Raw genomic sequence first — 110413 nt, forward strand, 5'->3', positions numbered from 1 at the left:
AAAAGCGGCCTTTTTTGTTAATTCTTTTTACTGTATCACAATATCATATGGCATTCGCATTTGCGGGGTGCGCATCATTTTGGTAACACTTTTAATTTGCTCGTAAATACGGTAGTTTTCGCCAAGTTCGGCTTTAACAAAGTGCGCTTTTACTTCAGCGCTGAGGCCTTCGCCAAATTTATCAAGTGCGCTTTTTTGTTCAGGATAGCTTACCAGTTTATAGTCTTTTAAGTTGGCTTTTTTAGCGGCGCATTTTACGGCGTCGTTAATATTTCCAAGGCGGTCAACCAGGCCTATGCTTAATGCTTGTGTTCCTGTCCACACGCGGCCCTGCCCAATACTATTAATATAAGCCTGTGTTTTTTTACGCCCGTTGGCTACTGCTTTTGTAAAAGTATCATACCCGTGGTTTACATCATTCTGCAATAATGCGCGCTCTTCCGGAGTAAGGGGGCGGCTAACATCGCCTAAATCAGCGAATTTGCCCGTTTTTACGCCATCAAAGGTAACACCCAGCTTATCGTTAAACAGCTTTTGCATGTTAGGCAAAATAGAAAATATGCCTATTGAGCCTGTAATAGTATTCGGTTCAGCAAAAATAGAGTCGGCAGCGCAGGAGATGTAGTATCCGCCTGACGCAGCAACATCGCCCATTGATACAATAATTGGTTTTACCTTTTTGGTAAGCATAACCTCGCGCCATATCACGTCTGATGCCAGGGCGCTGCCACCGGGGGAGTTTACTCTTAATACTACAGCTTTTACCTTATCATCGGTACGTACCTTACGCAGCGCTTTCGAGATCGTTTCAGATCCGATGCTGTTATCATCACCCTCGCCGCCAGAGATCTCGCCTGAGGCATACACAATGGCTATGCGTTTGTTCGCGGTTACTTCTTTAGGATTTGTGGTGGCGTCTATCTCACTTTTTGTATAATCATCCAGCTCAACACTGGCAACATCATTTTTTACAGCTTTACCGGTTCTGTGTTTCAGGTCGTCAAGTATCTCATCCTTATATTTAAGGCCGTCTACCAGTTTATATTTAAGCGCATCTTCGGGTAATTGTATGCGGCCGCTGTTGGCATAATTAAATAAGGTATCCTTGTTAATATTTCTGGCAGTACTAATGCCGCTCAGGAAATGGCCGTACATGGCGTTAAGGTATGAGGTAACCTGCGTACGGTTGGCATCGCTCATTTTGGTAAGTACAAAAGGCTCAACAGCGCTTTTATAGGTACCTACTTTTATTACCTGGGCCTCAATACCTAATTTATCAAGCGCGCCTTTTAAAAAAGTGATCTGCGAGCTAAAGCCTTTAAATTCAAATATACCTTTTGGGTTAAGATATACCTTGTCGGCAACGGATGCCAGGTAATAAAAACCCTGTGTGTATACTTCAGAATAGGCCATAATAAACTTACCTGATTTTTTAAAGTCGAGCAAGGCGTTGCGTATTTCTTCGGTAGTGGCCTGCCCGTTCATCATATAACTTTCATCCAGGAATATGCCTTTTATGCGATCGTCAGTCTTCGCTTTTTTTATGCTGGTGAGGATGTCGTTTAACCCGAGGTTACGTTTCCTGTCGCCAAAGAAAGGCAGGTTATTGAAGGGGTTGTTGGGCGTGCGTTCGTTTATCTGGTAATCAAATTTGATGTGTAGAATAGAGTTTGATTCAACCTGTACCGCTTTCTCGCTACCGGCCGCTGCGGCAATAATACCCAGCAAAATTGCAAAGCCAATAACAAAAACAAGGGTAATGCCCACTACGGTTGCCAGTACAAATTTGAAGAATTGTTTCATTAAGTGTGTAAAATCAAGTATATATGTTATGCAAACTTAGTAAATGCATATTTATTAAGAGCTTTGTGCTTAATATTTGTTACAACATGGTTGATGTTTTTTTGCTTTTGGGAAGTAACCTTGGGGACCGGAAACTGTTTTTGGATGAGGCAATTAAATATGTATCGGAGAGAGTGGGGTATATAAAAAAGGTGTCGTCGGTTTACGAAACGCAGGCCTGGGGCGTAACTACCTTGCCTGATTATCTTAACCAGGTGTTACTCGTACAAACCAAACTTACTGCTCATGAGGTTTTGCAAACCGTGCTTGATATTGAATTGATTTTAGGCCGTGTAAGGGAAGAAAAGTGGGGCTCAAGGGTAATTGATATTGATATTTTATTTTACGGCCATGAGGTAATTGATGAACCCGACCTGCAGGTGCCTCATCCGCAGTTACATAACAGGCGCTTTACCTTAGAGCCTTTGGTTGAACTGGCACCAGATTTGGTGCATCCGGCATTAAAAAAAACAGTGCAACACTTAAAAACTGAGCTCACTGATAGCTTAATTGTAAAAAAAATATATTTTTGAATACACAACAACCAATTTTAAATGTCTGATTTTTCACCCGATAAAGACCTTGATCTTTCATTTTTGTATGAAATTGCCGATGGAAGCGACGAGTTTATTGTTGATTCTATCGGGTTATTCCTTGAGCAAACACCTTTATTACTCAATACGATATCAGATGCTATTAACTCTGGTGATTGGACAACGGCTGCGTCAGCTGCACACAAATTAAAACCCAACCTGGGTTTTTTTGGTATGCCGCTTAGCCAAGCCAATATACAGGAGGTAGAGTTGGCCTGTAAAACCGGCACGCCTGACGTAGCCGCGGTACTTAATAAATTTAATGAGGTAAAAGCAACCGTGAACCATAACCTTTTGGAGTTACAGAAGATAAAGGCAGAAAAAGAAGCAAATCTTTAGGAATAGTAATATTCAAGGTTGGTAAGTCCGGAAATTGAAATATCATATAAAAGAAAGAGCAAGCCAAGCCAGTGCTTGCTTTTCTTTTATATGTCGTCTTTGAAGCTGCTTTCGGACTTACCGACTGAACTTCAGACTAAATACTACTTCTCTGTTAAAGTAAAATTATAGCTCTCCATAATGAGGTTAGCTAAAAGATTTTTGCAGGCTTCATCAACTTTTGCGCTTGCAGTAGCTTCGTTATCTGCCTCTATTTCTAATGAAATATGTTTGCCAATACGAACATTTTGTATTTCTGATAAACCCAGGTTTTTCATGCTGCCGGTAACAGCTTTACCTTGTGGGTCAAGAATTTCTTTTTTAGGCATTACGTCAATTTCGGCCAGAAATGTTTTCATTGTGTGTAGTTAAGATGATACCGCTTAGCAATTATTTTTTTGAACCGCTGATCACCGTATGATCTGTAAATTTTAATTGAATTAATGAAAGGGTGATATACATTACGATAACCACCGGAACTGCTGCAAATTTAAAAAATAGAATGAGTATTGCCGAAAACAGCAGTAATAAATAGCGGTAAAAATTTTTATTAAAATCCTTGTTCTTGAATTTTAACGACATCAGTGGTAACTCAGCCACCAAAAGCGTACACATCACCACTATGAATACTGATAAGACATACGGGTTAAGCACATAAGGTGTTAAATTATTATACTGCGCCAATATTAGAGGGATAGAAGCAATAAGAATCGCGTTTGCTGGTGTAGGCAGGCCAATAAAGCTTTCGGCCTGGCGGGTATCATTATTAAACTTGGCCAACCTTAGGGCTGAAAATACAGGTATCAGGAAGGCGATAAAATTTAACCATTCGCTAACATGTTGAATTTGTCTGGTTTGCAACATGAGCATATACATAATGGCTGATGGGAGTACGCCAAAGCTTACCATATCTGCAAGTGAATCCAGATCCTTACCTATACCCGAGAACGATTGCAGTACGCGGGAAGCAAAGCCATCAAAAAAGTCAAAAATGGCGGCAAGGAAAATAGCGTAAGCGGCAAATATTAAATTATCCTGAAATGTAAAAACAATGCCAATGCAGCCACTGAACAAGTTTGCGCACGTAATTGCATTCGGAAGATGTTTTTTTACCCGTCGCCTCATGATGTTATGAAGGTATCACAAAATTTACAAATACGCAAAGGAGTTACAATTAACCTTATGTTATTTATAACTCCTTTTTGTGCGAAAATATTATGAATTCATTGATATTAAGAACTCTTCGTTTGTTTTGGTGCCACGTATCTGTGCCTGTAAAAACTCCATTGATTCCTGTGAGTTCATGTCGGCCAGGTGGTTGCGCAATATCCAGATGCGTTGCAGCGTATCACGATCAAGCAGCAGATCGTCGCGGCGGGTGCTGGACGCGGTAATATCAATAGCAGGGAATATACGTTTGTTAGAAAGTTTACGATCCAACTGTAATTCCATGTTACCGGTACCTTTAAACTCTTCAAAGATCACCTCGTCCATTTTAGAGCCTGTTTCGGTAAGCGCCGTAGCAATTATGGTTAGTGAACCGCCATCCTCAATATTACGGGCCGCACCAAAGAAGCGTTTAGGTTTGTGTAACGCGTTTGCATCAACGCCACCCGATAATATTTTACCGGATGCCGGAGCAACGGTGTTATAAGCACGTGCCAAACGTGTAATAGAGTCAAGCAGGATCACCACATCATGGCCACATTCTACCATACGTTTAGCTTTCTCCAATACGATGTTGGCAATTTTTACGTGGCGTTCAGCAGGTTCATCAAATGTAGATGATACTACCTCTGCGCGTACGCTGCGGGCCATGTCGGTTACCTCCTCAGGGCGCTCATCAATCAGTAAGATGATCAGATAAACCTCAGGATGGTTTTTGGCTATCGCGTTAGCTACATCCTTCAATAACATGGTTTTACCTGTTTTAGGCTGCGCCACAATTAAACCACGCTGACCTTTACCTATCGGCGAGAACAGGTCCATGATACGGGTCGAATAATTATTAGGATCGGTAAACAGGCTTAATTTTTCTGATGGGAAAAGCGGTGTTAAGTGGTCAAAAGGTACACGGTCGCGTACTTCTGCGGGTATACGGCCATTAATTGCCTCTACACGTACCAGCGGGAAATATTTTTCACCTTCTTTTGGCGGGCGTATACTACCACGAACCGTGTCGCCGGTTTTTAAACCGAAGAGCTTGATCTGCGATTGTGATACGTAAATATCATCCGGAGAGGTAAGGTAATTATAATCAGATGAACGCAGGAAACCGTAACCATCGGGCATAATTTCCAACACACCCTCGTTAACAATTACATTATCAAAATCAAGGTTGATAGCGGGCTCTTGTGCCTTTTGCTGCTGATTATTGTGGTTATTGTTATTCCGTTTGTCAAACTTCTGAGGGCGGCTTTCCGGAACAGTTGTTTCCGGCTGGCCTGATTGTGGCTCGGCAGCGGTAACTTCCGTATTTATGCTGTTGTCAGTAGCTGTAGTATCTTCGTTATCGGTAGCCGTTTGTTCCTCAGGCTGGTCAAATAGGTTAGTATCATCCAGCGGCACTTCGGTTCTGGCAGTTTTACCTTTTACTGTACGCGTACGTTTGCGTGGTTTTTCTGCAATATCTGTGTCGGTATCAGGGGCAGGGGGCGTATTTTTTTCAGCGTAATTGCTGTTTACTGTATTTTGTTGTTCCCGGGCTACTTCAATTAGCTTTTGCTGCTCAACAATGGTAGATATCAGTTGGGCTTTACGTAAATCGTCAGCCTCTGCAATACCTAAGCTTTTAGCAATTTCGCGCAACTCAGAAACGAGTTTGTCGTTCAATTCGGTTGTCTCAGACATGTTATGAATTATAGTTCAAAAAGGATTTTTTATGAAAGTTGTTTGAAAGTCCTGATATATGCAACGTTAACCCAGGCAAATATTAGAATAGATAATAAATAACGTGGAAGCTAAAATTGTTTCTTTAGTGCAAGAAATAATTCAGGAAAACAGTGCAATGATAAATAATTTATATTGAAATGCAAATTTATTAAAAAAATAAGCATTCCCTATAATTTTTTAGTTTTGTACCTGTAAATATATATCCCTATGATAACCCGCGCAGAATTAATTGCCCAGATCAAACAAAAAAAATCGTTTTTATGTGTAGGGCTTGATACGGATCTTGACAAGATACCGAATTTTTTGAAGGATTATCCAGACCCGGTTTTCGAGTTTAATAAGCGTATTATTGATGCCACACATGACATATGCATTGCTTACAAGCCTAATGCTGCGTTTTATGAGGCCCGGGGTTTAAAAGGTTTACAAAGCCTTATATCAACAGCGCAGTATATTCCAAAGAATTGCCTCAGCATTATAGATGCCAAAAGGGGCGACATTGGTAATACGTCTGATAATTATGCTAAAGCTTTTTTTGATCAGGAAAACTCCGGGATGGATTTTGATGCCATTACCGTAACACCCTACATGGGTAATGATAGCGTTACACCCTATCTTAAGTATGAGGGTAAATGGGTAATTATACTGGCTTTAACCTCTTCTGTTGGCAGTAAGGATTTTCAATATTTAAATACCGGAGACGGCTACCTTTACGAAACTGTAATTAAAAAAGCGAATACCTGGGCAAGTGCCGACAGAATCATGTATGTGGTAGGCGCTACTAAAAGCACCGAATTTACTGATATCCGAAGGCATGCCCCTGATAACTTCTTGTTGGTACCGGGCGTTGGTGCCCAGGGAGGCAGTCTGCAGGATGTTTGCAAGTATGGGATGACAAAAGATTGTGGATTGATTGTTAACTCTTCCCGGGGTATTATATATGCCAGCAATGGCGAAGATTTTGCCCAGGCCGCCCGTAACGAGGCGCTTAAGCTGCAACAGCAAATGTGGGAAGAGCTGGAAAAAGCAGGGGTTATTTAGAATCAAGAATCAAGAGCCAAGAATCAAGACAAAAATTATGTGTCTTGACTCTTGATATCCTGATTCCTGCCTCTCTTCAAGATTTAAGCTTCCAATTTCCCTTCAATAGAGTCATCAAGCGTTTTGCCAAGGGCGGCACCTACCAGTTGTTTTACAAAGGCTATGGCGTTGCCGTGTTTGTTATCCCAATAGTAACCCTGGGTAGGCGTAACTTTAATTACAGTGATACGCGGGTCATCTTCGCCTTCGGTAAACCATGTTTTTAAGATAGGTTGCCATAGTTCCTTTATTTTTTCTTTGTCTTTACTGATCTCCGCGGTGCCATATACATTCAGGAAATCGGAATGTGCTGAGCCCTGAAATAACAACTGTACAAATGGGTCTTTGCCTATTTCTTCGTTTTTATGGCTGTCGTCGGCACTCAGGAACCACAAGTCGCCGTTGTCATCAATCTTTTGGGGCGACATCGGCCTGGTAGAGAAAGGTAAGCCGGTTTTGATGTTACTGCAAAAGAAACAGCTCGACGCGGCTTCTGCCAGTTCCTTCATTTTTTTCCAGGCTTCGTTGCCTTCCAGGTTTTCAAAATTATTTTCGGGTTGTTGCTGGTTAATGCTATCCATAGGTAGTAGAATTGATTATTAAATGATAATATATTAACCAGAATGAAAATGCTTTGTTTGCCACTCGTTGGTAGTTGGTGATAGCCCGTTGGTGATGCATAGCTAAGTGTATTGGTGCCTCGTGCTTATTCAGGTGTTCCATATTAAATGTTTACACAAGTGGTACAATTTTAATATATTGATAATGAGTATGTTTACTACTGACACACCTATGCCACCATGCTTTAATAAAAAACTTAAGCATGCTGATTAATAACCACCAATTTACTTTAAGTGAGCGTTCCGCACGGAACGCTTTTTGAACGGGGGCTTAGTGTAAGGGGATAGGTCGGGGTCCTACGCAAACATCACCTTACGCTGCGGAAAGCGGTCGGCATAGCCGGTTACCATATTGCCGAACTTTAACTGAGCGTTCCGCGCGGAACGCTTTTGGAACAGGGGCTTAGTGTAATAAATAGGGTAGGCCGACTCAGGCAAACATCACCTTACGCTGCGGAAAGCGGTCGGCATAGCCGGTTACCATATTGCGGATATAATCGTTACCCGGATAGGGGGTGAGGTAATTTTTAAGGGCCTGCAGGTTATCCGCATTGTAATAATGCGAAATATAACCCATGCCATAAAAGCGGCCTTCTTCTATCAGGATGCAACTGTGTTCATCATCTGTGCGGCCCTCATCCCTGATAGCAAAAGTGGGCAGGGCCTGTTTTAATTGCTCCAACGCGGCCAGTACTTTTGAGTTGTAAACATCCGGCTGTTCATTTCCCTCGCATGCGCATTGGCCAACATTACTGCCAATACATGGCTGATCGTTCTTTTGGATAAAGCAAAGCTTAGGGCACAGGCCAAAAGTTTCTATGAGGTTATGGAGCAGGTTATGCCCCTCCAGCAGCGAGTTGCAGGCATAAATAGCCGGCATATGCTTACGGTGCTTATCCACCGCCAGGCGCAGGTAACCACGCTGGTCCTCATACATGTAAATGCCAAAGGTATTTTCAAAGCGCTTTAACGATCGGTTGTATTTTGGCCACAGCCTTTTGATCTCTACCGCTTCCAATACGAAGGCGATGAGTTCTGTGCCGCACACCTGGTAACTTACGCGATAAATATTCTTTAAAAATTCCTGCCGCTGTAAATTAGGGTTATTACCGGTAAAATGACTGCATACCCGTTTACGCAGGTTTTTAGCCTTGCCTACATAAATAACCTTGCCCTGCTGGTTATGAAAATAGTATACGCCGGGGTTTGCCGGCAGTGCTTCAATATCGGCTTTGGGTAAATTAGCGGGCAGTACCTGCTCTTTACTGTTTTGTTTAAGCGCTTTGCTAATGTGGTTATCATTGTCTTTGCTCAACAAGATGGAGAACAATTGAGCCGTAGCTTCCGCGTCGCCCATGGCACGGTGGCGGGCATTGTTTTGTATACCCAAACGCGAACACAGTTTACCTAAACTGTATGACATCAAACCCGGCATAATTTTACGCCCTAAACGCACAGTGCAAAGCTTATTCAGGTTAATATCGTAACCCGCCGCGCTTAAATGGTAACGGAGAAAGGAGTAGTCGAAATTAACATTATGCGCTACAAATATCTGCCCTTTAAGCAGATGGAATATCTCGTGGGCAACATCCTCAAAAAGCGGTGCTTGCTGCACCATTTCATTGGTGATACCGGTAAGCGCGCTGATGTAAACGGGTATATCACGCTGCGGGTTAACCAGCGTTTCAAACCTGCGGATAACCTTTTTGCCATCATGTATGCAAATAGCCACCTCTGTGATGCCATTAGCGCTGGCATGCCCTCCCGTCGTTTCTATATCTACAATTGCATACATGGTAATAACAAATGTAAATATAATTGCTAATAAAATTAGTCTTTATTTTAAAAAGCCCAGAAGTTGGAAAAGACCGAAAGGCTCTTATCAGGGTGTTCTCTTATAAAAAGGCAATCCCATGCGATCTGCTTGTCGCATGGGATTGCCGCGCTATCGCTCGCGATGAAACGGATTTTAATTACCTTCTCACTTGCCTAACCTTACTGCGCAACTAACTTAAGTTTAGGGGAATTATACCTCTTCTGTAACCATGCCTGTAGTTTTTGAATATCAGCGTTGGGTTTTGGTTTACTAAAACGAATCAGCGCCACACGTTGCGTATCTACCAGGTTGGTGTCGGCGCGTTGAACAGCTATCTTGCTTACTCCAAAATTGGTTACCAATGGGTAAAACACCCTTAGTTCTGCGAGTACGGTACTGTCATGGTTAATTGGTTTTGGTGTCAGCCTTATCGTATCAGGTTTGGTTTGTTTATTAAATACATCTTCAAGAATGCTGGCTTTTATCTGCGAAAAGTCTATCTCCTGCCTCGCGTTAAGTCCCTGCCTTATGTTTAGCTGCACATTACGCAAGCGGTAGCCGTTCATCCGGTGCTTTAGGGAGTCAATTACCGGTTTATCCAATACCGAGCCTATCAGTAAAATATCTATCATTTTTTTATCGTTGGTATAAGTGAAAGTTTTGGAAACTACCTGCGTATTATTAAAATGAAATTCCTGTTCAACAAACTTGCGGGCATTATTCTCAAAAATGCTTTTGTTTACAATGCGGTAAGCCATGTAAATGCTGGGCAATATGGTTACCACCACAATAATGATTAGATACCGGCTCACCTTTTTTTGTACGGCAGGGTCATCAAAATGGGTACGCTGCAAATTCAGGTAGCGCGACATCAGGTAAGTAGCAATGGCGATGAATACGCTATTGATAAAATAAAGATAGATGGCACCCAAAACGTATAACCAGTTTCCGGTTGCAATGCCAAACCCCGCGGTACATAGCGGTGGCATTAAGGCTGTGGCGATGGCGACACCCGGCACCACATTATTTTTCTCTTTACGTGATGCGGCAACCATACCGGCTAAGCCGCCAAAGAAAGCGATAAACACATCCCAGATTGATGGCGATGTGCGTGCAAGCAATTCAGACTGCGCTTCGTGCAGCGGCGTGATGGAAAAGTAAATACTCGAAGTGATAACGCTTACAAGAGTGGCAACCAACAGGTTTTTACCCCCTTTCTTCACCATGGCCAGGTCGTTTATACCGATACCTAAACCTATACCCATTACCGGCCCCATAATGGGCGATATCAGCATGGCGCCTATAATTACCGCAGTGGAGTTTACATTGAGGCCGATAGAGGCGATAAATATGGCGAAAATAAGCGCCCAGAGGTTGGCTCCCCTAAAATCAATATTCTTACGTATGCTCGTAATAATTTCAGTTTCGTCGGCCTTATCATCCTGTAAATTAAAACGGTGTGTAAAAAAATACTGTAATTTTTTAGAAAGTTGATTCATAAGCCGCTAATTGTGAGTTTGTAGCTTTTTTGCCAGTTTGCCAATAGTTAAGCCCTGTACCAGAATGGAGAACACCACAATGATATAGGTGATGAGCACAAACTCATCGCGGTACATGTTACTGCTGAGTGATAACGCCAGCGCAACGGATATGCCCCCGCGCAAACCACCCCAGGTAAGTATGGCAACCGCGTTATTCTCAAACTTAATTTTAAACTTTAAGAGGCTAACCGGTATAATAACAGAGATCCAGCGCGCTAAAAGTACAGTTACAATGCTGATAGCGCCGATAACCATAACCGTTGGGTGAATTTTGATGATGAGCATTTCCAGGCCGATGAACAGAAACAGCACGGCGTTCAGTATTTCATCTACCAGGTGCCAGAATTTACCCAGATAATCCCTTGTCTGGTCAGACATGCCCATTTCTTTTGATTTGTTCCCGGTGATAATTCCCGCGATAACCATAGCCAGCGGCCCGGAAATATGTAAATGAGATGCCAGGGTATATCCACCCATTACAATGGCGAGCGTGATCAGTACTTCTACCTTATAGTCGTCAATGGAACGCAGTGCCAAAAAGCCAATGTAGCCGAGCAAAGCACCAAAAACCAGGCCACCTACGGCTTCCTGCAAAAACAAGCGCCCTATGTCTATCGCGTTAAAATCCCCGCTTGTAGAGCGCGCTATTTGTGCGATGCTGATAAAAATAACAACGGCCACGCCATCGTTAAACAGCGATTCGCCGGCTATCTTTACTTCCAGCGATGAAGGTATTTTTGCCTGCTTTAAAATTCCCATAACGGCAATGGGGTCGGTTGGGGAGATAAGCGAGCCAAAAAGCAGGCAATAAATAAATGGTACTGGGGTATTAAACAAATTAAACAGGCCCCACGTCATACCGCCTACAACAAATGTGGAAATAAGTATACCGATGGTTGCCAGCAGCAGCACCGGCCAGCGTTCTCTTTTTAACTTACCGGCATCAATATGGATGGCTCCTGCAAAAAGCAGGAAGCTGAGCATAAAGTTCATGAGTACGTCCTGAAAATCAACCGAGTTGGCCAGTTGCACTGCCTTTGCAGACAGCAACCAACGGGAATTACCAAGAAACACCAACGCGATTGAGCTGATTAGCGAAAGGGCCATAATGCCAATAGTTGGCGGCCACTTGATTACACGATGGTTGATATAGGCGAAGGCCGCGGCTAAAACGATGGTAATGGTAATAATTTCGCGTGTATCCATTAAACTAAAAATTTGAGGCCAGTAATGTAAAGTCAGTAACAACCTATGGCTCACCCAGTATAATGGATTAATTGCCTGGTGCCGTTATTTACTAATGCCGGTAAAGAGCTGTACCCACGGTTATATATCTTAAATATATGAGGCCGGTGGCGGTGTGCCTACTTTGTTTATTGTTAGTAGGAATAAGGCAAAAACCGCTTGTTTGTTTGATTGATGTATGTTTAATTGAGGTGTAGTGTTGGGCCGGCGCATTAATATGTATACCTCAACATGTCAACCGTGTGGAAGGTTTTGCATAGTGGTTAATGGTTCGACAGGCTCACCATGACGTATAGGCGCCCTCCAGGACGGCGCTTAACGAGTGCGAGCGCGGGAAGCTCTCAGTGGTGTCAACCTGAGCTTGTCGAAGGTCTCTTGCATAGTGGTTAATGGTTCGACAGGTTCACCATGACAACGTATTCAAATAAAAAGCCCGACAAATTATAAAATGTCGGGCTTGTATATCGAAGGCTAACTAATTTCTAATTAACCAATCACTCATCAACTTATTTACCTTTCTTCGCCTGGATCTGTTGTTGCTGACGCATCATTTCTTCCATTTTAGCAGCGAAGCCAGATTTTTTCTTTTTAGGGTCTTCTGGTTTCTTTTTATTTTCCTGTATCTGGGCATGTATCTTCTTATCATCAACCATAAATTTGATAAGATATTGTTGTAAGAAGGTGAACATGTTAGCCAGGAAGTAGTAGTAGTTCAAACCGGCAGGGTAGCTGTTCAGTGTTGCAAAGAAGATGAACGGTGTAATGTAACCGATGTACTTCATTTGCCCTGTAGCGCCCGATATCTGGTTGTTGAAATAAGTATAGATCAACGTAGATATCGTCATCAGCAAACACATTGCACTGATGTGGTTACCTATGATAGGGATGTTAGTTGAAAACTTGATCACATCATCATACGTGGATAGGTCATGCATCCATAAAAAGCTTTGTCCGCGAAGCTCAAACAAGCTTGGGAAAAAACGGAAGAAGGCGATCACAATCGGCATTTGCAGCAGTAAAGGCAAGCAGCCGCCCAGCGGGTTTACACCAGCTTTTTTGTAAAGCTTAAGATATTCCTGCTGTAACAGGGTAGGGTTATCTTCACCAACTTTAGCTTTTATCTCGTCCATTTCCGGCTTAATTACACGCATCTTAGCCATTGACAGGTAAGATTTATAGGTAAGTGGCGATAACACCAGTTTCAGTAACACAGTAAGCGCGAGGATAATTAAGCCGTAGTTCCAGTTAAACTGTTTCAGTAAGTTAAATACCGGTAATACCGCAAACTGGTTAATGTATTTTAACGGTCCCCAGCCTAAGTTGATGATCTTTTGCAGATCGTATCCCTGGCTTTTTAATACGTTGAACTGGTTAGGGCCAAAGTAAAACTCCAATGGCACGGCACCGCTGGCATCGCGGGTTAACTGCAGGCCGGCCTTCATATCTTTAACAGACGCGGTATCGGCAACGTTGGTAACCACACCAAGGTCTGATTTGCTGATGCCATCCTTAGCGATCAGTACGCTGGAGAAGAAGTGTTGTTTAAAGGCTACCCATTGCATCTTTTTATCGGCAATGTTTTTCTGTTCGTCTTTAGCTTCAGACAGGTAGTCAACATCGCCGTCGGTATTGCGATAGTAAACGGTAGAGTACTGGCGCTCCTGTTTAAGGTCTTTCTCCAGTTTGTTTAAGCTGGCGCTCCAGTTAAGGCTGTATACATTGCTGTTAGCCAAAACTTGGTCCATACCGGTTGAGCGGATGGTTAAGCCAACTTTAAAGCCGGTGCCTTTTAAGCTGTATACATAATCAATATACTGCGTTGGGCTGTAGCTTAAACGCATAGTTACCGATGACGAATCTTTGCCTGCAACCGTTAATGAAGGCGCGCTTGGCGTAAAGTAAAGGTCATTGGTGTTAAAGTTTTTACCGGCAGCGTTAAGGTTAAGGCCAAAGGTGTTGTTATCACCATTGAACAATACCAGGGGCTTTTTATAGTATGTAAGGTAGTTTTTAAGCTCGGCGCTGTAAACACGGCCACCTTTGGTGCTTAATTTTACGCGTACGTCAGCATTTTCTAAAGTAACAAATTGCTGGTTGCCGCTAATGGCGCTGCCAAACGGGCCTTTCAATGTAGCGGAATCAACCTTTGCTATTTTAGCTTTTGTGGTATCGGCTTTAACAGGCGTTTTTATCAGGCCTTTTTTTATAGAGTCCTGGTGAACGGTTAATTGTTCTTTTTTGATCTCGGCCTCGTTTGGCTTCATTAAGAAAACGCCAACACCAAGGATGATCATGATCAGGAATAATCCTGTGAATGTATTCTTATCCATTTATCTGTTTCTCGTACTGTAACTTAGTTCTTGCGGGCATAGGCCAGCGAAGCGGCGACAAAGTTAATAAAAAGTGGGTGCGGATTAGCAACTGTTGATTTTAATTCGGGATGAAACTGCGCGCCCACAAAATAAGGGTGATTTTTAAGCTCCACTATCTCTACCAAGCCGTTCTCCGGGTTAATACCCGATGGTACCAGGCCCGCAGCTTCATATTCCTTTAAATACTTGTTATTAAATTCGTAACGGTGGCGGTGGCGCTCGCTGATGTGTGTTTTGCCATATGCTGCGGCCGCTTTGGTGCCCTTTTTGATATCGCATGGGTAAGCGCCTAAACGCATGGTGCCGCCTTTGTTCACCACGGTTTTTTGCTCTTCCATCATATCAATAACCGGGTTCGGTGTTTCAGGGTTCATTTCGGTGCTGCTGGCATCTTTATAACCCAGTACGTGGCGGCCAAATTCTACTACGGCACATTGCATGCCCAGGCATATGCCAAAGAACGGGATGTTATTTTCACGTACATAGCGTATGGCCTCTATTTTACCTTCAAAGCCGCGTTCGCCAAAGCCGGGTGCAACCAGTACCCCGTGCAGGTCGCGCAGTTTTTCAACCGCGTTCTCAGGCGTAAGGCTGGCTGAGGGGATGTATTGTACCCTTACCTTACATTCGTTTTTAGCACCCGCGTGTACAAAAGCTTCAATGATAGATTTGTAAGCATCGGGCAGTTCTACATATTTACCTACCAGGCCAATTTTTACATCGGCAGTAGGGTTTTTTAGCCGACCCAGGAAATCTTTCCAGCTTTCCAGGTCGGGTTCGTTTTTATGCGAAAGCTTTAGTTTCGTTAAAACGGTTTGGTCCAGTTTTTCTTTCAGCATCAGCAATGGCACGTCATAAATTGTTGGCGCATCCATTGATTCGATTACCGCATTGATGTTTACGTTGCAAAAAAGTGCAATTTTTTTTCTGATGTCGGCGTTAATATGGTGTTCGGTACGGCAAACCAGTATGTCCGGCTGTATACCATACTCTAAAAGCATTTTTACAGAGTGCTGGGTAGGCTTGGTTTTTAACTCTCCCGCGGCAGCCAGGAAAGGTATAAGCGTTAAGTGGATCACCAACGCGTTATTAGGGCCGGCCTCCCACCTGAACTGCCTTACGGCCTCAACAAACGGTAAGGATTCAATATCGCCAACGGTACCACCAATTTCTGTGATCACAATATCATAATCGCCGCTTTCGCCCAATATGCGGAAGTTGCGTTTGATCTCATCGGTAATATGCGGTACCACCTGTATGGTTTTACCCAGGAAAGCGCCCTCGCGCTCGCGGCTAATTACATTTTGGTAGATACGGCCGGTGGTAATGTTATTGGCCTGCGAAGTAGGAACGTTCAGGAAACGCTCGTAGTGGCCAAGGTCAAGGTCGGTTTCGGCACCATCTTCGGTCACATAGCACTCTCCATGCTCGTAAGGATTCAGTGTTCCCGGATCGATGTTGATATACGGATCGAACTTTTGGATGGTAACGCGGTAACCGCGCGCCTGAAGTAGTTTAGCTAATGAGGCCGAAATAATGCCTTTTCCTAATGATGAGGTAACACCACCCGTAACAAAAATGTATTTAGTCATGATTTTTTTGGAAATCAAAGGCAGTTTTTAAGGGGCTGCCAATTGTTTGTGTACGGGATACAAAAGTAGCAATTTTTGCGGCATTTGCCGCCGCAATTTTTAATTCGGGTAAAAGCTGAAATCAAAGGGCAAGGAGCCGCTTGATTAGCAACATGATACCAATAAATAAAACAACAAACACGGATATTTTTAAATTTACCGGCAGTTTAGCAACCAATGCCGATAAGCGCTAATTTAGCAAGGCCATTTAATCTTTAAAATGCCGCTAATTAAAAAAATATTCTCAATCAACTTCAGTAAAAAACGGCCCTTGCTGTTAAATGCCGTGTTGTTTTTGTTGCTGCTGATATCTGTTTCGGCCTGTTCGGTAAAGAAAAAAGCAGGGGAGATGCTGGTGGTTCAGGAGAATTACTGTGAACCGCCCAAGTATTTTATCAGATCGGCTTATCCTGATAGTGCAAATGCACAGGAGATATTAGCCAGGAACGCATCATTAAAAAAGTACTATACCGACCAGGATATTTTGATCATCAACTCATTAGGGCTTGCCCAGGATATGAAAGAGCTGATGCGTTTGAAAAGCGATACCACCATTAAAGGCAGGCTGAGGAAATTAGAAATCGCTAATAAAACCTCTAAAGTACTGTTGCTTGCTGTTTCTGATATTAATTCTGCCGCTGCTGAGCTGGATTGCGAAGGCGAACGGGTAGACCAGGTAGGCAGCTATGTTGACAATATCAATACGACAAGAAATAACCGGTATACGGCTGCCTCGGTGGTATTAGGCGCTTTAACATCAGTAACGGGTGTTTTTATTAAAGCGGAAGGCTTAAATAATGCCATTACGGTAGGCGGGGGTGTACTTACCGGCGGACTTGGCTTGTTAACGCTAAACCCGGGCGGTAAAAAGGTGCAGTTTAGCCATCACCGCAACTTGCTTAAAGATATTTGGCTGCAACAAAACACCGATAGCCATTTCTCGGGCTGGATATGGTATATGTTAAGCGAAAAAAGCTTTAGCAACAAAGGAGAGTCGTCCCTGATGTATAATCTCAGGAAAAGATGGATCACCTATCAGTTTGATAATGATGAAAAGCAAGCAGCCAGATCTGTGATCTTTACAGATGGTGGGACCTACAAGGCTGACGACCTGCATTCCAGGGCATCAATGATCAATCAGTTACAGGCCGTTATCCGCTCCATTAATCAAAACCTTAATAACCTGATGCTGCAGATGGAACGGGCTGAAAATATCCCTTAAAACAACCCGTTTATCTCGCGTTCTATCTGGTTGATGATGGTTCCCATATCTTCCGGATTGTTTGCAAAATCGAGGTTGTCCTTATCCAGTATAAGCAGTTTGCCCAGCTTGTAGTTTTTGATCCACTTATCGTATTTCTCGTTAAGTTTTGACAGGTAATCAATACGGATACCTATCTCATACTCGCGGCCCCGGCGCTGGATGTTATTCACCAGCGTAGGTACCGATGCTTTAAGGTATACCAGCAGATCGGGTGGTTTAATGAACTCGGTGATGTTATCAAATATGCTTTGGTAGTTCTCGTAGTCGCGGGTAGTCATGAGGCCCATATCGTGCAGGTTCTCCGCGAAAATGTGGGCATCCTCATAAATGGTGCGGTCCTGTATAATATTGCGCCCGCTCTTTTGTATATCAATGATCTGGCGGTAACGGCTATTCAGGAAATAGATCTGCAGGTTAAAGCTCCAGCGTTTCATGTCGCTGTAGAAGTCCTCCAGGTAAGGGTTGTTGTCAACCGCTTCAAAAAGAGGGTCCCAGCCATAATTTTTGGCGAGCATTTCAGTAAGGGTAGTTTTGCCCGCGCCGATATTTCCTACGATAGCTATGTGCATGTGATCAATGTTGTTGGTGGTTCATGGTTAATAGTTCATAGTAATAACCCATGCTATCAAACAGTCACTGCTGCTAATATACACTATGAACAATGAACCATCAACTATAAGCTGATTTAAAACTTCCTGAAACCGATGAGCTCCCTCACCTCCCTGATGGTTTTAGAGGCGCTTTCGCGGGCTTTGGCGGCACCGTAGCGGGCAACCTGCCTTAACAGCGGCGCGTCATTGGCAATATCGTTTATCTTTTCGCGAATGGGCGCTGTAGCAATGATCATATCTTCGGCCAGTTGCTTTTTAAGGTCGCCGTAACGGATGGCGCAGGTATTGTACAGGTTGTCGAAATGCGCCAGGGTATCCGGTGTGGATACCACTTTCATCAGGTCGAATAGGTTTTGTATCTCCTGGGGTTTTGTTTGGTTCTCTTCGGTAGGGCCGCTATCCGTTTTAGCGCGCATCACTTTTTTGCGGATCGCTTCGGGAGTGTCGCTTAAGAATATGGCATTACCTTCGCCTTCGCTTTTGCCCATTTTGCCGGCACCATCAAGCCCGGGGATCTTTACCAGGCTCTCACCGAATGTGAACGCGTAAGGTTCAGGGAAATAATCGTGGTTATACAAACGGTTAAAGCGATTGCCAAAAGTACGGGCCATTTCCAGGTGCTGTTCCTGGTCTTTACCAACAGGCACCTTGGTAGCTTTGTGGATGATGATATCCGCCGCCATCAATACCGGGTAGGTAAGCAGGCCCGCGTTAACGTTATCAGGGTTAGCACGTACTTTATCTTTAAAGGAGGTAGCACGTTCCAATTCGCCCATGTAGGCGTTCATGTTCAGGTACAGGTAAAGCTCGGTTACCTCCGGCACGTCGCTTTGTACATATATGGTGGCTTTTTCGGGATCAATACCTGCTGCCAGGTATTCTACCAAAACCTGCTTAACATTTGAGTGCAGGTTGGCCGGTGTAGGGTGCGTGGTAAGCGAGTGCAGGTCGGCTATAAAAAAGTAGCAATTGTACTCGTTTTGCATTTTTACGAAGTTTTGTACCGCTCCGTAATAATTTCCTAAGTGTAAATTCCCGGTAGAACGTATACCGCTAACAACAGTTTCCATATGGGGGCGAAAGTAAGGATTTTTTAGCAAAAGCCTCACCCCAAACCCCTGTCTGTGGAAGAGGGGCTTCTTAAGAAAATAACCTTCTTATTTCATGATACATTGTAGTAGGCTTACAAGTGGCTATTTTTTATATTTTTGGAGCGGATGAAAATGATATTGAAGAAAGCCCACCTATACCTATACCAGGGCAGCGTGGCGTTTTTTTACTTCGTGCTGTGGCCGTTTCTCTACTATCATTCGCGCAAACCGGAACGTTATGCCGGCATGAACGTCTTCAGGCGCATATGGGGGCGGCTAAGCTCCGGCGCAGTGGGTATACGTTACCAGTATCATTATGAAAAGCCTATCGACTGGAGCCGGCCTTATATCATAGCCCCTAACCACACCTCTAACCTGGATATTACGGCGATGAGCCTCCTGGTGAAAAATAATTTTTGCTTTATGGGTAAACAGGAACTGGTTGACGGGCTGGTGACCTCCCTGTTCTTCCGTACGGTGGATATCCCTGTGAACCGAGAAAGCAAAATAGCTTCTTTTAAAGCGTTTAAGCAGGCTATGGAGCGCCTGCAGCAGGGAATGAGCGTAGTGATTTTTCCCGAAGCTACTATACCCGAAAGTTATCCGCCGCAACTGCACCCTTTTAAAAATGGCCCTTTCCGTATGGCCATTGAGCTGAAGATACCCATCATCCCGGTAACTTCGGTTAACACCTGGCAGGTTTTATGGGACGATGGCAAAAAATACGGCAGTAAGCCCGGCGTATGTGATATATTTGTACATGAGCCTGTTGAAACCGCTCATTTAACGATAGATGATGCTGATGACCTGCGCGACCGCATATTTGGGATCATCAGTAATAAACTGAACAGCATATGAATATTGACGAACAAACGGTTGATAAGATAGCGCACCTGGCGCGCCTTGAACTGGCTGCCGATGAAAAGCAGGAAATGATCAAGGATATGAATAAGATACTGGGTTTTATGGATAAGTTGAACGAGGTAGATACCGCCGGTGTTGAACCACTTGTTTACATGACCGCCGAAGTAAATAACCTGCGCGATGATGTGATCAAACAGGATATTACCACCGAAGAAGCGCTTAAAAATGCCCCCATGCATGATGACAGCCATTTCCTGGTAGCGAAAGTGATAAGTAAATAGAGCCAAGAATCAAGATACAAGAATCAAGATACAAGAATCAAGAGCTAAAATTACGAAGAGGAAATTATGAGCGTTTGTCTTGATTATTGGCTCTTGTATCTTGATTCTAAAAAAACTGTAACATTTACTACCGCCTTATAGTCAAAGCAAGAAAAACGGATGAAGCAGACACTTAACCAGGGCAAACCGCTTATTACCATAAAAGATATTGGCCGTAAATATGTGATCGGTTCGGAGGTTATCCATGCCATTAAATCTGTTTCGCTTACGATTGAGAAGGGTGAGTTCGTAGCGTTGATGGGGCCTTCCGGTTCTGGAAAATCAACGCTGATGAATATCCTGGGCTGCCTGGATACACCAACCAAAGGCCAGTACATCCTCAACGGTATTGATGTAAGCCACATGAGTGATAACGACCTGGCCGAAGTGCGTAACTCGGAGATAGGCTTCGTGTTCCAGACGTTTAACTTATTACCCCGTAACAGCGCGTTAGATAACGTGGCTTTGCCGCTGGTATATGCCGGTATCAGCAAAGAAAAACGTAACGAGCGGGCCAAACAAGCTTTAGAGAATGTGGGGTTGGGGCATCGCATAGATCACCGCCCTAATGAACTATCTGGTGGGCAGCGCCAGCGTGTAGCGGTAGCCCGCGCGCTAATTAATAACCCATCCATTATCCTTGCGGATGAGCCTACCGGTAACCTGGATACCAAAACCTCTATCGAGATCATGGGGCTGCTTGAGGATATCCACTCTAAAGGGAACACCATTATATTGGTAACCCACGAGGAGGACATTGCCCTGCATGCCCACCGAATAGTACGTATGCGTGATGGTTTGGTAGAGAATGATTATATGAACGACAACATTCAAACGGTAAGTAAACGCGAGCCGGAAGCGGAGAGCGATATAAACTTAACCAAATAAGTGAGAACGCTTAAAACAGGTGAATTTTACGGGCAAACCAACCAAACCCTGCACCTGGATTTTGCTACCATTACCGATACCGAATATACCCACGAACGGGTAGACTGGCATTACCACGAAAACGCGTACTTTACGTTTATTTTGCAGGGCAATGTAATTGAGGGGAATAAAAAGGAGGTGTACACCTGTACGCCCGGCACCCTGCTGTTCCATAACTGGCAGGATCCGCATTATAACATTAAGCCTAAAGGCTATACCAGGGGTTTTCATATAGAAATGAATAACAATTGGATTACCCGAACTGATATTAATATACAAAACCTCCGGGGTAGCTTTGCTATCAAAAATCCGCAGTTTAAACTGCATTTTTACCAAATATTTAAAGAGTGTAAGATAAGTGACGACTCCTCGGCACTCGCTACTGAATCTTTGTTGTTGCAGTTGTTGTGGGGCATTGGCACCAATACTGAAGCCGCCGAACGGCAGCAACCCAAGTGGGTAGGGCAGGTGAAAGAAGCTATTGCTGATGACCTGTCGCAGAAATTCACCTTACAACATTTAGCAGCTGTCGCTAATATTCACCCTGGTCACCTGTCGCGAGATTTTTCAAAGTATTTTAACACTAACGTTGGCAACTATATTCGTGCTGTCAGGGTAGAAAAAGCACTATCGTTAATGCACAGCGGCAAACTCAGCCTTACCGAAATTGCCATGCAGTGCGGCTTTGCCGATCAGAGCCATTTTCTGCGCTGTTTTAAGCAGTTTAATTCCGGCAATCCAAAACTCTACAAGGCAATGCTGGCAGGTGGTTGATACGCAACCCAAAAGCTTGCAAACGTTAATTCTGTTCTATTTTAGTAAAACCCAGCCCGGCATATTTGTGGAAATAAAAATTGATAGATGAAACTACTCAAACCACTGCTTATATTAATAACTATCATTGCTTGTAACCGTTCATTCGCGCAGGATATAGTTAAAGCCGACCCGATTACCTCCCCGCTGCATAAAGCCAATATAGGCCGCATCGTGTTTATGAAAGATACGATACCTATGGCGAATACCACGACAGCAGATTTTTTAACAGCGGTAACTTTAACGCCCGATGCTAACCTGACTATGCGTGCGTTTTTGCCTAATTCGCTTACTAATCTGCAACACAAGCTTGCTCCACAGCAAACGGTTGAACAATTAAATCAGGGAAACTACCAGTTCACCTACTATGTTGATGGTAAACAGCTATACCAGGAAAATTTGCATAAGGGAGCGGGCTATTCATATCTTAAGAACAGCCGTACCGTACTTACCATTAAGTTGCTGAGTAACCTCCACGAGGATATGTGGTCAAGGCATATGTTTAGCCGGTTTATGATGCAAGGGGGCGAGGATGCCTTAACTACAGGCAGCCATACGCTAAAAATTGAGCTTCGGCCGTATGTGGCATTGCCGGAGGTTAAAGTTGGCGACCTGATAGCGCAAGGCGAAATAAAAGTGATAGTACCGGTTGTAGATGTACATGATAAAGCTATCCAGCCCATTAAACCCAATAGCGGCTGGCCGGTATCTGCCGAAAGCTATAATAGATCATTGATCACCGAACTTAACGGGAAAATATTACAGAACAAGTTCAAGAACATTAATGGTATAGTGGTGGTCAAAGGCGGTAAGCTGCTGATTGAGGAATATTTTAATGGCGAGGGCCGTGATACGCTGCATGACCCGCGATCGGTAGGGAAAACCTTCGCATCGGCAGTGATGGGCATCGCTATCAACGTGGGCTATATTAAATCTGAAAACCAAACGCTAAAGGACTTTTATGACCTCAAGGCTTATCAAAACTATTCACCGCAAAAGGATAGTGTCACTTTAAAAAGCTTGCTTACCATGAGTTCTGTTTTTGACGCGAATGATAATGACGATAATTCGCCGGGTAATGAGAACAATATGTATCCTTTAGACAACTGGGTGAAATTCGCCCTCGATCTAAGGGCTGACGCTGCCAAGAAGCCTTATACGCAATGGAATTATTTTACGGCAGGGGCAGTGGTATTAGGCGATGTGCTTAATAAAAACGTCCCCGGAGGCCTGGACCGTTATGCTGATGAAAAACTATTTAAACCACTCGGTATTGTTAATTATAAATGGCAATATACGCCCCAGCATGTTCCCAGTACCGCAGGTGGTATCAGGTTGCGGGCCATTGATTTCGCTAAATTCGGGCAGCTTTATAAAAATAATGGAAAATGGCAGGGCAAACAGATACTCCCTGAAGCTTGGGTACAAAAAACATTTACGAGGTACATGGCCTTACCGGCCGATATGGTAGGGCCGGGTTATTATGGTTACTTGTTCTGGAACAAAACCTACGAAGTTAACGGAAAGTATTACGAAACCTGGTATTGTACCGGCAATGGTGGCAATAAGATATTTGTGTTTAAGAACCTGCCGCTGGTAGTTGTTATTACCGCAAGTGCTTACAATGAAAGTTATGCCCATGCGCAGGTTGATAAAATGATGCAGCAGTATATTTTACCGGCGGTAGCACAGTGAGGTTAGCACTTTAGTTCTGCCAGCCGGGCCACAAAATCGGCAAGGTAAAGGGTGTTTTCGGGTGTAACTGGCTTGTGGTTACCTATGATAAGCGTGTGTTCGTAGATCTCGATAACAAAATCAGACTTTTTGATGGACATTATCGCTGCGCGAAACTCAGGCGTCATGGCGGCTTCGGTTTTATGGCGATCGTCAGTTAGTACATAAAAGCGATTGCTAAAGGCCTTATCTTCTTTTAAATCAAGCTCTATCGGGAACACCATCTCTCTAATCTTATCCATAATGGTTTCGGTACGGATCACCACGCGACCAAAATCTTTTTTGAGATAGGCCAGCGCCCAGGGCTGAAAAGTATCACGGTGTTGTATTTTGTTTTTCTGGTTAATGGCCGAAGTTTCGGTATCAGTATCAAGCAGCAAAACATAGCTGTCGCCGCAAGGATTTTTAATAGCGAAGGTGTTGCGGATGTTTACCGCATGGTGATGGTTAAGCGTTTCGAATTGCTCCAGTTTAAAATCAATATCACCCGGTACCTCTATCCTGAAACGGTTTCTGAGCCTTTGGCAGGTAGTATCGTAGGGGTGTTTGCCAATATAGGGAAGGCCGGTGGCATCAACTGATAAGGAGTTCATGCTACTAAGATACACAACTGTTTATTTAATACAACCCAATGTTTAACTATTGGGTAAGGCCGAATTGTTTAAAATGATGGGTGAAATGCTTGTTGTGCCACAGCACCCATTCATGGTAATCCATCATGCCGAAGCCGCCGTGTAATACCATTATGCCCGGGTTAGCCCGGTAGTAGGCATGAAAAGTTTCTAATTCGGCAAGTAACTGTTGCCTCGCGGTTTCCAGACCGGTATAAGTTAATTTATCAGGTAATTGTCCAAGTACCAAATTCCGCGGAATCAGTTCATCGGTATAAACCCAGCGTTGCTTGCGTTCGGCATAATCTGCAGGCAGGCCGGTGTCAACAGGCACTTTAACACCGTTGGTATATTGCACCTGTTCTATAAGGTGCTCAATCATTTGCTGCGCTGCCATGTTGCCCCACAATGGTAGTGTATCGGCATTAAGGTAGATAAGCTTTTCCTTTATGTGGTCACTGTCAGTAATATCAACCGCCTCCATGTTAGTATTTGTACGGCTCCATTTTACCGCAGCTGCAGGCACAGTTAGGATCTGTTACGCCCAGTTTTTTCAGGAAGAACTGGTAAAAACCAATGCGGTCCTTCATGCTGTAATTGTTTTCGCCCTTGTTGCATTCCAGTTCGCCGTTCACGATCAGAATGGTCATGCCGAAGCCCGGGGTGCGGCCTTTTGCTTTATCCGTAGCGCTGGGCTGCCATTTGCCGGTCATCACATCATGCGCGGATGGCTTGCGGGTTTCGGGCGTCATCCAAAAGTATATGGCGGTTTTAAAGGCCACTACGGGGTCGGTTTCAACCAGGCCGGGGTTGTTCAGCAAAATCTTTTTATCCCCGAATATGCAGTCTGACGCATAACCATAATTGCCGTTATAGCTCAACTGTATAGGGCCGCGGCCATAATATTTTTGCCCTGCAACCGGCGGATATTCGTCGTTATCGCTAATGTAGTTAAGGGATGTATTGGCTTCATGTATGAGCATCAATCCATCCGTATACGTTTCATTTTGTCCGTGTCGGGTTTCATGCGCTATCTGGGCGAAAAACGCGGCTAACTCCCGTTTGTTGGTGGTTGCATCTCCGGCGGTACAAAAAGCGCCATAGTCAACCATGTAAGTGCTATCGGGTTTTTGTTTGGCCCAGGCCTCGTTCCAGTCGGCATCCTGCCGTACAGTGGTAGCCTTACCGGTGCTTTTATCCGTACGGATAAACTGGTAAACCGATACCGCGCGGCGGGTAACCTGTACCTTTATCTTTGCCAGTTCATCGGCGGCTTTAATAAAAGCCGCGTAGGTATAAAATTTGTCGCGCTGCGGAAACAGTTCATTAAACTCTTTTTCTGACAATAACTTGCTGAATGATGGGGCAGGGGTAGCTTCGGTTTTAGTGGCAGCGGTGCTATCCGTTGTTTTTTTAGCGTTACTGTTACCGCAGCTAAAACCAAGCAGGGAGGTGGCCAGTAATGTTATAGTGGTAAACTTAACCGTTGATGCAAATACCTTCATGATAGCGGGGCGTATTTTAATTTGTACAAAACACAAAGTAGGTGTTTAAGTTTAAACTTTGTAAATATGCAAATTAAAACGCCACAGCAATTATTTAATTGTTTATGAAGATATATACCAAAACCGGCGATAAGGGCTACACCTCGTTAATAGGAGGTACGCGTGTGCCTAAATACCATTTACGCATAGAAGCTTACGGAACTGTGGATGAACTGAACTCTTACGTTGGACTTATCCGCGACCAGGATATCAGTTTGCATGATAAAGATGTATTAAAAGAGATACAGGATCGCCTGTTTACGGTTGGCTCTTCACTCGCTGCCGACCCTGAGCGTTCCAAAATGGTGATCCCCGACCTGCATACGGCCGATGTTGAACTGCTGGAAAAAGAAATAGACCGCATGAACGAAAGCCTGCCCTCTTTAAAGCATTTTATATTGCCCGGCGGCGGCACCACCGCATCTTTTTGCCATGTGGCACGCTGTGTTTGCCGCCGTGCGGAGCGTTTATGCGTGCATTTGTCTGAAGAAAGTAAAGTTGAGGAAAAAGTGGTCATCTACCTCAACAGATTAAGCGATTACCTGTTTACCTTAGCACGCATAGTTGTATTTGAAAGAAACATGCCTGAAAATCAGTGGATTCCGCGAGTTTAAAATTTTTGAAAAAAATATTGATTATCATTTTAAAAATATTATACTTTTGCGAAAAAGGAAGAAATAGAATATTTACCATTTAAGATAAAAACATGTATTGGACACTTGAATTAGCATCGCACCTGGAAGATGCTCCCTGGCCTGCCACAAAAGACGAACTAATTGATTACGCCATACGCTCAGGCGCACCTGTAGAGGTGATTGAGAACCTGCAGGCACTTGAAGATGATGGCGAGCCGTATGAGAACATTGAAGAAATATGGCCTGATTACCCTACAAAAGACGACTTCTTCTTTAACGAGGACGAGTACTAAACTGATACTTGAACATTAAGCCGCTTGATACAAGCGGCTTTTTTTATGCCTCCGTATTTTTGGAATGATTTTAGAGATGGTGGTTTTAATTAACATCTACTTAAACAAAAACATCAAAACAATGAGAGGCTTATTATACATCATTGCGGTAATCCTGATAATAGGATGGGCATTTGGTTTTTTCTACGCTGACGCTGGCGGTATCATCCACATTTTATTAGTGATAGCTATTATAGCATTATTGCTGGGCATTATCAGAAGGGCCTGATAGGTTTTCAACTGTTAAAGCTAATGGTTGTAAAACCTTTTTTAAAGCAGTTGGTTAAATAGTAAACAACACTTAAGCATTATTTAATAACATCACTATGAGAAGTTTATTGTACATTATCGCTGTCATCCTGGTAATCGGATGGATCTTCGGGTTTTTTGTTAACCACGCAGGTGGTTTAATTCACATCCTGTTGGTAATCGCTATCATCGCGTTATTGCTGGGGGTGATCAGAAGAGCCTGAGCATAACGCAGGTAAAATATCGGCCACCGGTTTAACCGGTGGCTTTTTTATGTAATAAGGTTTCGGCTATCAATATATCATCAGGAAAAGTGATCTTGATGTTACTGTAGCTGCCTTCTATAAGCGTAACAGCAGTGCCGTTTTTTTCTAAAACAGAAGCATCGTCTGTAAACAGCTCATTGTAGGGTTGCCTGTAGGCCGCTTTTAACACATCGCCACGGAAAGTTTGCGGGGTTTGTACCAGGTATATCCTTTCGCGGTCTAAACAAGCGGAGGTGTTGCCATTGAGCTGCCTCACCGAATCGCGGCTTTTAACCGCTGTAACCGCTGTTCCGTTTTGCGCGGCACAACGGAAGCTCTCTTTAATGATCTCCGCGGAAGTAAGCGGCCGCACAGCATCATGCACGGCTATAACAGCATCGCCCTCATTAATAACATCAAGCGCGTTCTTTACCGAGTGGAAGCGGGTTTCCCCGCCTGCTATAACCGTATGGGGTATAGTGAAGCTATGCTGCTGGCAAAGCTCAGCCCAAAGCTCATGGTAATGGCTGTTTAGCGCCAAAATGATCTTAGGCGCGGCCCCGCTCTCAAAAAACGCCCTGATGGTATGCATTAAAATCGGCTCGCCACAAAGCTCAATAAACTGCTTAGGCAAGGCCGACTGCATGCGGCTACCCGTACCACCGGCAACGATGATGGCGTAGTGGTGAGTAGTGAATGGCGAGTGGTGAGTGGTTGACATATTTAAATATTGCCGTCATCCCGAATTTATTTCGGGATACCATCAGAAAGGTTTATAAACCTTGTATGTGGGTTGCCGAAATAAATTCGGCATGACGTTGTTGGGGTAAAGGTATAAAACAAAAAAGAGATATGAGTAAACCCATATCTCCTTATATATTTTCAGAACAGTGATAAACCCTCACTATTCTCTACTCACCACTCACTTAGATAATCAACATCGCGTCGCCGTAGCTGTAGAAACGGTATTTTTCTTTTACCGCTACCTCATAAGCATTCATCACATGCTCGTAACCGCCAAACGCGCAAATCATCATCAACAGGGTTGACTCCGGCGTGTGGAAGTTGGTGATCATAGAGTTTGCAATGCTAAAATCATACGGCGGGAAAATGAACTTGCTCGTCCAGTCGTTAGCTGCCTTTAGCGTTTTATTGGCCGATACGGCAGATTCAATGGTACGCATAGAGGTAGTACCTACCGCGCAAACACGCTTTTTACGCTCAATGGCACGGTTAACAATATCGGCTTGTTTTTGCTCGATAATGAATTGCTCCGAATCCATTTTATGCTTGGTCAAATCTTCTACTTCCACCTGGCGAAAGGTACCTAAACCTACGTGCAGGGTAACCTCGGCAAATTCAACACCTTTCAGTTCAAGGCGTTTCATGAGCTCGCGGCTAAAGTGCAGGCCCGCGGTAGGGGCGGCAACAGCGCCTTCGTTTTTAGCGAAGATGGTTTGGTAGCGCTCTTTATCTTCGGCGGTAGCCTTGCGTTTAATATATTTAGGAAGCGGTGTTTCGCCCAGTATCTCCACATTACGGCGGAACTCCTCATCGGTGCCGTCAAACAGGAAGCGAATGGTACGGCCGCGTGAAGTAGTGTTGTCTACTACCTCTGCTATCAGCAGGTCGTCATCGCCAAAATAAAGCTTATTACCAACGCGTATCTTACGTGCAGGGTCAACCAGTACATCCCAAAGGCGCAGTTCTTTGTTTAGTTCGCGCAGCAGAAATACCTCAATAGTGGCACCGGTTTTTTCTTTATTACCATACATACGCGCCGGGAATACTTTGGTATTGTTCAGGATCATTACATCCTGGTCATCAAAATAATCCAAAACATCTTTAAAGATCTTATGCTCAATCTTGCCCGAATCGCGGTGTAAAACCATTAAACGCGATTCATCGCGCTTGTCTGAGGGGTTATGGGCAATCAGTGATTCAGGTAAATTGAATTTGAACTGAGATAATTTCATGCTGATATATATGAATTTTTAGGGCGCAAATGTAAGAAAAAAATTATAAATTATGCCCCCATTTTTTATGATTAAGGGTTACAGGCGGTTAATTAAAAAATGCTGTAACTTAAGAGCATAAACATCGTCTAAACCATACTGTTTTATAAAAGGTAAAATCCGTTAACCGATAGTTGCACTATGATCATACTTAAACTCATCCGCGAAAGTTTCCTGTTTGCCTATGATGCTTTGAGGCAAAACAAGCTGCGTACCATGCTTTCGCTGCTGGGGGTTACTATTGGTATTTTTACCATTATAGCAGTATCATCAGCAGTAGATACGCTGCGCAACAACCTGCAAAAAAGCGTAAACAAGCTGGGCAGTAACAGTATATACATACAAAAATGGCCCTGGGTAGGTGAGGAGAATTTCCCCTGGTGGAAGTATATGCAGCGCCCGGTACCCAAACTGCGTGATTTTGACCAGATAACCCGCCGCAGCCAAACCGCCAAAGCTATTTCTTACGAGATAAGTATTGACAATCGCACGGTAAAATACGGCAGTAACACGGTTGACGGCGCGCAGATTGACGCGGTATCGCATGACCATGATAAGACCTGGAACTTTGACCTGCAGGATGGCCGCTATTTCACCGAGATCGAATCGCGCACGGGTGCGCCGGTAACAGTTATCGGTGCCGATATTGCCTCAAACCTGTTTCCTGACGGAAACGCTTTGGGTAAACAAATTAAAATAATGGGCCGTAAGATCACCATTATAGGGGTGTTTACCAAGGAAGGTAAGGATATGCTGGGTATTACCAGTGACAATGAAATATTATTGCCTTTAAATTTCGCTAAAAACGTTATCGATATTGAAAGCGATAAATATGGCCCGCAGATAGTGGTGCGCGGTAAAGATAACCTCACCGATGTGGAAGTGGAAAGCGAAGTAAGGGGTATCATGCGCTCTGTGCACAGCATACGCCCGGGTGCCGAGGATGATTTTTCGCTCAACAAATCAACCATTTTAACTAACCAACTGGATAAGGTATTTGGTGTGCTGAATAAGGTAGGCTTCGTTATAGGTATATTTTCGGTACTGGTGGGCGGCTTCGGTATTGCCAACATCATGTTCGTTTCTGTTAAGGAACGTACCAACATCATTGGTATACAAAAATCATTAGGCGCCAAAAATTATTTCATTATGCTGCAGTTCCTGATAGAGGCGGTGGCATTATGTATTCTTGGCGGGTTAATAGGTTTATTTTTTGTTTATCTCATCACCTTTGCGGTAAAAGCCATATTTGATGTGCAGGTGGTGCTTGATGTCGCCAATATTATCTATGGCATAGGCATATCGGTAGTTATAGGTATGTTCTCAGGTATTTTACCTGCCTGGTTTGCCGCCAAACTTGACCCGGTAGAGGCTATACGGACTAACTAACCCGCGTATTGCTGTTGCCCGCTTTGCTCATCCTGTATACCGCTTGTTTGTGGTGATGGTTGATTATTGCAGTATTTGGAAACCTTTTCAAATAAGGCTTCCGGAGCAAATGGCTTGGTAAGGTAATCGCACATGCCGGCATCAAAGGCTTTTTTATGTGTTTCGGGCATGGCGTCAGCCGTAAAAGCTATTACAGGAATGTGCGGGTAACTGGCCTTAATTATGGCGGTAGCTTCAAAGCCATCCATCACGGGCATCTGCAAGTCCATAATAATCAGGTCAAATTGTTCACCCGTTGTAAGTAAATCAATAGCCAACTGCCCGTTAATGGCCTGTGATACTTTCGCGTCCCATTTCTTCAGGAATTTTGCGGCTATCATCAGGTTCATTTTGTTGTCGTCCACAACCAATATATGCCTGCCTTGCAGACTTACCGGCAGGGCGGGGCTGTCTTTCTTATCTTCAAATGTTGCTATTGCTGGTTCCACCTGTGTTTTTCCGAAGCGTATGGCGAAGGTAAACGCAGTACCTTTGCCCAATTCACTGTTTACCTCAATATTGCTCTGGTGCAACTCAATAAGGCGTTTGGTGATGGCCAGGCCAAGGCCGGTGCCACCATATTCATGCGTAATGGTTTGCGGCCCCTGTATAAAGGGGTCAAAAACAACGGCCAGGTTTTCGGCAGACATGCCTATGCCCGTATCGGCTATGGTAAACTTAATTAAAACATCGTCCGCCGTTTCTTCCTGTTGCTGCACGGCTATGGTAACCTTGCCCTTATGTGTAAACTTAACGGCGTTGCTTACCAGGTTAATCAATATCTGGCTAAGGCGCGTTTGGTCTCCATTAAGCATTAGCGGGATTTGCTGGTCATCAATTAATGCTATATCCAGGTTTTTTTGAACGGCCTTTGCATAAAACGACTGGCGGATATTTTGTATCAACTGGTGGATATTGAACGGCAGATGGCTTAACACCAGTTTGCCCGCCTCAATTTTGTTATAATCGAGTATGTCATTGATTATAGCGAGCAGGTTTTCGCTGCTGAATTTGAGGATATTCAGGTACTCCATCTGCTCGGGCTTAGGGTCTTCTTCCAGTAGCAGATTGGTGGTACCTATCACCGCGTTCATAGGGGTGCGTATCTCATGACTCATGATAGAGAGGAACTCGGACTTAAAGTGCGATGATCTTTCGGCCTGTTCTTTGGCCATAATCAGTTCCTGCCTTACTTTTTGCTGTACGGTTATGTCCTCGCCAATGCTGGTGGTTTCCTTAATATGGCCGTTTTCGTCATAACTCACCGTATTTTGCCAGCTAATGATGCGCTGTTCGCCATCACGACAAATTATGGGGTTTACATAATGCGCTTTTATACTGTCGTTACTAAACCAACCGGTAATAATATCACTATGCTCACGTGGTACAAAGTGCTCCATCCAGTCCATGCCCATTATTTCGGTTTGGGTATAACCTAATAGATTGGCCAGGTATTTATTGCAAAAAATAACCTTTCCCTGTGCGTTTAGCGACACGGCGGCGAGTTTAATGGTTTCCAATACCAGGCGGTATTTGTTTTCGGTACGGCGATGCGCTATTTCGGCCTGTTTACGCTGGGTGATATCCTGCAGGGTACCTATAATTTTGCGTACGCTGCCATCCTCGCGGTACATGAGTTTGCCGGTAATTACACTTATGTATTTTATATGGCCTTTAGGGGTTATAATGCGGTATTCGTAGGAGTTGCCACTACTATCGCCACCTTTAAATAGGTTGCGGGCTATGTATACATCGTTTGGGTGGGTGTACTGTAAAAGTATCTTACCAAATCTGGATGATGATACACCCATTTCGCTGATCTCAAAAATAGAATTGATCTCATCGCTCCAGCTGAGTATCTTGTTGCGGCTGTCCCATTTCCAGTTACCTATTTTGGCTATGGTTTGTGCCTCTAATAGTTCGGCCTGGCTTATTTTAAGCGCTTTCTCATTCAGTTTTGATTCCGTTATGTCCTGTATAATGCCAACTACACGTTTCAGCTGGCCGTTACTGAGCACCTGTAGTTCGCCCCTTAATATTTTCAGGTATTTAAGGTTGCCTTTAGGCGTATTAAACTTATGGTCGATGCTGCTGGCGGCAGAAGTGTTAATATTATTAAGATAATCGCGTACAGCCTCGAAGTCGTCCGGGTGTACCATTTGCATGTAATAATCAAACTTACTTAGGCCGGCAGGTATATCATCTATCTCCAGGATATTATAAAGGCTCTCCGACCAGAAGTTTTCACTGGTTTCGGCATCGTACCACCAGTTACCTATTTTGGCAATGCGCTGGGCCTGCATTAAAAGGTCCTTATTTTCTATTAGTGCGTCATCAAACTTTTTTTGTTCGGTAATTTCTGTTACCGAAACGGATATGCGTTTGGTGTAATTGCCGTCAATATCAATCACCGGCGAAGCTTTTGCCAGAAACCATCCCGGTTCACCATATATCGAGGCAAATTCAACACTGTAAGGCTTTTTGTGTTGTATCACATAATCATACACCTTTGTGAACGGGCGTGCGCGTTCTTCTCCAATAGCTTCTAAGAGGGTCTTGTTCAGGAAATGTTCTTTTTTGAGGTAGGGTGGTGTTTGCGGGCCAAACCATACATTTATACATATACGGTTTTCATCAAACTCAAAAATAGTGTCATTGATAGAGCTGATGAGCGAGTGTAGCTGTTGCTGGGTTTCCTCTAACTGCTGAGCACTGTTTTGGAGCGATTGGTTAAGTACAACCGTACTGTTAACCGCGTTGTTAAACCGTGCCTGATACGCCCTCGTCACCAGATATGCTACGTAAGTTATGGCGATAAATGTACTTGTTGTAAAAAGCAGCGTGTTTAACTGTACGAGATGGTTAAAAAAGTACGCGCAAAAAAGAGCTATGGTATTCACAACAGCAAGCCAGAGAAATTCAACCCGTTTTTTACAGAATAAAGTAAGCGCCGTGAATATGACTAAAGAGTTTAAGAGATAGGTATGCGCAAAATTATTATTACCAAGCAACAGGTAATTATTAATAACCAGGTTGCTGATAATAGTAAAGTAAATGGCCACCCTGAATGGATTTTTTTTACCATATGATAGCAGTAAAGCAGGCAGGCAAACGGCCATATTAATTACTCGCAACCAAACCGGGTCATAATTGTTATAGTAGCACAGGTGGTGTAATAATGGGCAGGCCAGTAATATGCCCAGCAGCACAAACCGGTTGATGGTAATGTCACCATCAAACAAAAACGGTGTTTTATTTTTAAACGGCATGCAGCTGGATAAAATTTAAATTATAGCCAAATAAATTAGGGACGACAATATAATTACTTAATAACAATTTTACAGATCGTAAATACATCTGGCAGCTTTTAATACGCAGATTTAATTACATTTGTTGCAAATACTAAATATCCTATGTCTGAGAATGCACAACTAAAAATTGGCGATAAAACTTACGAACTCCCTGTAATTGAAGGCACTGAAGGCGAAAAAGCCATAGATATCTCTAAACTGCGCGACCAGAGCGGATATGTTACGCTTGATATAGGTTACAAAAATACCGGCGCTACAAAAAGCGCTATCACTTTTTTAGATGGCGAAGCAGGAATATTAAAATACCGTGGATATGCTATAGAAGAGCTTGCCGAAAAAAGCACGTTTATTGAAGTAGCCTACCTGTTAATTTACGGCAACCTGCCTACCGAAGAACAGCTAAAAGCGTTTGAGTACGAGATAAGCCACCATACCCTTGTGCATGAGGATATGAAAAAGTTTTTTGATGGCTTCCCTTCAGGTTCGCACCCAATGGGGCAGTTGTCATCATTAATTGGCGCTTTGGCGGCTTTTAACCCGGCATCGCTTAAGCAGGGCCTTACCGCCGAAGAGGTGAACCTGGAGATCATTAAGCTGATCGCTAAAATGAGTACCCTGGTATCATGGATATATAAAAAATCATTAGGCCACCCGGTGATTTACCCTCGTAATAAATACGATTACGTCACCAATTTTATGCACATGACCTTTGGGCAGCGCACCGAGGAAATAGAAATTGACCCTGTAGTGGTGAATGCCATGAACAAACTGCTGATATTGCATGCCGATCACGAGCAGAACTGCTCTACCTCAACCGTGCGTATTGTAGGTTCATCAGATGCTAACTTGTACGCGTCTATTTCGGCAGGTATTTCAGCGCTTTGGGGGCCGCTGCATGGTGGCGCCAACCAGGCTGTGGTAGAAATGCTGCAAAAAATTAAAGCAGATGGCGGCGATGTAGATAAATGGGTAGCCAAGGCTAAAGACAAGAACGATCCGTTCCGTTTAATGGGCTTTGGGCACCGGGTGTATAAGAATTTTGACCCCCGCGCCAAGATCATTAAAAAGGCGTGCGATGATATCCTGGAAAAATTAGGCGTGCAGGACGAAACTCTGGACATTGCCAAAAAACTGGAAGAAGTAGCCCTGAGCGACCCTTACTTTGTTGAACGTAAACTGTACCCTAACGTTGACTTTTACTCGGGTATTATTTATACTGCATTAGGCTTCCCTACAGAAATGTTTACCGTATTATTTGCCCTTGGCCGTTTACCGGGATGGATTGCGCAGTGGAAAGAAATGAAAACCAACAAGGAGCCTATTGGCAGGCCGCGCCAGGTATATGTTGGCGAAACCAACAGAGATTACACAGACATAAAGAGCAGATAAATAGCCTGCAAGAATATATTTTTTAGAAGCCCGCTTGCCGGGCTTTTTTCGTAAAAGCAATGACACCACGCGAAATACTGAAGCAATATTGGGGGCACCATCAGTTCCGGCCTATGCAGGAGGAGATTGTTACATCCGTATTGCAGGGCCGCGATACCTTGGCGCTGTTGCCAACAGGTGGGGGTAAATCGGTTTGTTTCCAGGTGCCTGCTTTAGCCAAAGAGGGGATATGCATTGTGGTATCGCCGCTCATCGCCCTGATGAAAGACCAGGTAGAAAACCTTAAAGCACGCGGCATAGCTGCAATGGCCATTGTATCGGGCATGGGCAGGCGCGAGGTAGATATCGCGCTTGATAATTGTATTTACGGCCCGGTAAAGTTTTTATATCTGTCGCCCGAGCGTTTATTGTCTGACCTGGTGCGCGAGCGCATCAAATACATGAATGTAAACCTGTTCGCTGTTGATGAGGCGCATTGTATTTCACAGTGGGGTTATGATTTCCGGCCGCCATACCTGCATATTGCCCGCCTGCGCGAACTGCACCCCGGCGTGCCGGTATTGGCCTTAACGGCGAGTGCTACAGCCGATGTGCAGGCCGATATACAGGAAAAATTAGCGTTCAGGAAGGGGGTGGTCTTCCGTAAAAGCTTTGAGCGTAAAAACCTGAGCTATGTGGTACAGGAAACGGAGGATAAACTGCGTAAACTGCTTGATGTAGCCAACGGCATTACCGGTAGCGGCATAGTTTACGTACGTACCCGCAAGGAAACCTTCGAGATAGCCCAGCACTATCGCAGGCACCACATCAGCGCCGATTATTACCATGCGGGCCTGCCGGCTGATGAACGCGCCGAAAAGCAGGATGCCTGGAAAAGCAACACTACCCGCATAATTGTGGCAACCAATGCCTTCGGTATGGGGATTGACAAGCCCGATGTGCGCTTTGTGATCCACAAGGATATGCCGGATAGTTTGGAAGCTTATTACCAGGAGGCAGGCAGGGCAGGGCGCGATGAGGATAAAGCCTATGCGGTGCTGCTCTATCATCCATCAGATCGCGCGCTGTATCAAAAGAAAATGCAGCAAAGTTTTCCGTCGGTTGAGGAGATCAAGAAGATCTATCATAGCCTGGGTAATTACTGCCAGCTGGCTTATCAGGCAGGCGAGGGGATAAGCTTTGACCTGGACATCGCCGGGTTTTGCAGCCGCTTTGAGCTCGACGCCATTAAAACCCTTAACGCGTTAAAGTTTCTGGAGCAGGACGAGTATGTGTCATTCACGGAGAGTGTTTTCCTTCCCTCGCGTTTCAGGTTTGAGGTATTGAACGAGGAATTATATAACTTCCAGATACAAAACCCCGGCTGGGATCCTTTTATAAAAACCCTTTTGCGCTCGTACGGGGGCTCATTTGAGAACTATGTGCGCATAAAAGAGTTTGACATTGCCAGGCGTGCAGGCATGAGTGTGCAGCAGGTTGTTACCGGCCTGCAGCAGTTGCAAGCCTTTGGTATTTTGAGCTACCTGCCACAAACCGACCAGCCACAGGTTACCTGGTTAAAGCCAAGGCAGCCCAATAATCATTTATATATTAACAAGGTGGCCATTGAGCAGCGTAAGGCAACCTACCGTAAAAAGCTGGATGCCGTTTTTGCGTATACGGGTACGCCTGTTTGCCGCAGCAGGCAGCTATTAACTTATTTTGATGAGCCTGAAGCCCCAAAATGCGGTATATGCGATGTTTGCCTGGAAGAACGCCGGCAGCAAAATAGCGGCGAAATAACCGATCATATTACCAGCGAGATCGTACAGGCGCTCAGCAATGGCCCGCATACCATCGCCGAACTTATACCAGCGCTTAAATATGGTACCGAAAGAGAAAAGATACGTACCCTGCGCCTTTTGCTGGATGCCGCCAAAATAAAAACCAACGGCGAAATTTACTATCTGTAGTCCTCATCTTCCTCTGTCGGTATTGAAACCGGCTTCCGTTTTCACCGACCCTAACGCCCTCTTTACCGACTAAAACCGGCACTGTGTCTAATACACACTTATTGGCTGTAACGTATACTGCCTGGAGGCGTCATATATGTGTAATTGGTTCAATAAAAAACATAACATATATTATTCACAATCAAAATATTAAGCGTCATGAAAGCAAGAATTTTAACCATAGCAGCCATTATGTTTATGGCCATGGTAACTACCAAAAATACCTTTGCAAAAGCAACAACTGGCCACAACAACGAAGCCACCATTTTAACCAACGTAAGCAAGATCAATAAAATTGAGGTGCGCGGTAATGTTGAAGTATACGTATCAGACGGCGATACTGATAACGTAAAGGTTTACAATAAATATTATGCCGAAAGCGCCCTGGTGCAAAGCCGTAACGGTGTGCTGCGCATATCCTCATACGCCGGTGAAAAACTGGTGGTTTGGGTTACCGTAAATGATCTTCGTTCTATAGAGGCTTATGACAATGCCAGTGTAAGATCATTCGGTAAACTTTCAAAAGTAGAGCTGGATGTTAACTTGCATAACGGCGCTACTGCCGACTTGAAACTGGAAGCCTACAAAGCCAACATTACCGTGAACGATGCAGCGAAAGCCCTGCTTGCCGGTAACGTGAACGATTGTAACCTGCGTTACGCTCAAACTGCCAGCGTTAACCATGAACAACTCGTAGCTGTTAATGTAATAAAAGCCCCCATTATAGCACTCAGCAAAAGCAACGCGCTATCAAGCTTATAATAATATCAACAAACCTTATCAGTCATTAAAAGCCATCGTTATATATATAAAATGATGGCTTTTTTAATTTAAAATGTAACTTCATGCTGTATTAGATCGTCAAAACGTACTTAAACTAAATCCTTGTAATCATGAAAAGATCATACTTTAAAATATCCCTGCTGGTTTTACTCGCTTCGGCAACTGTTATCACTTCATCCTGCCGTAGGTTCGGGTGTAAAAAAGGTTCGGGTAATATGAAAACCGAAACACGCCAAACAGGCGACTTTTCCAGACTGGAGATAAAAGGCGCTTACAACGTGCTCCTGAAACAGGATAGCTCCAAAACCCTAACCATTACCGCTGATGACAACCTGCTGCAGTACATTGAAACCAGTACCAGTGGCAATACCCTTAAAATTAATAGCCGCCGCAGCCTGTGCACCGGCAAAGCCATTACCGTAACGGTAGGTGTGCGCAATATTGATGATATAAAAGCATCGGGCGCGGTAGAGGTGAAGTCTGACGGGCGGTTAAATGTAAAGGACATCGGTTTCGAACTTAAGGGTGCTACAAAAGTTGAATTGGATATGAGCGCGACCAACGTTCGCGCCGATGGTAAAGGCAGTACCGAACTGGTATTACGCGGACAAGCCGCCACGGCCGATGTGCACCTTACCGGCTCGGGTAAGCTTAACGCGCTCGATTTTGTAGTTGGCCGTTACAACCTAAGTACCACGGGCGCCAGCGAATGCAATGTTAACGTGTTAAACGAACTGAATATTAAAAGTACAGGCGCCTCTGACGTTAAATACCGGGGCAACCCCACTATTAGCACGGATAAAAAAGGATCGGTTTCTGTTAACAAGGTACAGTAAGCATATTTCACTTTTTAGATAAGCAACAGCCGGAGCCCAGATAAAAAAGGCTCCGGCTGTTGTATTTTCCTGCATTCTGCATAGCAGGGCCGCCTGTATAAATATTCAATTTAGTGTGCTGTAAAACACCACTATTTCTCAAAATAAATTCATACTTTTGCGCCTCTATTTTTTACGTAGCTTACAAAATAACGGCTATGTAGCATAACATTAACAAAACGGTAAAAGATGAATATATCACAGGAGAAAAAAGACAGCCTGAATGCAGTTGTAAAGATCAGTCTTAGCCCGGCCGATTACCAGCCGAAGGTTGATAAAGCCATTAAAGAACAAGCTAAAAAAGCGCAGCTTCCGGGCTTCCGCAAAGGCATGGTTCCTGCGGCTCACATTAAAAAAATGTACGGTAAAAATATCTTGGTTGACGAAATCAACACTTTACTGTCAGACAGCCTGAACAAATTTATCGAGGAAGAAAAACTTGAAGTATTAGGCCAGCCGCTTCCAAAAATGGATGAGGATACCAAAGAGTATAACTGGGATTTTAACGACGAATTTGAATTTGCATACGAGTTAGGCCTTGCTCCAGAATTTTCTGTTGATTTTTCATCTCAGGATAAATTAACACAATATGTGATTAAAGTTGATGCAGAAACACTGGCATCACGCGAGAAAAATATCCGTCGTGCCTATGGCAAAATGACAAATCCTGACGTATCGGCAGACGATGACGTGCTTTATTCAGAATTAGTACAACTTTCTCCGGATGGTGCTGTTTTTGAAGGAGGCATTAGCAACACTACATCGGTACGTTTAGACCAGATCAAAAATGAAGAAGTTAAAAAATCATTGATCGGTTTAAAGAAAGGCGATGAAGTGACGATAGATCTTCAGAAAGCTTTTGATAACGATGCGGCTAAGGTTGCAGGTCTATTAAAAATAGAAGAAGATGAAGCCGCTGAGCTAAAGTCGAGCTTTAAATTAACGGTAAAAAATGTAAACCGTTTAGATGAGGCCGACCTGAACCAGGAGTTCTTTGATAAATTATTTGGTGAAGGTGTGGTAACCACAGAAGAAGGCTTCCGTGAGAAGATCACTGAAGAACTGGAAACCATGATGCAGCAGGATAGCGAGCGCAAACTGCAAAACGATATCTACAACTTTACTTTAGATAAAGTACAGTTTGAACTGCCTGACGAGTTCCTGAAACGCTGGTTAAAAGCCACCAACGAAAAACTGTCTGACGAGGAATTGGAAGGTGGTTATAACGATTTCGCGAAAAACCTTAAATGGACGCTTATCGCTAACAAGGTCATCGTTGATAACAAAATTGAGATCAAATACGATGAGGTTTTCGCTTACGCTAAACAAAGCCTAAACAACCAGTTCAGGATGTACAGCCAGCAATCACTTTCTGAAGAGCAGTTAGCGCAATACACCGTTCAGTACCTGCAGGACAAGGAAAACGCTAACAAGATATTTGAAGAAGTGAAAGCCGTTAAGGTTTTTGATTATATCAAAAGCGTAATTACACTTGATAAAAAAGAAATACTGTTTACCGAGTTTAACAAACTGGAAGACTAATATTTCCGCTTATATAACTTTCACCAAAAGCATTTGCCCACCAGCAAATGCTTTTGTGTTTTAGGCCTCACCCAAATCAACATTTGTCATGCTGAACGAAGTGAAGCATCTATTGCCGGAGAGTATGGCGCTGATCAGATTCTTCGCTACCGCTCAGAATGACAGATATGATAGCGTTAACTTCAAGTCCTCTCCTTTGGAGAGGATTAGGTAAGGCTTTAAATTTTACTTTATAAAAACTTAATTGTAATAAATCTATTCAACTAAAAACTATATTTATCCCGCTTACCTTAATTATAAAAACGACTTAACAAACAAATACCATGAGTAGTAATATCGATAAAAATGAATTCCGTAAATATGCTGTTAAGCACCACCGCATTAGCAGCACTTATGTAGATAAATTTATTGGTGGCGTTGACCGCGCGAAACTGCCTACCGGAATGACGCCTTACATTATCGAAGAGCGCCCCATGAATATAGCCCAGATGGACGTGTTCTCGCGTTTGATGATGGACCGTATTATTTTCCTGGGCGATCCGATCTATGACCAAAACGCCAATATTATCCAGGCGCAGCTGCTGTTCCTGCAATCAGCAGACAGTAAGCGCGACATCCAGATATACATTAACTCTCCGGGTGGTTCGGTATATGCCGGTTTAGGTATTTATGATACCATGCAGTTCATCTCTAATGATGTAGCTACCATTTGTACCGGTATGGCCGCTTCAATGGGCGCTGTATTATTGGTAGCAGGCGCCAAAGGCAAGCGTGCCGCGCTGCCGCACTCAAGGGTAATGATCCACCAGCCATCAGGCGGCGCGCAAGGCCAGCAGTCTGATATTGAGATCACTTATCACGAGATCACCAAACTGAAAAAAGAACTTTACCAGATTATTGCTGACCATAGCGGCAGCGATTACCAAAAAGTTTGGGACGCTTCAGACCGCGATTACTGGATGATTGCCGAAGAAGCAAAAGAATTTGGTATGGTTGACGAAGTGTTAAAAGCCAACACAAATAAATAATTTATAAACAATTAGCGGTTGTAACCCTTTAACAGTAGCCGGGTTTGTAAACATCCGCTAATTGTTTATTTTTGATAAAAGAGGAATTTTAAAATGAATAAGAACAGCAAGGAGATCAGATGCTCGTTTTGTGGTGCAGGTAAACAGGATTCCCTGATGCTGATAGCCGGCCTTGACGCACACATTTGTGATAAATGTGTTGATCAGGCAAACGAGATATTGGCCGAGGAGCTAAAGGTGCGCAAAGTAAAAGCGTCGCCGGCGGTCCCTTCGGTACTGAAGCCTTCTGAAATAAAATCTCACCTGGACCAGTATATCATCGGTCAGGACGATGCCAAAAAAGTATTGTCGGTTGCGGTATATAACCACTACAAGCGCCTTAATCAGCGGGTAGATAAGGATGAGGTGGAGATAGAAAAATCGAACATTATTATGGTGGGCGAAACCGGTACGGGTAAAACCCTGCTGGCTAAAACGCTTGCCAAAGTATTGAATGTGCCTTTTTGCATATGCGATGCCACTGTACTTACTGAGGCGGGTTACGTAGGCGAGGACGTAGAGAGTATTCTTACCCGCCTTTTGCAGGCTGCGGATTATGATGTAAACTCTGCCGAACGCGGCATTGTATATATTGATGAGGTAGACAAGATCGCCCGTAAGAGTGATAACGCTTCCATCACCCGTGATGTAAGCGGCGAAGGGGTACAACAGGCCCTGTTAAAAATTCTGGAAGGTACCATGGTGAACGTACCACCACAAGGTGGCCGTAAACATCCCGACCAGAAAATGATCACCGTGAACACCAGTAATATCCTGTTTATTTGCGGCGGCGCTTTTGACAGTATCGAAAAAAAGATAGCCAGCAGGCTGCGCACTCAAACTGTAGGCTACAAGTTTAAACGCGACGATAGCGAGGTAGATCTGAAGAACCTGTACAAATACATTACCCCTCAGGACCTGAAATCATTTGGTTTAATACCTGAGCTGATAGGCCGCCTTCCGGTACTTACTTATTTGAACCCGCTGGACAGGGACGCGCTGCATAACATCCTTACAGAGCCTAAAAACTCGCTGCTTAAACAATACAAAAAGCTGTTTGAGTACGAAGGGGTTAAACTGGAGTTTGACTCGGAAGTGCTGGATTTTATTGTTGATAAGGCCATGGAGTTTAAATTGGGCGCCCGTGGCTTACGCTCTATATGCGAAGCGATCATGATTGATGCCATGTTTGAGATACCATCAAAGAAAGATGCCAAGCGCTTAAACATAACGCTCGACTATGCCCGTGAGAAGTTTGATAAGAGCGATCTTAAAAAGTTAAAGGTGGCTTAACAAATATATCACAGCAAATTGCTATATTTGCATACTCAAAAATACCAAGCACCCTGGCAATAGCCGGGGTTTGCTGTATAAAAACGTTTCGTTTTTTATAACCTGCGGCCGCCCGGCCGCCTAAAAATATATATCGTATGAACGAAGAATTAGATATCAAAAAAGAAGACAGCACCCCAGCTGTTAAAGCACCTAAAGAGGTGTCAACTCCCGTAAAGAGCGGGCTTAAAACAAAAGATGCTATTGTGGCTAACTGGCTGCCCCGCTATACCGGCAGGCCGCTTGACCAGTTTGGCGAATACATCATCCTAACCAATTTCTCCAAGTATTTACAATTATTCTCTGACTGGCATGATAACGCGCCTATTATGGGCCTGGATAAGCCCATGCAGAGCGTAACTGCTGATGGTATTACCATTATTAACTTTGGTATGGGCAGCTCGGTAGCAGCAACCGTAATGGACCTGTTAACGGCCATAAAACCTAAAGCGGTTATATTTTTGGGTAAATGCGGAGGCTTGAAAAAGAAGAACAACGTGGGCGACCTGATATTACCCATAGCGGCCATACGTGGTGAGGGTACATCAAACGATTACCTGCCTGCAGAAGTACCCGCTTTGCCGTCATTCGCGCTGCAAAAGGCTATTTCAACCACCATCCGCGATTACTCACGAGATTACTGGACCGGTACCTGCTACACCACCAACCGCCGCGTTTGGGAGCATGACAAGGAATTTAAAAAATACCTTAAACAGCTGCGCGCCATGGCTATTGATATGGAAACGGCTACCATTTTTACCACAGGTTTTGCCAATAAGATACCTACTGGTGCCTTGTTGTTGGTATCAGACCAGCCAATGATCCCGGAAGGAGTAAAGACCGCCGAAAGCGATTCAAGTGTAACCGAGAAATATGTGGAAACACACCTGCATGTTGGTATTGAGTCGTTAAAGCAATTAATAAACGGCGGCCTAACCGTTAAGCACCTTAAGTTTTAATTGCTAACTTAGATGCATTAGGTTAGCAGACCTTGCATTTAATAGCATGAATAATAATCTCCCCAATATAGTCGTTGTGATTGGCGCAGGCTCAATAGGCCAGGCCATCGCACGCCGGGTGGGGGCCGGTAAATACCTGTTACTGGCCGATCTTCGCCCTGAAAACGCCGAAGTCGCGGCAAAAACATTAAGTGAGGCCGGTTTTGAGGTAAGTACAACCGTAGTTGATGTTTCTTCCCGCCAATCAATAAAAGCGCTGATAGCTTTTGCTACCGGCATCGGCAATATAGTTGGTTTGATACATGCTGCTGGTGTTTCGCCCAGTCAGGCACCTGCGGAGGTAATATTGAAGGTCGACCTTTATGGTACAGCACTTATACTGGAAGAATTTGGTAATGTTATACAATCCGGCGGTTCAGGCGTTGTCATAGCCTCGCAATCAGGGCATAGGTTAAAGCCGTTATCTGTAGAAGAAAATAAACTATTGGCAATAACTCCAGCCGACGACCTTCTCGGTTTGGACATGCTGCAGCCGGATAAAATAACCGATCCCTTGATGGCCTATCAATACTCTAAACGTGGTAATTCCTTACGAGTTGCGGCCGAGGCTGTGAGGTGGGGTAAACGGGGCGCAAGAATTAATACCATAAGTCCTGGAATAATTATTACACCTTTAGCCAAAGATGAATTAAGCGGCCCACGTGGCGATGGTTACCGCAGGATGATAGCACTGAGCGCAGCCGGGCGACCGGGTACTGCGGACGAAGTAGCCGCCGTAGCGTCTCTGCTAATGGGGCCCGAAGGCACCTTTATTACAGGCAGCGACTTTCTGATGGATGGTGGCGTAACAGCAGCATACTGGTACGGTGAGCTTGCCTCTTAATAATCAATGCACATTTATTGACATTTCGTAAATGCTTAAATTGGGCTTCTGCCCAATAATTTTCCTAATTTTGTATACTATCCAATTAAATATACAGGATAAGTAGACAATTAGCGTAATATGTGGTATAACAACATACTGGAAACTATTGGCCACACGCCAATGGTAAAGCTCAATAAAATAGTAAAAGATATCCCGGCAACAGTTTTGGCCAAAATAGAAACCACCAACCCGGGTAACTCCATAAAAGACCGTATGGCCCTAAAAATGATTGAGGATGCCGAAAAAAGCGGTAAGCTTAAACCGGGCGGTACTATTATTGAAGGTACATCGGGCAATACCGGTATGGGGCTGGCCATTGCGGCGGTAATTAAAGGTTACAAATGTATCTTCACCAGTACCGATAAGCAATCAAAAGAAAAGTTTGATGCCCTGCGCGCTTTTGGCGCTGAGGTAATTGTTTGCCCCACCAACGTAGAACCGGAAGACCCAAGATCATATTATTCCGTATCATCACGCCTGGAGCGTGAGGTGCCCAACTCATGGAAACCTAACCAGTACGATAACCTGTCCAACTCACAGGCGCACTACGAGCAAACCGGCCCGGAGATTTGGGAGCAAACCGAAGGCAAAATTACCCACCTGGTGGTGGGTGTAGGTACAGGCGGTACCATATCAGGTACGGCACGTTACCTTAAAGAGCAAAACCCGAACATACAGGTATTGGGTATTGATACCTACGGTTCCGTATTTAAAAAATACAAGGAAACCGGCATATTTGATAAGGATGAGATATATCCTTACATCACCGAGGGTATAGGTGAAGACTTTTTACCGCAGAACGTAGACTTTAGCCTGATAGATTACTTTGAAAAAGTAAGCGATGAGGATGCCGCCCTCATGACGCGCGAAATTGCCCGTAAAGAAGGTATTTTCGCAGGTAACTCTACCGGTGCCGCTGTAGCGGGTACGCTGCAAATGAAAGACCGTTTTAAAGAAGGTGACGTAGTAGTGATCATTTTCCCAGACCACGGTACACGTTACCTGGGCAAAATGTATAACGATGACTGGCTGCGCGATCGTGGCTTCCTGAAAGATGGTAAGCTGACCGCAAAAGATATCATCGCCAAAAAAGAAAGCACGGAGATTATCACCATAGATTGCGAAAAAACTGTTCTGGAAGCTATTAACGTAATTAAATCGCTTAACATCAGTCAGATACCGGTTACCCAGCAGGGGATGGTCATTGGCAAGATCACGGAAAGTGACATCCTGGATTCGCTGATGGAAAACCCCGGCATTAAATCTCAGGCGGTTAAAAGCATATCTACCGCGCCATTCCCTTTTATTGATCTTAATACGTCTATTGATAAGATCTCCGGGATGATCAACAAGGACAACATCGCGGTTTTGGTTGAAGACGAGCAGGGGAAGATAGAGATCATTACGCAGTACGATATCATTAACGCGATATCTGCTTAAGCCTCTAATCCCACTAAAAATAAGAAAGCCATCCGTCAATCACGGATGGCTTTTCTGTTGATATATGTTGAACTTTAAAAGTGTTGCTTAGAGTACGGCTAATTCAGCATCATTAGCCTTTACAAATTTGTTGGTGATGGTTTTGTTAGCGTTACCGGCAACCAGGTTGGTTTGGTTTACGGTGGCAGACTGGTCGTGTTTCAGGTCATACTCATTCACCACACCGCTGATGTTGGCTTTAGCGCGGTCGTTCACGTTGATGCTGGCTTTAAAAGCATCCAGTTTAAGGTCGGCAGTAGCGTTGTTGTTCAGCGTAACGTTCAGGTCGATTTTTGAAAGGTCGCCGAATGATTTAACAGAAGCGTTATCATAAGCGGTTATGCTGCGCAGGTCATTAGCGGTAACCCAAACTACCAGTTTCTGGTCGGCATATGAAGAGATACGCAGTACGCCATTCTGGCTTTGTACCAAAGCGTTTTCCGCATAATATTTATTATAAACCTTTACCTGGTCGGCGCTGCCATCAGATACATACAGTTCTACATTTCCGTGCAGCTCAATTTTGTTGATCTTGCTTACATTAGTTAGGGTAGTGCTGTTTTCGTTGTTGTTGTTGTTATCGGTTGCAAAGGCGGTTGTTACGGTACCTACGGCTAAAGTTACGATAGTGGCTATGGTTAAAAATTGAGTTTTCATGACTTTTAATATTTTGATTGTGAGTATTTTAATTATTTCTTGTTGTTAATTACACTCATAAGACGATACCGCTTTAAAAACGTTACAGCGCTTTTAGCTCAAATAGATGTATGGGGCAATTGTGTCGGTAAACGGGTGTTTTGCATCGGTGAAAGCAGAGGAAATTTTTATGCGAAAGGAATGAAATCGCGAATGTTACGGTGTTTGAAGGTCTTTATACATCCATTTTTGCGGAAACCATTTATACTACACTGTAAACAGGTAAAGTAATTAATAACGGTAATGCTTGGTAGGTTATCGTAATCGCCGAATACACTATATTTGCTGCAAACCTTTTGTTTATGCAAACGATAAAGCAATATATAGATGATAACAAACAGCGCATGCTCGATGAACTTTTTGAGCTGCTGCGCTTCCCCTCTGTAAGTGCCGACCCTAAGTATGCACCTGAAGTATTAAAAACGGCCGATTATGTGGCACAAAAGCTACGCGATGCAGGTGCGGATAACGTGGAAGTTTGCCAAACCGCGGGTTACCCCATTGTGTATGGCGAAAAGCTGATCGATCCGTCAAAGCCTACGGTATTGGTATATGGGCATTATGATGTGCAGCCACCAGACCCATTAGAGCTGTGGCATACCCCACCGTTTGAACCTACCGTGCGTGATGGTAAAATTTACGCGCGTGGCGCCTGCGATGATAAGGGCCAGTTTTACATGCACGTAAAAGCTTTTGAGCTGATGATGCAAACCGACGGCCTGCCCTGCAACGTAAAGTTTATGATTGAAGGGGAGGAGGAAGTAGGCTCAAATAACCTCGGTTTATTTGTTAAAGCCAATAGAGAACGTTTAAAAGCTGATGTGGTATTGATATCTGATACTTCGATGATCAGCATGGAGCATCCGTCACTGGAAACCGGTTTGCGTGGCTTATCCTACCTGGAGGTAGAGGTAACCGGCCCTAACCGCGACCTGCACTCGGGTGTTTACGGCGGCGCGGTGGCTAACCCGGCAACTATCCTGGCCAAAATGATCGCCTCGTTGCATGACGAGAATAACCATATCACTATCCCCGGTTTTTATGATGATGTAATTGAACTAACACAGGCTGAACGCGACGCTCTGAATTCGGCCCCTTATAACGAAGACGAATATAAAAAGGACCTGGACGTACAGGAGCTTTGGGGAGAGAAGGGATACAGCACCTTTGAGCGCACCGGCACACGCCCAACGCTTGAAGTTAACGGCATATGGGGTGGTTATATTGGCGAAGGCGCCAAAACCGTTCTGCCGTCAAAAGCTAATGCTAAAATTTCCATGCGTTTGGTGCCTAACCAAACCAGCGAAAAAATTACGCAGTTATTTACAGATCATTTCCTGAAGATAGCGCCGCCATTCGTAAAGGTTAAAGTTACCCCGCACCACGGCGGCGAACCGGTGGTAACCCCAACCGACAGCGTGGCCTACCGCGCGGCGCAAAAGGCCATTGCAGAGGCTTTTGGCAAACAGCCTATCCCAACCCGTGGTGGCGGCAGCATACCAATTGTTGCTTTATTTGAAGCAGAATTAGGTATAAAAACGGTACTTATGGGTTTTGGCCTTGATAGCGATGCCCTGCATTCACCAAACGAGAAATACGATATATTCAACTACTACAAAGGGATTGAAACCATCCCGTTGTTTCATAAGTACTTTGCGGAGTTGAGTAAATAATATACTCCTAACAAAAGCGATGCGATATTTCGCATCGCTTTTTTTTACTTAAAAACATGTCATTGCGAGCACAGTGTGCAATCTCATAGATAGTTCTTCGTTAGGAATGGCAGTGTAGCAGTTGCTCGTTTGTGGATGTTACTTTCTTTTTTTCCGCAAAAAAGAAAGTAACCAAAGAAAAAACTCGCGACTTGGTAACGCGCTACAATGGTTGTGCTTTAGCAATGCCTGTACTATCCGCACGTTACACTATGTCGCAATTTCGGATGTGTTAGGTTCGTTGTTACACTGTATTCATCTTGTCATGCTGAGGAACGAAGCATCTGATCTACGACATGCACATCACGTACTTAGATTCTGAGCGAAAGCGAAGAATGACAAGGTGTTCTCTCCCGTCAGCAAAAAGCTTAGGGCAAAAGCGGCAGAAAATGATGGGTCTGTGCGGTTGAAAGGGCATTGTGAAATCTATTACAGAGCAATGGCCTTAGTGTATGGAGTAAGAGATTTTCAGCCCGTGGTTCTGTCCGCTTTGCCGGGCAAAGGCCTTGTGCGGCAGAGAAGCCTCTTTGCTGACTTGATTTTTTGGTTACTTTTTGATCAAGCAAAAAGTAACAGCCCTCCGCGGCTATTGAGCGGACTATCGTTAATTCTCAGCACAGCCTTATCATGTGGGATGCCGAAATAGATTCGGCGTTAGGTGCTCATTACAGCTTTATATGCTAAACAATAAACCTTTCACACCCTTCCAAAAACTCTTCATTCGCATCAGCCCCAATCCCCGGCGCATCGCTGATGTTGAGCTTGTAACCATCATAGGTTACGCCGCCAACGCAAGGGTCTTGCAGGTGACCTAACATACAGGTATCCATATCATAAAATTTGATGTTGGGGCTGTCATATACAAAGTGCAGTTTACAGCTTAGCGCAATACGACTTTCCAGCATGCCCCCCATCATACAAGGGATGTTATGTGCTGCTGCTACGTCATGTATCTTTTTCGCCTCATGTATACCGCCGGACTTGGCCATTTTTATATTGATGTAATGGCAACTTCCGCTGTCTATTTGCTTACGTGCGTCGTGGTGGTTGTATACGCTTTCGTCGGCCATTATTTTAACCGGCGACAGGCGCATCAGCGCGGGTAGCTTATCATCATACCAGGTGCGCATGGGCTGTTCGCAAAATTCTATGTCGTGCTCGGCTATGGCTTGCAGGGCAAAAACAGCCTCGTCGAAAGTCCAGCCCTGGTTGGCATCCACACGGATCTTCATATAAGCACCAACAGCTTCTCTGATGGCTTTTATTCGCTCGGTATCCGTTTGGGCATTTTTACCGAGTTTAACTTTCAATATTTTGGCGCCGTTTGCTTTAAATGCTGATGCCTGCCTGGCCATATCCTCCGGCGTGGATATACCAATGGTAATATCACTCTCTACCTCGCGCTTTTCGCCTCCCAGAAACTTGTATAAAGGCAAACCGGCATGTTTGGCCGCTATGTCATATAAAGCCATATCAAACGCGCTTTTAATAGTGGTATTGCCGGCGGTAAAGCTATGCAACTCCTGTAGCCTGGCCTCTATATCCAAAGCGTTTTTACCTTTCCATAACTGCGCGAAATCTTTTGCCATCACCAGGCAAGTATCCTGCGTTTCGCCAACGATCATGGGGAAGGCCGAGCATTCGCCCACACCATAAAAACCGGCATTGGTATGCACACGGATAAAAACATTTTGCGCGTGGGCCATAGTGCCGGTAGCTATAGTAAAGGGTACCATAGGTATGCAAAAGCGATAAATATCTACAGCGGTAATGGTGGGGTGGGTCATGCTTATACAGTGTGTATTGCCCCTAATTTCACAATTTATTCTTTTAAAACAGTAATAATTAAGTTTTCACTGTTTTTAAATTGTAATGACTTGTGTAAGTTAGCGTAGGTGAAACCTGCCCTGCTTAACAGCCTTAAACCGTACAACATCATTATCATGAATAAACTATTTTTATTGGTACTCTTGTTTTTGTGTGCCTGCCGGCATCCGGCCGAAAAAGTATCTTACCCAACCCGCGATTACCTGGTAGTGGGCAAAATGATGGATACTATTAAACCGCCTTACATTGTTGATGCCTCGGCGGGTAAAAAGCATGTGGTGTTAATAGGTTGCGATCATAACCGCGATCCGAAGCATCCGCAGTTCGCTTTAATTGAACAATATTTTAAAAAGCTTAAACCCCAGATCGCCTTTAATGAGGGCGGCCAGCTGGCCGATACTTCTATCAGCAGTTTCCGGGATGGTATAATTAAGCATGGGGAGAGCGGGGCATTAAAATACCTGAGCGATCGGTCGCATATAAAAATGATGGATGGCGACATGGCCGACAGCGCGGAGTTTGGCGCCATGCTGAAGAAGTATCCAAAAGATAAGCTGTTCTTGTACTATGTGATGGAAAGGATGGTTATCCCTTATGTTAATGGTGCTTATGGCAAAATTCCTTTTGAAGCCTTTTATACAAAATCGGTAAAGCCCTGGTTTGTAGAGCCAGGTTTTCCACTTAATTTCCAGGAACAACGTTACGGTTACTTTACCAACCTTTATCGTAAATATGTAGGCACTGATTTTAAGCCTGTTATCACTAATGATATTGAGCGGTTTGATTACCTGAATAGCAACTGCGAGTTTTGTGCTATAGGCAGGGCATCTAAAATGGTGCGCGATAGTACGCTGCTCAGTAAAATAGATAAGGCTTTAAATACAAACGACCGGATCATGATAACTTTTGGCCAGGGCCATGCACTTGCCATTGAACCCGCATTAAGCCAAATAGTAGCCAAACACCATTAAAAAGAATTATAGCTTGTAGGCGAATTTGCATCTCAACACATTTACTGTATATTTGCGTTACTACAAAGTATTCCATTTTAGTTCTCCGGTTTCCGCTTTCAGTCTGTGAAACCGTCCATGAGCTAAAAAACATTTCACGAACTTATTTAATAGAAAAATATACATGGCATTAACCAATTTGCCTGGTCCGTTTGATTATAACTCAACCAGGAGCAAACTTTTACTTACAGAATACGGCCGCAATGTGCAAAACATGGTGAAATACATTGTTGCGCTGCCAACCAAAGAAGAACGTAACCGCTACGCGCAGGTCGTTATCGACCTGATGGGTTTCCTTAACCCTCACCTGCGTGATGTGGCCGATTTTAAACACAAACTTTGGGACCACCTGCACATTATCTCCGGCTTCCAGTTAGATGTTGATTCGCCGTACCCAAAACCAACGGAAGAGGCTATACATATTAAACCGGAGCCTTTAAAATATCCCAACCAGCGCATCAGGTCCCGCCATTATGGTAAAACCATTGAGCTGATGATACAAAAGGCTAAAACCATTGAGGAACCCGAGCGTAAGCGCCACATGGTACAAGCCATAGCCAACTTCATGAAAATGGCTTACGTGCAGTGGAATAAGGATTCTGTTGCAGATGAGATCATCCTGAATGATCTATACTCGTTATCAAACGGCGAACTAAAATTGGAAGAGAACGTTAACCTTAATAAGGTAGAGTTCCGTACCAATAACAACAATAATAACAATAACAACAATCGCGGCCGTCAGAACAATCAAAATAACCGCGGCGGTGGCGCTGGTGGCGGTCGCCAGAACAATAACAACCAAAACCGTAACAACAACCAAAATAACCGCAACCGCAATAACGGAGGAGCGAAAAAATATTAATTGAACATGTGTTCATAGTTAATGGTTCATAGATCGTAGAAATGAGCCAGACTGCCTGCGGCATTGCAATTATTTTATAATCTTTGCGAGGTACTGATGTTTCGGCTTTCTGATCCGAACAATGAACTATGAACCATCAACCATTAACTAAAGATGAAGAACGCATTTGAAATACAGGGCGGTAAGAAGCTTAAGGGCGAAATTATTCCCCAGGGAGCTAAAAACGAAGCCTTACAAATCATATCTGCCGTATTATTAACCGGCGAAAAAATGACCATCAGCAACATCCCTGACATACAGGATGTGAATAAACTGATAGAGCTTTTAGGCGACATGGGTGTTGAGGTGAACCGCATTTCGCGCGATACTGCCACCTTTGAAGCAAAGGAAATTGACCAGGACTTTTTTAACTCTGAAGCCTTTAAAACCAAAGGTGGCGGCCTCCGAGGATCCATCATGATCCTTGGCCCGCTGTTGGCGCGTTTCGGCAGTGCATCTATCCCAAAACCGGGGGGCGATAAAATTGGCCGCCGCAGGTTAGATACCCACTTCCTGGGTTTTGAGAAACTGGGCGCCCGCTTTGATTTTAATCCCGAGAACGGTTTTTACAACGTAGATGCTTCAAACCTGCAGGGTACTTACATCTTGTTAGATGAGGCATCTGTTACCGGTACGGCTAACATTGTAATGGCTGCTGTACTGGCCAAGGGTACTACTACCATCTATAATGCCGCCTGCGAACCGTACCTGCAGCAGTTATGTAAAATGCTTAACCGCATGGGCGCAAAAATTAGCGGTATCGGCTCAAACCTGTTAACCATAGAGGGGGTAACCGAATTACATGGTACCGAACACCGTATGCTACCGGATATGATCGAGATTGGTTCTTTCATCGGTTTGGCCGCTATGACGGGTTCAGAGATCACCATTAAAGATGTACACTATGACGAATTAGGTATGATACCTGACGTTTTCAAACGCCTGGGTATTCAACTGGAGCGCCGTGGCGACGATATCTACATCCCATCGCAAGACCATTACGAGATAGATACCTTTATTGATGGCTCGCTGCTTACCGTGGCCGATGCGCCATGGCCTGGCTTTACGCCGGATTTGTTAAGTATCGTATTAGTAGTCGCTACGCAAGCAAAAGGTTCCGTATTGATTCATCAGAAAATGTTTGAAAGCCGCTTATTTTTTGTGGACAAGCTGCTGGATATGGGAGCGAACATTATCCTTTGCGATCCGCACCGTGCTACCGTTATTGGTTTGGATAAGCAAATTCAATTGCGTGGTATTTCCATGACCTCGCCGGATATCCGTGCAGGTGTATCGTTATTGATCGCCGCGCTATCGGCACAAGGGCAGTCGACCATCTACAATATCGAACAAATTGAACGCGGCTACCAGAATATCGACGAGCGCCTGCGTGCGCTCGGCGCGGATATTAAACGCGTTTAAATTGAGCTTAAAGCTAAAAGGCGAAAGGTTAAAGGTTTCTTTAATTTTTCGCCTTTTGATTTTCATAATTCCCGCAGAATTGATCCAGAATCTTTTACCTTTTACCTTTCGCCTTTCACCGTTAACAGCTTTTTACTACATTTATAGCTTCCAGTACAACTAACTGAGATGTCTTACAAAAACCGGAAATCCTCGTACTTCCCGTTTATCCTCATATTTGTAGCCCTTAAGGTTACCCTTAACCTCTTTGCCATAAAAAATTTCGGCTTTCACCGTGATGAATTGCTGCATCTCGTGCTGGGCGATCACCTGGACTGGGGTTATAAAGAAGTACCGCCATTTATTGCCTTATTGGCTAAAATTACGCTAAGTGTGTTCGGCGACTCTGTATTTGCGGCCCGCATCTTCTCAACGCTTGCCAGCGGATTGATCATCTGGCTAACCGGGTTAATTACGGTTGAGCTTGGCGGTAAGCGTTTTGCCATTACCGTGGCATGTTTGGCGCTTATTTTTTCTCCCGCGTTTGCTGCCAGCGGTTATTTATTCCAGCCTGTTGTTTTCGATCAGCTTTGGTGGGTGCTTACCGTTTGGCTTTTCTGCAAATACCTCAACACTGCCGATGTGCGCTACCTCTACTGGCTCGGCGCTGCCGTAGGCTTGGGTATGCTTACTAAATATACCATGGCTTTCTTTACCGGTTCGCTTATTATAGGTGTGCTCATTAGCCGGGAGCGGAAGCTGCTTTTTAACCGCCATGTATTGTACGCGGCATTGGTCGCCATAGTGATATTTTTACCGAACATAATATGGCAGTTCGTGCATCATTTGCCGGTAATTACGCACATGAAAGAGCTACGCGAAACCCAATTGGACTATGTACATCCGCTTGATTTTATTGAGCAACAGTTACTGGTAAATGGCACCGCATTATTTGTGTGGCTAAGTGGTTTTATCGCATTGTTTGTATCGTTCAGGTTGCGCAGGTTCAGGTTTATGGCGATAGCCTATATCCTTATTTTCTTGTTTTTGCTGGAAATGAACGGTAAAAGCTATTACATATTTGGTGCCTACCCGATGCTTTTTGCCACAGGAGGTTTCGCGTTAGAGCGTGTTTTAAAGCGAAAAGCCTACCTGTTAAGGAGCCTGGCGCTGGTTATTGTAGTTATCCCTAACATACTGTTGCTGCCTTTGGTATTACCCATACTATCATTACAGGATACGGTTAGTTTTATCAAACGTAAAACAGAGCGTCTTCCTTTCCTTAAATTTATTGTTACCTGGGAAGATCAGAAACAACACCCCCTAACACAGGATTATGCCGATATGCTGGGTTGGGATGAGATGGCCAGGAAAGCCGCTGATGCTTATCACAACCTAACTCCCGAGCAGCAAAAGAACACACAATTATTTGCTGATAATTATGGCGAAGCTGGAGCCCTGCATCATTACCGGAAAATTTATGGCCTGCCGGATGTAGCTTCCCTCAACAGCAGTTTTCAATTATGGGCACCGGATAACCTTAATGCTAAATACATTATTTACGTTGACGATGATGATAATGTGGAGCGCCGCTTAAGTCCGTTGGTTGGCAGCTATAAATTGGTTGGGCAGGTGCAAACACCACTTGCCCGCGAACATGGTGTAAGGATCTATCTTATTACTGCCCCCTCGACAAAATTGAACGAGATCTATCGTGCCGAACTGGCCAAAAAACGCCTGCAATAAAAAAGGGATGTGCTGTAAGCCATCCCTTTTTTATTATTTGGTTAGCGGTTTTATTCGCTTTTTTCAACCACTACAGCTGTGCCATAGGCCAATACCTCGGTAATGCCCTGCATTACCTCGTTGGCATCATAACGCATGTTGATGATGGCGTTAGCGCCAAGTGCCTGCGCATGCTGTATCAACAGGTGGTAAGCCTCTTCGCGGGCGTTCTCGCATAGCTCCACGTAAACAGAAAGCCTGCCGCCAAATAAGGATTGTATACCGCCGGCAAAGTTACCTACAACACTGCGGCTGCGTACGGTAATGCCACGTACAACGCCAAGGTGTTTAACAACTTTGTAGCCTTCCAAACCGGTGCTGGTAGTAATAAGTGAGGTGTCCATTTTATTGTTTTTAGTGTTTAGATGTTATTTTTTCAGAAATGTTACCAGCGCGGGGTTTACCACATCAGGCTGCTCCAGGTGTGGTAGATGGGCCGCGTCATCAACCGGCAAAAATTCTGTTTTTAAAACTTGTTGTATATCCTTACTATAGGTAAAAGATACGGTTTTGTCGTCTTTCCCCCATATTAATAACACCTGTTTATGGGCATTGTTGAGTGCCGTGTAAATTTTGTTATTGTCGCTGCCATAATCATAGCGTGTAGAAACAAGCGCGTGCCTGAAACCTTTGTATTCCATTTGCGGGCGGTATTGCTCTACCCAGTTAGGGTGTTTATCCGGATACTTAAAATCTTCCATCTGGCTCAGTGCCCTTTTTTCAGGGTCCAGTGCCTCTAAAAAATTTTCTGCCAGTTCCGGTGTCGAGGGATGGTCAAAATTGTAAGCCGGGTCAATTAATACCACTTTATTTACCTTTTCCGGATAGGCAGCAGTGTAATCAGCCGCCATCAGTCCGCCAAAAGAAACACCGGCAATATTAAAAGGTTGCTTTAGGTGCAGCTGGTCTATCAGTTCATTTAACTGTTCAAAATAAAGCTGTTTATTATAAGTAACGTTTGGCCTGTCAGAAAAGCCCCTGCCATACATATCATAGCGCAATACCCTAAAGCCATGAGAAGTAAGGTACTCATAGGTGCCGTTCCAGATATAATAAGGTACGCTAAAGCCATTGAGTAGTACTACCACCTTGCCGCTGTCGGGGCCATCCAGTTCGTAATGGGTAAAGCCTTTTTCCAGTTCGGCATAACTTCCGTTGGTGTTTTTGCGAAGCTCGTAGGTAAGCTCCTTTTTTTCGATGTTTTTAAAGTAATAAATGATCCATATGGCCGCGCCACCAAATACAATAACAATGAGTATGAATACCAGCAGTTTTCTAAGAAATTTCATTCTGTACAGGTTTATAAAATTGTTAATAAAAGTAATCCATTTATTTAATTTTGACGCGTTTATCATTACAACGTATGCGGGTAACCATCGTAGGGTCGGGCAACGTAGCCACACATATTTCAGCAGCTTTAAAAAATGCCGGTCATCGTATTGTGCAGGTTTACAGCCGTAACTTGCAACATGCGGCGTTACTGGCGTACCATGTAGGTGCCGGGGCAACCGACGATGTTAATACCCTAACCATCAATACCGACCTGTTTATTATATCTGTAAAGGACGATGCCGTTTTACCGATGGTAGCGCAATTGGCCAAATACGGCAAACTAATCGCCCATACTTCGGGTGCTGTAGAACTTTTACCGATGCTGGAGTTTACGCAGCAAGCAGGTGTTTTTTATCCCCTGCAAACCTTCAGTAAAACCAGGGAACTCAATTTTAGAGAGGTGCCCATGTGTATTGAGGGAGCCAGTGAATCTATTACAAAAACTCTTGAGGACCTCGCACGTGATATCAGCAATAAATTGTATCGTGTTTCATCGCCACAGCGTAAGGTGCTGCACCTTGCAGCCGTTTTTGCCTGCAATTTTACCAACCATCTTTACGGAATAGGAGAGGCCCTGTTGAAAGACAGCGGTATGAGTTTTGATATGCTTAGGCCTTTAATAGCCGAGACCGCCGATAAGATAAAAGAACGTTCGCCGTTTACCGTGCAAACCGGCCCTGCCGTTAGAAATGATGAAACTACCATGGCTGCGCATTTGCAATTGCTTGAAAAACAGCCGCGTTTGCAGGAAATATATGAGGTGCTAAGTCAGGATATTATCAAAAACCACAACGGGGTTAACGGGGATGGGTAATTTTGTTACTTTTGCCAATAATGAATATTTTTAAAGTAAAGATAAACTTTGAGGAAGCCGACCACGAAAGCGTAGAACTGCCGATAGCGGAGGGGGAATCTGTGTTGGACGTTTGCCTTGAGAACGGTATAGAACTACAGCATAATTGCGGCGGCGTTTGCGGCTGCAGCACCTGCCATATCTACGTAAATAAAGGGATGGATAACCTGCAGGAAATATCTGATAAGGAAGAAGACTTTATTGACCGTGCCGTTAACCCGCGCATTAATTCGCGTTTGGGCTGCCAGTGTGTGGTGATAGATGGTGACATTGAGGTTACCCTGCCTGATCAATCAGGCTTTATGGGCCATTAACAGATTATAATCAAGAAAAATAAATGAGTACAGATAAATTCGCACTGCCGATTCACTGGAACGACTACGAAGACATTGCCATGGGCCTTTATGAAAAATTTGGCGATGAATTTGGCGAATCAAAAATATACCGCATCCGCTTTACCGACCTGCTGGAGTGGGTGTTGAGCCTGCCAAACTTTGTGGGCACCCGCGAAGAATCAAACGAAGGCCACCTGGAGCAGATCCAAAGCGCCTGGGTTTACGAATGGCGCGATAATCAATAGTGTTGCAACGTTGGAAGGTTTTAACGTTGTAATGTTGCGAATCGGTGAAATCAATACAAAATCAGTGTAATCCCGAAAAATGGAATCCTTTTTAACCAAGCTTAACGATATTACCACCTTTATTTTTGATGTGGACGGTGTATTGACCGACGGGTCTGTTTTCGTGACGGAAACCGGTGTGCAAAGCCGCGCCTTTAATATTAAAGATGGTTATGCATTACAATTAGCGGTTAAGAGCGGCTACAATGTAGCAGCCATATCGGGCAGCCGGTCAAAAAGCGCTTTATACCGCTTAAACAGCCTGGGCATTAAGGATGTGTATTTGGGTACTCATACCAAGATAGACCGCTTCAAGTTGTACACCCAGGAAAAAGGCATACATCCGTCAAGGGTACTCTACATGGCCGACGATATCCCTGACCTGGCTACCATGCAACTGGTGGGCTTGCCTGTTTGCCCTGCCGATGCCGCTGAGGAGATAAAAGCCATATGCAGTTACGTGTCACCAATATCAGGTGGTAAAGGCTGTGTACGCGAGGTGATAGAAAAGGTAATGAAGGTACAGGGCACCTGGATGAATGAAAAGGCGTATAGCTGGTAGGCTGCGCTAAGTCAAAAGTTTAAAGTAAAAAGTCAAAAGTCAGTTCATAGTTCATGGTTGATAGTTCATAGAAGCTGCCATGAACCATGATCGATTAACTATGAACAATCTCCCATGAATCCAAAGATCATTCTCGCATCTAAATCGCCACGCAGGCAGGAGCTTTTAAAACTGATGGATATTGATTTCCGGGTGGTTTTAAAAGAGGTGGATGAATCTTACCCTGATGGTTTAACACCTGCTGAGATAGCCGTTTACATCGCTTCAAAAAAAGCAGAAGCATTTGATGAGGAGGTGAACGACGAGATTGTTCTGACTGCCGATACCATTGTTGCCATAGATGGCCTTATATTAGGCAAACCCGAATCGCGCGAACATGCAATTGAAATGCTGCAGCGCTTGTCAGGCAAAGTACATGAAGTGTACACAGGCGTTTGTCTATACCATAAAGGCGAATACAATAAATTTTACGACCGCTCAGAGGTATTCTTCCGCCAGCTGACTGACGAAGAGATCATCAGTTATGTTGATGAATACGAACCCTATGACAAAGCCGGTTCTTACGGCATCCAGCAACGCATAGGTCTCATCGGTATCGAACGTATAAACGGCTCTTATACCAATGTTGTAGGCCTGCCTACCGAGAAGGTTTATCAGCAATTGAAGAGATTAGTTTAATTTGTCATTCTGAGCGGCAGCGAAGAACCTATTATTGAGTTAACTACGTCGTATGATAGATGCTTCACATACGTTCAGCATGACAATTTTGTAAATAAAAAAGGTGTCATTGCGAGCGATAGCGTGGCAATCTCATAGGGACAAGCAATCATAAACTGACTATGAGATTGCCACGTCGCTGACGCTCTTCGCAATTACATGGTTTTATAGCTTTTTAGCGTTGTCCTTCCTGTTCACAGATAATCAATCGTAAATAGCCTATGAGATTGCCACGTCGCTGACGCTCTCGCAATGACACGATTTTATAGCTTTCTATTCACATCCGGTAAAGCATATCCGGTTCTAATGAAACAACTACAATAATTTGTGATTCTGAGCGATAGCGAAGAATCTATTGGTGAATTATACAAACTTCTAATAGATGCTTCACGTGCATTTAGCATGGCAATTTCGTAAATCAAAAAGGTGTCATTGCGAGCAATAGCGTGGCAATCTCATAGGACAAGCAATCGTAAATTGCTTATGAGATTGCCACGTCGCTGACGCTCTCGCAATGACACGATTTTATAGCTTCTTACTATTATTCTTCCTGTTCACATCCGGCAAAGCGTTGTCAGGATCCACCGCTACACTTTCAACTTCTTTTAAAACGGGCACATCATAAGTGGTCACTTTGTTTTGCAGCCATGTTTCCACCGGGAAATAAATGCGCTGCTTGTTGCCGTCTTTAAATTTTAGTTCTACGGTAAACGGCATGGCCATCATCTCTTTGTTGGCAATGGTAAGTTCTATAGTCTTTTTGTTATCGATGTACTTAGCATCTATCAGCGCAATGTCCAGCTTGTAATTGTTGTAGAACCAGCCGTTCCAGAACCAGTTGAGGTCTTCGCCACTGCCGTTTTCCATAGCTCGGAAAAAATCGTCGGGTTGAGGGTGTTTGTAAGCCCATTTGTGAATGTAATTTTTAAAAGCATAATCAAACCGGTCGTGGCCCAAAATCTGCTCGCGCAGCAGCACTAAGCCAAAAGCCGGTTTAAAATAGGTAAGCGGGTGGCGGTATTTTTCGGGTATGGCGTCAGGCTGGGTCATGATGCTGGGCGAGTTCGGGTCTATGATGTGCTGGACGATCTCATCAGCCGGATTACCACCGCCCGGCGCATATTCACCATCGCGCTTAGGGGCATACTCGCCGTTGTTAAAAGCATCAGAGGCATATACGTCAATAAAGGTATTTAAGCCCTCATCCATCCAGGCAAAACGACGCTCGTCGCTACCTACGATCATCGGGAACCAGTTGTGGCCTATCTCGTGGGCGGTAACCCAGTATAACTCGCTGCCTTTATCGTTAATGCCATCAAAAACAATACCCGGGTACTCCATGCCGCCGGCTATACCCGCCTCGTTAATGGCGGTTGGCCAGGGGTAGGTGAACCATTTTTCGGAGAAATACTCCATTGATTTTTTGAGGTATTCCGTAGCACGACCCCATGCTGCATTGCCCTGGCTCTCCACCGGGTAAACCGACATAGCCAGCGATTTTTTGCCACCCGGCAGGTTAACCCTTGCAGCATCCCATATGTAAGCTTTTGAGGCACCGAAAGCAACATCACGCGTATTCAGCATTTTGTAGTGCCAGGTATGGGTGCCTTTATTCACGGGGCGCGAGGCAGGCGAATTGATCTCATCCGCTGTGCGTATCATTACGGTTTTATCGCTGTTGCGGGCTTGTGCAAGGCGGTTGATCTGCGTTGCGGTGAGTACTTCTTTAGGGTTGAGCAGGTCGCCCGGCCCGGCAACGATTATGTCCCAAGGTGCGGTAACGCTATAATCAATGTCGCCATACTCGCAGTAAAATTCACCGCTTCCCAGGAAAGGCGCGGTGGCCCAGCCGCGGCTATCATCATAAACACACATCCGGGGGTAAAACTGTGCTACCTCATAGATCTTGCCGTTTTTGGTATCTACAAAATCGGTACGGTTACCAAAATTGCCTGGGATGGTGTAGTGATATTTAATGTTCAACACGATGCTGCCTTTACCTAAAGCCTGTGCTAAACGCACCTGCATACGTGTGTCGGTAATCTTGAAATTGGCTTTTTTATGGTTAGCGCCGCTAATGATCTCTACTGATTCTATCTCGTAACCACTGGTATGTTGTTGCGCCTGTACGCCGGTGACAAAATTTGAGCGCGCATCTTTTTTATAAGTGTTCTGGTCTAACTGCAGCCACAGATACTGCAAAGCATCCGGACTATTATTGGTGTAATTGATGGTAACATTACCGCTGATAGTTTTGCGTACGGTATCAAGTGTTACTGCTATTTTATAATCGACACGGTTTTGCCAGTATTTTGGCCCGGGCTCGCCATTGGCCGAATGGAATTCATCACCACGGGTTTTGTAAGGCAGGGGCGAGAAAAGTACCGACGGCTGGTAGTTAGAAGTAATGGTATCGTTAGGGTTTTTCTGCGCATGTGCAAAGCTGCCGGAAATTAGCAACAAAGCAGCAATGGTGAGTTTTTTCATGTTGAAATGATAAGCACGGCAATATACAAATGCTATGGCGAAATAAGGGCAAAGCATGCGTAACGATGTAGCTAAGAAAAAAAATGAAAAAGTTTATGGAAATTTATGCGTGTTCGCATCTTATCTTTAAATTATTCACATGCAAACCATCACAAACATTAGTATCCCGCAACCTTGTCACCAAAACTGGAATAATATGACTCCTGCTGACAAAGGGCGCCATTGCCAATTGTGCGGAAAAGACATTGTTGATTTTACAGGTTTTACAGATCAGCAACTTATCACTTATTTAAGTATGGGTACTAAAACCTGCGGACGTTTATTGCCTCAACAAATAAATAACATTAACCGGCAGCTGAAGCCGGGATCAGGCCGACGGGTAATGTGGAAAGAATTAACGTTGGTTGCAGCTCTAACAGCCATCTTCACTACTGTAAATTCCGCTGTAAAAGCCCAGCATCCTATTGAACAAGGTGCTGTAGATACTAATAAAAAAAATTCTACAGCGGTTAGCGATACCACTACCTACATCACTGTAAAAGGTAAAGTTATCAGCAGTGAGGATAATTTGGCACTTCCGGGTGCGGTGGTTTTATGTAAGCATACGATGGTGAAAGTATCAGCAGATGCATCCGGCTTTTTTAAAATGAGCATACCGGCTTATGCCGATTCAGTAATGGTGAGGTTCATCGGCTTCAAAGGTATGAATGTTCCGGTATCAATGTTTAATAATGGCTCTGATGTAGTCATAAGCTTAACTCCCACGCCCCTATTGATGGGAGAGGTTGTGGTAGTAAAACCCCCCTTTCATAAACGATTATGGTATAAAGTAAAACACCTGTTTTAACGCATAGCTTTTACCATGGCTCCCTCTTTAAGCGACCAAGTGGACATGCTTACATCGGCAATGCCGAGTTTCTGCATGATATATATAGTGAGCAGGCTCGCGGTCACGATCATGTCCACCCGTACAGGTATAATGCCTTTCATGCTGGCGCGAAGCTTGTGGTTTGATTTAATGAGCAGTTCTATCAACCCCAATAATTCATCAATGTCAAACTCGTAGGTTTTAACCTGTTTGATATCGAAGATGCGTCCTTTTTTTAGCTCTATCACCTCGGCAAAACTTTCAAAAGCTCCGGATGAGCCTACCAGTACTGATGGTTTATATTTGGCAGCAGCCACAAACAGGTCGCCGAGTTTGCCGTTAACGAACGTGGTAAGCTCTTTAATGGAAGTTACCGGGATAGGGTCGGTCTTGTGGAACTTATCCATCAGCCTGGCTGCGCCTATCTCAAAGCTTTGCTTCCACAACACTTCGTCTTCATTAGCAATAATGAACTCAACGCTGCCTCCGCCAATATCAACAATCAAGGCGTTATTCTCGGTCAGCACACCGCTGGCATCAATGCCCTGGTAAATGTAGGTTGCTTCCTGCTCGCCGGTAATTACGTCTATCACGATGCCGGTTTGCTGCATTACGGTAGCGATAAAATCCTGCCCGTTGCCGGCATTGCGCAGGGCGGAGGTGGCGATAGCTTTAATTTCATCAACGCCGGCTTCATCTATTAGCTTTTTAAAGTTTTGCATAGCCGCTACACCACGCTCAAACGCGGCAGGCATGATCATCGCTTTGTTAATGCCACCCTCGCCAAGTTTAACGGCCACGGTTTCACGGAGTATCTCCCGGAAGGTATCGCCTTGTTTTTCACCTATCAATAAATGGAAGGTATTGGTGCCAAGGTCCATCACCGCTACACGTTTCTGTTTGCTCATTGGCCGCAAAAATAAAAAATCCCCGCGAGAAAGGGCCTCAACGGGGATGTTATTATGATGTGGTTAAGGAGTTACTCTTTATAAAAGAACCATTTAGCCAGTTCTTTGAAGTTGGCTTTTTTGCCGTACATCAATACCCCCACACGATAAATGCGCGACGCCACGTAGGTAGTGAACAGGAAGCCAATTACCATCATGGCCATTGACAAAGCCAGTTGCCAATCGGGCACGCCACCAAATGGCACACGTATCATCATGGCAACAGGGGCGGTGAAAGGTATCATAGACAACCATACCGCCAGCGGACTATCAGGAGCCCTGAACAGTACCGTTACCGATAGTAAATAGGTAAACAGCAGCGGCATGGTAATAGGGAACATAAATTGTTGTGTTTCGGTCTCACTATCAACCGCCGAACCTACAGCTGCAAACAGTGCGCTGTAAAGTAAATAGCCTGTAATGAAGTAAAACAGGAAGCAGAACAAGATATACCCGAAAGGCAGGTTTTGCAAAGTTACCAGGAACTGTGCAAGGCCGCCTGTGGCATGCTGCCCTCCAATTTTGGTAGCCAGTATGGATAATACTATCCATGCCACAAACTGGGTTAAACCTACCAGGCCTACACCTATAATTTTACCCAGCATCAGCTGGAAAGGCTTAACAGATGAGATGATCACTTCAATGATACGGCTGGTTTTTTCTTCGATAACCCCACGCATTACCTGTGCTCCGTAAATAAACAACGACATATAGATCAATATGGCACAAGCCACACCTACGCCCATACTGGCGCCTACATCAGCATCTTTGGTGCCGGCCTCGGTAACTTCAAGGGCATTAACGCTTACTTTGTTCTTTTTTGCCTTGTTGAGCAGCGCGGTATCAATGTGGTTAGCCAGCATCGTGTTGTTTGAGGCTATATCGTTCATTTGGTTCTCTACCTCGCCGGTTAGTACCAGTGATGGTTTCTTTTTTGATAGAAACTGAACCGGTTTGTGGGCATAATCCTTGGAAATCACCAGGATAGAAAGATCCTCATTATCGTTTAATGATTTTTTCGCATCGTTAAGGCTTTCGTTTGCCGGTATAAAGCGGATGTTCCGGGCGTTTTTAAATTTGCCTTCAAACATGCGGCTTTCATCAATCACCTTTACCGTTTGGGGCTTGCTCACCTGGTCGGTATCTTTTGCTACGTAGGCTATTAACTTGGTCATGCCGGCAATAAGCAGGGGCACGGCCAGCATCATTACTATAAAAGCCCTTTTACGAACACGGGTAAGGTACTCTCGCTGTATAATAAGTAAAACTTTTTTCATGTGATTTATGCGGTTAAGTTTACTTTTTCAATAAATATTTCGTGCATGGTAGGTATTACTTCCTGCAGCATGTTAATACGAGTTCTGGGTAACAGGTACTGTAGCACATCATTGGTGTTGTTACCGTTAAGTTTTATGCGGATGATGTGGCTGTCGTCTTCGCCATCTGTTTCGGTAACAATGGCAAACGGTTGGGTGCCGTCAAACAAGAGCTTATCGCCTGTGTACTCGATCATGTAGGTTTCGTTGCGGTAGGAGTTACGGATGGTTTTTACAGGCCCGTCCAGTATTTTGTGTGACCTATTAATAAGTGCAATGGAATCACATAGTTCTTCTACCGATTCCATACGGTGGGTAGAGAAAAGAATGGTAGCTCCTTTTTTATTCAGTTCAAGGATCTCGTTTTTGATGAGTTCTGCATTTACCGGGTCAAAACCGCTAAAGGGTTCATCCAGGATGATCAGGTCAGGCTCATGCAGTACCGTTGCCACAAACTGGGCTTTTTGCTGCATACCTTTGGAGAGTTCTTCGATCTTTTTTTTCCACCAGCTTTGCATTTCCAGTTTATCAAACCAGTATTTAAGCCTGGTAGTGGCGTCAGCCCGGCTGAGGCCTTTAAGGCGTGCCAGGTAGATCATCTGTTCGCCTATTTCCATTTTTTTGTAAAGTCCCCGTTCTTCGGGCAGATAGCCTATACGTTCGATATGTGATTGGTTAAGGCGTTCACCATTGAAGTAAACCTCGCCCGAGTCAGGCGCCGTGATCTGGTTAATAATACGGATCAGGGATGTTTTGCCGGCGCCATTTGGGCCAAGGAGCCCGAAAATTTTGCCGCTTTCTACCTCAAGGCTCACATCGTTCAACGCGCGATGGCCGGCGTATTCTTTAACAATGTTGCGTATGCTAAGCATTTGGTTAATAGTTTTTTATTGCTTTTAGATGACGTAGGCCGAACATTGTTACAACTTTTTTGTTAGTGACGTAGATTTCTCCTAAGGAACAAAAAGAAATGTTAATAGAAATATTTTAATGTTGTTAGGTGGTTTCTGTAAATGTATACCAAATAAAATATAAGTTAAATAATCTTTAGTTAATATTTATTATAATTGCAGCTTTTATTTTTTAATCAATCTATTACTTTATGAAAAAACTATTTCTCTTATTCACAGTAGGTTTTCTTTACTTCGGCAATGTAGCTAAGGCGCAAACAGGTTCTACATCTGCCGGTTTATCTATCGACTTTGGCGACGGCGCAACTTTGGTAGGGCCTGCCCTGAGGCATGCTTTTACCCGTAATGATTACGGACAAGCAGAACTTACCTTCGGCGGCGACAGAACCTATCTTGGTGCTTTTTATCAATACCAGGACAGGATACGTAATGCCGGTGGTTTAAACTGGTACCTGGGTATTGGCCCGCAGTTAGGTTTTGGGCACGGTAATACTGATTTTTATATCCGTCCTATGGCCGGTTTGGATTATAAATTAACAGGCGCACCGCTTGACCTGTCTTTTGACTGGCGCCCGGCATTCCTGGTTGGTGATAACTCTGACTTCACCGCTGCAAGGTTTGGCTTAGGTTTCCGCTTTGTATTTTAGTAGATAAATACTCATTATAACAGGAAAGCCGCTGTATGTACAGCGGCTTTTTTTGTGGTGTAATTTTTTGCCGATGTATTTATTAACTTTAAAACATGAACCTTGAGTTAGAAATTGAATTGAGTAAGGCACCGATATTTGCGGAGCTTGATGCCCTTAAAAAACAAATTGATGACCAGCGACCATTGCCGCCGGATGTGGAAGGCCGTGTGATGCAAAAACTACGCCTCGACTGGAATTACAATTCTAATGCTATTGAGGGTAACAAACTCACTTATGGGGAAACCGTGGCCTTTTTAATGGAAGGTATAACTGCAAAAGGTAAGCCTTTAAAAGACCATTTGGATATAAGGGGCCATAACGAAGCTATACACTTTCTTACAGAACTGATAAAAGATTCGAGAGGAATTACGGAGGCTGACATTAGAGCACTGCACAAAATGATATTGGTTGAGCGGTACAAAGTGGATGCTCAAACTGCCGACGGTAAGCCAACAACCAAATGGGTAGAGATAGGTGAATACAAAAGCATGGCTAACCATGTTCAAACGTCAACAGGAGAAATCCATTATTATGCTTCGCCAGAAGAAGTGCTCATAAAAATGCCTGAGCTTATTGAATGGTATCGTCAGGCCATGGAGAATAAAGCAATACATCCCGTTGTACTTGCCGCTTTATTTCACCACAAATTTGTTGCTATCCACCCATTTGATGATGGTAACGGACGCTTGTCCCGTATTTTAATGAATTTGATCTTGATGCAAAATGGTTTTCCGCCAGCAATCGTGAAAATGGATGATAGAAAAAATTACTATTCATTATTAAATAGAGCAGACAACGGCGATATCTGGCCATTTGTTGAGTATATTGTTGAAAGGGTACAAAGCTCCATGAAAGTTTATATAAAAGCCATTGAAGGGGAAGACATTGATGAAGAGGATGATATAAAAAAAGAGATTGCCTTATTTAAAGTAGAGTTGCAAAACCGAATTTCAATTAGAATTAAAAAATCAAAAGATGTAATAAACGAGTTGATTAATAATGATATACTCAAAACGATTGATAAAGCATTAATTGCCGTTAAAGAATTTTCATCTTTTTTTATTTCAGAGGAGTTTAATGTAAAGATGTCCTACTGGCATCCGGATGTGGCAGCAACTGTCTATACCATTTATGCAATAGACGAATTTAAGCGAAATAGCGAAAGCTCTCAGTTTCTGTCAAGAGATTATGAAGATATTGAACTTTCTTTTTTGTTAAAAGAATTTAGAGAACCTAATAATACGTTTGACGTTGCAGTTCGGATTTTATTTAAACTGGAAGCATATAATTACACAGTAGTTACTAATAGCGATAGTAAAATCGTTAAATTATACCATGAGCAATTACTTCCTGCTGACTTCAAGGTAATCGAGGGAAATATTTTTAAAGGAATCAAAACCGGAATTGAAAAAAGTCTAAAAAATAAATGAGTCAGTAAAAAGCTGACTCATTTATTTTTTAGACTATTCAAAATATTCCTTCATCCGTTCAAAGAAACTCTTTTCGTTTTTGCCCGGGTTGGGTTTAAAGTTTGGCGAACTTTGCAGTTTCTCCAAAGCTTCACGTTCCTCGCGGCTAAGCGCTTTTGGTGTCCAGATGTTCACGTGTATCAACTGGTCGCCGCGGTGGTAGGAGTTTACTTCCGGTACGCCTTTTCCTTTGAGGCGTAATATTTTACCGCCTTGCGTACCCGGGTCGATTTTTATTTTGGCTTTACCATCAATAGTAGGTACCTCGATACTGGTGCCGAGGGCAGCGTCAATAAAGCTTACGTGCAGGTCATATATCACGTTGTTGCCATCGCGTTTAAGCGTTTCGTGCGGAATTTCCTCTATCAGGATGATCAGGTCGCCCGGAACACCACCTCTTGGGGCAGCGTTGCCTTTGCCGCTCATGCTCAGCTGCATGCCTTCGCTTACGCCGGCAGGTACGTTTATGGTAATAGTTTCTTCGCCGCGTACCACACCGTCGCCGTGGCAAACATTACATTTTGAGGTAATGGTGGTACCTTCACCGTTACAGGTAGGGCAGGTGCTGGTAGTTTGCATCTGGCCCAATATGGTATTGGTTACCCGGCGTACAGAGCCTGCGCCACCACAGGTTTTACAGGTTTGGAATGAGGCCTTATCTTTTGCGCCGGTACCATCACAGGTTTTACAAAGCACCTGTTTGTTCACCTTAATTTTCTTTTCGGCACCATTGGCAATTTCCTCAAGGGTGAGGCGTACTTTTATACGCAGGTTGCTGCCGCGTACTACGCGCCTGCCGCCACCCTGCCTGCCACCACCGCCAAAGAAACCATCAAACGGACTGCCGCCGCCAAATATATCGCCAAACTGGCTAAATATATCGTCCATGTTCATGTTGCCGCCGCCGTAGCCGCCGCCACTTGCCGAGCCCGCGTTTGCCGCATGGCCAAACTGGTTATAACGCTGGCGCTTTTCGGGGTTGCTTAACACTTCGTAAGCCTCTGCCGCTTCTTTAAATTTCTCTTCAGCGTCCTTATCGCCCTGGTTTTTATCAGGGTGATATTTAATAGCCATTTTACGATACGCCTTCTTTATCTCGTCGGCATCAGCACCCCGGCTTACCCCAAGCACATCGTAATAATCTCTTTTAGCCATTTTATGTATTGAGTTTTTTGAGTTGGTGAAAGGCTGAGGTGCTCAATCAATCATCAACACTGTTCATCTGTTAAATTTAAATAAGATCAATGATTGTTACGCTCCAACAATCACTTTTGCGAAACGGATAACTTTATCATTAAGCTCGTAACCTTTTTCCATTTCATCAATCACCTGGCCTTTTTGCTCATCAGGTACAGGTACGCTGGTAACGGCCTCGTGTATATCGGCATCAAAAGGCTGGCCTATTGATTTCATTTCTTTTAGACCTTTTTGTGTAAGCACACCCTTTAACTTATTTTGTATCAGCTCAACACCCTCTTTTACTGATGCTACCTCTGTAGCTTTATCCATAGCACGCAGGGCGCGTTCAAAATCGTCAAGAATAGGTAACAGGGCAACTATTACATCCTTACCCTCAGTTTTTCGTGCGTCTTCGCGTTCCTTAATAGTGCGGCGCCTAAAGTTATCGAACTCGGCATATAAACGCAGGTATTTATCATTGGCCTGAGCCAGCTCATCTTTTAACTTATCTTCGGCAGATGGGGCAGGTGCAGCATCTGCGTTTTGCTCAGGCGCGTCAGGCTGTCTGTTTTCCGTCGTGTTTTCAGCGTTTTTTTCAGGTGTTTCTGAATTTTCTTTATTTTTTTCTTCAGCATATCGTTCAAATTCATAGCAAATAGTGCTAATCAAGTATCCTGCCATAGGGTAAAAACCGCCAGTGTGGCAGTATGTAAGAGTGTTTTGTGACTTGTTATCAGTTATTAGTAGGTGGACTGGCAGTTAAGGATACTTACGAAGATTATTGTTATAAAACTAATCTCCATTCACTGCTCACCAATCACTAACTAAGCTATCTGTACATCTTCCAAAACCTTACCGTTCTCACATTTAATAATACGTGACGGGAAAGTGCGGATGATATGGTAGTCATGCGTAGCAACTACAACAGCTGTACCGCTTTGGCTGATCTGTTTAAGCAGTAGCACAATTTCTTCCGAGGTATCAGGGTCAAGGTTACCGGTAGGTTCGTCGGCAAGTATAATTTCGGGGTTATTTAACAGCGCACGGGCAATCACCACGCGCTGCTGCTCACCGCCTGATAGTTCATGCGGCATTTTTTTAAGCTTAGAGCGCAGGCCAACCTTTTCCAATACATCCAAAATTCTCTCGGATATTTGGGCTTTTTCTGTCCAGCCGGTGGCACGCATCACAAACTGCAGGTTCTGTTCTACAGAGCGGTCGGTTAACAGCTGGAAATCCTGGAAAACAATCCCCAACTTGCGGCGCAGGTAGGGGATATCCCTGGTGGCCAGTTTACTCAACTCATAGCCACATGCATGGCCGGTACCGGCTGCAATATTCAGGTCGCCGTATATCACCTTGAGCAAGCTGCTTTTTCCTGAACCGGTTTGCCCTATCAGCCAAACAAAGTCACCTTTATCAATATGCAGGTTAACACCGCTCAGCACCAGGTGTTTTTGCTGAAAAATATCTACGTTGTTGAGTTTTATGATAGAATTTCCGACCATGTTATTACAGCTCTAATTTTACGATTTTGCCAAAAGGCAACTCTTTAACAATATTCATAATGTGATCATAATGGCCACCCAGCCCAATTTTATCTAATGACTTTTCGGGCCTGTCTACCCTGAAATAGGCCAGCAGGGTGAACTTATCGTCACGCAGCTGTACGTAGTCGGGTATCTTGGCAACGCCTTTTACTTTTATGATATACATTATTTAGTTAATGGGTGATAGCTAATGGTTCATAGAATCTCGCTATCTAAAGCTTTGCTATGAACTATGACCTATGAACTTTTCCAAAGGTATTGTAAATTTAAAGATTAGACAAAAAATCCATCGTATCTATACCATCGGCATAATCCCATAAATTGGGGTGCTGGCTCCGGCCAAAACCTACCACCTGGTTAGGTACATCAACAGGGGCGTTAGTTACAATGCACTGCAACTGATCAGTTAATGATTGTAATTGCTCCTGAGCCTCCGAAAGCGACGAATAGGTATCATAAAAAACAACTGATAAGGGGGAGGTAAGCCTTTCATCACGTTTAACCATCAGAAAACCATTATCGAGATGCTGATCGCGGTTTACCAGATAGATGGATTTGTTATAATCGTAATTGTTGTTGTACTTATGGTGATGGATAATTTCATTTAAATGCTCAATAGCTTCAAAGAATTGCGTGAAGTTATACCCTTCCGGCACCAGCAATTTAGACACGTTGCGGCAACCGAGCCCAAAGTAATTCAATATGTCGTGCCCTAATGCGGTTAGCTCCTCGTTGCTTTCGTCACCGGTAAGCAGGGCAATACTGTTACGGTTTTTGCGGATAATATGAGGCGCTTTGCCAAAGTAATATTCAAAGTAACGGGAAGTATTGTTGCTGCCGGTAGCTATAATTGCCTCAAAGCCTTCCAATTTTTCTACAAATGTATAGCGGCCACTGTAAGCCGGGGCTATTTCTACCAGTTTATCCAGCGCGTACCGAATAAGGCGGCTATCCTGAGATGAAGCCTTAATTACGGCATGATGGCCGGCCACCAATACGCAAAGCGCATCATGAAAACCCACCATAGGGATGTTTCCCGCCAGTACCAGTCCTACCTTTTTGGGCTGTTGTACAGGAATGTTATAGGCTGATAACCATTTTTCTATATCGGCGCGATTAAGCATTTCGCCTGTAGCGGTTACCGCTTTTCGCACACTTTCGGGCGTAAACCAGGCATTATAATGGCGTTCGGATTCAATAAGATCATTCAGTTGCTCATCCGGTTGAGAAAGTAGTGCACCCAGTTGTGAAAAAGTATCTGTTATATCGTTTATATTAATTTTTGACATATATGTGCAAAGGCTTTAAACCCTTAAAAGCTTTTTTTGTTATATTTGCAAGCCCAAATTTGGGGCAAAGTTAAACTAAGTACTTTAGAATATTTAAATATATGGCGATTATAATCACCGATGAATGCATTAACTGCGGAGCTTGCGAGCCGGAGTGCCCAAACAATGCTATTTATGATGCCGGTGCGGCATGGCGTTTCAGCGATGGCACTTCATTGAAAGGTGTAATAGATTTTGGCGATGGCAATACTTTAAATGCAGAAGAAGCGCAGGCTGCCTTGTCTGACGATATTTATTACATCGTACCGGATAAATGTACCGAATGCGTGGGTTTTCACGATGAGCCTCAGTGCGCTGCTGTTTGCCCGGTTGATTGTTGTGTAGATGATGAGGATGTACGTGAAAGCGAAGAAGAATTGCTGGCTAAGAAAGACTGGCTGCATGCTAACGGCTAATTGCCTCACGTAAGAAATATTTTAAAGGGGGGAAACGGTTACGTTTTCCCCCTTTTTGTTTTTTAATGAAACATTATTGTTAACTTACCGTAAATATTATATATAATTAAGTAAATGGAATACGGGATCTGTAACCTCGCTGTAATACCCCTACGCGCTGAACCCAGTGACCGAAGCGAAATGGTTTCGCAGTTATTATTCGGCGAAGCCTTTGAAATATTGGAGTGGAAGGATAAGTGGGTTAACATTGTAACGGCTAACGACAGCTACAAAGGTTGGATCGACCGGCTCCATTGCAACTCCTTAGGGCATATAGCTTATAAAAGCCTGCAACAGAAACCAGCACCGCTTACTTACCGTGCGGTAACGCAGGCCTGGCGCATTGCTGATAATAGTGTTGTGTACTTACCTGTAGGTAGTTCTCTGGCCTTCCTGGAAGGCACCACCTGCTACATCAGCAACCAAAGATTCGAGATCATAGGCGAAATAGGCGAAACGGATAGCTTGGCCAATATTGCCCAGTCTTTTTTAAACTCACCATATTTATGGGGCGGGCGCACTCATTTTGGCATCGATTGCTCGGGCTTTACTCAGGCTGTATTTAAGCTAAGAGGGTTGCAGCTTAAACGCGATGCCTGGCAGCAGGCGGAACAGGGCGAAGAGGTAGATTCTGTGCTGAAAACCAAACTTGGCGACCTCGCGTTTTTTGACAACCCGGAAGGGCGTATCACGCATGTGGGCATAGTGCTTAGTCCTGGCCGTATTATTCATGCATCAGGCAAGGTGAAAATTGATCTGCTGGACGAAAAGGGGATCTACTCAGAAGATATGAAACGTTATACGCACAAATTAAAAAGCATCAGGCGATATTTTTAAAATTCAATACCCCATATCTTAACGGTTTTATCATCACTGGTTGATAGCAGCTGGTCGCCGTTCCACGCCAGTTTGTTTACAGATAATACGTGCGCTGGATAGCCTTTCTCTCTGCTGATGATCTTGTACAGTTTAAAATCATCGGCACCCCATATCTTAATACTTTTATCCATACTGGCTGTAGCAAAATATGGCTGCGTAGGATGGAAGATGATATGATTAACGGCGAACATATGCGCCGGAATGTTTTTCACTAAGGAATACGTTTTAGCATCCCATATCTTCAATTGCGCATCGCGTGAGCCCGACATCAGGTATTGCCCATCCGGCGAATATTGCAATGAGAAAACTGCCATGGTATGGCCTTCCAGATCGGTAATAAAGCTGTAATCGTTCATGTCAAATATCCTGATACGATTATCCCGGCAGCCGAAGGCAACACGCTGTTCCGATGGATCTATAGCTAAACAACGAACGGTATCATGCGATACGTTTACGGTATGCAGCAGTTCCATTGTTTTTAAGCTCCAAACAGTAACGCTGCCATCTTCTGATGCAACAAGCAGCTCATCTTTCTTAGGGGATGATTTAATATCGAATACCGGTTTGATATGCTTACGTAAGCGGTGTGTGATCTTCTGCTCAATGAAGTTAAAAACTAACACCTCGCCGCTTCGTAACCCTGCAAACAGCAGCGGATAACCGGCAGGGCAATGGATGGCATAAATAGATGTAGGCACGGGGAACATCACCTTTATAAAGGTGTTGTCCGCAAGGCTCCATTCCACCAGGCCCTTATCATTGCCGCCCGTAAATAAAATACCCGGCTTCTGTGAAAGCTCCAGGCTAAATATCGGGTTACTGTGGCCGGTAAGTTCTGCTATTTTTATGGCGTGCATTGTAGTAGTTTGCAGTAAATAGTCATCGGTTTGCAGTAATAAGCTGCAAATTGCAAACTTAAAACTGCTAACTTTTACTTGTGTCTTTCCTCTAAATTTTTAGCTATCTGCTGCAAACTTAAGCCTTTTTCGCGCAGCAATACTAACAGGTGGAAAACAAGATCGCTTGATTCGTCTATCAGTTCTTTATTGGTTTCGTGCAGGGCGGCTATTACTACCTCAACACCTTCTTCGCCTACTTTTTGGGTGATCTTTTTTAAGCCTTTATTGCGGAGCTTATTCACATAAGAACCTTCAACCGGGTTTTCATAACGATCGGCAATAATGTTCTCCAACTCGTTAATAAAGTTTTGGTTATATTCCGTTTGGAAACAACTACGCGAACCGGTGTGGCAGGTGGGGCCATCGGCTTTAACTTTTATGAGCAGGGTATCGTTATCGCAATCGATGTGCATGCTTTTTACATGCAAGAAGTTTTGGCTGGTTTCGCCTTTGGTCCACAAGCGTTGTTTGCTGCGCGAGAAAAAGGTAACTACATTCTCCTGCACGGTTTTATCATAAGCCTCCTGGTTCATGTAGCCCAGCATCAGCACCTCAAGCGTTTGCTCGTCCTGTATCACTACCGGCACTAAGCCGTCGGTTTTGTTAAAGTCGATGTTCATAAGTTCTATCTGTTCAAATCGTCATTGCGAGTAGCGGTAGTGGCGTGTCAATCTTCGACTTTATAGAGCCGCTCTGTATGCCGAGATTGCCGCGCTACGCTCGCTATGACACGTTGTAGTGAGGACGGGGCTTCTTACACCCTCACCTCAATGTTATTATCTTTTAAAATAGCTTTCAGGTCCGGTATCAGTATTTCGCCATAGTGGAATACTGATGCAGCCAAAGCCGCGTCTACATTGGTTTTATGAAACACATCCACAAAATGCTCAACCGCACCGGCGCCTCCCGACGCGATCACCGGGATGTTTACCGCATCGTTTACCTGTTTAAGGAGGCCGTTATCAAAACCACCTTTGGTGCCGTCGTGGTCCATAGAGGTGAGCAGTATTTCGCCTGCACCACGGCTTTCAGCTTCCAGTATCCAGTCTAAAGTTTGTTTTTCGGTTGGCAACCTGCCCCCGTTTAGGTGAACGATGTTTTTGCCATCAAGCACGCGGGTATCAACCGCCACGATCACAAACTGAACGCCAAAGGCCTTAGCCAATTCATTGATCAAAGCCGGGTTACGCACTGCGGCTGAGTTGATGGAAATTTTATCTGCACCTGCGTTCAGCAAGGCATCAGCGTCGGCTATCTCATTAATGCCGCCGCCAATAGTGAACGGAATATTGATCTGCCTTGCAACTGCTTTAACCAGCTCTACCATGGTTTTACGGCGCTCAACGGTAGCGGTTATATCCAGGAAAACTAATTCATCGGCACCTTGCTGCGAATAGTTCCAGGCCAGTTCAACCGGGTCACCGGCATCACGCAGGTCAACAAAGTTCACACCCTTTACGGTGCGACCGTCTTTAACATCGAGACAGGGGATAATGCGTTTAGTTAACCCCCCCCGACCCCTAAAGGGGGAGCTTAAAGCCTTCTGTATTGTAGTCAAAACTTTTTCAAGTTGAGTAAATATCTCATTGTTTGTAAATCTTAAAACTTTCATTCCGTCAGTTTCAAGACCCTTCTGCCTTTCTATATCGTGAGCAGCTATTTCAGGATTAAGATGGATACCTCCATCTAACTCTATAACTAATTTATGCTGATGACAATAGAAATCGGCTATGTAAATTCCTAATGGGTGTTGTCTTCTGAAACGTACACCAAGTTGATTACCCTTTATATGTCCCCAAAGAGTTGTTTCAGCGGCTGTCATATTATAACGTAAGCCTTTTGCATATTCAAAAATTTCCGGGCCTGCGCCTAAAAAAAATTTTTTGCTCATGCTCTTCAAAAACTCCCCCTTCAGGGGGCTGGGGGGTTAAATCGATATCAGCGCGTCCAGGTTCCAGTTTTTAATATCTTCAATGCTGATGTGGTTTTCATAAATAGCTTTACCCACAACGCAGGCTTCTACTTTGATCTTGCTTAGTTCTTCAATGTCTTTCATCGAGCTTACACCTCCCGACGCGATCAGTTTGATGAACGGCGAGTGATCCAGCAGTTTCTTGTACAGATCTACGCCCGCGCCGCCCAGTTTGCCGTCCTTATTAATATCTGTGCATAGGAAGCGGAAGAAGCCTAATCTAAGGCACTTATCAACGTAATCCATTAGTTTTATGGGTGAACTTTCCATCCAGCCCGAGTATTTGATCACCTCGTCCAGAACGTCGATAGCTACCACCACCTGGTCGCTGCATTTTTCTTTTCCGCAAATTTCTTTGCTCAGATCTTCCAAAAAAGACGGATTAGTGATGGCTTGTGTACCTACGATAACCCGCGATACCCCTGCATCGATCAGCTCTTTAACTTTATCAATACTGCGGATACCACCGCCGTACTGCACCTGCATATCGGTTTTTTTGATCACATCAAACAGGTATTGCTGGTTGCTGAAATCGTTTTTTGCGCCGTTAAGGTCAATGATATGGATGAGGTTGGTACCATTGCTCTGGTAACGCTCAATCATCTCTTCTAAGGTAACATCGTATTCTGTAACTTGTGCGTAATCACCTTCGCGCAGGCGCACTACTTTTTTATTCAGAATATCGATAGCCGGAATTATATACATGGGGTTAAATTTTTGAAAAGTTTTTTAATAATGTTTCGCCATACACACCTGATTTTTCGGGGTGAAACTGCACGCCGTAAAAGTTGTTATGCCAAATTGACGCCGAAAATTTATTGACGTAATTTGTTGACGCCAAAGTATATAACGGGTTATACTCAATAAAGTATGAATGTACGTAATAAAAGTGCGAACCTTCGGGAATATCTGCAAACAGTGGATTGTTCTTTTCTGCAAATACCTGGTTCCAACCGGTATGCGGTACCTTAAACTCGGTATCGCCGGGGAATTTTAGTGTTTTTATCGGGAAAATATTAAGCAGGTCGGCGTCACCTTCTTCGCTGTAGGCCGTCATGAGCTGCATACCTACGCAAATACCCAAAGTGGGTTTATTTAACGCCTTAATGGCAGGCACCAGCCCGGTACTCTGTAGCTTTTGCATAGCCGCGCCGGCATGGCCAACGCCCGGGATGATGTAACGGTCAAAACCTTTAAGATCAGCTTCGGTATGGATCATGCCATAGGCAATGCCCAGCCTGTCTAAAGCGGCCGTTAAGGAGAATATGTTACCTGCGCCGTATCTTATTATTCCGATCATTGTGTTAGAGAATCAGGAATCAAGATGCAAGAAGCAAGAGAAGCTCATTGTCTTGGCTCTTGGTTCTTGCATCTTGCTTCTATTATAACAACCCTTTTGTTGATGGTAACACCATCTTTTCAGCGTCGCGCTTTACGGCCATTTTTATGGCTTTTGCGAACGCTTTAAATATAGCCTCAATTTTGTGATGCTCGTTCTGTCCCTCGGCTTTTATGTTCAAGTTGCATTTTGAGGCGTCACTAAACGATTTAAAAAAGTGGTAGAACATCTCAGTAGGTACATCGCCTACTTTTTCACGTTTAAACTCGGCGTCCCAAACTATCCAGTTGCGGCCACCAAAATCGATTGCGGCTTGTGCCAGGCAATCATCCATCGGCAGGCAAAAGCCGTAGCGTTCAATCCCCATTTTGTTACCTAATGCAGTGGCAAATATCTCGCCAAGCGCAATGCCGGTATCTTCTATGGTATGGTGCTCATCAATATGGAGGTCGCCTTTAGCCTCAACTGTAAGGTCTAAACCACCGTGGCGGGCTATCTGATCCAGCATATGGTCAAAGAAATGCAAACCGGTTGAAACCTTTGCATCGCCTTTGCCATCCAAATTAAGTTTGATGTAGATATCTGTTTCTTTGGTAGTGCGGCGGTGTTCAATCACGCGTTGCCCCAGTTTCAAAAACTCGTAAATGTCTTTCCAGTCAGTTGTTTCCAGCGCGATAATATCGTTTAAAGACTCATCATCTTTCGCTTCAAATTCTGCATTGCCCAAGCCACTTTTGTTGTTTAGCCAAATTGCTTTTGCACCCAAATTGCGGGCCAGCAGAATATCGTTCTTGCGGTCGCCAATGGTGAAAGAGTTGGCCAGATCATATTTAGTTGCATCCAGATATTTGGTTAACAGACCAGTTGCCGGTTTGCGGGTAGGAGCGTTATCCCTGGCAAAGGTACGGTCGATGGCTTGTTCGCTAAAGCGCACGCCCTCGTTCTCGTAAGTTTTAAGAATAAGGTTATGCACCGGCCAGAAAGTATCTTCCGGGAATGATGCTGTGCCTAAACCATCCTGGTTGGTTACCATCACCAGCTCAAAATCAAGCTCGGCGGCTACACGCGGCAGGTATTGCAATGCGCCCGGATAAAAGGTCAATTTCTCAAACGAATCTATTTGTTCGTCAACCGTTTCGTTTATCAGTGTGCCGTCGCGGTCAATAAAAAGTACTTTTTGCAGCTTGCTCATGCGTTATATTGCTGTAGGGTTTCAATCAATTTATTGTTTTCCTGCGGAGTGCCAATGGTTATACGCAGGCAGCCTTCGCAAAGCTCTACTTTTGAGCGGTTACGTACGATAATGCCACGCTCCACCAGGAAATTGTAAATGCCGTTAGCATCGGTGGTTTTCACGAGGATAAAGTTGGCATCAGACGGATAGATGTCCAGCACAAAGGCCATGTTTTTCAACGTGAGCACCAGGTTGTCGCGTTGTTGCAGCGTTTCTTTTATCCATTCGTTCACCTGGTCTATATTGGCTAAAGCTTGCAAGGCCAGGGTTTGTGATGCCTCGTTAATATTATAAGGCGGCTTAACCTTGTTCATTACCTCAATGATCTCCTCGCTGGCGAAGGCCATACCCATGCGTAAGCCTGCCAGGCCCCATGCTTTTGAAAGCGTTTGTAGTACAACCAGGTTGGCGTATTCTGTCAGCTCCTGTATAAAGGTTTTTTGCCTGCTGTAGTTGATATACGCTTCATCAACAACTACAATACCGTTGAAGTTAGCCAGCAGCGTTTCAATATCGTCGCGATTGATTGAATTGCCCGTAGGGTTATTGGGTGAGCAGATAAATATCAGTTTGGTGTTCTTATCTATTGCTTCAGCGATGCCTTCCAGGTTTAACTGGTAATCTTCGGTAAGCAGAACGCGTTTCAGTTTTATATCGTTGATGTTGGCCGATACCTCATACATGCCGTAAGTGGGTGGTACGATGATCACATTATCTATACCCGGATTACAGAAACTGCGGAATAGGATATCAATGGCTTCATCGCTGCCATTACCCAGAAAAATATTACGTGCCGGAACCCCTTTGATCTGGCTTAGGCGCATTTTTACCTGGTACTGCATAGGATCGGGGTAGCGGTTATAAGCCTGTACCAGTGGTGAACCGTATGCATTTTCGTTAGCATCCAAAAAAACACTTGCTTCTCCCTGGAACTCATCACGCGCGGATGAATAGGGGGTAAGGTTTTTAATATTTGGGCGAAGGAGCCCCCCTAACCCCCTGAAGGGGGAGTTACCGTCAGGGCCGCTATAAAGTTGTTGTTGATCTATCTCGTTACTCATTATGATATAATTGGGATTTTACTCCCCCTTCAGGGGGCCGGGGGGCTAACTCTCACACTCACCGCATTCCGGTGCGCGTGTAAACCTTCCAGATCAGCTAATATCTCAACAGATGGTCCTATGTTTCTGATGCCTTCTTCGGTCAAATGCTGAAAGGTGATCTTCTTCACAAAAGAGTCTACCGATACACCCGAATAGGCCCTGGCATAACTGCTTGTGGGTAGGGTATGGTTGGTACCAGATGCATAGTCGCCAGCGCTCTCCGGTGTTAAATTGCCCAGGAAAACCGAGCCCGCGTTAATAATACTACCGGTGATCTCTTTCCAGCTTTCGGTTGCTAATATCAGGTGCTCGGGCGCGTATTGATTGCTGAAATCCATTGCCTCAGCTAAGTTTTGGGTAACAACCATGTAAGAATTATCCAGCGCTTGTTTGGCTATCTCTGCACGTGGCAATACCTGTAACTGTTTCTCAACCTCCGCCAAAGTCTGTTGGGCAATGGTTTCATTTGTACAAACCAATACCGATTGGCTATCGATCCCGTGCTCCGCCTGTGCCAGCAGATCGGCGGCTATAAAGGCCGGGTTCGCGGTTTCATCTGCAATTACCAACACCTCAGACGGGCCTGCGGGCATATCAATAGCCGTGGTAGTGGTGCTTTGGATAATGGTTTTAGCCTTTGTTACAAACTGGTTACCCGGGCCAAATATCTTATCCACTTTAGCTATGGTTTCTGTACCGTAAGCCATGGCGGCAACAGCCTGTGCGCCACCGGCAAGGTAAACCCTGTCAACGCCAATCATCAATGCAACCTCCGCAATAAAAGCATTTACTTTACCATTTTTTTGCGGTGGTGAGCATACTACTATCTCTTTACAACCCGCGATCTTGGCCGGGATACCCAGCATCAGGAAAGTAGATGGTAAAACCGCGGTACCGCCGGGTATATACAAGCCCACCTTTTCAATCGGCCTTAATTCGCGCCAGCAGGTTACGCCTGGCATAGTTTCTACCTTGTCCTCAGCCTTTACCTGTGATTGGTGGAACTTATAGATGTTATCATAAGCCACTTTCAAGGCCGCCTTTTGATCAGCCGTTACGGCAGAAGCAATTTCCTGCAATTCGGCTTTATCCAGGTAAAGCTTACTTAGTTCAACTTTATCAAACTGGTGCGCGTAATCAAACAAAGCGCGGTCGCTATGTTGTTTAACGTTTTCTATCACGTTCTCCACCAGTGTGCGTATCTCATTAGCCGGGTCAACATTGCGCTGCACCAGGGCTTGGATATCTGCCGATGAAAGATCCGAATATCTGTAAATACTCCCCCCGCCCCCTGAAGGGGGAGCTTTTGAAAAGCTTGGTTTTAAATTATCGTTGTCCATAATTAAAATTTTACGCCCCCTTTAGGGGGATGGGGGGTTATAATATTATCTTCTCTATCGGCATTACTACTATACCTTGCGCGCCGGCTTGTTTAAGCTGACTGATGCGGCTCCAGAAATCGCGCTCGGGGATAACTGTGTGCACTGCAACCCAGTCTTCTTCGGCCAATGGCACTACCGACGGGCTTTTTACCCCTGGGAGTAACGCGGTAACGGCTTCCAGGTTTTTGCGTTCTACATTGAGTACCACATACTTGGTCTCTTTAGCCCGCAAAACTGATTGCACACGCTGTATCAGCTCCTGTACCAGGTCTTCGTTCTCGCTGCCTTTACGGCCTATTAGCACGGCTTCGCTGCTCATTACATCGGCAAAAGGTTTTAAGCCATTGCTTTTTAACGTGCCGCCGGTTGATACCAGGTCGCATATGGCATCGCTTAAGCCCAGTCCGGGTGAAATTTCCACCGAACCTGAAATGGTGCGTATATCTGATGTAATGCCTTTTTCTTTGAGGTATTTACCCAAAATAACAGGGTAGGTGGTGGCTATTGCCCTGCCGTTCAATTCTTCAAGACTGTTAATGCTATTGTTATTAGGAACGGCGATTTTTAACGAGCATTTGCCGAAGCCGAGTTTTTGCAGATAGCTTACTTCAACTTCTGTTTCCTGTATAACGTTCTCACCAACAATACCCAGGTCGGCTATGCCATCCTGTACATATTCAGGGATATCATCATCACGTAGGAAAAGTATTTCTAAAGGGAAGTTTGATACGGGAGATATCAGCGAGCTCTTGTAATTCTCAAAATTAAGGCCGCAATTTTTCAGTAATTCAACGGATTTTTCGTTGAGCCGACCCGATTTCTGGATCGCTATTTTTAATGTTTTCACAAATTGGAGTTTTAGTAACTATATAAACGGAGGTTGTTATTTCGCGTAGAAACATACATTATCTATTCACCACAAAGTGGTGATGGTGCAGATGAAGATGATGTAGTTTATACTGTTCCATTTAAGTATAGTACCGGGTGGTAAGTGCTGCAAATATAGGCACTCCACTATAAAAACAAAATTTAAAAATCAATAATTTGTAAAAAATACAATTTAAAAGCTTGTTTTTTATAAAAATGGCAATATGTATAAGTGCTTATATAAATTAATCACTAACAAAAAACCCTCGCCATTTTACCGGCAAGGGTTTGGGTTTATAAACGGTTAACTATTACTGGCAACCTTAGGGCAGGTTATACCTGCTGATAAAACACCTGGTCAAACTGGTTCACGGCATCTTTACTTTCCAGGTTAGAGTGTCCCATTAAAAACTCGTCTACTTTACGGGCGGTTTCGCGGCCTTCAGATATGGCCCAAACCACCAGTGATTGTCCGCGGCGCATATCGCCTGCCGCGAATACTTTGCTTACGTTGGTGCGGTAAACACCTTCGCGCGCTTTAACATTTTTGCGCTCATCAAGCTCAACGCCTAATTGCTCCAATGCTCCGTTAAATTGCGGGTTAACAAAACCCATCGCCAGAAACACGCGCTGACAAGGGATCTCACGCTCACTGCCTTCAACTTCGGTAAACTTTATCGGGCGGCCCATTACATCTATTTCCCAGCTTACATCGGTTACTTTAAGGGCTTTTAATTCGCCATTTTCGTCGCCAATAAATTCTTTGGTGTTTACACCCCAGAAACGTTCAGCGCCTTCCTCGTGAGAACTGGTGGTTTTTAATAACATTGGGTAAGTAGGCCATGGCATATGCGCGGTACGCTCGCTCGGCGGCTGTACCATCACTTCAAACTGCTTAACAGAACGTGCACCCTGGCGGTTTGATGTACCTACACAGTCGCTGCCGGTATCGCCACCGCCAATTACCACAACATCTTTATCTGTCGCTAAAATATCCTCACCTGCTACAGCAATGCTGCTTACACGTTTGTTCTGTTGTTTAAGGAAATCCATCGCGAAATAGATACCTTTCAACTCGCGGCCAGGAATAGGCAGGTTACGCGGAATGGTTGAACCACCTGCCAGCACTACCGCATCATAATTACGTACAATCTCATCGGCAGCTATATCCTTACCTACTTCAACATTGCATTTAAATACAACGCCATCTTCTTCCATGATCTGGATACGGCGATCTATCACCCATTTCTCCAATTTAAAATCAGGGATGCCGTAACGCAGTAAGCCACCCGGGCGGTCATCACGCTCATAAACCGTAACGGCATGGCCGGCCTTGCTCAACTGCGCCGCGGCGGCTAAACCCGCCGGGCCAGAACCTACAACCGCAACAGTTTTACCTGTTTTAATGAGCGGTGCAACCGGCTTTACCAGGTTTTTAGAGTAGGCTATCTCAATAATGTGTTTCTCAATTTCCTCAATAGCTACCGGCGGTTTGTTGATGCCCAATACACAGGCAGATTCGCACGGAGCAGGGCATATACGGCCCGTAAACTCCGGGAAATTATTGGTTGATGATAATATCTGGTAGGCTTCGTCCCAGCTTTTGCGGTAAACCGCATCGTTAAACTCCGGGATAACATTTCCCAGCGGGCAACCATTGTGGCAGAACGGTATACCACAGTTCATGCACCGTGCTGATTGCTGGTTAAGTTTTTCATCAGAATATAAACCAACAAACTCATTATAATTTTTTACCCTTTCGGCAACAGGCGTCTTTTGCGGGAGTTCCCTGCCATATTCCTGAAATCCTGTAACTTTTCCCATTTTATAATTTAGCTTACGGTTTGATACTCTAATTTTTCTAACACTTTTTTGTACTCTTTAGGGAATACTTTCACAAACTGTGATGAAGCTTTATCCCAGTTTTTAAGGATATCCTGCGCCACTTTACTGCCTGTTAAGTTGATATGCTTTTTAAGCAGGGCTTTAATTTGCTCCTCGTCTTTAACGGAAAGCGGGTCAAGATCAACCATTTCGGTATTGCAGTTGGCCGCGAAAGTTCCTTTAGGATTGTACACCCAAGCTAAACCACCGCTCATACCTGCAGCAAAGTTGCGGCCTGTTTCGCCAAGGATAAGCGCGCGGCCACCGGTCATATACTCGCAACCGTGGTCGCCAATACCTTCCACTACAGTAGTAGCACCCGAGTTACGCACCGCGAAACGCTCACCTGCCATACCCCGTACAAACAACTCGCCGCTGGTAGCACCATAAAGTGCTACGTTACCTATGATGATGTTCTCCTCCGGCGTAAACTTAGCGCTGGCATCAGGGTAGATAGCCAGTTGCGCGCCCGATAGGCCTTTACCTACATAGTCGTTAGCCTCGCCTTCCAGCTCAAAGGAAACTCCTTTGGTATTGAAAGCGCCAAAGCTTTGACCAGCAGAGCCTTTAAATTTGAAATTGATAGTATTATCAGGCAATCCGGCAGAACCGTATACCTTTGATATTTCGTTTGATAACAAGGTGCCGATAGTACGGTCGACGTTTTTTACATCGAAGGTGCCAAACACCGGCGTTTTATCTACCAGGGCAGGTTTCGCATGTTCCAGCAATTGCCAGTCGAGGATGGCATCCATGCCATGATCCTGTTTCTCGCTGTTGTAAAGCGTACTGCCTTTAGCGGTATTTACCGGGTGCAGAATAGCTGATAAATTAACGGTTTTAGCTTTCCAGCTCTTGATGTTATCCCTAACTTTTAAGAACTGTACACGGCCCACCATCTCATTAATGGTACGGAAACCCAGCTCAGCCATAATTTCGCGCAACTCCTCCGCCATAAAGCGGAACAGGTTCACCACGTGATCCGGGCTACCGCTGAATAGTTTTCTCAGTTCAGGGTCCTGTGTAGCAACACCTACCGGGCAGGTATTCAGGTGACATTTACGCATCATGATACAACCGCCTGCAACAAGGGCCGCAGTAGCCACGCCCCATTCCTCAGCACCCATCAGGGTGGCAATGGCCAGGTCCCGACCTGTTTTTAACTGACCGTCTGTTTGCAACACCACGCGGCTGCGTAGTTTGTTACGTACCAGGGTCTGGTGCGCTTCGGCTAAACCAAGTTCCCAAGGTAAGCCTGCGTGTTTTATAGAGCTTATTGGCGATGCACCTGTACCGCCGTCATACCCCGCAACCAAAATCACATCGGCATGGGCTTTTGCCACACCGGCCGCAATGGTACCTACACCGGCTTTTGAAACCAGCTTAACGTTGATGCGTGCCTCGCGATTAGCATTCTTTAGGTCGAAGATCAGCTGCGCTAAATCTTCAATTGAATAAATATCGTGGTGCGGCGGAGGAGAGATCAAACCAACACCCGGTGTAGAGTGGCGGGTTTTAGCTATCCATTCGTCAACCTTATGGCCGGGTAGCTGTCCGCCTTCACCAGGTTTAGCACCCTGCGCCATTTTTATCTGTAACTCATCCGCATTGGTTAAGTAATGCGAGGTAACGCCAAAGCGTGCCGAAGCGATTTGCTTAATAGCCGAACGCATAGAGTCGCCGTTTGGCAATTTCTCGTAGCGCATTTCGTCCTCGCCGCCTTCGCCGGTATTACTTTTACCACCAATACGGTTCATGGCGATAGCCATGGTGCTGTGTGCCTCGTGCGAAATAGAGCCGAAAGACATAGCGCCTGTAGCAAAACGCTTCATGATGCTTTCTGCCGGTTCAACCTCATCAAGGCTTATTGATTCGCGGTGATGGGCAAAATCCAGCAACCCGCGGATGGTATAATGTTTTTCTGTTTGCTCGTTAATGGCAGCCGCATAGTTTTTGTAAACCTGGTAGCTGTTGCTGCGTGTTGCGTGTTGCAGCAAGTGTACTGTGGTTGGGTTAAACAAGTGGGCTTCGCCACGGCGTTTCCATTGGTAAATACCACCCTCGGGCAATAAATGTGTTTCTGTTTTTGGCGCGTTAAAGCCGGTTTTGTGTTTGCAAAGCGATTCTTTAGCGATCTCATCCAAACCTAAGCCCTCAATACGGGTAACGGCACCGGTAAAATAACGGTCAACAACTTCTTTGTTAATACCCAATATCTCAAACACCTGCGAACCGTGGTATGACTGCAAGGTAGAGATACCCATCTTAGAAAATATCTTTAACAAGCCATCATTAACCGATTTTACATAGTTTTTGTAAAGCGATTTGAGATCAAGGCTGGTTTCTAAATGACCTTCATTTTTTAATGTTTCGATGGTTGAAAGCGCCAGGTAAGGGTTGATGGCCGTAGCACCAAATGCCAATAAAGTAGCAAAGTGGTGTACTTCCCACACGTCGCCGGTTTCGGCGACAATACCTACGGCGCCACGGCGACCTTTCTTTATCAAATGGTGGTGAACGGCTGATACCGCCAGCAACATTGGGATAGGCGCGTGTTCAGAGTCGATAGCGCGGTCGCTCAATATTAATACCTCGAAGCCATCATCAACGGCGTCATCGGCGTAGCGGCAAAGCCTTTCAATACCTTTCTCCAATGAGCCGGGGTTACCATCGGCTTTGTAGTAGGTTTGCAGCGTTTTTGCATGGAACAGGCCGGTATCTATAGAACGCAGTTTTTCTAACTGGTGGTTCTTCAATATCGGATGGTTAAGCACCACGCAATGGCAATGCATTTTGTCCTCATCCAGCAAGTTACCGTTGTTACCTATAAAGGTAGCCAAACTCATTACCAAACGCTCGCGAATAGGGTCGATAGGAGGGTTGGTTACCTGCGCGAAGAATTGTTTAAAATAGCTCGACAGATGCTGTGGCTTATCAGATAAGATAGCCAATGGCACATCGGTACCCATTGAGCCAACCGGCTCTTTACCATCCAAAGCCATAGGTTTGATAATGGTATCAATGTCCTCGCGGCTGTAACCAAATACCTGCTGGTAGCGGTAAACAGCATCCGCACTTAAGCTCGCGAATGATACGCGTGGCTCGGGCAGGTCGCCCAGGCGTATTTTATAATTATCTAACCAGTTACCATAAGGCTGCTGGCTGGTAATTTCTTTCTTAATTTCTTCGTCGGTGATGATCTTGCCCTGCTCAGTATCTATCAGCAACATTTTGCCAGGCTGCAAGCGGCCTTTGCGTACAATGGTGCTCTCGTCTAACTTAAGCGTACCGGCTTCAGACGCGGCAATAACGCGGTTATCGCTGGTGATCACAAAACGCAGCGGGCGCAGACCATTACGGTCCAACACGGCACCAACTTTTTTACCATCGGTAAAGCTGATAGCCGCAGGGCCATCCCATGGCTCCATTAGTGTTGCATGGTATTCGTAGAAAGCTTTTTTAACCGGATCCATTTGCTCGTTGCCATCCCATGCTTCGGGGATCAGCATCATCATTACGTGTGGTAATGAGCGGCCGGTGTGCAGCAATACTTCGATGATGTTATCCAGGCAAGCAGAGTCTGATTGATTGTTATCAACCACCGGCAGCAGCATCTCCATTTCCTCGTTGGTGAAATAGGCAGAGGCAAATGATTTTACGCCCGAATAGAACCAGTTAAGGTTACCGGTTAGCGTATTGATCTCCCCGTTATGCGCGATGAGGCGGAACGGTTGCGCCAGTTTCCATGACGGGAAAGTATTGGTAGAGAAACGTGAGTGGATCAGCGCTAAGCCAGATGTTACCCGTGGGTCGGCCAGGTCTTTAAAGTATTTACGCAGCTGGTAAGTAGTTACCTGGCCTTTGTAAATAATGGTTTTGCAGGAGAACGAAGTAAAGTAGAAGTGTTCGCCCGCGGCCGGAACCGTTTCCAAAACGGTTTTATTAATATAGCGGCGTAAAACATATAGCTTTCGCTCAAAATCATCGGCATTATAAATGCCGCGTGGGCGGGCAACAAATATCTGTTCGCAATCGGGCTCGGCCTGGCGGGCGGTTTCGCCAATTACTGATGAATCAACGTCGGGCTTGCGGAAACCGAGGATAGCAAAACCAAGCTTATCTGTAGCAGCCGAAATAATTTTACGGCAGGCCTTTTTTAAAGAAGGCTCTTTTGGCAGGAACATCATACCTACACCGTATTCACCCGGTTCAGGCAAGCTGATCTCCAGATCAGAACATTCTTCCATCAGAAATTCATGCGGAAGCTGAATGAGGATACCGGCACCATCTCCGCTATCAGGGTCGCAGCCACAAGCACCACGGTGTTCCATGTTTTCTAACATGGTTAAGGCATCGCTTACAATAGCGTGCGATTTATGGCCGTTTATATGGGTGATAAAACCTGTTCCGCAGGAGTCGTGTTCAAATTCGGGCCTGTAAAGTCCCTGCTGGTTGCAATCAGTCTGATCCATATCTTTTACACAAAGTTTATAATTAGCGTAATAACGAAGTTACTAAAATTACATTTTTTTCATAAAAATATCCATAATTTTTTTAAAATTTCTAAAACGGAGCCATTTTGATGCAAGAAATTTATTAAGTCGACAATTATCGTATACTTTAGCTATCAATTTGATAATTTTCAGAGGTTGAATAATATGCACACATAGTAAATTCCCTAATAAGTTTACTTTTGCGGAAATCTTGTTTTATACTTACTCATGACAGAAAAAAGGAAAGCGGTTTTTTTAGACCGCGATGGTGTACTGAATCGCGAAATGGGCGATTACGTATGTAAATTTGAGGATTTTCATGTACTTGATAATTTTGATGCGCTTAAAGAACTGCAGGACCGTGGCTATTTATTACTGGTAGCTACTAACCAGGGTGGTTTGGCAAAGGGCTGGTACAGTGAGGAAGAACTGGCAAAAATGCATAAGCACCTGAAACAGGTTTACCATGAACGCGGGGTAGAGCTAACCGACTTTTTTTACTGCCCCCATCACCCAAATTTTACTGGCGATTGCGACTGCCGTAAACCCAAACCCGGCTTATTGTTGCAGGGCATCGAAAAATATAATATCGACCCGGCCAAATCTTACTTCATTGGCGACCGTGAGCGCGATGTTGAAGCAGGTGAAGCCGCCGGCGTTAAAGGCATTTTGATTGACAGCGACCAGCCGATAAGTACGGTTTTGGATTTGATAGAATAAATATTGATGTGCAGATAACCTTGTTTATTTACACATGTGATGGTTCATTTGCACATCTGCACACTTGAAATCTGCACATCCTATCTAAAACATTTTGGAATGTCGTTCCTTTTTAAAGCATCTAAGCATTAATGACGTTTACAGATAAATTAAAGAACTACGATACACTGGTATTTTCAGCGATAGCTTTTTTTGCTATTTACCTGTTCTGCAGTTACAATGGAGTGGGCATATCCCCCGACTCCATCATGTATACCAGCGCTGCACGTAACTTTGTGGCCCATGGTAATTTGCATACGTTTAACCATGCCCCAATTGTAGATTTCCCGGTTTTTTATCCTACTTATTTAGGTGTCATCAGTTTTATTACCCGGCTTGATCCTACCGTGTTTGGATGGTGGCTTGATGCTTTGATGTTTGGCGCGCTTATCTATTGCAGCGGCTATATCATGTCGCGGTTTGTACCTACGTCGCGCGTTTACAAATGGCTGGTGCTGGCGGCTATTATCTTAAATCCCGGCTTATTACAGGTTTACACCTATTTATGGTCGGAGACGCTATTTATTTTAGAGGTGCTGCTGTTCATGATTGTTTTCAGGCAATATTTGGTTAACCATGCCGGTAAATGGCTGGTTTTCGCAGCGTTAATAGCCGCGGTTGCCTGCATTACGCGCTATGCCGCTGTTACTATAGTGGGTACAGGCGGTTTAATACTCTTGCTTGACCGTACTTTGCCTATCCGGAAAAAGATAGGGCATATCCTCATATTCGGGTTTATTTCTATCTCCTTACTGGTAGCCAACCTTTGGTTCAATGCTTTGCATACAGGTACGGTTACCGGTCCGCGAGAGCCATCCATTACGCCTTTTATCAAAAACCTATACTACTTTGGTACGGTATTTTGCGAGTGGCTGGGCTTTACACCTAATATGTATTTTCTGGCTACGCCGCTTGCCATTGTTATTTTAGCGGGTTTTATAGCCGCTCTGGCCTTTAACTTTTACCGCCGTAAACTTAATAGTTACGAGAACCTGGCGATTGCTTTCGCGTTGGTTTACGGCCTGTTCATTGTGCTTTCTTCTACCTTTTCGCGGTATGAGCGTATTAACCCGAGGCTGCTATCACCTATGTATATACCCGCTTTGTGGGGCTATACCAGTTGGGGTTTGCTTTTTTTGAAGCGCTTAGCCAATCATAAGTTGCGTACAGTTGTAGCAGTAGTATTTATTGCCGCTATGCTGGGCTATATTACCAAAATATTTATGGTAGACCGCGACAGGTATAAAGACCAAATAGCTGATGAATACGGTAACCCTGGTTATACCGACAACGACTGGATGGAATCGAAATTTGCCGCTTATCTTAAAACAATGGATAAAAGCATTTTTAAGCCGGGTATAACCATTTATTCAGACGCGCACGAAGCGGTTTATTTTTTCTCAGGCATGTCTGCCTACCTGGTGCCGCATAAATTTTTTAAGAAGGATGTAGAGAAGTTTTACCGTATCAAGCGCTTTTACCTCATCTGGTTTAACAACCTTGAGAATCCGGAACTGATAAACTTAAAGGACATAAAAGCCCATAAACAGCTTAAAACCATTAAAGATTTTGGTGAAGAGGGCGGGATATATGAATACGATGAAAGCGTTAAGTAGCGTGTTATTTATCACTCGGGTTTTTCTTGCCCGCTAACAGCATCTCTACCATTTTGGTTATACGGTTAGCGCGGGTTTGTTCCTGCTTGGCGCTTAATATCCAAACCACATACTCCTTACGGTGCGACCATGCCAGCTTCTCAAAATTGACAAAAGCAGCCGGAGCCGCCGCCAATGCTTCTTGCAGATAGGAGGGAATGGTAATTTGCTTTTTTACCGAATCTATGTAATCTGAATAAGCGTTTTGCTGCTTCATGGCTTCCTGGCTGGTGTCGGATCTTTTAACCATATGTTCCGGCTTAAATCGTAAAGCCGTCCAAGTATCATTTATAGCAGCAGATGCCACCGGCCTTAGCTGGTATCTGGCAGGTTCGTCCCAGCTGCTCATCATTTCCAGGTCGGTAGCTATACCTGAGTTTTTCTTCGGATAGATCACCCACAGGATGGTATCATCAGTGAGTATGGGCTTTAGTTTTAACAATATTGCCGCCAGCTCGCTTTTGCTTTTCGCAAAGGCTTGTATGCCGCTCACTTGCCTGTCTGGAGTAAAAACCAACTCAACACCATCAGGCAGGGGATCCAGGGCTGCCGCGTAATCTTTGGGAGGGTTAATAAGCAGCCAGGTTTGGCCGGCCTTTATTTGCAGTTTTTTAGCGAGCGCGCTGGTGGGAATCATAATTAATGGATCAGGTGCTCACTAAATTATAGAAAAATTGTCAAGGTCAATCCATCAGCCATGAACTATTTTGGCGTAGAAATCCCACAATACTATACCTGCCGATACCACAATGTTAAAGGAATGCTTGGTGCCAAACTGGGGTATTTCTATACAACCATCTATCAGCGCCATTACTTCATCGCTTACGCCGTTAACCTCATTACCGAATATCAGGGCATACTTTTCACCCGGGTTGGGCCCAAAGTTGTTAAGCATGGTGCTGTTCTCTGCCTGTTCAATGGCAATTATTTTGTAACCATCTGCTCTTAGCCGGGTTACGGCATCAACCGTGTTTTGATAATAAGCCCAATCTACAGCGTTGGTAGCACCAAGCGCTGTTTTCTCAATTTCGCGGTGTGGGGGCTGCGCGGTAATGCCGCAGAGGCATATTTGTTCAACAGCAAATCCGTCAGAAGTACGGAATATGGAACCAATATTGTGCATACTGCGCACATTATCCAGCACAACGGCTACGGGCAGTTTTTGCTGTTCCTTAAATTCGGCTATGGTTGCACGGTTAAGTTCGTCGAGTTTTAATTTGCGCATGAGCTTTTAAGCGTAAAACCGCTAAATTACGATTTTACCTGCTCTTTAAGCACGCCAACACCATCACCAATAAGCGAGCTGTATACCGATGGCGCGTAACCGATTTTTTCGGTGTAATACGCTATTACATCATTGCTGAAGCGCTTAAAGCCATCACCCTTAACCAATGCTATGGCACAGCCGCCAAAGCCGGCGCCTGTCATGCGGGCACCGGCAACATCCGGGTTAGTTTTAGCATATTGTACCACCGTATCCAGTTCTGTTCCGCTTACTTCATAAAGGTCGCGCAAGGAGTCATGCGAGGCATACATCAATTTTCCAAAGCCGTTAAGGTCATTGTTATTTAAAGCTTCGGCGGCTTTTTTTACACGGTCGTTTTCTTCAACCACGTGCTGTGCGCGCTTTTGAACGGTAGGGTCTGTTATTAAATATTTATGCCGATCAAAGGTATCGCTGTTGATATCGCACAGGTAGGTAATATTGAGTTCGTGCTGTAAAGCTGTTAGGGCTGTTTGGCATTCCTTTACCCGCTCGTTGTATTTTGATTCGGCCAGTTTACGTGGTTTATTGGTATTGATGATGGCCAGTACATAGTCGCCCAGGTTGCTGTCAACCGCTTCATAGGCAAGCGTGTTGCAATCCAGTTTCAGGGCTTTATCCTTTTCACCGAATGCCACGGCAAACTGGTCCATAATACCGCAGCTAACGCCTATAAATTTATTCTCAACAGATTGGGCCAGTTTAACCAGTTCAAGCTTGTTGTAACCGGCACTAAAAAGCTCATTTAAGGCAAATGCGGTAACCACTTCAATAGATGCTGATGAAGATAAACCCGAACCGATGGGGATGTCGCCGAAAAACAATAGGTCTAACCCGCGCAGTTCTTTGCCGGATTGCTGAAAGTGATTGATGACCCCCAGCGGGTAATTATACCAGGTTTCTCCTGTTTTACGGTGTTCTGCATTTACCGGAATTTCCGTTTCTTCGTTAAAGTTCAGGCTCTTGAAACGAAATACGTTATCGTTATTGAACGCTACTAAAAGGTAAGTACCAAAGGTAATGGCGCAAGGCATCACCAGCCCTCCGTTGTAATCTATATGTTCGCCAATAAGGTTAACCCTGCCAGGTGAAAAAAAGGTTTCATCGGCATGTTTACCATATTGTTCAAAGAATTGCTGTTGCAGATCGGCTTTCATTTTTTCCAGGTATAATAATTGGGAAAACAAATATTGTAAATTATACAGTTATTCCGATGTTTAACCGAAAAAATTATTTTTAATGACCTCGGGGACTTATAAACACAAGACCACATTATTTGTTAATTTTAAAAAATGACGCACATGAACCAATACCTCGTAACCGCATATGATTTTACCGACGAAGGCGCCTATGAACGCCGTATGAACGTTAGGCCGCACCACCTGGATGGCGCTAAGGAACTTAAAGAAAGCGGTAATTATGTTTTTGCCGGTGCTATGCTGGATGATGATGGCCGGATGATTGGTTCAGTAATGATATTACAGTTTGAAAATGAGGAACAGTTAGAGGCCTGGAAACAGCGCGAGCCTTACATTACCCAACAGGTTTGGGAAACGGTTGATGTAAAACCTTTTAAAGTAGCTAACATTTAATTGTCCGGTGTAAAAGACTGGTACTCCCAATACCCTTGTTGGTTACGTGCGTAAATTGCCGTATATGGTTTTCCTTCTGTTCTAAAACTGAATGAGAAGTTTGAAATAGCAGGATCAGACGGTAAGAATTGTTCAACAATGCTATCGGCTATCAGCTTTATTTTATCGCTTTCACTTACCTGGGCCGGCTGTGCTGAAAGGCTTTCCTTATATTCTTTAAATGAAGAATATTGATACTGCTGCTGTTGCATTTGCCGGGCGGCGTTAAAGGCAGCTTCTTCGGCTTCAAGGCGGTATTCTTCCATGGCCTCGAGCAAACCCGAATGGTTGATCTCTGGGATGCCATCCGGCGTATAGGAGTAGTATTTTTGCAGGATATCTTCTTTGCTTTTCACGCCTGCAATTTAATCATAATAAAAATGCCTCCGTTACTGGAGGCATTTTTATTAAAGTGTTTGTCGTTTAGCCTACAGGTGGGGCTATGCCATCTAATTGGTCCATATCCTCTTCATCTAACCTGATATTTGCAGCTTGCATGTTTTCTTCCAGGTGAGCCACGCTTGAGGTACCCGGTATCAGTAATATATTTTTTGAGTGGTTCAATAACCAGTTAAGGGCGACCTGGTGTATGGTGGCATTGTGCTTATCTGCTATCTTTTGTAATATTTCATTCGCAGTTACATTACCGCCGCTTAACGGGTACCATGGGATAAAGGCAATATCATTATCCTCACAATAGTTTAACACGCCTTCCCATTTACGGTTATCAACGCTGTACATGTTTTGTACCGATACTACTTCAAAATAATCCTGCGCTTTTTTAATGGCGTCAACATCTACTTCTGAGAGACCGATGTGTACTATTTTACCTTGTTGCTGTGCTTCACGCAAAAATTCAAAGCTCTGCTCGGCAGGAACATTAGGATCTATGCGATGTAACTGGTACAGATCTATCTGGTCAAGTTTCAGTCGCTTTAAACTGCCTTCTAATGCCTCTTTCAAATGTTTAGGGCTGGCATCAACAGGCCATTGGTCGGGGCCGGTACGTTGCAAGCCGCCTTTGGTGCCAATTACCAATCCCTGCGGATACGGATACAGCGCTTCGGCAATCAGTTCCTCAGAGATATGCGGGCCATAGCTATCTGCCGTATCAATAAAATTTACGCCAAGTTCAACAGCGCGTTTCAATACTCTTATTGCTTCGTCTTTATCTTTAGGCGGGCCCCAAATGCCCTTACCGGTTATACGCATAGCCCCATAGCCGAGGCGGTTAACTGTTAATTCGCCGCCAATGGTAAATGTTGCCGGCAATGTTGTTGTGTTGTTGTTCATAAATATCTGCCAATGATAGATTTAAATAACGCTAAGCAACTACTATTGTTCGGTAATTGCTTCATTAAACTGTCATTTAATATTCGCGAAAACACATAACCATTACAGGCATATAATTATCGCCATAAGCCTATAATTGCGCCCATTAAAGTAAGGGCGACCACGCTGTAACCGCCATTGATAAAAATGAGGCGCCAGCTTTTGAGTTCAAAAAGGCTGTGTATGGCAATGGCGCTAAATGTCCATACTCCGGCGAGGAAACCCGCTGTTGCGCCCCAGGTTACGGTTGTTTTTTCGTCAGCAAGAAACATGGCCAGGTTAAAAGCCATCACTAATGAAAAGAAAGCGGTAAAGCCAAATATTTTGGCTTTGTTGCCCTCTTGTATCTGTTCGGTTGATAGCTGGTTGTCGGCCATCCACGCTTTTCCAAATACCGGAGGGGCGTACCAGAGGCCGCCAACAGCAAAGCCTGATAACGCTGCCAACAAAATTGCAGGTACATTAATAAAAGTAGGATTCATGATATTCAGGTTTAATCAACCTAAATATACCAAATTTTTTATTGCACAGATTACAGATTATTTAACGGTGTAGCGATAAATGTAGCGCCCCAGATTACCATCAGCATCAAAGCCTTCTATAGTTGCCCTGTAGGTACCCCTGCCATCGGCATTGAAAAATTCAAGCGATGTAGCGCCGGTTGTTTTATCTGTTTTTACCTTAGGGTTCCAGTATATAGTGCTGCGGAGGTCGCCGCCAAAGGCGCCTTGTTTTAAAACATCATATTTAGGCGAATAAAACTCGCGTGCCACAGCATATCCAAGCCCCTTAAAGGTGATGATATTACCCTTTGGCAGCATATCCTGTAATTGCTGATAAGTCACTTTTTGGCCCACAGGGAGTTTTTTGGTAATAATGGAAACGATACCATCAGATTGATAAACCCTGTTTAATGAGCTTACACCATCGGTTTTAAAAACCTCAATAGTTTCAACGTCTTTACCTGCTATAGTATTTAAAAAGCTGTAATCAACAGGTTGGCCGTTTACAAATATCTGCACAGGCAACTTGTTGGAATTTGACATGTTTTTTGATAGGTACATGTTATTGTTCTCAACAAAAACGCCTAATAAAGCAGTTTGAACACATATGTATAGATTGGGGCAATCTTTAAACCTTTCACCAGATACAACCTGGTCGGCCATCATGGGCAGGCCGGTTAAAGCACTGTAATCGGTATGGCTTGGTTTTTTTACTATCGCTTTGGCTTTAATTACTACCTCTTTTAAAGTATGGGTATTATCATATTGCTTTTTACTGTTGGCCAACAGGTCTTTAAAGGCATTATCTATATCTGGGATCTCATCGCCTGCGTTAACGTTTTTTGTAGCCGGCTGGTAAGGTTCGCCGTTCACGGTGATCACCAGGTTGCGGCTGTTAATGTTGCCTCGTGCATTAAGGGTAATATCAGCCGAATCGGGGAAGTCCAGCTTTGTAAACCTGAAATTGCCATCCATATCGGTAAGCGTTTCGGCAAAATATTTTTTTATGGGTATTTGTATACGCAGGTTAGCCTTGGGCACAGGTACTGCCGATGTGTTGCGGATCATGCCGCTGAGCTGTAAGCCGTTTTGCTCGGGCTGTAGTGTAATCTGGGGTAATTTGTTTAAAATAATATTACGATATGATATACGGCGATAACCCTGTGTAAGCATCAGGATATCCAGATCGGCTGCTGCATTGGCGTTTTTGCTCAGGAAGTAATAATTGGGTTTTTCGATATACCCCTTTATTTCTGAAGTAAGCAGCAGGTTGGAGAGTATGGTATTTTCGTTATCCTCATCAAAAGGTACCTTACTTTCATCTACTACAGAAACCGAAAAGTTACCGCTAACCGGAGCCGCGCCCTTTTTAGCTAAAACACCCAGGCGTACCTTCTGGCGTGTAGTGAAAACTTTTTTATCAGTGTTTAATGACAGGTTAAGTTCGTCGTTATGTTGTATGAAAACAATGCGCTCGGCCAGTATTACGCCTCGTTCGCTCATCAGGCTTAGTTGTAATACACCTGTAGGGAATTTATCTTTCGGAATATTGGCGCTGTAGCTTTGTGTATTTAATGCAGTTTGCGCCGCAAAATATATAGCGCCGCCGTTTTGTGCGATAATATAGTATACTTTGTCTTTATTAGCGTTAAAGTAGGGCTCATTTGCGGACAGCTTTATACCAAGGTTAGCGGCGTCGGCGTCATAAACAGACATGCTTATTCCGGATGGCCTTATACGTGGCAGATCAAATACCTGGCTTGAACCGTCGGGAAAGGTAACATTTGCCTTATAGCTTTTACCATCTTCGGGCAATAAAACAAATGCACCCATGCCCAGGTGTTGTGGCTGTATATTCGCGATGATTGCGCCGGTGTTATCGGTTACAGTTCCTTTCACATCAATACCCAAGCCATTTGAGTTGATCGCTTTATAAGCAATTCTGGAGCGCACGCCCATAGTGAGTTCGCCGCCCTCCGGAAAAAATTGTATATCGTAGCCAGCGCCCGCGCCTTTCAGCGAAAACCTGTCCAGCTTTTCTTTTTTACCTGTTTCCAGATTGGCAACAAGTGTAGCATTTTGCAGGTTAGTAGCATCGGCAAGGCTAACGGTATAATTACCGGCTGCGTCTGTTGTGCCTTTTCCCTTGGCCAGTTCATCACCATTAGTATTTACAATGCTCCAGCTTATTTTTCTGTTACTAACAGGAGCTCCCCCGGTTTCTTTATAAGCGATAACCGCTACCGGTTTGTTGGCTGTTGAGGTATTCTTCTTAAAATCAATTGCCGAGTTGATGTTTTCCTGTATAGCGTTGCCAATGGTAATGTTTTTATTAAAATAATAATCCGTATCAAAATTGCGCATCCATTGGGTGTATGCCCTCAAATGGTAATTTCCTTGTTTGTATACATCTGGCGGCAGCAGAATGTTACCGTTGGCCACACCATTTACCACGGGTAATTTTAAAATTTTTACAAGTGAATCCTGCTCATTAGCGATATCTACATAAACAATATTGCTTAAAACAGTAGGTTGATGCCTGTCAATAGTTACATATGCCTTAAACCAGATGGTATCGCCGGCGGTATAGTACGGTTTATCTAAATGCAGGTAAACTTTTTCAATAGGGTAGGCATTAATGTATTGAGCGGTTTTGGTTACAATAGTTTTTATACCAATAGTATCGCGCTGGGCAAACACTTTGGTAAATGAAGAAATAAAAATAAACAGAAGCAGGGTAAATCTTTTCGCGCTCATAGTTTAATGACAGTAGGCTTGGCTAATATAAAAACATTTGTTTTATTGCAGGGTAACAAGGGCTGGTTTTAACATCTGTTAGCTATTTTGGGAGGTTATAACAACCATAACATAAACGATTTTTTTAAGATTTATTGCTGTAAAATAAACGCTACAATGGGAATAGAAATAGAACGTAAGTTTTTAGTTAACCATGACAAATGGTCATTAGTAAATAAACCTGAGGGCGATGTATACCGACAAGGTTATATTGTAAATGATAAGGACCGTACAGTAAGATTACGCGTTACCGGAACAGCAGCTTATATTACTTTAAAAGGTGGTACCAAAGGGATAAGCAGAAGCGAGTATGACTACGAAATACCTCTCACTGACGGTATAGAAATACTGAAAGATTTTACCACATCGGTTGTTGAAAAAGTAAGGTACAACATATCCCACAACGGGCATTTATGGGAAGTTGACGTTTTTGAGGGTGACAATACAGGACTTATTGTAGCAGAAATTGAACTGGACAGCGAAGAGGAGGTTTTTGAGAAACCTGAATGGGTTACTAAGGAGGTAAGTGATGATGGGAGATACACTAACGCTGCCTTATCTGTTAACCCGTATAAAAACTGGAGGTAGTATAAACAAAAAATGCCCGCTAAAAACAAGCGAGTCNGAGGTAAACCTTGAAATGGGTTACTAAAGGAGGTAAGGTGATGATGGAGATACACTAACTGCTGTCCATTCATCTGTTAAACCCGTGATAAAACTGGAGGTAAGTAATAAACCAAAAATGACCGCTAAAACAAGGCGGCATTTTTTTGTTTAGTTGCTGAAGGATGATTATTCCCAGCCAGTACCTTTTTTGGCGTTGCCATTTTTAATATGCTCTTCTGCAGTGGCTTTGCCCATAATAGCAGCCATTTTGTTGCCTTCGCTATCTTTACCGGTAGCAATGTATCTGCCTGATTTTACATCAATAACAGGATCAATCATTGGTACGTTCTTGGTTTTTGTTTTTACTGAGTAGGCGGTAATAGCGCCTTCTTTTTTTGCTGCCATGTTTAAGTTTTTTGTTTTTTGTAAGTAACTGTATAATTAGCTTTTTGTTTATTTATGCGGTTATTTTATGCAGAAATAAGCATTTAAAGTTTTGCCGCGGCAATATATGTAATAATACTTAACTAACAAATTTAAACCAGCGTAGTTATAGTATTGTTACGTTTGATAAACACAGTTAAAACGTTTTTAAAAAACTCAGCATTACCGAAAAGTAAATACACCTTATGAAAAAGTATTTTGCCATTTGCGCCATAGCGCTTGCATCATGCACAAGCAATAGCAACAGTAATAAAGCAGCCGACTCTGCAAAAGTGGATACGGGAAAAAAGGCCGCCATGAGCACACCCGCCCAGGATATGGAATATTGCTTTATGCGTACCGATGGCACAAATAACCAGGATACTACTGCTATTCACCTGTTGCAAAAAGGCAATAAAATTACAGGGGAAATGAAATGGATGCCAAAAGAAAAAGACAGCCGTAAAGGCACTTTAACAGGAACAATTTCCGGTGATGAGATCACCGCTGTTTGGAACTTTATGCAGGAAGGTACCAAGGATTCTATTCAACTGGCTTTTAAACTAACTGCACAGCAATTGGCCCAAAAGCCTTTAAAGGTTAACACTGCTGATGGCAGGCAAACTACTGATACCAATGCCGGCTATACCTTAATATATCAGCTTGATAATTGCAGCCAGTTTAAATCAGCTAATAAGCCTGCTTTATAGTTGTTTTTGGAGTATACCAGTTGTAGTAAATAAGTTGAAGATGCCTCGTGTAAAAAGACGGGGCATTATTGTTATATGGATACGGTGATTTAATTAATCGGCCGTACCTATAGCGGTTGTATGAGTATCAGCTATGTTTTTGCCGGAAAAGTCATTATGTATTTCTTTTTTATCCGGCTCAGCTACAAGGGAATTAGATTTTGCCGCCAGGCAAAATGCGGTAACAGCAGAAGAAAGGATGATAAAAGTAATAATTATTAGTTTTTTCATACAGATCAGGAACTTGTATTAGTCGGCAGTGCCAATGTCTTTTTTAGTATCAGCAGTACCAATATCTTTCTTGGTGTCAGCGGTACCGATATCTTTTTTGGTGTCTGCGGTGCCAATGTCTTTTTTGGTATCAGCAGTACCGATATCTTTTTTAGTGCCTGTTGCTGCGTTAGCTACTGAAAAACCTGTTGAAAGAACTACTGCTACTGCTATGATGAATTTTTTCATGATCGTATTTTAATATGCGTTGATGGTTGTTATCTGTTATGTGTTATGCTCCGAGGTAGAATAGGTTATGTGCTTCGTGGTGCAATTAGTCGGCAGTACCAATGTCTTTTTAGTATCAGCAGTACCAATATCTTTCTTGGTGTCAGCGGTACCGATATCTTTTTTGGTGTCGGCGGTGCCAATGTCTTTTTTGGTATCAGCAGTACCGATATCTTTTTTAGTGCCTGTTGCTGCGTTAGCTACTGAAAAACCTGTTGATAGAACTATTGCTGCTGCTATGATGAATTTTTTCATGATCGTATTTTAATATGCGTTGATGGTTGTTGTCTATTACGTTGTTATGCTCTGAGGTAGAATAGGGTATGCCTTAATGGTGCAATTAGTCGGCAGTGCCAATGTCTTTTTTAGTCATTTTGCTTACCTGGTCGGTGTTAGTTGCTACGGGTGTATTTTCCTCTTTAGGGGTAGTTGTAGCGGTGGTGTCTTTATGCATAAGGGCATTTGCTGACACGATTCCTGTTGATAAAACTACTGCTGCTGCTATGATAAATTTTTTCATGATTAGGGATATTTAAATGTCTTTTTTAATAATTGATATGGGTATATGAGCTAGGATCAGTCTGCAGTGCCGATGTCTTTTCTGGCTGCTGATGTGCTGTATTCCACCCTTGCTACAGGTTTAATTCCAGCCTGTTTGGTGCATGAAGGCAAAACGCCGGAAATAACTATCAATGAAACTGCTGTGAATATGATCTTCTTCATAATTGCTTATACTAAGTTGGATGTACAGATGAACTAATATTAGTCGGCAGTGCCAACGTCTTTTCTAAAAACAGATGTCGCTTGTTCTACTTTTGCCATTTTGGCCGCTTTAACAGCATGATTTTGTGTTGTTGATGCTGACAGGCTTCCTGCAACAAGTAATACCAGGGTTAATACCTTTTTCATATGCGTTTTATTTAATGTCTTTTTTATTGTAGTTCAGCTTTTATTATCAATTATTAATCGGCAGTACCGATATCTTTCCTCATGCCAACGCCTGCTTTTAGCAGTGCAACCATGCTGCTGTGTAAGTTATTCTGCTTAATGCATGATGAAAACAACAGCCCGCCCACCAGTAACAGATATCCAAGTACTATTTTTTTCATTTTATTATTGATTAAATAATTGTTTTTATTAACTTGCCCCATGTTAAAAAATTATATTGGCATAATATGCTCTAAATTTTTTGAGCGTAACTATTGCTCAACAAAATACATAATAAAGAACAAATTTTTCGTGGCGTAAAAATACGCCTATGTATAGTCTAATTTATTATAAATCAATATATTAACAGTACAAATATAAATATGTTTTTTAATTCACAAGCAATTGTGTGAAAAAAAATTGCATGTTTTTAGTTTTTATACCGCCATATATTTCTTTAAATTTATTTTATAACTTTCGCCCTATAATTACCGTATATACAGCTAAATGAATAAAGCTTTTATTCTTCTTATTTTCTTCTTATATGCCTTTACAGTATACGCTAAGAGTAATGATGAAGTTGCAGCTAATGATACTACCGAGGTTATAAAGCTGAACAAGCAGGCATACACCAACCGCCTTACCAGCCCCGAGCAAACCATTGCCGATGCTACCAAAGCGCTTGATATAGCCATTAAGCTGGATTACAAGGCTGGTATAGGCGAGGCATACCGCGTGCGTGGCATAGGTAAATATTACCTGAACCAGGCCAGTGCCGCTATTAATGATTATTTGAATGCTTTGAGCACGTTTGAAAGCATAAAAGATTTACGCAGCCAGGCAAAAGTAGATAATAACATAGGTAACCTGTACCTGGATAATAACCTTACCAAAGCGCTGGAATATTTTAAAAAGGCTTTAGCTATTACCGAACGCTTGAATGATCAGAGCTTGATGGCGTCGTTATACATGAATATTGGTAACGTTTACTATCGAAAAAATAGTTTTAACCAGGCTCTTAGTTATTACGATAAGAGTAATGTGATCTTCACCGAGCTAAAAGACTCGGCCAACCTGGTGCAATGCCTGCAGAACAGAGGGGTTATTTATTATAAACTTAACCAATATGATGTTGCCGAAAAACTGCTGCTTAAAGCCAACCAATCTGCCAAGCAGTTGGATTTGAATAAGCCGGTAGCGAGTACCAACCTTACCCTTGCTTCGTTATATATAGATAAAGGCGATTTTAACGCGGCGGAGAAAGTGGTGCAGGAGGGGGAAGCTTACGCAAGGGCGCTTAAGGATGAAAAGCTGACCAATGATTACAACTACACTATTTATCAGTTGGAATCAAAGCGAAAAAATTATGAAAGGGCGCTGTACTATTTGCAAATGATTTTCAGGCAGGATAGCTCCATCCATATTTCTAACGAGTCTACACAGATTAACCTCATACAAGAGCAGTTTAAACAGGAAGCTAAACAACGCGATACGGAGCTACTTTTAGTGAACCAGCAAAACGACCGTATAAAGTTTTGGGCGGTAACCGTTGTGGCTGGGCTTTTACTGGTTGTGGTAGGTTTGCTGGTAAGCAACGTGAAACGCAAGAATGCTACTAACAGCCAGCTTACAGAACTGAATGAAGAGGTATCGAGACAAAAGGATAACCTTGACAGGGTGAACCATCACCTCGAAGAGATCATTGATGAACGTACAAAAGACCTGCAGATAAAGAATAAAAAGCTTTCTGATTACTCCTCCTATCTTTCTCACCAGATAAGGGGACCTATCGCCACGCTCCGCGGATTAATGAACCTGGAAAGAGAAGGACTGGTTGATGAGAAAGAATGCATCCATATGATGGACAAGTGTGTATCTGATATTGATCAAAAGATCATAGAGATGAGCGATATGCTCAACGATACCAGTAAAACAACTGCTTAACCATTCTAAATTCCATTAGATAGGATAGCTGCTATGTATCTGCGCTTCCATCAAGCCCAGGTAAACACAGTACCTGGATATCATCTGTAGTATAAGTAACTGCCTGTGGCGCTTATAACCTTCTGTTTCAAAGGCCAGTAATTGGTTGCCGGCTGTAACAAAGTATCTTACTTCACCTTCCTGTTGTTTGGCGCGCGATTTAAAAAGGTCAAAGGCCTTTACTTTTAACTTCGTGCGGCGATCATGGATAGTACCGTTTGCCTGTTGCCCGGCATTAGGGATAGATATCATGTAATTACACATATAAGCCATAGTTTGATGCTATATGGTTACTACAATAATAAAACCAAAAGTGCTAAACCCTTTTTTTTGCATCGCTTACAGGCAAAAAAAGCGGTAACAAATACCGCTTTTTTCACTACATGCAATAATTTGAGGATTTTTTAAATAATTGCATAAAAAGTAAACCGGGAGCGGTTTTGTTACCGAACTAAAAACAGTTAATCTGTTTTGTATTTTGAACAGTAGGGGTAAATTTCTTATTGGTGGGTGCCGTTTTTACTCAACAACTCTTCATACAGCAATATCACTTTGCGTTGCAGGTTGGTGATCTCGGTTTCGCGGTCAAGCAATTTTTTTTGTACGATACTTAAGTTTTGGTCTTGTACAGCTGGCTGCTCGGTATGCTCGAGTGAAAGCAGGTTTACTACACTTACTTCAAAGATATTGGCAATTTGCTCCAGCCTTGACAGGTTAATATCTGTTACGCCTGTTTCAATCTTTGAAAACGCTGGTATAGATATACCTAAACGGTTAGCAACATCTTCCTGGCTCCAGCCATGCTCATGGCGCAGGGTACGTATGTTTTTACCGGCCGATTTGTTGGTTTTCTTTTTAATGGATTCGCTCATCATGTACATAATAGTTAATTACGGGAATAAGGGTATTAACTATTAACCAATCGTAATGCCAGTTATTAAAATGGCCTTTATAGCGTCCAATTAACACAAAGTTAAGTGTGACTAAACTTTTATGTGGAATATGTTCCCCAAAACTGTGTATTTTTTTTACTTAGTTTTAGGTAACTATACTAAGTTTAGCAAACTTTAACAAAAGCTGTTTTTGGCCAATTTCTTTAAAAAATATAGTGGCTTTAATATCTGGCTTGTTGCCCTCAAGGCTTATTACCTTTCCAAAGCCAAAGCGCTCATGTTCTACCTCCATACCTACTTGTAGGTTTGAGGTATCAGCAGGCTTAAAACCAGCGGATGGTACGTGTGCCTTAGCCAGTATAGATGTTGTTTTTACAGGCGGCGCGGTAGCTGGTTTAGGTTTAGAGAAAGTGTCTGCCGGTTTTCTGCTCCAGGCACTGCGCTCATCCCCAAATGAAGAAGATGGTGAAGGGGCAGGCTTGGCCGAAAAATCAAGTTCAAGATATTTGGCATCTATCTCATCCAGAAAACGGCTGGGTTCGCAGTTGATAAGTGTGCCAAATTTAAAGCGCGATGTAGCGTAACTGATTGTTAATTTATACTCGGCACGGGTAATGGCTACGTAAAATAAACGTCGCTCCTCCTCCAGATCGCTTCGTGAGTTGAGCGACATTTGCGAAGGAAAAAGGTTTTCTTCCAACCCAACAATATGAACCTGAGGGAATTCAAGCCCTTTTGACGAGTGGATGGTCATCAGCGAAACAGTATCGGCATCTTTGTTCTTGTCGTTATCATCATTGGTTAAAAGAGCCACATCCTGCATGAAAACGTCAAGGCCTTTTTCTTCAATATCTTCCCTTTCGGAGAATTCTTTGATACCGTTCAGTAACTCCTGTATGTTTTCGTAACGGTTAAGGCCTTCTACAGATTTATCGTCGTAAAGGTCTTTTAGCAAGCCCGAGTGTTGCGCAATATGCAAAGCCGCATCATAAGCGCTTAACGTTTTGGTTATTACCTGGAAGCTTTGGATCATGGTGGCAAAGGCCGTTAGCGCTGCCGGTGCTTTTTCTACATAACGCGGCGCCTCTAATATAACTTCAAACGGCGTGAGCTGGTGCTTATCGGCGGCTACGATAATGCGATCAACCGTGGTATCGCCAATACCACGTTTTGGGTAATTGATCACCCGTTTTAGCGCTTCTTCGTCATTTGGGTTAAACGTTAGCCTGAAATAAGCAATGAGGTCCTTGATCTCCTTACGCTGGTAGAAAGACATGCCACCATATATTTTGTACGGGATGTTGAGCTTACGCAGCGCCTCTTCCATAGAGCGCGATTGCGCGTTGGTACGGTATAGAATAGCAAAGTCTTTCCACTTTAAACTTTTTGTGCTGCGCTGGTGCATAATGGCGTCGGCAACCATTTTACCCTCTTCATTATCGCTAAAAGCGCGCATCACCTTTATTTTATCGCCGGTGTCTTTCTCAGAAAAAACGTTTTTCTTGAGCTGGTCTTTATTATTGGCAATAATGCTGTTGGCAACGTTTACAATGTTTTGGGTAGAGCGGTAATTCTGCTCCAGCTTAAATACTTTAAGATCCGGGTAATCCTTCTCAAAATTGAGGATGTTTTGAATGTTAGCCCCGCGAAAAGCGTAGATACTTTGCGCGTCGTCGCCCACCACGCAGAGGTTTTCGCTCACAGCCGCTAAGCGCTTTACGATGAGGTACTGCGAAAAGTTGGTGTCCTGGTACTCATCAACCATCAGGTATTTAAACTTATGCTGATACTTGTTCAGCACATCCGGATGGTTTTTTAAGAGTTCATTGGTTTTAAAGAGCAGATCGTCAAAATCCATTGCGCCTGCGCGGAAACAACGCATAGCGTAAGTTTCGTATATCTTACCTAACATTCCGCGACCGCTGCTAAAGTCATCAGCCTGTATCTGGTCGTTATTTTGATATTCCTGCCAACCAACGAGGTTGTTTTTGGCGGCAGAAATGCGGTTGTAAACAAAGTTTTGGTTGTACAGCTTATCATCCAGCTGCATTTCTTTTAAAATGGCACGGATAACACTTTTGCTGTCGTCGGTATCGTAAATGGTAAAGTTATTAGGGTAACCAATTTTATCGGCCTCCACACGTAATATCTTGGCAAATACGGAGTGGAAAGTTCCCATCCATATATTCTTAGCCTCGGGGCCAACAATATGGTTGATACGCTCACGCATCTCCTTGGCGGCCTTGTTGGTAAAGGTTAATACCAATATGTTAAACGAATCCACACCACTGCGGATAAGGTGCGCCACACGGTAAGTGATCACACGTGTTTTGCCTGATCCCGCGCCGGCAATGATCATTACCGGGCCTTTAATTTGTAAAACGGCAGCTTTTTGTTCGGGATTTAACCCTTGTAGATAATCCAAATCCAGTTCCTCTTTTCTGTGTCTGCGAAATTAAGATTTTGGCGGTGAAAGCTAACAAAATTGGTAAAGCAAATTTTCAACGCTGTGTGGTTTAACCAACCTATAAAGGGAAAGTCACTCATTGCATGGTTTACTCACCCTGACATCGCTATCGCTTGTCGACCCGCTTTTCGCACAGCGAAGAGAGGGATAAGAAAAATATTAAAATTTACCATCCTCTTTGCGAAGCAAAGAGGATGGTCGAGCGAAGTAAAGGCCGATTGAGTAAAATAATGCAGCGCCCCTTTTGCATATCCCTAAAACAATTAACAATTTCGGGCTTTGTTTAATAAACCATCTACCGCTTATGAATCGCCTCGCCAACGCTACTTCGCCTTACCTTTTGCAGCATGCCAATAATCCGGTAGACTGGTATTCCTGGGGGACCGAGGCTTTACAAAAAGCTAAAGAAGAGAACAAACTGATACTGGTAAGCATAGGTTACTCGGCTTGCCACTGGTGCCACGTAATGGAGCATGAGAGTTTTGAGGACGAAGGGGTGGCCGCGCTGATGAATGAGTACTTCGTATGTATAAAGGTAGACCGGGAGGAACGCCCGGACATCGACCAGATATACATGAGTGCCGTTCAATTGATGAGTGGTAGAGGAGGGTGGCCGCTCAACTGTATCTGCCTGCCAGATCAGCGACCTATTTATGGCGGCACCTATTTCCGTAAAAACGACTGGGCATCGTTACTATTGAACCTGGCAGATTTCTACAAGCAAAAGCCCGAGGAAGCTGAAGATTACGCCGTGCGCCTTACTGAAGGCATTAAGCAATATGAATCGGTACCTTTTGTTGAACAGACCGCCGAGTATAGTAAAGACATGCTGGAGCCTATTATGGCCACCTGGCGCCGGTATATTGACCCCGAACAAGGTGGTTTTGGCGGAGCTCCCAAGTTTCCCATGCCCGCTAACTGGATATTCCTGATGCGATATGCACACCTGATGAAAGATGAAGGCATTGCCGAAAATGTGAAGCTTACGCTACAGAAAATGGCCTACGGCGGCATTTATGACCATGTTGGCGGCGGCTTTGCCCGTTATGCTGTTGATGGTGTTTGGCATGTGCCACATTTTGAGAAGATGCTGTATGATAATGGTCAGCTTTTGAGCCTTTACTCAGAAGCATATACCTGGAACGCTGATCCGCTTTATGCTGAGGTTGCTGGTGAACTCATCAGTTTTGTTCAGCGTGAACTTACCTCGCCGGAAAATGGTTTTTATTCTGCCCTGGATGCAGATAGCGAAGGCAAAGAGGGTAAGTTTTACATTTTTACCCGGCAGGAAATTGCCGAAATATTGGGTGATGATGCACCGCTTTTCAATGCCTATTATCACGTAACCGACGAGGGCAACTGGGAAGAGGAACAAAGCAATGTGTTTTTAAGGAAACATGATGAGCACGACATAGCCTCGCAGTATGGTTTAAGTTTATCCGAACTACATGAGCGTATTAAACTTGCTAAGCAAAAAGTGTTTGATGCTCGCGGAAAGCGCGTACGGCCAGGTTTGGATAACAAGATCTTAGCATCATGGAATGGCTTAATGCTTAAAGGCTTGTGCGATGCTTACCGTGCTTTCGGGAAGCCGGAGTATTTAGATTTGGCTTTAAAGAACGCGGAATTTATTGTCAAAAATCTGATCTCGGGTGCTAAGATCAATCGAATTTATAATTCACCGGCTGCAGCAGGTGTTGCTTTTCTTGACGATTACGCCAATGTTGCGGATGCCTTGATCTCATTATACGAAGTAACCTTTGACGAGGACTGGCTGATACAGGCACAAAAGCTTACGGATTACGCTTTGCAACACTTCTATAACGCTGAGGGCGGTATATTTTATTACACTGCCGATAACGACGAACAATTGATCGCGCGTAAATCGGAAATCATGGATGGGGTAATACCGGCATCCAACTCGGTAATGGCACGTGTTCTTAAAAAACTGGGGCTGCTTTTTGATAACGATGGTTACCTTGAGGTATCGGCTCAAATGCTGCGTAACATTGTTCCTCACCTGGCTAAATACGGTACAGCATATCCTAACTGGACCATCCTTTTGCTTGATGAGATCTTCGGTGTTAATGAGGTAGCTATAACAGGGCCGGAGTATGAGAATATGCGCAGAGACTTAGAGCAGCATTATATACCCAATAAGGTAATACTGGGCGGGCAAACAGACACTTTGCCCTTGTTGCAGGGGCGATTGGGTGATACCACAAGGATATTCATCTGTAAAGACCGTACCTGTGGCTTGCCTGCTGCTACTATTGTAGATGCTTTAAAACAAATTCATTCATCATAATCTTTTATAAACATCAGCGTTTGTATTTAATAATAAATTGGCGTGGTTAATAAAAAAATAGCACCTTGCCATAAAATAATCAATAAATGAAAATTCAACCACAACACGTAGTGTCATTAACATATGATCTGTACGTTAACAAAGAGAATGGTGAAGAGGGGTTAGTAGAGAGCGCTACCCAGGAGCAGCCGCTTACATTTTTATTTGGCGCAGGCCAGATGATCCCTAAGTTTGAGGAGCACCTTAGCACACTTTCAACAGGCGATACATATGATTTCCGCATATCAGCAGAAGATGGTTACGGCGAGTACGACCAGGAAGCCGTAGCTAACCTGCCAAAAGAAATGTTCCAGGGTACAGACCTGCCCCAGGTAGGTGAAATTTTGCCTTTGCAGGATAATAACGGCAATCGTTTTCAGGGACAGGTAGTATCTGTTACTGAAGATTCGGTTATGGTTGATCTTAACCACCCCATGGCAGGCCAGGAATTACACTTTAAAGGCGAGATCATTAATGTTCGCCCGGCTACGTCAGAAGAATTGTCACACGGCCACGCACATGGCCCGGATGGACATCATGGTCATTAATAAACAAATAAAAAAGGCGC

General features: G+C 43.9%; 106 protein-coding genes and 1 pseudogene. 47 read left to right on the forward strand and 60 right to left on the reverse strand.

Annotation, left to right across the window (positions count from 1 at the left end; translation table 11 throughout):
• Window positions 1–27: 27 nt before the first annotated feature.
• Window positions 28–1803 (reverse strand): signal peptide peptidase SppA, encoded by a 1776-nt coding sequence (gene sppA / locus CKK33_RS09545; RefSeq protein WP_095703886.1) that lies wholly within the window; start codon window positions 1801–1803, stop codon window positions 28–30.
• A gap of 86 nt (window positions 1804–1889) precedes the next feature.
• On the opposite strand from sppA, the gene folK reads away from it, so the two are divergent.
• Both folK and CKK33_RS09555 read left to right on the forward strand, forming a co-directional pair.
• On the forward strand, window positions 1890–2375 hold the full coding sequence (folK, locus tag CKK33_RS09550; RefSeq protein ID WP_095703887.1) for a 2-amino-4-hydroxy-6-hydroxymethyldihydropteridine diphosphokinase: 486 nt from the start codon (window positions 1890–1892) through the stop codon (window positions 2373–2375).
• 21 nt (window positions 2376–2396) lie between these two features.
• Window positions 2397–2774, forward strand: coding sequence for an Hpt domain-containing protein (locus CKK33_RS09555; protein WP_095703888.1), 378 nt, complete (start codon window positions 2397–2399; stop codon window positions 2772–2774).
• Window positions 2775–2917: 143 nt separating this feature from the next.
• On the opposite strand, the gene purS is transcribed toward CKK33_RS09555, so the two are convergent.
• The 3 genes from purS to rho all read right to left on the reverse strand — a co-directional run bounded on the left by purS (window position 2918) and on the right by rho (window position 5663).
• Window positions 2918–3172, reverse strand: a complete 255-nt coding sequence (purS, locus tag CKK33_RS09560; protein ID WP_095703889.1) for a phosphoribosylformylglycinamidine synthase subunit PurS — start codon at window positions 3170–3172, stop codon at window positions 2918–2920.
• Window positions 3173–3203: 31 nt separating this feature from the next.
• Entirely contained in the window at window positions 3204–3938 is a 735-nt protein-coding gene (pssA, locus tag CKK33_RS09565) for a CDP-diacylglycerol--serine O-phosphatidyltransferase (protein ID WP_095703890.1), read from the reverse strand.
• A gap of 90 nt (window positions 3939–4028) precedes the next feature.
• Window positions 4029–5663, reverse strand: coding sequence for a transcription termination factor Rho (gene rho, locus CKK33_RS09570; protein ID WP_095703891.1), 1635 nt, complete (start codon window positions 5661–5663; stop codon window positions 4029–4031).
• A gap of 252 nt (window positions 5664–5915) precedes the next feature.
• Between rho and pyrF the strand changes: the two genes are divergently transcribed.
• On the forward strand, window positions 5916–6746 hold the full coding sequence (gene pyrF / locus CKK33_RS09575; protein ID WP_095705808.1) for an orotidine-5'-phosphate decarboxylase: 831 nt from the start codon (window positions 5916–5918) through the stop codon (window positions 6744–6746).
• Between the two features lie 83 nt (window positions 6747–6829).
• Here the strand turns inward: pyrF and CKK33_RS09580 are convergent, their stop codons facing one another.
• The 6 genes from CKK33_RS09580 to CKK33_RS09605 form a co-directional block, all read right to left on the reverse strand.
• Window positions 6830–7366, reverse strand: coding sequence for a pyridoxamine 5'-phosphate oxidase family protein (locus tag CKK33_RS09580; RefSeq protein WP_095703892.1), 537 nt, complete (start codon window positions 7364–7366; stop codon window positions 6830–6832).
• Window positions 7367–7835: 469 nt separating this feature from the next.
• Window positions 7836–9200 (reverse strand): exonuclease domain-containing protein, encoded by a 1365-nt coding sequence (locus CKK33_RS09585; protein ID WP_095703893.1) that lies wholly within the window; start codon window positions 9198–9200, stop codon window positions 7836–7838.
• Window positions 9201–9400: 200 nt separating this feature from the next.
• Window positions 9401–10720: a DUF389 domain-containing protein gene (locus CKK33_RS09590; protein ID WP_095703894.1), complete on the reverse strand. Its 1320-nt coding sequence runs from the start codon at window positions 10718–10720 to the stop codon at window positions 9401–9403.
• 6 nt (window positions 10721–10726) lie between these two features.
• Window positions 10727–11968, reverse strand: a complete 1242-nt coding sequence (locus CKK33_RS09595) for a sodium:proton antiporter (protein ID WP_095703895.1) — start codon at window positions 11966–11968, stop codon at window positions 10727–10729.
• Window positions 11969–12513: 545 nt separating this feature from the next.
• Entirely contained in the window at window positions 12514–14337 is a 1824-nt protein-coding gene (gene yidC / locus CKK33_RS09600) for a membrane protein insertase YidC (RefSeq protein ID WP_095703896.1), read from the reverse strand.
• Window positions 14338–14360: 23 nt separating this feature from the next.
• Window positions 14361–15971, reverse strand: a complete 1611-nt coding sequence (locus CKK33_RS09605) for a CTP synthase (RefSeq protein WP_095703897.1) — start codon at window positions 15969–15971, stop codon at window positions 14361–14363.
• Window positions 15972–16230: 259 nt separating this feature from the next.
• Between CKK33_RS09605 and CKK33_RS09610 the strand changes: the two genes are divergently transcribed.
• Window positions 16231–17232, forward strand: coding sequence for a hypothetical protein (locus CKK33_RS09610; RefSeq protein WP_095703898.1), 1002 nt, complete (start codon window positions 16231–16233; stop codon window positions 17230–17232).
• Here the strand turns inward: CKK33_RS09610 and CKK33_RS09615 are convergent.
• Both CKK33_RS09615 and trpS read right to left on the reverse strand, forming a co-directional pair.
• Window positions 17229–17843 (reverse strand): deoxynucleoside kinase, encoded by a 615-nt coding sequence (locus CKK33_RS09615; protein WP_095703899.1) that lies wholly within the window; start codon window positions 17841–17843, stop codon window positions 17229–17231. The two genes, CKK33_RS09610 and CKK33_RS09615, sit on opposite strands and share 4 nt — an antisense overlap.
• A 116-nt stretch (window positions 17844–17959) precedes the next feature.
• On the reverse strand, window positions 17960–18955 hold the full coding sequence (gene trpS / locus CKK33_RS09620) for a tryptophan--tRNA ligase (RefSeq protein ID WP_095703900.1): 996 nt from the start codon (window positions 18953–18955) through the stop codon (window positions 17960–17962).
• Between the two features lie 147 nt (window positions 18956–19102).
• Between trpS and CKK33_RS09625 the strand changes: the two genes are divergently transcribed.
• The 5 genes from CKK33_RS09625 to CKK33_RS09645 all read left to right on the forward strand — a co-directional run bounded on the left by CKK33_RS09625 (window position 19103) and on the right by CKK33_RS09645 (window position 23595).
• Window positions 19103–19834 carry a 1-acyl-sn-glycerol-3-phosphate acyltransferase gene (locus CKK33_RS09625; RefSeq protein ID WP_198952452.1) on the forward strand — a complete coding sequence of 244 codons (732 nt, stop codon included), beginning with the start codon at window positions 19103–19105 and terminating at the stop codon, window positions 19832–19834.
• Window positions 19831–20121, forward strand: coding sequence for an Asp-tRNA(Asn)/Glu-tRNA(Gln) amidotransferase subunit GatC (gatC, locus tag CKK33_RS09630; RefSeq protein ID WP_095703901.1), 291 nt, complete (start codon window positions 19831–19833; stop codon window positions 20119–20121). The genes CKK33_RS09625 and gatC overlap by 4 nt, the downstream gene beginning before the upstream one ends.
• Before the next feature lie 159 nt (window positions 20122–20280).
• The gene (locus CKK33_RS09635; protein WP_095703902.1) at window positions 20281–21048 is read left to right on the forward strand and encodes an ABC transporter ATP-binding protein; all 768 of its coding nucleotides are present in this window, start codon (window positions 20281–20283) and stop codon (window positions 21046–21048) included.
• Entirely contained in the window at window positions 21049–21861 is an 813-nt protein-coding gene (locus CKK33_RS09640) for an AraC family transcriptional regulator (protein WP_095703903.1), read from the forward strand. It abuts the gene before it with no gap.
• Window positions 21862–21948: 87 nt separating this feature from the next.
• Window positions 21949–23595, forward strand: a complete 1647-nt coding sequence (locus CKK33_RS09645) for a serine hydrolase (protein ID WP_095703904.1) — start codon at window positions 21949–21951, stop codon at window positions 23593–23595.
• A gap of 2 nt (window positions 23596–23597) precedes the next feature.
• On the opposite strand, the gene CKK33_RS09650 is transcribed toward CKK33_RS09645, so the two are convergent.
• The 3 genes from CKK33_RS09650 to CKK33_RS09660 are packed head-to-tail and all read right to left on the reverse strand — an operon-like array spanning window position 23598 to window position 25750.
• Window positions 23598–24227, reverse strand: coding sequence for a hypothetical protein (locus CKK33_RS09650; RefSeq protein ID WP_095703905.1), 630 nt, complete (start codon window positions 24225–24227; stop codon window positions 23598–23600).
• A 46-nt stretch (window positions 24228–24273) separates the two neighbouring features.
• Window positions 24274–24729 (reverse strand): hypothetical protein, encoded by a 456-nt coding sequence (locus CKK33_RS09655; RefSeq protein ID WP_095703906.1) that lies wholly within the window; start codon window positions 24727–24729, stop codon window positions 24274–24276.
• Window position 24730: 1 nt separating this feature from the next.
• A complete protein-coding gene (locus CKK33_RS09660) occupies window positions 24731–25750 on the reverse strand; it encodes a chitinase (protein WP_095703907.1) in 1020 nt (339 codons plus the stop codon).
• Window positions 25751–25854: 104 nt separating this feature from the next.
• Here CKK33_RS09660 and CKK33_RS09665 point away from each other — a divergent pair, with 104 nt between their 5' ends.
• The 4 genes from CKK33_RS09665 to CKK33_RS19415 all read left to right on the forward strand — a co-directional run bounded on the left by CKK33_RS09665 (window position 25855) and on the right by CKK33_RS19415 (window position 27229).
• On the forward strand, window positions 25855–26403 hold the full coding sequence (locus CKK33_RS09665) for a cob(I)yrinic acid a,c-diamide adenosyltransferase (RefSeq protein ID WP_095703908.1): 549 nt from the start codon (window positions 25855–25857) through the stop codon (window positions 26401–26403).
• A 92-nt stretch (window positions 26404–26495) separates the two neighbouring features.
• Window positions 26496–26717 carry a DUF2795 domain-containing protein gene (locus CKK33_RS09670; RefSeq protein ID WP_002996718.1) on the forward strand — a complete coding sequence of 74 codons (222 nt, stop codon included), beginning with the start codon at window positions 26496–26498 and terminating at the stop codon, window positions 26715–26717.
• Window positions 26718–26838: 121 nt separating this feature from the next.
• A complete protein-coding gene (locus tag CKK33_RS09675) occupies window positions 26839–26985 on the forward strand; it encodes a lmo0937 family membrane protein (protein WP_143822939.1) in 147 nt (48 codons plus the stop codon).
• A 97-nt stretch (window positions 26986–27082) separates the two neighbouring features.
• Window positions 27083–27229, forward strand: a complete 147-nt coding sequence (locus CKK33_RS19415; RefSeq protein WP_121249096.1) for a lmo0937 family membrane protein — start codon at window positions 27083–27085, stop codon at window positions 27227–27229.
• A 31-nt stretch (window positions 27230–27260) separates the two neighbouring features.
• Here the strand turns inward: CKK33_RS19415 and CKK33_RS09680 are convergent, their stop codons facing one another.
• Window positions 27261–27971 (reverse strand): 2-C-methyl-D-erythritol 4-phosphate cytidylyltransferase, encoded by a 711-nt coding sequence (locus CKK33_RS09680; protein ID WP_095703910.1) that lies wholly within the window; start codon window positions 27969–27971, stop codon window positions 27261–27263.
• 205 nt (window positions 27972–28176) lie between these two features.
• The gene (queA, locus tag CKK33_RS09685; protein ID WP_095703911.1) at window positions 28177–29226 is read right to left on the reverse strand and encodes a tRNA preQ1(34) S-adenosylmethionine ribosyltransferase-isomerase QueA; all 1050 of its coding nucleotides are present in this window, start codon (window positions 29224–29226) and stop codon (window positions 28177–28179) included.
• A gap of 180 nt (window positions 29227–29406) precedes the next feature.
• Here queA and CKK33_RS09690 point away from each other — a divergent pair, with 180 nt between their 5' ends.
• Window positions 29407–30654 carry an ABC transporter permease gene (locus tag CKK33_RS09690; protein ID WP_095703912.1) on the forward strand — a complete coding sequence of 416 codons (1248 nt, stop codon included), beginning with the start codon at window positions 29407–29409 and terminating at the stop codon, window positions 30652–30654.
• Here CKK33_RS09690 and CKK33_RS09695 read toward each other — a convergent pair.
• Window positions 30651–33962, reverse strand: coding sequence for a PAS domain S-box protein (locus CKK33_RS09695; protein WP_095703913.1), 3312 nt, complete (start codon window positions 33960–33962; stop codon window positions 30651–30653). The genes CKK33_RS09690 and CKK33_RS09695 overlap by 4 nt on opposite strands.
• A 144-nt stretch (window positions 33963–34106) precedes the next feature.
• Between CKK33_RS09695 and CKK33_RS09700 the strand changes: the two genes are divergently transcribed.
• The 10 genes from CKK33_RS09700 (at window position 34107) to CKK33_RS09750 (ending at window position 46307) form a co-directional block, all read left to right on the forward strand.
• Window positions 34107–35393, forward strand: a complete 1287-nt coding sequence (locus tag CKK33_RS09700; RefSeq protein WP_095703914.1) for a citrate synthase — start codon at window positions 34107–34109, stop codon at window positions 35391–35393.
• Window positions 35394–35452: 59 nt separating this feature from the next.
• Complete coding sequence (locus tag CKK33_RS09705; protein ID WP_095703915.1) at window positions 35453–37345, forward strand: ATP-dependent DNA helicase RecQ; 1893 nt, start codon at window positions 35453–35455, stop codon at window positions 37343–37345.
• A 198-nt stretch (window positions 37346–37543) separates the two neighbouring features.
• Entirely contained in the window at window positions 37544–38146 is a 603-nt protein-coding gene (locus tag CKK33_RS09710) for a GIN domain-containing protein (RefSeq protein ID WP_095703916.1), read from the forward strand.
• 131 nt (window positions 38147–38277) lie between these two features.
• Window positions 38278–39003 (forward strand): head GIN domain-containing protein, encoded by a 726-nt coding sequence (locus CKK33_RS09715; RefSeq protein WP_095703917.1) that lies wholly within the window; start codon window positions 38278–38280, stop codon window positions 39001–39003.
• A 228-nt stretch (window positions 39004–39231) separates the two neighbouring features.
• Window positions 39232–40584 (forward strand): trigger factor, encoded by a 1353-nt coding sequence (gene tig / locus CKK33_RS09720; RefSeq protein ID WP_095703918.1) that lies wholly within the window; start codon window positions 39232–39234, stop codon window positions 40582–40584.
• A 323-nt stretch (window positions 40585–40907) separates the two neighbouring features.
• Window positions 40908–41612 (forward strand): ATP-dependent Clp endopeptidase proteolytic subunit ClpP, encoded by a 705-nt coding sequence (gene clpP, locus CKK33_RS09725; RefSeq protein WP_095703919.1) that lies wholly within the window; start codon window positions 40908–40910, stop codon window positions 41610–41612.
• A gap of 93 nt (window positions 41613–41705) precedes the next feature.
• Complete coding sequence (gene clpX, locus CKK33_RS09730; RefSeq protein WP_095703920.1) at window positions 41706–42944, forward strand: ATP-dependent Clp protease ATP-binding subunit ClpX; 1239 nt, start codon at window positions 41706–41708, stop codon at window positions 42942–42944.
• A 137-nt stretch (window positions 42945–43081) separates the two neighbouring features.
• Window positions 43082–43942: an AMP nucleosidase gene (locus CKK33_RS09740; protein WP_095703922.1), complete on the forward strand. Its 861-nt coding sequence runs from the start codon at window positions 43082–43084 to the stop codon at window positions 43940–43942.
• A 46-nt stretch (window positions 43943–43988) separates the two neighbouring features.
• Entirely contained in the window at window positions 43989–44825 is an 837-nt protein-coding gene (locus CKK33_RS09745; RefSeq protein WP_095703923.1) for an SDR family oxidoreductase, read from the forward strand.
• 120 nt (window positions 44826–44945) lie between these two features.
• Window positions 44946–46307: a pyridoxal-phosphate dependent enzyme gene (locus CKK33_RS09750; RefSeq protein WP_095703924.1), complete on the forward strand. Its 1362-nt coding sequence runs from the start codon at window positions 44946–44948 to the stop codon at window positions 46305–46307.
• Window positions 46308–46394: 87 nt separating this feature from the next.
• On the opposite strand, the gene CKK33_RS09755 is transcribed toward CKK33_RS09750, so the two are convergent.
• Window positions 46395–47003, reverse strand: a complete 609-nt coding sequence (locus CKK33_RS09755; protein ID WP_095703925.1) for a GIN domain-containing protein — start codon at window positions 47001–47003, stop codon at window positions 46395–46397.
• A gap of 341 nt (window positions 47004–47344) precedes the next feature.
• Between CKK33_RS09755 and CKK33_RS09760 the strand changes: the two genes are divergently transcribed.
• Window positions 47345–48715 (forward strand): dipeptidase, encoded by a 1371-nt coding sequence (locus CKK33_RS09760; protein ID WP_095703926.1) that lies wholly within the window; start codon window positions 47345–47347, stop codon window positions 48713–48715.
• Between the two features lie 719 nt (window positions 48716–49434).
• On the opposite strand, the gene CKK33_RS09765 is transcribed toward CKK33_RS09760, so the two are convergent.
• Window positions 49435–50541, reverse strand: a complete 1107-nt coding sequence (locus CKK33_RS09765; RefSeq protein WP_095703927.1) for a mandelate racemase/muconate lactonizing enzyme family protein — start codon at window positions 50539–50541, stop codon at window positions 49435–49437.
• A 156-nt stretch (window positions 50542–50697) separates the two neighbouring features.
• On the opposite strand from CKK33_RS09765, the gene CKK33_RS09770 reads away from it, so the two are divergent.
• From CKK33_RS09770 to CKK33_RS09785, 4 genes are all read left to right on the forward strand, one after another.
• On the forward strand, window positions 50698–51552 hold the full coding sequence (locus CKK33_RS09770; RefSeq protein ID WP_143822940.1) for a hypothetical protein: 855 nt from the start codon (window positions 50698–50700) through the stop codon (window positions 51550–51552).
• A 163-nt stretch (window positions 51553–51715) separates the two neighbouring features.
• Window positions 51716–52453, forward strand: coding sequence for a DUF4290 domain-containing protein (locus CKK33_RS09775; RefSeq protein WP_095703929.1), 738 nt, complete (start codon window positions 51716–51718; stop codon window positions 52451–52453).
• 153 nt (window positions 52454–52606) lie between these two features.
• A complete protein-coding gene (gene murA, locus CKK33_RS09780) occupies window positions 52607–53914 on the forward strand; it encodes a UDP-N-acetylglucosamine 1-carboxyvinyltransferase (protein WP_095703930.1) in 1308 nt (435 codons plus the stop codon).
• A gap of 168 nt (window positions 53915–54082) precedes the next feature.
• Entirely contained in the window at window positions 54083–55639 is a 1557-nt protein-coding gene (locus CKK33_RS09785) for a glycosyltransferase family 39 protein (protein ID WP_095703931.1), read from the forward strand.
• A 50-nt stretch (window positions 55640–55689) separates the two neighbouring features.
• Here the strand turns inward: CKK33_RS09785 and CKK33_RS09790 are convergent, their stop codons facing one another.
• Together CKK33_RS09790 and CKK33_RS09795 are read right to left on the reverse strand one after the other, a co-directional pair.
• Window positions 55690–56022, reverse strand: a complete 333-nt coding sequence (locus tag CKK33_RS09790) for a YbjQ family protein (protein WP_095703932.1) — start codon at window positions 56020–56022, stop codon at window positions 55690–55692.
• Between the two features lie 24 nt (window positions 56023–56046).
• A complete protein-coding gene (locus CKK33_RS09795; RefSeq protein WP_158223418.1) occupies window positions 56047–56967 on the reverse strand; it encodes an alpha/beta fold hydrolase in 921 nt (306 codons plus the stop codon).
• Between the two features lie 50 nt (window positions 56968–57017).
• Between CKK33_RS09795 and CKK33_RS09800 the strand changes: the two genes are divergently transcribed.
• From CKK33_RS09800 to CKK33_RS09820, 5 genes are all read left to right on the forward strand, one after another.
• A complete protein-coding gene (locus CKK33_RS09800; protein ID WP_233138183.1) occupies window positions 57018–57824 on the forward strand; it encodes a Rossmann-like and DUF2520 domain-containing protein in 807 nt (268 codons plus the stop codon).
• Between the two features lie 20 nt (window positions 57825–57844).
• Window positions 57845–58177, forward strand: a complete 333-nt coding sequence (locus tag CKK33_RS09805; RefSeq protein WP_095703935.1) for a 2Fe-2S iron-sulfur cluster-binding protein — start codon at window positions 57845–57847, stop codon at window positions 58175–58177.
• A gap of 23 nt (window positions 58178–58200) precedes the next feature.
• Entirely contained in the window at window positions 58201–58443 is a 243-nt protein-coding gene (iscX, locus tag CKK33_RS09810; RefSeq protein WP_095703936.1) for a Fe-S cluster assembly protein IscX, read from the forward strand.
• Window positions 58444–58522: 79 nt separating this feature from the next.
• Complete coding sequence (locus CKK33_RS09815; RefSeq protein ID WP_095703937.1) at window positions 58523–59044, forward strand: HAD family hydrolase; 522 nt, start codon at window positions 58523–58525, stop codon at window positions 59042–59044.
• 114 nt (window positions 59045–59158) lie between these two features.
• Window positions 59159–59722 (forward strand): nucleoside triphosphate pyrophosphatase, encoded by a 564-nt coding sequence (locus CKK33_RS09820; RefSeq protein WP_095703938.1) that lies wholly within the window; start codon window positions 59159–59161, stop codon window positions 59720–59722.
• Between the two features lie 564 nt (window positions 59723–60286).
• Here the strand turns inward: CKK33_RS09820 and CKK33_RS09825 are convergent.
• Window positions 60287–62248 carry a M1 family metallopeptidase gene (locus CKK33_RS09825; RefSeq protein WP_158223419.1) on the reverse strand — a complete coding sequence of 654 codons (1962 nt, stop codon included), beginning with the start codon at window positions 62246–62248 and terminating at the stop codon, window positions 60287–60289.
• Between the two features lie 139 nt (window positions 62249–62387).
• On the opposite strand from CKK33_RS09825, the gene CKK33_RS09830 reads away from it, so the two are divergent.
• Window positions 62388–63095 carry a carboxypeptidase-like regulatory domain-containing protein gene (locus CKK33_RS09830; protein WP_095703939.1) on the forward strand — a complete coding sequence of 236 codons (708 nt, stop codon included), beginning with the start codon at window positions 62388–62390 and terminating at the stop codon, window positions 63093–63095.
• Here the strand turns inward: CKK33_RS09830 and CKK33_RS09835 are convergent.
• From CKK33_RS09835 to CKK33_RS09845, 3 genes are all read right to left on the reverse strand, one after another.
• Window positions 63092–64024 (reverse strand): exopolyphosphatase, encoded by a 933-nt coding sequence (locus tag CKK33_RS09835; protein ID WP_095703940.1) that lies wholly within the window; start codon window positions 64022–64024, stop codon window positions 63092–63094. The two genes, CKK33_RS09830 and CKK33_RS09835, sit on opposite strands and share 4 nt — an antisense overlap.
• A gap of 71 nt (window positions 64025–64095) precedes the next feature.
• Window positions 64096–65340 (reverse strand): ABC transporter permease, encoded by a 1245-nt coding sequence (locus tag CKK33_RS09840; RefSeq protein WP_095703941.1) that lies wholly within the window; start codon window positions 65338–65340, stop codon window positions 64096–64098.
• Between the two features lie 5 nt (window positions 65341–65345).
• Window positions 65346–66251, reverse strand: coding sequence for an ABC transporter ATP-binding protein (locus CKK33_RS09845; RefSeq protein ID WP_095703942.1), 906 nt, complete (start codon window positions 66249–66251; stop codon window positions 65346–65348).
• A gap of 230 nt (window positions 66252–66481) precedes the next feature.
• Here CKK33_RS09845 and CKK33_RS09850 point away from each other — a divergent pair, with 230 nt between their 5' ends.
• The gene (locus CKK33_RS09850; protein WP_095703943.1) at window positions 66482–66937 is read left to right on the forward strand and encodes a hypothetical protein; all 456 of its coding nucleotides are present in this window, start codon (window positions 66482–66484) and stop codon (window positions 66935–66937) included.
• A 95-nt stretch (window positions 66938–67032) separates the two neighbouring features.
• Window positions 67033–68409, forward strand: a complete 1377-nt coding sequence (locus CKK33_RS09855; protein WP_095703944.1) for a Fic family protein — start codon at window positions 67033–67035, stop codon at window positions 68407–68409.
• 33 nt (window positions 68410–68442) lie between these two features.
• On the opposite strand, the gene dnaJ is transcribed toward CKK33_RS09855, so the two are convergent.
• From dnaJ to CKK33_RS09880, 5 genes are all read right to left on the reverse strand, one after another.
• Window positions 68443–69603 (reverse strand): molecular chaperone DnaJ, encoded by a 1161-nt coding sequence (gene dnaJ / locus CKK33_RS09860; RefSeq protein WP_095703945.1) that lies wholly within the window; start codon window positions 69601–69603, stop codon window positions 68443–68445.
• Window positions 69604–69699: 96 nt separating this feature from the next.
• Window positions 69700–70308 carry a nucleotide exchange factor GrpE gene (gene grpE / locus CKK33_RS09865; protein ID WP_095703946.1) on the reverse strand — a complete coding sequence of 203 codons (609 nt, stop codon included), beginning with the start codon at window positions 70306–70308 and terminating at the stop codon, window positions 69700–69702.
• A 143-nt stretch (window positions 70309–70451) separates the two neighbouring features.
• Window positions 70452–71135, reverse strand: coding sequence for a cell division ATP-binding protein FtsE (locus CKK33_RS09870; protein WP_095703947.1), 684 nt, complete (start codon window positions 71133–71135; stop codon window positions 70452–70454).
• A 4-nt stretch (window positions 71136–71139) separates the two neighbouring features.
• Entirely contained in the window at window positions 71140–71343 is a 204-nt protein-coding gene (locus tag CKK33_RS09875; RefSeq protein ID WP_095703948.1) for a fructose-6-phosphate aldolase, read from the reverse strand.
• A 100-nt stretch (window positions 71344–71443) separates the two neighbouring features.
• Window positions 71444–72466, reverse strand: coding sequence for an acyl-CoA reductase (locus tag CKK33_RS09880; RefSeq protein WP_095703949.1), 1023 nt, complete (start codon window positions 72464–72466; stop codon window positions 71444–71446).
• A 101-nt stretch (window positions 72467–72567) separates the two neighbouring features.
• On the opposite strand from CKK33_RS09880, the gene CKK33_RS09885 reads away from it, so the two are divergent.
• Both CKK33_RS09885 and CKK33_RS09890 read left to right on the forward strand, forming a co-directional pair.
• Complete coding sequence (locus tag CKK33_RS09885) at window positions 72568–72921, forward strand: 4Fe-4S dicluster domain-containing protein (protein WP_095703950.1); 354 nt, start codon at window positions 72568–72570, stop codon at window positions 72919–72921.
• Window positions 72922–73035: 114 nt separating this feature from the next.
• On the forward strand, window positions 73036–73797 hold the full coding sequence (locus CKK33_RS09890; RefSeq protein WP_095703951.1) for a C40 family peptidase: 762 nt from the start codon (window positions 73036–73038) through the stop codon (window positions 73795–73797).
• Here CKK33_RS09890 and CKK33_RS09895 read toward each other — a convergent pair.
• From CKK33_RS09895 to gltB, 11 genes and pseudogenes are all read right to left on the reverse strand, one after another.
• On the reverse strand, window positions 73794–74696 hold the full coding sequence (locus CKK33_RS09895) for a WD40 repeat domain-containing protein (protein WP_095703952.1): 903 nt from the start codon (window positions 74694–74696) through the stop codon (window positions 73794–73796). The two genes, CKK33_RS09890 and CKK33_RS09895, sit on opposite strands and share 4 nt — an antisense overlap.
• Before the next feature lie 74 nt (window positions 74697–74770).
• Window positions 74771–75358 carry a bifunctional phosphoribosyl-AMP cyclohydrolase/phosphoribosyl-ATP diphosphatase HisIE gene (gene hisIE / locus CKK33_RS09900; RefSeq protein ID WP_095703953.1) on the reverse strand — a complete coding sequence of 196 codons (588 nt, stop codon included), beginning with the start codon at window positions 75356–75358 and terminating at the stop codon, window positions 74771–74773.
• Window positions 75359–75492: 134 nt separating this feature from the next.
• Entirely contained in the window at window positions 75493–76629 is a 1137-nt protein-coding gene (gene hisF / locus CKK33_RS09905; protein ID WP_095703954.1) for an imidazole glycerol phosphate synthase subunit HisF, read from the reverse strand.
• A gap of 36 nt (window positions 76630–76665) precedes the next feature.
• Entirely contained in the window at window positions 76666–77415 is a 750-nt protein-coding gene (locus tag CKK33_RS09910) for a HisA/HisF-related TIM barrel protein (protein ID WP_095703955.1), read from the reverse strand.
• Window positions 77416–77419: 4 nt separating this feature from the next.
• The gene (gene hisH / locus CKK33_RS09915; protein WP_095703956.1) at window positions 77420–78010 is read right to left on the reverse strand and encodes an imidazole glycerol phosphate synthase subunit HisH; all 591 of its coding nucleotides are present in this window, start codon (window positions 78008–78010) and stop codon (window positions 77420–77422) included.
• Window positions 78011–78092: 82 nt separating this feature from the next.
• A complete protein-coding gene (gene hisB / locus CKK33_RS09920) occupies window positions 78093–79241 on the reverse strand; it encodes a bifunctional histidinol-phosphatase/imidazoleglycerol-phosphate dehydratase HisB (RefSeq protein ID WP_198952453.1) in 1149 nt (382 codons plus the stop codon).
• Window positions 79238–80344 (reverse strand): histidinol-phosphate transaminase, encoded by a 1107-nt coding sequence (gene hisC, locus CKK33_RS09925; RefSeq protein ID WP_095703957.1) that lies wholly within the window; start codon window positions 80342–80344, stop codon window positions 79238–79240. The genes hisB and hisC overlap by 4 nt, the downstream gene beginning before the upstream one ends.
• Window positions 80345–80373: 29 nt before the next feature.
• A complete protein-coding gene (hisD, locus tag CKK33_RS09930; protein ID WP_095703958.1) occupies window positions 80374–81726 on the reverse strand; it encodes a histidinol dehydrogenase in 1353 nt (450 codons plus the stop codon).
• 55 nt (window positions 81727–81781) lie between these two features.
• Window positions 81782–82615 (reverse strand): annotated as a pseudogene (hisG, locus tag CKK33_RS09935) (ATP phosphoribosyltransferase); the annotation flags it as partial.
• A gap of 353 nt (window positions 82616–82968) precedes the next feature.
• Window positions 82969–84459 (reverse strand): glutamate synthase subunit beta, encoded by a 1491-nt coding sequence (locus tag CKK33_RS09940; protein WP_095703960.1) that lies wholly within the window; start codon window positions 84457–84459, stop codon window positions 82969–82971.
• Window positions 84460–84467: 8 nt separating this feature from the next.
• The gene (gene gltB / locus CKK33_RS09945; protein WP_095703961.1) at window positions 84468–88991 is read right to left on the reverse strand and encodes a glutamate synthase large subunit; all 4524 of its coding nucleotides are present in this window, start codon (window positions 88989–88991) and stop codon (window positions 84468–84470) included.
• Window positions 88992–89240: 249 nt separating this feature from the next.
• On the opposite strand from gltB, the gene CKK33_RS09950 reads away from it, so the two are divergent.
• Window positions 89241–89732: an HAD-IIIA family hydrolase gene (locus tag CKK33_RS09950; protein WP_095703962.1), complete on the forward strand. Its 492-nt coding sequence runs from the start codon at window positions 89241–89243 to the stop codon at window positions 89730–89732.
• A gap of 131 nt (window positions 89733–89863) precedes the next feature.
• Window positions 89864–91387 (forward strand): hypothetical protein, encoded by a 1524-nt coding sequence (locus CKK33_RS09955; RefSeq protein ID WP_095703963.1) that lies wholly within the window; start codon window positions 89864–89866, stop codon window positions 91385–91387.
• A gap of 4 nt (window positions 91388–91391) precedes the next feature.
• Here the strand turns inward: CKK33_RS09955 and CKK33_RS09960 are convergent, their stop codons facing one another.
• From CKK33_RS09960 to CKK33_RS09970, 3 genes are read right to left on the reverse strand one after another with little or no spacing between them, the layout of a single operon-like run.
• A complete protein-coding gene (locus CKK33_RS09960) occupies window positions 91392–92063 on the reverse strand; it encodes a YdeI family protein (RefSeq protein WP_095703964.1) in 672 nt (223 codons plus the stop codon).
• Window positions 92064–92117: 54 nt separating this feature from the next.
• Window positions 92118–92651 (reverse strand): RNA methyltransferase, encoded by a 534-nt coding sequence (locus CKK33_RS09965; RefSeq protein ID WP_095703965.1) that lies wholly within the window; start codon window positions 92649–92651, stop codon window positions 92118–92120.
• A gap of 26 nt (window positions 92652–92677) precedes the next feature.
• On the reverse strand, window positions 92678–93847 hold the full coding sequence (locus tag CKK33_RS09970) for a galactokinase (RefSeq protein ID WP_095703966.1): 1170 nt from the start codon (window positions 93845–93847) through the stop codon (window positions 92678–92680).
• Window positions 93848–93991: 144 nt separating this feature from the next.
• On the opposite strand from CKK33_RS09970, the gene CKK33_RS09975 reads away from it, so the two are divergent.
• The gene (locus CKK33_RS09975; RefSeq protein ID WP_095703967.1) at window positions 93992–94282 is read left to right on the forward strand and encodes a YciI family protein; all 291 of its coding nucleotides are present in this window, start codon (window positions 93992–93994) and stop codon (window positions 94280–94282) included.
• Here the strand turns inward: CKK33_RS09975 and CKK33_RS09980 are convergent.
• The 4 genes from CKK33_RS09980 to CKK33_RS09995 form a co-directional block, all read right to left on the reverse strand.
• Window positions 94279–94677 (reverse strand): hypothetical protein, encoded by a 399-nt coding sequence (locus CKK33_RS09980; RefSeq protein WP_095703968.1) that lies wholly within the window; start codon window positions 94675–94677, stop codon window positions 94279–94281. The genes CKK33_RS09975 and CKK33_RS09980 overlap by 4 nt on opposite strands.
• A 67-nt stretch (window positions 94678–94744) precedes the next feature.
• A complete protein-coding gene (locus CKK33_RS09985) occupies window positions 94745–95614 on the reverse strand; it encodes an aldo/keto reductase (RefSeq protein WP_095703969.1) in 870 nt (289 codons plus the stop codon).
• A gap of 116 nt (window positions 95615–95730) precedes the next feature.
• Window positions 95731–96135: a DUF1761 domain-containing protein gene (locus CKK33_RS09990; RefSeq protein WP_095703970.1), complete on the reverse strand. Its 405-nt coding sequence runs from the start codon at window positions 96133–96135 to the stop codon at window positions 95731–95733.
• 57 nt (window positions 96136–96192) lie between these two features.
• Window positions 96193–98913 carry a hypothetical protein gene (locus tag CKK33_RS09995; RefSeq protein ID WP_095703971.1) on the reverse strand — a complete coding sequence of 907 codons (2721 nt, stop codon included), beginning with the start codon at window positions 98911–98913 and terminating at the stop codon, window positions 96193–96195.
• Between the two features lie 156 nt (window positions 98914–99069).
• Between CKK33_RS09995 and CKK33_RS10000 the strand changes: the two genes are divergently transcribed.
• Window positions 99070–99540 carry a CYTH domain-containing protein gene (locus CKK33_RS10000; protein WP_095705811.1) on the forward strand — a complete coding sequence of 157 codons (471 nt, stop codon included), beginning with the start codon at window positions 99070–99072 and terminating at the stop codon, window positions 99538–99540.
• A 204-nt stretch (window positions 99541–99744) separates the two neighbouring features.
• Here the strand turns inward: CKK33_RS10000 and CKK33_RS10005 are convergent, their stop codons facing one another.
• Window positions 99745–99963, reverse strand: coding sequence for a hypothetical protein (locus tag CKK33_RS10005; protein ID WP_095703972.1), 219 nt, complete (start codon window positions 99961–99963; stop codon window positions 99745–99747).
• Between the two features lie 224 nt (window positions 99964–100187).
• Between CKK33_RS10005 and CKK33_RS10010 the strand changes: the two genes are divergently transcribed.
• Window positions 100188–100691, forward strand: coding sequence for a hypothetical protein (locus CKK33_RS10010; RefSeq protein WP_095703973.1), 504 nt, complete (start codon window positions 100188–100190; stop codon window positions 100689–100691).
• A gap of 93 nt (window positions 100692–100784) precedes the next feature.
• Here the strand turns inward: CKK33_RS10010 and CKK33_RS19495 are convergent, their stop codons facing one another.
• From CKK33_RS19495 to CKK33_RS19510, 7 genes are all read right to left on the reverse strand, one after another.
• The gene (locus CKK33_RS19495) at window positions 100785–100961 is read right to left on the reverse strand and encodes a hypothetical protein (RefSeq protein WP_158223420.1); all 177 of its coding nucleotides are present in this window, start codon (window positions 100959–100961) and stop codon (window positions 100785–100787) included.
• A gap of 18 nt (window positions 100962–100979) precedes the next feature.
• Window positions 100980–101189 (reverse strand): hypothetical protein, encoded by a 210-nt coding sequence (locus CKK33_RS10015; RefSeq protein ID WP_095703974.1) that lies wholly within the window; start codon window positions 101187–101189, stop codon window positions 100980–100982.
• A gap of 36 nt (window positions 101190–101225) precedes the next feature.
• Window positions 101226–101483, reverse strand: a complete 258-nt coding sequence (locus CKK33_RS10020) for a hypothetical protein (RefSeq protein WP_095703975.1) — start codon at window positions 101481–101483, stop codon at window positions 101226–101228.
• A gap of 85 nt (window positions 101484–101568) precedes the next feature.
• Window positions 101569–101748, reverse strand: coding sequence for a hypothetical protein (locus tag CKK33_RS10025; protein WP_095703976.1), 180 nt, complete (start codon window positions 101746–101748; stop codon window positions 101569–101571).
• 56 nt (window positions 101749–101804) lie between these two features.
• Window positions 101805–101951: a hypothetical protein gene (locus tag CKK33_RS19500; protein ID WP_158223421.1), complete on the reverse strand. Its 147-nt coding sequence runs from the start codon at window positions 101949–101951 to the stop codon at window positions 101805–101807.
• A gap of 39 nt (window positions 101952–101990) precedes the next feature.
• Window positions 101991–102137 (reverse strand): hypothetical protein, encoded by a 147-nt coding sequence (locus tag CKK33_RS19505; protein ID WP_158223422.1) that lies wholly within the window; start codon window positions 102135–102137, stop codon window positions 101991–101993.
• Window positions 102138–102190: 53 nt separating this feature from the next.
• Window positions 102191–102337 carry a hypothetical protein gene (locus CKK33_RS19510; protein WP_158223423.1) on the reverse strand — a complete coding sequence of 49 codons (147 nt, stop codon included), beginning with the start codon at window positions 102335–102337 and terminating at the stop codon, window positions 102191–102193.
• A gap of 325 nt (window positions 102338–102662) precedes the next feature.
• On the opposite strand from CKK33_RS19510, the gene CKK33_RS10035 reads away from it, so the two are divergent.
• Window positions 102663–104099, forward strand: a complete 1437-nt coding sequence (locus tag CKK33_RS10035) for a tetratricopeptide repeat protein (RefSeq protein WP_095703978.1) — start codon at window positions 102663–102665, stop codon at window positions 104097–104099.
• Between the two features lie 15 nt (window positions 104100–104114).
• Here CKK33_RS10035 and CKK33_RS10040 read toward each other — a convergent pair whose 3' ends face one another.
• From CKK33_RS10040 to CKK33_RS10050, 3 genes are all read right to left on the reverse strand, one after another.
• On the reverse strand, window positions 104115–104411 hold the full coding sequence (locus CKK33_RS10040) for a hypothetical protein (protein ID WP_095703979.1): 297 nt from the start codon (window positions 104409–104411) through the stop codon (window positions 104115–104117).
• 227 nt (window positions 104412–104638) lie between these two features.
• Complete coding sequence (locus CKK33_RS10045) at window positions 104639–105013, reverse strand: helix-turn-helix domain-containing protein (protein ID WP_233138184.1); 375 nt, start codon at window positions 105011–105013, stop codon at window positions 104639–104641.
• A gap of 163 nt (window positions 105014–105176) precedes the next feature.
• Window positions 105177–107456, reverse strand: coding sequence for an ATP-dependent helicase (locus CKK33_RS10050; RefSeq protein ID WP_095703980.1), 2280 nt, complete (start codon window positions 107454–107456; stop codon window positions 105177–105179).
• Between the two features lie 346 nt (window positions 107457–107802).
• Here CKK33_RS10050 and CKK33_RS10060 point away from each other — a divergent pair, with 346 nt between their 5' ends.
• Window positions 107803–109806, forward strand: a complete 2004-nt coding sequence (locus tag CKK33_RS10060; protein WP_095703982.1) for a thioredoxin domain-containing protein — start codon at window positions 107803–107805, stop codon at window positions 109804–109806.
• A gap of 86 nt (window positions 109807–109892) precedes the next feature.
• Window positions 109893–110393 carry a peptidylprolyl isomerase gene (locus tag CKK33_RS10065; protein ID WP_095703983.1) on the forward strand — a complete coding sequence of 167 codons (501 nt, stop codon included), beginning with the start codon at window positions 109893–109895 and terminating at the stop codon, window positions 110391–110393.
• The last annotated feature ends 20 nt before the right edge of the window (window positions 110394–110413 follow it).

The organism is Mucilaginibacter sp. MD40 (genome assembly GCF_002288635.1).
In the GTDB taxonomy this organism is placed as follows: domain Bacteria; phylum Bacteroidota; class Bacteroidia; order Sphingobacteriales; family Sphingobacteriaceae; genus Mucilaginibacter.

Coding starts and splice junctions, on each gene's coding strand:
- sppA (WP_095703886.1), bottom strand. CDS start 1,803: ATGAAACAATTCTTCAAATTTGTACTGGCAACCGTAGTGGGCATTACC.
- folK (WP_095703887.1), top strand. CDS start 1,890: ATGGTTGATGTTTTTTTGCTTTTGGGAAGTAACCTTGGGGACCGGAAA.
- CKK33_RS09555 (WP_095703888.1), top strand. CDS start 2,397: ATGTCTGATTTTTCACCCGATAAAGACCTTGATCTTTCATTTTTGTAT.
- purS (WP_095703889.1), bottom strand. CDS start 3,172: ATGAAAACATTTCTGGCCGAAATTGACGTAATGCCTAAAAAAGAAATT.
- pssA (WP_095703890.1), bottom strand. CDS start 3,938: ATGAGGCGACGGGTAAAAAAACATCTTCCGAATGCAATTACGTGCGCA.
- rho (WP_095703891.1), bottom strand. CDS start 5,663: ATGTCTGAGACAACCGAATTGAACGACAAACTCGTTTCTGAGTTGCGC.
- CKK33_RS09580 (WP_095703892.1), bottom strand. CDS start 7,366: ATGGATAGCATTAACCAGCAACAACCCGAAAATAATTTTGAAAACCTG.
- CKK33_RS09585 (WP_095703893.1), bottom strand. CDS start 9,200: ATGTATGCAATTGTAGATATAGAAACGACGGGAGGGCATGCCAGCGCT.
- CKK33_RS09590 (WP_095703894.1), bottom strand. CDS start 10,720: ATGAATCAACTTTCTAAAAAATTACAGTATTTTTTTACACACCGTTTT.
- CKK33_RS09595 (WP_095703895.1), bottom strand. CDS start 11,968: ATGGATACACGCGAAATTATTACCATTACCATCGTTTTAGCCGCGGCC.
- yidC (WP_095703896.1), bottom strand. CDS start 14,337: ATGGATAAGAATACATTCACAGGATTATTCCTGATCATGATCATCCTT.
- CKK33_RS09605 (WP_095703897.1), bottom strand. CDS start 15,971: ATGACTAAATACATTTTTGTTACGGGTGGTGTTACCTCATCATTAGGA.
- CKK33_RS09610 (WP_095703898.1), top strand. CDS start 16,231: ATGCCGCTAATTAAAAAAATATTCTCAATCAACTTCAGTAAAAAACGG.
- CKK33_RS09615 (WP_095703899.1), bottom strand. CDS start 17,843: ATGCACATAGCTATCGTAGGAAATATCGGCGCGGGCAAAACTACCCTT.
- trpS (WP_095703900.1), bottom strand. CDS start 18,955: ATGGAAACTGTTGTTAGCGGTATACGTTCTACCGGGAATTTACACTTA.
- CKK33_RS09625 (WP_198952452.1), top strand. CDS start 19,103: ATGAAAATGATATTGAAGAAAGCCCACCTATACCTATACCAGGGCAGC.
- gatC (WP_095703901.1), top strand. CDS start 19,831: ATGAATATTGACGAACAAACGGTTGATAAGATAGCGCACCTGGCGCGC.
- CKK33_RS09635 (WP_095703902.1), top strand. CDS start 20,281: ATGAAGCAGACACTTAACCAGGGCAAACCGCTTATTACCATAAAAGAT.
- CKK33_RS09645 (WP_095703904.1), top strand. CDS start 21,949: ATGAAACTACTCAAACCACTGCTTATATTAATAACTATCATTGCTTGT.
- CKK33_RS09650 (WP_095703905.1), bottom strand. CDS start 24,227: ATGAACTCCTTATCAGTTGATGCCACCGGCCTTCCCTATATTGGCAAA.
- CKK33_RS09655 (WP_095703906.1), bottom strand. CDS start 24,729: ATGGAGGCGGTTGATATTACTGACAGTGACCACATAAAGGAAAAGCTT.
- CKK33_RS09660 (WP_095703907.1), bottom strand. CDS start 25,750: ATGAAGGTATTTGCATCAACGGTTAAGTTTACCACTATAACATTACTG.
- CKK33_RS09665 (WP_095703908.1), top strand. CDS start 25,855: ATGAAGATATATACCAAAACCGGCGATAAGGGCTACACCTCGTTAATA.
- CKK33_RS09670 (WP_002996718.1), top strand. CDS start 26,496: ATGTATTGGACACTTGAATTAGCATCGCACCTGGAAGATGCTCCCTGG.
- CKK33_RS09675 (WP_143822939.1), top strand. CDS start 26,839: ATGAGAGGCTTATTATACATCATTGCGGTAATCCTGATAATAGGATGG.
- CKK33_RS19415 (WP_121249096.1), top strand. CDS start 27,083: ATGAGAAGTTTATTGTACATTATCGCTGTCATCCTGGTAATCGGATGG.
- CKK33_RS09680 (WP_095703910.1), bottom strand. CDS start 27,971: ATGTCAACCACTCACCACTCGCCATTCACTACTCACCACTACGCCATC.
- queA (WP_095703911.1), bottom strand. CDS start 29,226: ATGAAATTATCTCAGTTCAAATTCAATTTACCTGAATCACTGATTGCC.
- CKK33_RS09690 (WP_095703912.1), top strand. CDS start 29,407: ATGATCATACTTAAACTCATCCGCGAAAGTTTCCTGTTTGCCTATGAT.
- CKK33_RS09695 (WP_095703913.1), bottom strand. CDS start 33,962: ATGCCGTTTAAAAATAAAACACCGTTTTTGTTTGATGGTGACATTACC.
- CKK33_RS09700 (WP_095703914.1), top strand. CDS start 34,107: ATGTCTGAGAATGCACAACTAAAAATTGGCGATAAAACTTACGAACTC.
- CKK33_RS09705 (WP_095703915.1), top strand. CDS start 35,453: ATGACACCACGCGAAATACTGAAGCAATATTGGGGGCACCATCAGTTC.
- CKK33_RS09710 (WP_095703916.1), top strand. CDS start 37,544: ATGAAAGCAAGAATTTTAACCATAGCAGCCATTATGTTTATGGCCATG.
- CKK33_RS09715 (WP_095703917.1), top strand. CDS start 38,278: ATGAAAAGATCATACTTTAAAATATCCCTGCTGGTTTTACTCGCTTCG.
- tig (WP_095703918.1), top strand. CDS start 39,232: ATGAATATATCACAGGAGAAAAAAGACAGCCTGAATGCAGTTGTAAAG.
- clpP (WP_095703919.1), top strand. CDS start 40,908: ATGAGTAGTAATATCGATAAAAATGAATTCCGTAAATATGCTGTTAAG.
- clpX (WP_095703920.1), top strand. CDS start 41,706: ATGAATAAGAACAGCAAGGAGATCAGATGCTCGTTTTGTGGTGCAGGT.
- CKK33_RS09740 (WP_095703922.1), top strand. CDS start 43,082: ATGAACGAAGAATTAGATATCAAAAAAGAAGACAGCACCCCAGCTGTT.
- CKK33_RS09745 (WP_095703923.1), top strand. CDS start 43,989: ATGAATAATAATCTCCCCAATATAGTCGTTGTGATTGGCGCAGGCTCA.
- CKK33_RS09750 (WP_095703924.1), top strand. CDS start 44,946: ATGTGGTATAACAACATACTGGAAACTATTGGCCACACGCCAATGGTA.
- CKK33_RS09755 (WP_095703925.1), bottom strand. CDS start 47,003: ATGAAAACTCAATTTTTAACCATAGCCACTATCGTAACTTTAGCCGTA.
- CKK33_RS09760 (WP_095703926.1), top strand. CDS start 47,345: ATGCAAACGATAAAGCAATATATAGATGATAACAAACAGCGCATGCTC.
- CKK33_RS09765 (WP_095703927.1), bottom strand. CDS start 50,541: ATGACCCACCCCACCATTACCGCTGTAGATATTTATCGCTTTTGCATA.
- CKK33_RS09770 (WP_143822940.1), top strand. CDS start 50,698: ATGAATAAACTATTTTTATTGGTACTCTTGTTTTTGTGTGCCTGCCGG.
- CKK33_RS09775 (WP_095703929.1), top strand. CDS start 51,716: ATGGCATTAACCAATTTGCCTGGTCCGTTTGATTATAACTCAACCAGG.
- murA (WP_095703930.1), top strand. CDS start 52,607: ATGAAGAACGCATTTGAAATACAGGGCGGTAAGAAGCTTAAGGGCGAA.
- CKK33_RS09785 (WP_095703931.1), top strand. CDS start 54,083: ATGTCTTACAAAAACCGGAAATCCTCGTACTTCCCGTTTATCCTCATA.
- CKK33_RS09790 (WP_095703932.1), bottom strand. CDS start 56,022: ATGGACACCTCACTTATTACTACCAGCACCGGTTTGGAAGGCTACAAA.
- CKK33_RS09795 (WP_158223418.1), bottom strand. CDS start 56,967: ATGAAATTTCTTAGAAAACTGCTGGTATTCATACTCATTGTTATTGTA.
- CKK33_RS09805 (WP_095703935.1), top strand. CDS start 57,845: ATGAATATTTTTAAAGTAAAGATAAACTTTGAGGAAGCCGACCACGAA.
- iscX (WP_095703936.1), top strand. CDS start 58,201: ATGAGTACAGATAAATTCGCACTGCCGATTCACTGGAACGACTACGAA.
- CKK33_RS09815 (WP_095703937.1), top strand. CDS start 58,523: ATGGAATCCTTTTTAACCAAGCTTAACGATATTACCACCTTTATTTTT.
- CKK33_RS09820 (WP_095703938.1), top strand. CDS start 59,159: ATGAATCCAAAGATCATTCTCGCATCTAAATCGCCACGCAGGCAGGAG.
- CKK33_RS09825 (WP_158223419.1), bottom strand. CDS start 62,248: ATGAAAAAACTCACCATTGCTGCTTTGTTGCTAATTTCCGGCAGCTTT.
- CKK33_RS09830 (WP_095703939.1), top strand. CDS start 62,388: ATGCAAACCATCACAAACATTAGTATCCCGCAACCTTGTCACCAAAAC.
- CKK33_RS09835 (WP_095703940.1), bottom strand. CDS start 64,024: ATGAGCAAACAGAAACGTGTAGCGGTGATGGACCTTGGCACCAATACC.
- CKK33_RS09840 (WP_095703941.1), bottom strand. CDS start 65,340: ATGAAAAAAGTTTTACTTATTATACAGCGAGAGTACCTTACCCGTGTT.
- CKK33_RS09845 (WP_095703942.1), bottom strand. CDS start 66,251: ATGCTTAGCATACGCAACATTGTTAAAGAATACGCCGGCCATCGCGCG.
- CKK33_RS09850 (WP_095703943.1), top strand. CDS start 66,482: ATGAAAAAACTATTTCTCTTATTCACAGTAGGTTTTCTTTACTTCGGC.
- CKK33_RS09855 (WP_095703944.1), top strand. CDS start 67,033: ATGAACCTTGAGTTAGAAATTGAATTGAGTAAGGCACCGATATTTGCG.
- dnaJ (WP_095703945.1), bottom strand. CDS start 69,603: ATGGCTAAAAGAGATTATTACGATGTGCTTGGGGTAAGCCGGGGTGCT.
- grpE (WP_095703946.1), bottom strand. CDS start 70,308: ATGGCAGGATACTTGATTAGCACTATTTGCTATGAATTTGAACGATAT.
- CKK33_RS09870 (WP_095703947.1), bottom strand. CDS start 71,135: ATGGTCGGAAATTCTATCATAAAACTCAACAACGTAGATATTTTTCAG.
- CKK33_RS09875 (WP_095703948.1), bottom strand. CDS start 71,343: ATGTATATCATAAAAGTAAAAGGCGTTGCCAAGATACCCGACTACGTA.
- CKK33_RS09880 (WP_095703949.1), bottom strand. CDS start 72,466: ATGTCAAAAATTAATATAAACGATATAACAGATACTTTTTCACAACTG.
- CKK33_RS09885 (WP_095703950.1), top strand. CDS start 72,568: ATGGCGATTATAATCACCGATGAATGCATTAACTGCGGAGCTTGCGAG.
- CKK33_RS09890 (WP_095703951.1), top strand. CDS start 73,036: ATGGAATACGGGATCTGTAACCTCGCTGTAATACCCCTACGCGCTGAA.
- CKK33_RS09895 (WP_095703952.1), bottom strand. CDS start 74,696: ATGCACGCCATAAAAATAGCAGAACTTACCGGCCACAGTAACCCGATA.
- hisIE (WP_095703953.1), bottom strand. CDS start 75,358: ATGAACATCGACTTTAACAAAACCGACGGCTTAGTGCCGGTAGTGATA.
- hisF (WP_095703954.1), bottom strand. CDS start 76,629: ATGAGCAAAAAATTTTTTTTAGGCGCAGGCCCGGAAATTTTTGAATAT.
- CKK33_RS09910 (WP_095703955.1), bottom strand. CDS start 77,415: ATGTATATAATTCCGGCTATCGATATTCTGAATAAAAAAGTAGTGCGC.
- hisH (WP_095703956.1), bottom strand. CDS start 78,010: ATGATCGGAATAATAAGATACGGCGCAGGTAACATATTCTCCTTAACG.
- hisB (WP_198952453.1), bottom strand. CDS start 79,241: ATGAGCAAGCTGCAAAAAGTACTTTTTATTGACCGCGACGGCACACTG.
- hisC (WP_095703957.1), bottom strand. CDS start 80,344: ATGAGTAACGAGATAGATCAACAACAACTTTATAGCGGCCCTGACGGT.
- hisD (WP_095703958.1), bottom strand. CDS start 81,726: ATGGACAACGATAATTTAAAACCAAGCTTTTCAAAAGCTCCCCCTTCA.
- CKK33_RS09940 (WP_095703960.1), bottom strand. CDS start 84,459: ATGGGAAAAGTTACAGGATTTCAGGAATATGGCAGGGAACTCCCGCAA.
- gltB (WP_095703961.1), bottom strand. CDS start 88,991: ATGGATCAGACTGATTGCAACCAGCAGGGACTTTACAGGCCCGAATTT.
- CKK33_RS09950 (WP_095703962.1), top strand. CDS start 89,241: ATGACAGAAAAAAGGAAAGCGGTTTTTTTAGACCGCGATGGTGTACTG.
- CKK33_RS09955 (WP_095703963.1), top strand. CDS start 89,864: ATGACGTTTACAGATAAATTAAAGAACTACGATACACTGGTATTTTCA.
- CKK33_RS09960 (WP_095703964.1), bottom strand. CDS start 92,063: ATGATTCCCACCAGCGCGCTCGCTAAAAAACTGCAAATAAAGGCCGGC.
- CKK33_RS09965 (WP_095703965.1), bottom strand. CDS start 92,651: ATGCGCAAATTAAAACTCGACGAACTTAACCGTGCAACCATAGCCGAA.
- CKK33_RS09970 (WP_095703966.1), bottom strand. CDS start 93,847: ATGAAAGCCGATCTGCAACAGCAATTCTTTGAACAATATGGTAAACAT.
- CKK33_RS09975 (WP_095703967.1), top strand. CDS start 93,992: ATGAACCAATACCTCGTAACCGCATATGATTTTACCGACGAAGGCGCC.
- CKK33_RS09985 (WP_095703969.1), bottom strand. CDS start 95,614: ATGAACAACAACACAACAACATTGCCGGCAACATTTACCATTGGCGGC.
- CKK33_RS09990 (WP_095703970.1), bottom strand. CDS start 96,135: ATGAATCCTACTTTTATTAATGTACCTGCAATTTTGTTGGCAGCGTTA.
- CKK33_RS09995 (WP_095703971.1), bottom strand. CDS start 98,913: ATGAGCGCGAAAAGATTTACCCTGCTTCTGTTTATTTTTATTTCTTCA.
- CKK33_RS10000 (WP_095705811.1), top strand. CDS start 99,070: ATGGGAATAGAAATAGAACGTAAGTTTTTAGTTAACCATGACAAATGG.
- CKK33_RS10005 (WP_095703972.1), bottom strand. CDS start 99,963: ATGGCAGCAAAAAAAGAAGGCGCTATTACCGCCTACTCAGTAAAAACA.
- CKK33_RS10010 (WP_095703973.1), top strand. CDS start 100,188: ATGAAAAAGTATTTTGCCATTTGCGCCATAGCGCTTGCATCATGCACA.
- CKK33_RS19495 (WP_158223420.1), bottom strand. CDS start 100,961: ATGAAAAAACTAATAATTATTACTTTTATCATCCTTTCTTCTGCTGTT.
- CKK33_RS10015 (WP_095703974.1), bottom strand. CDS start 101,189: ATGAAAAAATTCATCATAGCAGTAGCAGTAGTTCTTTCAACAGGTTTT.
- CKK33_RS10020 (WP_095703975.1), bottom strand. CDS start 101,483: ATGAAAAAATTCATCATAGCAGCAGCAATAGTTCTATCAACAGGTTTT.
- CKK33_RS10025 (WP_095703976.1), bottom strand. CDS start 101,748: ATGAAAAAATTTATCATAGCAGCAGCAGTAGTTTTATCAACAGGAATC.
- CKK33_RS19500 (WP_158223421.1), bottom strand. CDS start 101,951: ATGAAGAAGATCATATTCACAGCAGTTTCATTGATAGTTATTTCCGGC.
- CKK33_RS19505 (WP_158223422.1), bottom strand. CDS start 102,137: ATGAAAAAGGTATTAACCCTGGTATTACTTGTTGCAGGAAGCCTGTCA.
- CKK33_RS19510 (WP_158223423.1), bottom strand. CDS start 102,337: ATGAAAAAAATAGTACTTGGATATCTGTTACTGGTGGGCGGGCTGTTG.
- CKK33_RS10035 (WP_095703978.1), top strand. CDS start 102,663: ATGAATAAAGCTTTTATTCTTCTTATTTTCTTCTTATATGCCTTTACA.
- CKK33_RS10040 (WP_095703979.1), bottom strand. CDS start 104,411: ATGGCTTATATGTGTAATTACATGATATCTATCCCTAATGCCGGGCAA.
- CKK33_RS10045 (WP_233138184.1), bottom strand. CDS start 105,013: ATGATGAGCGAATCCATTAAAAAGAAAACCAACAAATCGGCCGGTAAA.
- CKK33_RS10060 (WP_095703982.1), top strand. CDS start 107,803: ATGAATCGCCTCGCCAACGCTACTTCGCCTTACCTTTTGCAGCATGCC.
- CKK33_RS10065 (WP_095703983.1), top strand. CDS start 109,893: ATGAAAATTCAACCACAACACGTAGTGTCATTAACATATGATCTGTAC.